This is a genomic window from Streptomyces sp. NPDC018693 (assembly GCF_044391385.1).
GTDB lineage: Bacteria > Actinomycetota > Actinomycetes > Streptomycetales > Streptomycetaceae > Streptomyces.
The window spans coordinates 241091-353358 of sequence record NZ_JBIRZZ010000001.1 but is presented as its reverse complement, the minus strand read 5'-3'; the positions used below and the strand labels follow the sequence as shown (position 1 = coordinate 353358).

Below are 112268 nucleotides of genomic sequence, written 5' to 3'. Positions count from 1 at the left end.
GGTCACCGGGAACGGGCAGTCCTTGGCCGCGTCGCGGATGACGTCGGGGGTGTCGTCGGTGGAGTCGTCGACGAAGACGACCTCGCAGGGCAGCCGTGCGGGCACCGACTCGGTGATCTGGTGCAGCAACTGCCGTACGTTGGCGGATTCGTTGAAGGTCGGTACGACGATGGTGACGGCGCCCGGTTCGGGAATCTCGGAGGTGGTGACCTCCGGGAGGGGCGCGGTGTACTCGTGGGTCATCGGCTGCCTCCGGAGGCCGTCTGGATCTGCCGGATCTCGATCCGGTCCTCGCCGCTGCCGAAGGTGGCGACCGGCGCCGAGTGGTCGAGGGCGGCCTGGACACCCGGCAGGTCGGCCGCGTCGCGCCGTACGGTCGGGGAGGCGACGACGTAGTCGATGTCGCGCCAGCCGTTCGGCAGGGTCTTGGTGACGGCCGGGTCGAGGTCGGCCTTGTAGAACCAGATCGCGCCGAGCCCGGGCTGGTAGCCCTGGTGGACCAGGTCCAGCCAGAGCGCGTCGTCGACCAGGACGCGGGTGTCCTCGGGGTGGTCGACCTCGCTGCCGAGCCACTGGGCGGCGGCCCGGTAGGGGGCGTTGGCGTCGGCGGTCATCGCGGTGCGGTCGCCGTCGTACCAGCGGGGCACGACGTACGCCCCGGCGGCTAGGGCGAGGACCACGGCGAGGCCGTACCGTCCGCCGGTCACCCAGCGCTTCTCGTGCTCGCTGCGCCATCGGCGCAGTACGCCGTGGGTGACGCTCGCGGTGCCGCCGGCGAGGACGAGGGCGAGGAAGGGCAGCGCCTGGATGACGTACATGGCGGGGAGGTAGCCGCTGGGCCGCATGGCGACGACGGCGAGGACCGCCACCGCGAGGGACGGCCCGGCGAGGGCGCGGGCGGTGACCGACCAGCGCCAGGTGGCCAGGAGCAGCAGCGCGCCGGCCAGGCCGCCGAGGATCAGCACGCGGTCGTAGTACAGCCAGGACTGGAGCGCGCCGTGGGAGCCGGAACCCGGGTCGAGGATGAAGCCGGATCCGGGCCTGGTCATCTGGTACGTGATGCCGTCCCAGAGGGAGACGTGTCCGCTGCCGGGCAGCAGCTCGCCCTTGAGGAGAGCGAACAGGGGGTACGAGAAACCGATCAGCGCGCAGGCGGTGACGGCGCCGGTCAGCGCGAACTTGCGGGTGTCGCGGTGGCTGTGTCGCCACATGGTGAGGAGGACCGCCGGGAGGACGAAGAGCATCGTCTCCTTGGTGAGGACGGCGGTCGCGGCGGCGATGCCCGCGCCGAAGTGGTGCCAGAGGTGGCGGCTGGGCGAGGCGGCCAGGGTGAACGCGAGCAGCGTCCACATCACGGCGAGGTTGTCGAGGAAGATCTCCCGCTGGAGGACGACGGAGAGCGGGGAGAGCCCGAAGAGGGCCATGCCGAGGGCGGCCGCCCAGCGCGGCAGCGACAGGCGCCGGCCGAGGACGTAGACGAGTACGGCGCTGACCGCGCTGATGACGAGCATGGTCGCGCGCATCGTGCCCACGGTCATCGACTCGGGGCTGAGCAGCTTGGGTATCCAGGTCAGCACGGCGAGCTGGATCCAGCCGAGCGGCGGGTGGTCGTACCAGTAGGTGTAGTGGGCGAGGCCGCGGCCCTCCTGGACGGCCCACGCCTGGGCGAGGTAGGTGCCCTCGTCGTCGCTGAGGGTGGGGTAGTCGGCGATGTTCCAGCCCTGCACGACGAGGATCGCCACCAGGAGCGCACCGCACAGGAGGAGGTCGGGACGGGACGAGCGCAGCCGCTTCGGCGGGGTTGTTCGGCCGGTCGGACGGGTCTCAGGCACAGGCCGGCGCTGCGCGGGGACCTTCGGTCGGGTCACCGCGGGAAGGGTGGAGGTCACGCAGGAACGTCCTCTCGGGTCACTGCGGAATCTGTACGAGCGGTTTCGGTGAGATGCGCTCCGACATGGGTGGTCAGCTCCCAGTCGTTCCGGCCGCGTTGTTCACGCCAGACGGCGCGGATGGCGGCTCCGGCGAGCAGCACCTGGTAGAAGGGACCGCCCACGACGAGTTTCACGTAGTGGACGAGGCGGACGCGGAGCCCGTACTGCTTGCCGAAGTCGTGCAGTCCGACGACCTCGAAGACGAAGGTGACCAGGGCGGTCACGGCCGGCAGGAAGGTGACGAAGGCGATCCCGACGGGCACGTCGAGGAAGAGCGCGATCGCCACGTTGAGCGGGATGATGACCCCGGAGAACGCCTGCAGGAACGGCGTCATGAGGGTGTAGCGGGCGAGCAACCGCTGTCCGAAGGTGGGCAGTTGCTTCCAGTCCTTCTTCCGGTACACCTGAAGGAAGCCCTGGTTCCAGCGGGTGCGCTGCTTCAGCAGGGACATCAGGCTGCCCGGGGTCTCCTCCCGGGTGACCATGTCGGAGTCGTAGGCGACGACGACCTTCTTGCCGACGCTGGAGAGCCGTACGCCCAGGTCGCAGTCCTCGGCGAGGCAGTTGGGGTCCCAGCCGTCGGCCTGCCTGAGCACGTCGGTCCGTACGAAGACGGTGTTGCCGCCGAGCGGGATGAAGCCCTTCTGCGCGTGCAGGTGCAGCCGGGAGCGGAACCAGAAGAAGTACTCCAGGCAGTTGCGCAGGCTGTACCAGCTGGAGTGGAAGTTTATGAGCTGGACGCCGCCCTGGACGACGTCGGCGCCGGTGGTGCGGAACGCGTGGTCGACGTGCGCCAGCAGCTCCGGGTGGACCTGGTCCTCGGCGTCGAAGACCCCGACGACACCGCCGCGGCAGTGCGGCAGTGCCGTGTTCATGGCCTTCGGCTTGTTCTTCTTCTCGTGGGTGTCGACGACGACGCGGACGCGTGGGTCGCGGGTGGCGGCTCTTTCGGCCACCGCCGTGGTCTCCGGGTCGTCGTGTCCGACGATCACGATGATCTCGAAGTCGGTGTGGGTCGATTCCAGCAGCCGCTGGATGGTGTGGTCGAGCACGGCCTGTTCGTGCCGGGCGGGCAGCAGCAGCGAAAAGGACACGTGTTCGTCCCCGTCGGGTCTGCTGAACCGGGTGGAGGCGAGCACTTCGGGCGTACGCCACGCGTGCATCTGCCACCACAGGGTGAACGCCGCCATCCAGAACAGGGCCAGTGAGATGGCGACGACGAGGACAGACGTCAGCAAGAAAGATCCCCCCAGATCCTTTGAAAATCCCCCGAGGCGACGGCGAGTTACAGCCATCGCGCCGCTGTGTAGAGAGGTTAGGGGGAATCTGTGAAGCGCGGGAGGTCTTCCAATAAATAGCGTGTTTCGGAACCGAGGCGCACCTACCCGGACTTTTCCGAAAACTGAGGTGATCTTTCCGTCCGGAATTTGTCCTTCCGCGCTCGTTTCAGCCGCTCAGCGCGGTGCGCAAACGCTCGCTGTCGGTCGTCGGCGCGTCACACGTGAAGTTACGGCAGACGTACGCGGTCGGTTCACCGCCGACGAGCATCCGGTCGGCCAGCAACGGAAACTCGCCACTCTCCGTGGTTCCGTAGGCCACGACCGCTCCGGGTGCGGTACCGAGCAGCGCCGTCCGGTGCAGCGCCTTCGTGGCCGGATCGTCCAGCGCGGGCCCTACGACGGCCACCTCCCGCGGCCCGTCCAGCGCCGCCTCGGCCACCGCCAGCCCCCACCCGATGAACCGCGGCACCCGCGGCCCGAGCGCCTTCACCACGCCGAGCGCCTTCCCGGCCGCCGCCCGGTGCGGCTCGGCACCCGTGTGCGCCGCATAGCCGAGCAGCGCCCCCGCGGCCGCCGTCCACCCCGACGGCGCGGCGTTGTCGGTCGGATCCTGCGGCCGCCGGATCAGCTTCTCCGCGTCGGCGGCCGTGTCGAAGAGCGTGCCGTCCTCACCGGTGAAACGGGCCAGCACATGGTCGAGCAGGAACCCGGCGAACTCCAGCCAGACACCCTCGCCGGTGACGGAGGCGAGGGCCAGGAACCCCTCGGCGACATCCGCGTAGTCCTCCAGCACCCCCGCGTGCGCCCCGGCCCGCCCGTCCCTGCTCGTACGGACCAGCCGCGCCTGGTCGTCCAGATGCAGCCGTACGAGGAGATCGGCGGCGGCGACGGCGGCCTCGACCAGGTCGGGCCGGTCGAAGTAGGCGCCGGTCTCGGCCAGCGCGGCGATCGCCAGCCCGTTCCAGGCGGCCACCACCTTGTCGTCCCGGCCGGGCGCGGGCCGCTCGGCGCGGGCGGCGAGCAGCCGGCTCCTGACGGATTCCACCGTGTCGGCGTCGAACACGCTTTCCTGCTGCGGGAGTTGCAGCACCGAGGAGCCGTGCTCGAAGGTGCCCTCCTCAGTGACACCGAAGTACCGGGCGGCGAGCTCCGCGTCCTCCCCGAGCACCTCGCGGAGCTGCTCGGGCGTCCAGACGTAGTACGCCCCCTCCACATGCCGGCCGGTCCCGTCGTCGCTGTCGGCGTCGAGCGCGGACGCGAACCCGCCCTGTGCCGTGCGCAGTTCACGCACCATGAAGTCCGCGGTCTCCAGCGCGACCCGACGCGCCAACACCGACCCGGTCGCCCGCCACAGATGCGCGTACACCCGGCACAGCAGGGCGTTGTCGTACAGCATCTTCTCGAAGTGGGGCACCACCCACTCCCGGTCCACGGAGTACCGCGCGAACCCGCCGCCGAGCTGGTCGTAGATCCCTCCGCGCGCCATGCGCTCACACGTGTCCCGCGCCATCTCCAGCGCACCCTCGGACCCGGTCCGCGCATGGTGCCTCAGCAGGAACTCGATCACCATGGACGGCGGGAACTTCGGCGCCCCGCCGAACCCGCCGCGCTGCGGATCGTACTCCCGGGTGAGCCCGAGCAGCGCCCGCGCCAGCTCCTCCTCACCGGGCGCCTGGGTCCCCCCGTAGTCGATCTCCCGCCGGGCCAGGTCCCGCACGATCGTCCCGGCCACCTCGGCGACCTCGTCCCGCCGCCCGTCCCAGGCCGCCCGCACCCCCTCCAGCACCTGCCGGAAGGACGGCATGCCGTGCCGGGGCGCCGGCGGGAAGTACGTCCCGAAGTAGAACGGCTCGGCGTCCGGCGTCAGAAACACGGTCATGGGCCAGCCGCCCTGTCCGGTGGCCGCCTGCACGGCCTCCATGTACACGGCGTCGACGTCGGGGCGCTCCTCGCGGTCGACCTTGATGTTGACGAAGTGGGCGTTCATATAGGCGGCGACTGCTTCGTCCTCGAAGCTTTCCGCGGCCAGAACGTGGCACCAATGGCAACTGGAATAGCCGACGCTCAGATGAACAGGCACGTCTCGTTCTCGTGCCTCCGCAAAGGCCGCTTCTGACCAGGGCCACCAGTCGACGGGGTTTTCGGCGTGCTGAAGGAGGTACGGGGACGTCTCGTGAGCCAGTCGGTTCGGCATGGCCCCATCCTGCCTGAGAGCTCCTCCGGACTGGGGGACGGAGCGTCCTCAACGCCACGCGGGCCTCACTCCCGGCCGGACGACACAGCACGTGATCACGGCGGTAATGATCTCTCGGCGCGGCGACACCCCGTTCGACAATCAGCCCGGCAGTCACGGAAATCGCTCTGGTGATCGCGCCCCTCTCGCGCTGGCGCCGCCCGCGAAGGACACTCGGGGACAGGGAAGTTGCCGCCGGAGGGGGCGTGACATGCGGGACAGTCATCGGGCGGAGGCCGAGCGGCTGCTGGCGCGGGCCGTGGAGGACGAAGTACGCCGCTCAGGCGGCCGTACCGACGCAATGGTGCTGCTGAGCCGCGCGCGCTCGGCCCTGGACGCGATGGCGCAGACGGCGGCCGTGGAGTACGAGGCGTACACCCGGGCCCTGGACCAGGCGGAGGCCGGCCGGATCAGCTTCGCGCAGCGGTACGCGCGCGAAGGGGGCCGGACCCCCTTGCTGGTCGCGGGGGTCGCCGCCGCCACCGCCGTAGTGGCCGACCTGGCACTGGGCACCGGCGCCGGCACGGCACTCGGCACCGGCGTGACCGTCGGCCTCGTCGGCGCGGCGGCCACCGTCGTGAAGGTCGCCGGGGTCCATCTGCCCGCCGCCCACCACCGGGCCGGCGCCGCGAGCCAGCCCGGCGGGCCGGAACAGCTGCGGCTGCAGTGGCTGACGGCGCTGGAGGTGCGGGGGATCCGCCCGTTCCTGGACCAGCAGCGGGTGCTGGCCGCGACCACCGGGCCGAAGAAGGCGGGCCCGCAGCTGCGCGGCACGGACAAGAGCGCGGCGGCCCGCGGGCGGACGGTGCTGGAGCAGTCGTTCGGCCAACTTCCGGAGGCGGCCGGTCCGTTCGCGGGCCGCCGGCAGGAGCTGGCGCGGATCCGGCAGTGGGTGCAGGCGGCACGGGCCAGCACCCGGACCCGGCCGACGGTGGTCGTCCTGCACGGGGAGCCGGGCAGCGGGCGGACGACGCTGGCGATCCGGGCGGCGCATGATCTGCGGGACCAGTTCCGGGGGGCGTGCGTGGTCGATCTGCGCGGCGACAGCGGTGATCCGGGCGGCGACCGGGCCGATCCGCACGGCAACAGCGCCGGCCCGGGCGGCCACCCCGTCGGTCTGCGCGGCAACAGCGCCGACCCGCGCAGCGACCGCATGACGGAGCCGCCGCTGTCCACGCGGGACGCGCTGCTGCATCTGCTGAACCGGCTCGGCGCTCCCCGTGAGCAGCTCCTCTTTCGTGAGCGTTCCTCCCCCGACCAGCAGTTGAAGCGGCTCAGCGAGCTGTATCACCAGCATCTGACCGGGCTGCCGGTGACGGTGATCCTCGATGACGCCCGCGACGCGGAGCAGGTCCGCACCCTCGTACCGGAGCGCTCCGACAGCCTCGTCCTGGTCACCGCGCGCTCCCCGCTGGAGCTGCCGGCCGAGCTGGCGGCGTGGGTGCACCAGCTGCCGGTGGAGCCGCTGGCGGCGGCGGGCGCGGAGGAGCTGCTGGGCGCGGTCGCGCAGGATGCCTCCGGGCCGTACGACGCCGAGGCCGCGGACCGGGTCACCGAGCTGTGCGGCGGGCTGCCGCTGGCGCTGCGGATCGCGGGCGCCTCGCTGGGCCCGCGTTCGCCGCGCCGGCTGGCGACCGACCTGGGCGCGTACGGTCCGGTCGCGCCGGTGGAGCGGGCGCTGTGGCTCGGCTACACCGACCAGCCGGAGACGACCCGGCGGCTGCTGCGGCGGCTGGCGCTGGCGGGCCGGGCCTCGCTGGGCGCTGCGGCCGCGGCCGCGCTGCTGGCCACCGACCGCGCGGAGGCGCACCGCCATCTGGTGGCGCTCGCCCGGGCGGGCCTCGTCGACCAGGTGCGCGGCGACCGCTACCGGCTGCACGACCTGGTCCGTTCCTTCGCCGCGGCCCGGCTCGCGGACGAGGAGGAGCCGGCCGAGCTGACCGCCGCGCAGGAACGCCTCATCGTGAGCTACGCCGAGCTGGCCGACTCGGTGCTGCGCCTGGTCGACGGCAACATGTCGACGCGCTCGGACCGTTTCACCCCGCACGGCTTCACCTCGCTCGACGAGGCGCTGCGCTGGCTGGACGACGAGTCGAGCTTCATCACGGCGGCCCTGCGGCACACGGAGGGCGTCAACCAGGCGGCCGTACTGTCGCTACTGGGCGCCCTGTGCGACTACTGCCTGCTGCGCGGCGACCTCTACCGACTGGGTGAGATCAGCGAGCTGGCACAGTCCGTCGACCAGGGGCTGCTGGTCCGCTCGGTGCAGTGGCGCACCGGTATCGCGGCCCGTCAGCTGGGCGAGCTGGACAAGGCCCGCACCACGCTGACCTCGGTCGTCGACCTCTATTTCCAGGCGCATCACGACGCCGGCGCGGCCCGCGCGCTGTGCTCGCTGGGCATCACCCTGCACCACCAGGGCCAGCTGACCGAGGCGGCCGCCAAGCTGCGTGAGGCGCTCGACCTTCAGGCGGCCCCCGAGCTGGCCACCGACCGTGCCTGGACGATGCACGCGCTGGCGGCGGTGCAGCGGGACCGGGCCCGGCTGGCGGAGGCCCTGGAGCTGCTGGAGCAGTCGCTGGTACTGCACCGCGAGGGCGGCTCCGTGCACGGCGAGGCATGGGCGCACTTCCAGCTCGGCCAGCTGCGCCTGCGGCGCGGGGAGGTGCCGGAGGCGGAGACGGACCTGCGCCGGGCCCTGGAGCTGTACGGCCGGACGCGGGACGCGCGCGGCGAGGCATGGGCGCTGACCCAGCTGGCGCGGGCCCGGCTGGTCGGGGGCGACCCGGCGCCGGCGGTGGACGGGCTGCGGCGGGCGGCCGCCCGGCACCGCGACAACGAGGACGCGCGCGGCGAGGCATGGACGGTGTACTACCTGGGTCTGGCCCTGGAGGAGACGGGCGACCTGGACCAGGCGGTGCGTGAGCTGGAGCGCTCCCGCTCCCTCTTCTCCCGGATGCGGGACGTCTACGGCCTGGCCTGCGCCCGTCACCACTCGGCCCGGGTCACCCGCGACCAGCGGGCCGCCCAGACCGGCTCGCTGCGCAACTCGGGCTTCGCCCGGCAGCTGCTGGTCGACGCGCGCGCCGACTTCCAGCGCATCGGCGTCGCCCACGGCGAGGCGTGGACGTGCCTGGAGCTGGCCGTCGTCGACGCGGGCAACGCGCGTACGCCGCAGGCGCTGGCCCTGTGCGACGAGGCGGCGGGACTGTTCGCGTCGTACGGCGACCGGCGTGGCGAGGACTGGGCCCGCTTCCTGCGCTGCACCCTGCTGCCGTACGCCTCCCCCGGCGGGGTGGAGGTCGGTACGGCCGTCGCCCAGCAGGAACTCGCCCAGCTGGCCGACGCGCCCCACCCCCTGCGGGACGCCAAGCTCACCGACTGCCTCGGCGCCTACCGGCTCCTGCTGGAGCGCGGTGTGACCCTGGAGTCCGGCTGGCAGGGCTGGCGCCTGGGCGTGATCCCGGGCAGACACGCCCGGGAGGTGATGGGGGTGGAGCTGCCGCCGCGCTGACCGCTCGGTGGCTCAGCCCTTCTGCGGCTTCTCCCCGGCCCCTTCCGGGGCTCCCTCCCCGGAGGGGGCCGGGGCCTCCTTGAAGTCGACCCGTCCCATGTGCCGGTTCATGGACTTCATCAGCCCCCACACCGCCAACGCCATCACCGCGAAGACGATGAACCCGAGGACACCGGGGGTGACCTTGTTCTCGTCGATCTCTTTGGCGAGGGGGACGAGGTGGGCCGCTGCCACACTCACGCTTGCGCTCATGTCAGGCATTGTCCCGGATGCCCGCGAAGAGGTCGTCCTCGGGGAGGGAGGTGTCCACGAGCGACTTCGCCAGCTCGTACTCCTCCGTCGGCCAGACCTCCTTCTGGATCTCCATCGGCACCGTGAACCAGCCCCCGTCGGGGTCGATCTGCGTGGCGTGGGCGATCAGCGCCTTGTCGCGGATCTCGAAGAAGTCCGCGCACGGGATGTGCGAGGTGAGGGTGCGCTGCTTCATACCGAACTCGTCCCAGCGCTTGAGCCACTCGCCGTACGGCGACTCCAGGCCGCGGTCGAGCATCGCCTGGTGCAGCGCCTCGGTGCGGGGACGGTTGAAGCCCTGGTTGTAGTAGATCTTGAGCGGCTGGTAGGCGGGCCCGAACTCGTCCTCCGGGTACTTCTCGGTGTCCGCCGCGCCCTCGAAGGCCACCATCGAGATCTTGTGGGTCATGATGTGGTCGGGGTGCGGGTAGCCGCCGTTCTCGTCGTAGGTGGTGATCACCTGGGGACGGAAGGCGCGGATCTTCCGCACCAGCTCACCGGCCGCCTTGTCGACGTCCTCCAGGGCGAAGCAGCCGTCGGGCAGCGGCGGCAGCGGGTCGCCCTCGGGGAGGCCGGAGTCGACGAAGCCGAGCCACTCCTGCTTGATGCCGAGGATCTCGCGGGCCTCGTCCATCTCCTTCTTGCGTACCTCGTGGATGTGCTCCTCGATGTACTTGTCGCCCTGCAGCTTCGGATTGAGGATGGAGCCGCGCTCCCCGCCCGTGCAGGTCACGACCAGCACGTCCACCCCCTCGGACACGTACTTCGCCATGGTGGCCGCGCCCTTGCTCGACTCGTCGTCGGGGTGGGCGTGGACGGCCATCAGTCGCAGCTGGTCAGTCAAGACTCAATCCTCAAGTGTCGGCGCCCCGCGTCTAAGGGGGCTAACGGCGGCTTCTATAGTGACGGAATCGGGGGGCGAAAAATTCCTGGACCGGGTACCACGGACGGCTTTCGGACCGTCGCCGCCCCGCCGATGCCCTTGCCGAGAGGACGATCATGAGTACGACGGCGAGCCCGCGAGCGCCCGAGGGCCGCTACGGCCGTTCCTCGGACGAGCGCGCCGACCGCAGACTCAGGATCGCGGCGGGAGTGTGCGGCACGGTCCTGCTGGTCCTGGTGGGCTACTTCGCCTACCACTACGTCGGCCGGAACGAGATCAGCGCCCAGGTCATCACCTTCCAGGCGACGGACGACGCCGTCAAGGTGCACCTGGAGGTCCACAAGGACGCCGGCAGCAGCGGCTACTGCACGATCCGCTCCCAGGCCGGGGACGGCGCCGAGGTCGGCCGGGCCGACTTCCGCTTCTCGGGCCCGGACACGCGCATCGACCAGGTGGTCACCCTGCGTACGACGGCGAAGGGCACGACGGCGGAGCTGGTCGGCTGCCACGCGGACTGAGGTGTCTGCCGCCGGCCGGGGCATCGCCGCGTCGCCGCATCGCCCGGAATACGTAGGCTCTGACCTGCGTTGACGCGATTCTGATGGCTTATGTCCTCCCCCTTTCGCCACTGAATTGTTAGGCTCGTGGTTTCGCCCTCCCGTGGAGGTACATGCTTCTGGGTAGGGCGATGCTTTGTATTCCCAGTACCGACGAGGAGCACCTGTGACCCAGACCAGCGAGAACGTCACCTGGCTGACCCAGGAGGCGTACAACCAGCTCAGGGCCGAGCTGGAGTACCTGTCTGGTCCTGCGCGCACGGAGATCGCCGCCAAGATCGCGGCCGCGCGCGAGGAGGGCGACCTGCGCGAGAACGGCGGGTACCACGCGGCCAAGGAGGAGCAGGGCAAGCAGGAACTCCGAGTGCGCCAGCTCACCCAGCTGCTGGAGAACGCCAAGGTCGGCGAGGCTCCGGCCTCGGCGGACGGTGCGGTGGCGCCCGGCATGGTCGTGACGATCGCCTTCGACGGCGACGAGGACGACACGCTGACCTTCCTGCTGGCCTCCCGCGAGTACGCGAGCTCCGACGTCGAGACCTACTCGCCGCAGTCCCCGCTGGGCTCCGGCGTGATCGGCCACAAGGTCGGCGAGGACGCGGAGTACGAGCTGCCGAACGGCAAGAAGGCGTCCGTCCGCATCCTCAAGGCCGAGCCGTACAACGGCTGACCGCCCCCTTCCTCCTTCACACGCCCCCGGCGCCGATGCCTGCCGCCGGGGGCGCTGTCATGCCGCCGCCGAGCGGTACTTCCGTACCGCCAGGGTCCGGAACACGGCGATGATCAGGACCGACCAGATCAACGAGGCCCAGACCGGGTGCTGCATGGGCCAGGCGTCGGGCGTCTGGAAGCCCGGGGGAAGGTTCCCGAACAGCTCGCGGCACGCCTGGACGGTGGCGCTGAATGGGTTCCACTCCGCGATGTGCCGCAGGAAGGTCGGCAGCCGGTTGGCGTCCACGAAGGCGTTCGATATGAACGTCAGCGGGAACAGCCAGATCAGACCGCCGGAGGTCGCCGCTTCGGGGGTGCGCACGGACAGGCCGATGAGCGCGCCGATCCACGAGAACGCGTACCCGAGCAGCAGGAGCAGGCCGAACCCCGCGAGCACCTTGCCGAAGTTCTCATGGGTGCGCCAGCCGACGAGCAGGGCGACGACCGCCAGGACCACGAGCGTGAGCGCGGTCTGCACCGAGTCCGCGAGGGTGCGGCCGGTCAGCACGGCTCCGCGTGTCATCGGCAGGGAGCGGAAGCGGTCGATGAGGCCCTTGTGCATGTCGTCGGCGATGCCGGCGCCCGCTCCGGCGGTGGCGAACGTGACGGTCTGGGCGAAGATGCCGGCCATCAGGAACTCACGGTACGCCTGGGTGGAACTGGACGAGCCGACCTGGATCGAGCCGCCGAACACGTAGGTGAACAGCACGACGAACATGATGGGCTGCACCAGCCCGAAGATCACCATCTCGGGAATCCGGCTCATGCGGATCAGATTCCGGCGGGTGACGACCAGGGAATCGCTCACAGCGCTCATCGGGCGGTCTCCTTCTCCGTCTCCTCGTCCTTCGTCCCCTCGTCCTTCGCCTCGGCGGTGTGTCCCGTCAGGGAGAGGAACACGTCGTCGAGGGTGGGGCGGCGCAGGCCGATGTCGTCGATCTCGATGGCGCGGGCGTCCAGGTCGCGGATGACCTCGGCGAGGAGCTTGGCGCCTCCGGTCACCGGGACGGTGAGCTTGCGCATGTGCTCATCGACCGTCGTGTCGCCCTTGCCGAAGCCGCTGAGCACCTCGGAGGCGGCGGGTATGTCCGCGCGCTCGTGCACCACGACCTCGACGCGCTCCCCGCCGGTGCGGGCCTTGAGCTGGTCGGAGGTGCCCTGGGCGATGACACGGCCGTGGTCGACCACGGCGATGTCGTGGGCGAGGTGGTCGGCCTCCTCCAGGTACTGCGTGGTCAGCAGCAGTGTCGTACCGCCGGAGACCAGTTCCTTGATGACCTCCCACAGCAGCTGGCGGTTGCGCGGGTCCAGGCCGGTGGTCGGCTCGTCCATGAACATCACGGGCGGGGAGACCACCAGGGCCGCCGCGAGGTCGAGGCGGCGGCGCATACCGCCGGAGTAGGTCTTGGTGGGGCGGTCGGCGGCGTCGGCGAGGTCGAACTGCTCCAGCAGCTCGTCGGCGCGGGCCTTGGCCGCCTTCGCCTTCATCTGGTAGAGCCGGCCGACCATGTACAGGTTCTCGCGGCCGGTGAGGTATTCGTCGACCGCCGCGAACTGGCCGGACAGGCCGATCGAACGGCGCACGGCGTCGGGGTGCCTGAGCACGTCGACGCCGGCGACGACCGCCTTGCCGCTGTCGGGGCGCAGCAGGGTCGTCAGGCAGCGGACCGTGGTGGTCTTGCCCGCGCCGTTGGGTCCGAGCAGGCCCAGGACCGTGCCTTCCGGGACGTCGAGGTCGACGCCGTCCAGAGCCTTGACGTCTCCGAAGATCTTGACGAGACCTTCGGCATGGATGGCGCCTGGCATAAGAGTTCTCCACGTCGTCGGGGATACGTCTGGCGATACGCCCTAGACCATAACGCGATGTATCGCGAGTCTCAATGCGATTGTCGTAGGTGAACTCGAACGGGTGAGCAAGGTGGGGGACGTGTCAGTCGAGCACGGTGTGGCCCGCGTCGCGCAGCGCCTGACCGACCTCGGCGCAGTGCGCCGGGCCCTTCGTCTCCAGGTGGAGCTCCACCTCCACCTCCGTGAGCCCGAGCCGCGGGTCGGTCCGTACATGGCTCACGTCGAGGACATTGGCGTCGGCCACTGACAGCACCCCGAGCAGTGCCGCGAGGGCGCCCGGCCGGTCCGTCAGCCGGACGCGTACGGCCAGGTAGCGGCCCTGCGCGGCCATGCCGTGCCGCAGGACGCGCTGGAGCAGCAGCGGGTCGACGTTGCCGCCGGACAGCACCGCGACGACCGGTCCCTCGAAGGCGCCCGGCTCGTGCAGCAGCGCCGCGACCGGGCTCGCGCCGGCCGGTTCGACGACCAGCTTGGCCCGCTCCAGGCACAGCAGCAGCGCGGTGGACAGCTCGTCCTCCGTCACCGTACGCACCTCGTCCACCAGGTCACGGACCAGCGCGAACGGCACGTCGCCAGGCCGGCCCACCCTGATGCCGTCGGCCATCGTCACCGGGTTGCCGAGCGCCACCGGGTGCCCGGCCGTCAGCGAGGGCGGGTACGCCGCCGCGCCCTCCGCCTGCACGCCGACGATCCGTACGTCCGGCCGCAGCGACTTCACCGCCACCGCGACGCCCGCCGCCAGTCCCCCGCCGCCGATCCCCACGACGACGGTGCGCACCTCCGGGCACTGCTCCAGGATCTCCAGGCCCACCGTGCCCTGACCGGCGATGATGTCCGCGTGGTCGAAGGGGTGGATGAACACCGCGCCGGTCTGCGCCGCGTACTCCTGCGCGGCGGCCAGCGTCTCGTCGACCACCTGCCCGTGCAGGCGCACCTCGGCGCCGTAGTCCCGGGTGGCGCTGATCTTCGGCAGCGGGGCGCCCTTCGGCATGAACACCGTCGACGCCACACCCAGCAGCGACGACGCCAGCGCCACACCCTGCGCGTGGTTGCCCGCGCTCGCCGCGACGACCCCGGCGGCCCGCTCCTCAGGGAGCAGCCCGGCGATCCGGACGTACGCGCCGCGCAGCTTGAAGGAGCCGGTCCGCTGGAGGTTCTCGCACTTGAGGTGCACCGGTTCCCCGACGAGCTGGGACAGGTACCTGCTGCCCTCCATCGCGGTCATCCGCGCCACGCCCGACAGCATCTTCTGGGCGCCCCGCACATCGTCGAGGGTCACGGGCCGCAAGGAGTCAGCCGTGGTGTAGCTCATGACTCCAGCATCGCAGTTCACAGGCCGGAAGGGCCGCTGTGACCAACCGGTGAGACCGGTTTGCGCGGGGCAGGTACGGGGCGGCTTCGGGCCGCGTAACCTGTTTCCCCAACCCAGGACCCCTGATGAAGTGAGCCCCCGGCCATGCCCACAACGCCTGAGATGTCGATGGACATGACGACGGACATGACGACCGTCGGTGACACCGGTCTTCTCGACACGCTGCAGCACGAGGTCGCACTCTTCGCCCGCCGTGCCGAACAGACCCGTCTCGGCGGGGTCGGGCAGCTGCGCAACTCCATGGATCGCGCCGCGTATCTGCTGCTCAACCGCCTCGACAAAGAAGGCCCGATGGGTGTCAAGGCGCTGGCGGCGAGCATGGGCATCGACTCCTCGACGGTCACCCGGCAGGTCGCCCCGCTGGTCGAGACCGGCCTCGTCAAGCGCACCTCGCACCCCGAGGACGGGCGCGCGGTGGTGCTCCAACTGTCGCCGCGCGGGCAGTCGCGGCTGGAGGAAGTGCGCTCCTCCCGGCGCCAGTTGATGGCCGAGTTGACCCACGACTGGGCCCAGGAGGAGCGCGAGGCGTTCTGCGCGCTCCTCACGCGCTTCAATGGCGCGCTCTCGGCCAGGATGGCGGCGCACGGGCTTCCGGGCCCGGAGGCGTCACCGGCCGAGGCGTCCTGACTCTTGGCGGCGACCCGCACGCGCGCGTGAGCGCCGGTGCTGAGGAGCCCGGCCGATGCGGGGGTGCGCGCGGGCGCGCGAACAGGGGGCACGGGTGCGGGTGGCGCGTAGGGCATCGACCACCGCTGCGCGCAGGCGCCCGCCGCGACCAGGACCGGCCCGCCCACGCCGGCCGAGATCTCCTTCTGGTCCGGGCACCCGCACACGTGCGGGTATTACGACGTCGTAGCCGCGGGCCCCAGGGGCGACGTACGGGCACCCGCGCGCGGGCGTCACCGGGCAGATACCGGCCACGAAGCCCGGGATGCCCCGCGCACCCGCGCGCGTGCCGGTGTCACAGCCCGGTGCGCGCCTCTTGACCGCAGCGCCGCGGCTGGCCTCAGATGAGACCGGACGAGCCGGTGGGTCCGGGTGCGCGGGTCGGCGTCGGGGGAGGCGCGGTGCGGGAGAGGCGAGAGGTACAGGACGCGCGCCGGGCCCGCGAGTTCCAGGCGTTCGTCGCGGGAGCCGGGGGTCGGCTGCTGCACACGGCCACGCTGCTCACCGGCGAGACCCCGGCCGTCAACCCCCGCGCGCGCCGCCTGCTGACGCTGGCACTGGCGCACACGTACGCGTGCTGGGACCAACTGGGCGGTGAGGACCCTTACGACAGCACCCGCCGGTATCTGGCCGTCCGCTTCGCGCACGCGGCCTGGCACCAGTACGGCGGCCCCGGCCGCGCCCGCCCGCACCCCGACAGCCCACTGGCGCCGCTCACCCCGTGGGAGCGGCTGCTCCTGGTCCTGCGGTGGTACGAGGGCATCGCCGAGGAGCAGGTGGGCGCCCTGCTGGGCCTGACCGCGGAACGCGTCCACACGCTCTGCGAACGCGCCACGACCACCCTGCTGGCCCCTCCGCGCGCCCCGGCACCGCCCGTGACCAGCGCGAAGGTGGCCCCGTCATGACGCCACCGCGAAGGCGGCGGCGCCGATGAACCGTCCGCAGCGCGAGGCCGCCGTACGGCGCCTCCTTGAGGGCGAGGGCCCGCCGCCCCGCATACCGCCCGAGATGTACGCCGATGTCGTACGCCTCGGCTCCCGCCGCCTCCGCCGCCGGCGACTGGCCCGGCGCCTGCTGTGGCTGGCCGTGTGCGCGGCGGTCGTGGCCTTCACCGTCTGGTCCCTCACCGCCCGCCCCTGGGAGAAGCCCCCGTCGGACACGACACCACCCCTGACCAGCTGGTGAGCGGACCGACGCCATGGACCGGGCCCTCGATCCGCCCGGCCGCCTCCTCAGGCGACCGGGCCGGTCCGGCGGGCGGCGGGGCCTAGCCGAGCGCCTGCTGGAGGTCCGCCAGGAGGTCGTCGACGTTCTCGATGCCGACGGAGAGGCGGACCAGGTCGGACGGGACCTCCAGGGCCGAGCCGGCGGCGGAGGCGTGGGTCATGCGGCCCGGGTGCTCGATGAGGGACTCGACGCCGCCCAGGGACTCGCCCAGGGTGAAGACCTTGGCGCGGTTGCAGACCTCGACGGCCGCCTCCTCGCCGCCCGCGACCTGGAAGGACACCATGCCGCCGAACGCCCGCATCTGCTTGGCGGCGACCTCGTGGCCCGGGTGGTCCGGCAGGCCGGGGTAGAGGACACGCGTCACGCGCGCGTGCCGGGTGAGCATGTCGGCCACCTTGGTGGCGTTCTCGCTGTGCCGGTCCATGCGCACCGACAGGGTCTTGGTGCCGCGCAGCACCAGCCAGGAGTCGAAGGGCCCGGCGACCGCGCCCATCGCGTTCTGGTGGAACGCCAGTTCCTCGCCCAGCGCCTCGTCGCCGGTGATCAGCGCGCCGCCGACGACGTCGGAGTGGCCGCCCATGTACTTGGTCAGCGAGTGCACGACGACGTCCGCGCCGAGGGACAGCGGCTGCTGCAGGTACGGCGTGGCGAAGGTGTTGTCGACGACGAGCTTCGCACCGGCGTCCCGGGCGATCTGGGCGACGGCGGCGATGTCGGTGATGCCGAGCAGCGGGTTGGAGGGCGTCTCCACCCACACGACCTTGGTCTTCGGGGTGATCGCGGCCCGTACGGCGGCCGGGTCGCTGGTGTCGGCGACCGACCACTCCACGCCCCAGCGGGCGACGACCTTCGCGAACAGGCGGAACGTACCGCCGTACGCGTCGTTCGGGATGACCACGTGGTCACCGGGGCTGAGCAGCGTACGCAACAGGCAGTCCTCGGCCGCCAGTCCGGAAGCGAACGCGAGACCCCGGCGGCCGCCCTCCAGGGCCGCGAGGTTCTCCTCCAGGGCGGTCCTGGTCGGGTTGGCGCTGCGGCTGTACTCGTAGCCGCCGCGCAGACCGCCGACGCCGTCCTGCTTGTAGGTCGAGACCTGGTAGATCGGCGGGACGACCGCGCCGGTGAGGGGATCGGCGGTGTTGCCCGCGTGGATCGCGAGGGTCTCGAAATGCTGACTGATGTGCCTGTCACTCATGGACACCGAGCGTAGTGCGCCGGGGAACGCGCCGCGCCCGTACGGCCTCACGCCGGGCCCGCGCGGCGTCGCGCCGGAGTTTTCCACAGGCAGCCGGACCGGGGTTGGCCAATTGTCGGCGTGGTCTGGTTCGCTTGAGACATGGAGATTCTCTGGGGCCTGATGGCGACGCTCATGATCATCTTTGTGATGCTTCCCATCCTTCGACGCAGGCGCAACGCCGTCGGCCTGGTCTCGCCCGACCACCCGGACGCGGCGGACCCGGCGAACTACGGCTTCGTCCGCGAGGAGGAGCTGGACATCCGCATGCCCGGCCCCGACCAGGATCTGCTGGACGTCCTGGGCGTGGTCCAGCGCACCCAGGACCACCGCGCGGCCCAGCAGCTGCTGGCCGGCACGGAGACGGAGGGCGAGCAGCGCTGGCAGCGTGTGCAGGCGTTCGCGGGCGCGGCCGCGCTGGAGCTGCAGCAGCGGCCCGGCGGGGTCAGCGAGAGCCCGGGCGGGCAGTGGCTGCGGGTGTGGCGGGCCGAGGCGCCCAAGGACGCCGGGGGCGCGGCCGTGCACGCCGAGTTCCTGGTGCAGCAGGCGTGGCGGACGTCGACTCCGGGCACGGACGAGTTCCGGATCATCATGGAGGAGGCGAAGGATGCCTGCGGGCAGGCGGCGCTGCTGTCCCCCGGTGACCCGATCCCTTACATCATCGAGCTGTCGGTGGCCCGCGGCCTCGGCTACTCCCACCCCGAGTTCGAGCAGCTCTGGCTGAAGATCCTGGACCGGGCCCCGCATCACATGGGCGCCCATCTGGCGGCTCTGCACTACTGGTGCGAGAAGTGGCACGGCTCGCGTGAGCTGGCGTACGAGTTCGCGGAGAGCGCGGCGGCCCGGGCGCCGCGGGGCTCGCTGCTCGCGGCGCTGCCGCTGTTCGCGGTCTTCGAGCACCTGCCCGAGGTGAACCTGGTCCGGGGCTTCTACCAGAGCGAGACCGTCACGCGTGCGATGCACGGCGCCCTGCACGCGGTCCACTCGGCCCGCCCCGACGACCCGATGACCGCGCACGTCCGCCATCTGCTGGTGTTCTTCCTCGTCCGCGCGGAACGCTGGGCGGAGGCCATGCAGCAGCTGATACACGTCGACGGGCACGTCGGCGCCCTGCCCTGGACCCTCACCGCCGAACCGGCCGCGGAGTTCGCGGTGTTCCGCGCGCTGGCGGTGGCGGGCTACGAGGCGAACGGCGGCAGCCCGGCGACCCTGCACAACTGAGGGCCGGCCGTGGCCCGCGGGACCAGGATTGCGGGCTGGAATGCGGGCGGGCGGACAGGCGTTGTCACCGAAGCCCGAACCGACCGAGACGAACCACGAACAGGAACAGGGAGAACCGATGCTCTTCGGCCGTACGCCACAGCTCCCCACCCCCGAGCAGGCTCTGCGCGGCCGCCCGGAGCCGGCGTTCTCCGTCCCCGACCGCCACACCGTCCTGGGCAACCCGCTGCTCGGCCCCTACCCCGAGGGCCTGGAGATCGCGGACTTCGGGCTGGGCTGCTTCTGGGGCGCGGAACGCAAGTTCTGGCAGCTGCCGGCAGGCGTGTGGACGACCCTGGTCGGCTACCAGGGCGGTCACACCGAGAACCCCACCTACGAGGAGGTCTGCTCGGGCCTGACCGGACACACGGAGGTCGTCCGAGTCGTCTTCGACCCCAGCCTCATCTCCTACGACCGCCTCCTGAAGACCTTCTGGGAGTCCCACGACCCCACCCAGGGCTTCCGCCAGGGCAACGACGTGGGCACCCAGTACCGCTCGGCCCTCTACCCCCACACCCCCGACCAGACAGCAACAGCCGAATCCTCCCGCGCCGCCTACCAAAAGGTCCTCACCGCCTCCGGCTACGGCACGATCACCACAGAAATCCTCCCGGCCGAGAACCGCCCCTTCTACCCGGCCGAGGCATACCACCAGCAGTACCTCGACAAGAACCCAGCGGGCTACTGCGGGCTGGGCGGGACGGGCGTGTCCTGCCCGATCGGCGTCGCCAAGGCAGACGGCTGAGCCCCTTTCCCCCCGAGGCCACGACCACATTGCGGGCAGGGTGTCAGCAGGCTGCGGCTGCGGCTGTGTGGGGCAGGGGTCACACGAAAGGCGGTGACGGGTCGCGGGCTATGACCCCGGATGCCAGTGTGGGTTCGAAATCGGCGAACCCTCGGCCGGGCGCCTACCGAGCAGCACGCTCGAAAGGAGCTGTGCCCTCATGATTCCCGTCACCGCCTCTCCCGTGCGTATCGAGGCGTCTCTGGATCCTCGACTGTCCCGATGGATGTGGCTGGTGAAGTGGTTTCTCGCCATTCCGCACTACATCGTGTTGTTCTTCCTGTGGATCGCCTTCGTGCTGGTGACCGTCGTCGCGTTCTTCGCCATCCTGATCACCGGCCGGTATCCGCGGTCTCTGTTCGACTTCAACGTCGGCGTGCTGCGCTGGAACTGGCGTGTCGGCTACTACGCCCATACGGCGCTCGGCACGGACCAGTACCCGCCGTTCACCCTCAGGGACGTGCCGGATTACCCGGCACGCTTCGACGTCGTTTATCCCGAACGCCTCTCCCGCGGTCTCGTCCTGGTGAAGTGGTGGCTGCTGGCGATCCCGCAGTACATCGTCGTCGGGATTCTCGTCGGCGGCTGGGGCAATGACGACAGCTGGCGTTACAGCGGTCTCATTCCCTATCTTTCGCTGGTCGCCGTGATCATCCTGGCGTTCAGGGCCCGTTATCCGGGTCGTCTCTTCGATTTCCTGCTCGGTCTCGTGCGCTGGACCGCCCGGGTCACCGCCTATGCCGCGTTGATGACCGATGAGTACCCGCCGTTCCGGATCGACATGGGCGGGCCGGAGCCGGTACCGGCGACGACGTCCTGAACAATGGATGCCGTGAATGACGAACGGCAATCGGCGCGGGAGAGTGTCGATCCCGCGCGGCTCGAGGCGTTGTGGCGGGAGCGACGGTCGGCGGGGGCACCTGTCGCCCATGCGTTTCGCGGGGTGTATGCGGATCGGTGGGTGCGGTTTCACAGTCTGCCCGAGTCGAAGCGGTATCCGGAGTCCGAGGACGAGTACGCGGTCGTGCTGGATCGCTACAACTCGGTTCTGGATGAGCTGTTCGGCGGGATGGACGTGTTCGTCGTGACCATGGACTGGTCGTACACGCCTACGGGTCCCGCCGGTTTCCCGACGCCTCGGCGGGAGCTGCATCCCGACGGCGTGTGCTGGTGGACCGAGTTGGACGACGAGGACCCCGATCCGGAGTTCCACGTCTACACGCGTCTGTACGCGGATCGGCGTCCATGGCGGCCCGGTTGTGCCGATGGGCTGCTGCGGGCCGTCGCCGACGACGCACTCGTCGAGGTGTTCATCACGGACACGGAGCTGCGACGGATCCACCATCCCTACGACGGCGGCGCCGACGTCATCCTCGCGACGCCCGCCGAACGGGACGAACTGCGCGACCGGCACGCGGACTGGCTGTCCGGTCATCCGTGCGGTCTGTGAGCGGTGGGCATCGGGGGAGGGGAACGAGCGAGCCGTGCCGTACGGCTCAGGGAGGCAGAGGTCGCGGCTCGGCGTCATACGGAGAAGGCGGCCGGGCCGCGCCGGCCCGGCTCAGATCGTCGCCGTGTCGATCACGAACCGGTAGCGGACGTCGCTGGCCAGCACCCGCTCGTACGCCTCGTTGATCTGGTCCGCGCGGATCACCTCGATCTCGGCGCCGAGGCTGTGCTCCGCGCAGAAGTCGAGCATCTCCTGGGTCTCGGCGATGCCGCCGATCATCGAGCCGGCGAGGGTCTTGCGGCCGCCGATGAGGGAGAAGAGGTTGAGGGAGACGGGCTCCTCGGGAGCGCCTACGTTGACCAGGGCGCCGTCCGTCTTCAGCAGGGCCAGGTAGGCGCCGAAGTCGAGGGGGGCGGAGACGGTGGAGAGGATGAGGTCGAAGGTGCCGGCCAGCTCCTCGAAGGTCCTGGGGTCGTTGGTGGCGTAGTAGTGTTCGGCGCCCAGCTTCAGGCCGTCGTCCTTCTTGCGGAGCGACTGGGACAGGACGGTGACCTCGGCGCCGAGCGCGTGCGCGATCTTGACGCCCATGTGGCCGAGGCCGCCCATGCCGAGCACGGCGACCTTCTTGCCGGGGCCGGCGTTCCAGTGCCTGAGCGGGGAGTACGTGGTGATGCCGGCGCACAGCAGCGGTGCGGCCTCGTCCAGGGAGAGGCTGTCGGGGATGCGGACGGCGTAGTTCTCGTCGACGACGAGGTGGGTGGAGTAGCCGCCGTAGGTGGGCTCGCCGTTCTTGTCGAGGCCGTTGTAGGTGGGGGTGCCGCCCCGCGCGCAGAACTGCTCCAGGCCCTGCCGGCAGTATTCGCACTCGCGGCAGGAGTCGACGAAGCAGCCGACGCCCACCCGGTCGCCGACCGTGTACTTGGTGACGCCGGGGCCGACCTCGGTGACGATGCCCGCGATCTCGTGACCGGGGACCATCGGGAAGATCGCCTCTCCCCAGCCCTCGCGGACCTGATGGATGTCGGAGTGGCAGATTCCGGCGAACTTGATCTCGATGAGGATGTCGTGCTCGCCGACGGGGCGGCGCTCGATGGTGGTGCGCTCGAGCGGCGCCTTCGCGGCGGGCGCGGCGTATGCGGCGGCAACAGTGGTCATGCAGGGATCTCCTAGCGGGTTCGTACGCCCGGCTTGCCTTCTGGCCGGGCACGGCGTCCAGCCTGCCGGAGCGGCCGGAGCCCACCCAGACACCTGTTCTACGTACGTCCGCTGTGCCTACCACTGGCGGGGACAGGATCGTGTGCGTACGACCGTGAATACTTGACGTATGGACGAACAGCCCGAAGCCGCTCAGAGCACCGCACCCGCCGGGACCACCGGTCAGGCGGCCCTGGACCGGCGGGCCGAGCTCAGCGAGTTCCTGCGCAGCCGGCGGGCCCGGCTGAAGCCGGAGGACGTCGGGCTGCCGGTGTTCGGCCGGCACCGCCGGGTGCCGGGGCTGCGGCGTGAGGAGCTGGCGCAGCTGGCCGGGGTGTCCGTGGCGTACTACACGCGCCTGGAGCAGGGCAACGGGCGGAACGTGTCGGCGGAGGTGCTGGACTCCATCGCGCGGGCGCTGCGGCTGACCGACGCCGAGCATGCCCACCTCACGCATCTGGCCAAGCCGAAGCAGCACAAGAAGAAGCCGGTGACGCGCGGCCGGCAGGTGGTGCGGGCCTCGCTGCGGCACATGCTCGACGCGATGGACGGGGTCCCGGCGTACATCGTGGGGCCGCGCGCGGAGATCCTCGCCTGGAACCGGATGGCGGCCGCGCTCTTCGGCGACTGGGGCGAGCTGCCGGCCGGCGAGCGGAACTGGGCGCGGCTGGTGTTCCTGCGGCCGGAGTACCGCGACCTGTTCATCGACTGGGAGCAGAAGGCGATCGACGTCGTGTGCAGCCTGCGCATGGACGCCGGCCGCTGTCCGGACGATTCCCGGCTGTCCGCGCTCATCGGTGAACTGTCCGTCAAGAGCGACGAGTTCCGCCGCCTGTGGGCGAACCACGACGTCAAGGAGAAAAGCCACGGCGTCAAGGAGCTGCGTCATCCCCTGGTCGGCGACCTCACCCTCCACTTCGAGGGCTTCCGCCTGGCCGCCGACAGCGAACAGGCGCTGATCGTCTACCACGCGGAACCGGACTCCCCGTCGGCGCAGGCGCTGCGGCTGCTGGCCAGCTGGGGCACGGACGCGACCAGGGCCGGCTCACAGACGCCGTCCGCCCAGTGAGCCGCTCCACCGCTCGGTCACGGTGCCGCGATTGACCCGGCCGCCCCCGATTGACGCCGGGCGGCCCCGAATCAGGGTGCTGCGGCAGGACGAGTGTCGGCACCGGGATGCGGCACAGGGCGGGGCGCGGGCCGGGGACGGTGAGCTGGTCGGGCGTGGTGGCCTGGTCGGCGTGGATCGACCACGGCCCGGGTCGGTCCGCGCCCGCGCGCTCATCCCTGGTACGGCGGCGCCGCCCCCCATGTCCACCGAGGGATCGGCTGGTCCGCCGGGGGCCGGGCGTCGGGGCCCGAGAAGTACACCGCGAGCCGGGTGCCCCACTCGACGTAGGCGAGGAAGGCCGAGCGGAACTCCGCGTCGGTCGGCAGGCCCGCCTCGTCCGCCGCGTCCTGGACGAGGTTGACCCAGCGGCGGCGCTGGGGCTCGGTGATGGCGAGGCCCCTGTGCTGGGCGACCATGTGGCCGTGGTCGCCCTGGGTCTCGGAGTAGCGCTGGGGGCCGCCGAAGACCTCCGCGAGCCACTGCGCCACGTGCTCGGTGTGTTCGGGGGCGAGGTCGGCGAAGAGCGGGCCGAGCAGGTCGTCCTTGACGACCTTGGCGTAGAAGCACTCGGTGAGACGGGAGAACGCCTCGGCGCCGCCCGCCCAGTCGTACAGGGTCGGTACGGCGGCGCCGGTGCCCCGTACCCGTGTCGGCGTGTAGTGGCGCATCTCCTCGATGTCCCCGATGTACGGGCGGACCTCGGCGAGGAAGCCGGGGAACAGTTCCGACGTGCGGAACCCCTCCAGGTGGTCGCGGGTGGAGGTCCAGGTGATGCGCAGGATGTGGTGGTCGGGGCCTCCTCGCAGCGGGTCAGTTCGTAGTCCACGCAGTGCGGGGACGCCGCGAGTTGGCGTGCGGCGCGGGTGTAGGCGGCCAGGAAGTCCGCCGAGCGGTCGTCGGGAACGCGGTACCGGACGTATTCGACCGTGTGATCCGTCATGGGCTCAGGCAAGCACGCCCGGTCCACCGGACGCTGCCGTTCCCCCAACGACGATGCCGCCCCCGGGTCCCGGGGGCGGCATCGGTCGGTCAGTCGTGTGTCGGCCGTCAGACGGCCGAACCGGCCTTCCAGGCGGCCCAGTCCAGGTTCCAGCCGTTGAGGCCGTTGTCCGGGGAGACGGTCCTGTCACCGGTGTTGGCGACGACCACCACGTCACCGACGATGGAGTTGGTGTAGAACCAGTAGCCCGCCGTGCCGGTGTCGTTGGCGCCCTTGGTGTCCGACAGGCCCACGCAGCCGTGGCTGGTGTTCACATTGCCGAAGATGTCCTTGGAACCCCAGTAGTTGCCGTGGATGAAGGTGCCGGAGGTGGTCAGCCGGATGGCGTGCGGCACGTCCTTGATGTCGTACTCGCCCTTGCCGTCGTCGTCGGTGAAGCCCACGGTCGCGCCGTTCATGCGCGTCTCCTTGAACTTCTCGGACATCACCATGATGCCTTCGTAGGTCTTGTTCTCGGGCGCGCCGGCGGAGATCGGGATGGTCTTGACGACCTTGCCGTCCTGCGTGACCTTCATCTGCTTGGTCTTGGCGTCGACGTACGATATCTGGTTGCGGCCGATGTTGAAGGTGACCGTCTTCTGCTGCACGCCGTAGACCCCGCTCGCGCCCTCGACGCCGTCCAGCGCCAGCTTGAGGGTGACGGTGGAGTTCTCCTGCCAGTACTGCTCGGGGCGGCAGTCCATGCGCTTGTCGTTGAACCAGTGGCAGGCGACCTCCTGGCCGCTGCTGCTGGTGACGGTGACGCCCTTCTGGACGGCGGCCTTGTTGCTGATCGCCTTGTTGAAGTTGATCGACACCGGCATGCCCACGCCGACCGTGGAACCGGCCTCCGGGGTGAAGTTGCCTATGAAGCTGTTGTCCGGGGAGACCGTGGTGAAGGAGGAGTTCTCGTGGGCCTCCAGGCCGTTCGCGTCCGTGGCGGTGGCCGACACCTTGTAGGTGGTGGAGCGCTCCAGCTGCTTGCTCGGCTTCCAGCTGGTCTTGTCGGCGGACATCTCGCCCTCGACGGCGGTGCCGTCGGCGGCGGTCATCGTGACCTGGCTGAGCGTGCCCTTGGTCACGGTGACGGCGGCGGAGTTGTTGATGGAGGCGTTGTCGGAGCCGTCCTTCGGCGTGATCTCGATCTGCGCCTCGGAGGTCTTCTGCGCCGCCGCCTCGTCGACCTTGGCCTGCGAGGTGTCGCCGCCGTTGTCCGAGGCGTTGGCATCGCCGCCGCCGGAACAGGCAGAGAGGACCAGAACACCGCCGAGCAGTGCGGACGCGGCCATCAGCCCCCTGCGCCGCCTACTGTTCGCAATCACACGCTTCTCCATCGTTGCCGATCCCGATACCCCGAGAGTCCCCGTCAATGCTGTCAACGCTACGACCGGTTCCTCCCGTTCCACATAGCTCGTATGTGTGGGGCACACCACGTCCGGCCGGGCGGCCGAGAGGGTGTGATTGTCGGTCAGTGCTTCCCATGAGACGACGAAACCCCGGACGGCGGTTGCCGTCCGAGGTCACGAAACAGCCTCAGGACGCTCAGCCGGTGCCGCCCTCGACATCATCCTCGTCGAGGTCCCACTCGGGTGAGTCGGGGTCGTAGTCGATCTGCTCGCTGGACCAGGACGCCTGCTGGAGTTCGATCCCGGGGACCTCACTGACCAGTTGCAGAGGATCGACGAGATACGCGATCGCCTCCGCGGTGTCTTCCGTCACAGCGCTCTCCGCGTGCCCGCGCTCGTCGTCCGGCATCTCCGGATCCTCCGAGATGCGCTGCGTGGCGGCCTCGGTGAGGGCGTCCGCGTCATCGACTTCGAGGACCAGTTCCACCCGAAGCCGTACAAAACGCGATGTCTCTTCAGTGCTCATGACGGGAGCGTAAGGCTGATCGCTCCCGTGACTTTCCCGTGACCCGCGGCTTTCACTAACATCGGCCCACACGGCCAATTCGCCAGCGCCACAAGGGGATCGATCTTCCGTGTCATCCGCTCGCCGTCCACTGCTCACCGCCACCGCCGCGGGGACGCTGCTGTGCGCCCTGTGGTTCGTCCCCTCGGCCAACGCGACCCAGGACGACACCGCCACCGCGACCACCACCACGACCACGAACTCCCAGGTCAGCACCCAGGCCCGGGTGTCCTCCACGGCTGTCGGGGAGAGCGGGGAGGCCACCGACGGCACCCGGCTCGCCGACACCGGGAGCTTCGACACCACGCCCTATGTGATGGGCGGGACGACCCTGCTCGCCCTGGGCGCGGGATTCGTGGTTTATTCCGTTCGCCGGGAACGCCTCGGTTTCTGACGCGACTTGACGCCCCCTTGACAGGATCTTCATAGTCCTTTGCATGAAGAGATCATCGGGGGCGCGGCTGTGCGCCACGGCCGCTGTGGGCGCTCTGTCGCTCGCGCTCATCACGGGTTGTTCGAGCGACGACTCGAAGAAGGAAGACGGGGCCAAGGGTTCCGCGTCCGCGACCGCGTCGGCGGAACCGGCCGCCGCGAAGGCGCTGACGTCGGCGGAGCTGGAGAAGCTGCTGCTCACGCAGGGCGAGGTCACGGGATACAAGGTCGACTCGGGTGACGACCTGCTGCCGAAGTCCAAGAGCGACGTGAAGACCGACAACCCGGCGTGCGACCCGCTCGCCTGGGCCACGGGCGGGCTCGCGCCGGGCGACACGGACGCCAACGTCAGCAACTCCCTGACGGAGGACGCGAAGCCCTCGGGCGCGCCCACGTCCCTGGAGGACGTCAGCGAGGCCGACATCGAGAACGCCTTCAAGATCAACATCACGTTCGTGGGTCTGTCCTCCTACGAGGGCGACGGCGCCCAGAAGGCCATGAAGGCCGTCTCCGACGGCATCGCGGCCTGCGCCGGCGGGTACGGCGTCACCGCCGACGGCGAGAACTCGAAGGTCACCAAGGTCGCCCCGATCAAGGGCGTCGGCGGCGGCGACGAGTCGCTGGCGTTCTCCGAGGACGTCGACCTGGAGGGCGAGGGCACGGTCACCTTCAACACCGAGGTGATACGCAAGGGCAACACCATCGCCACCTTCTACACGGCGGACTTCACCTCCCTCGCCGGCGGCAAGGCCGCGGAGGTCCCGGCCGCCGTGGTCCAGGCGCAGCTCGCGAAGCTGAAGTAGGCCCGGACGCTCACGCATGGAGCCCTGCCGTGACGACCACGGCAGGGCTCCTCGGCGTTCTGCGCCTACCGCAGCGGCCCGGTGACCGTCTCGGCCGCCTCGACCAGCCGGCCGTCGCGGAGGAAGGCGTCCGCCGCCGCGAGGTCGGGGGCGAGGAAGCGGTCCGGGCCGGGGCCCTGGACGCCGGCCTCGCGGGCGGCGTCGATGACGGCCTGGCTGGCCGGGGCCGGGGTCAGGCCCTCACGCAGCTGGACGGCGCGCGTGGCGGCGTACAGCTCGACGGCGAGCACGCGCGTGAGGTTGTCGACGGCGGTGCGCAGCTTGCGGGCGGCCGACCAGCCCATGGAGACGTGGTCCTCCTGCATGGCGGAGGACGGGATCGAGTCCGCCGAGGCGGGTACGGCGAGCCGCTTCATCTCGCTCACCAGCGCGGCCTGCGTGTACTGGGCGATCATCAGCCCGGAGTCGACACCGGCGTCGTCCGCGAGGAACGGCGGGAGGCCGTGGCTGCGGTTCTTGTCGAGCAGCCGGTCGGTGCGGCGCTCGGCGACGGAGGCGAGGTCGGCGGCGGCGATGGCGAGGAAGTCGAGGACGTAGGCGACCGGGGCGCCGTGGAAGTTGCCGTTGGACTCGACGCGCCCGTCGGGGAGTACGACCGGATTGTCGACCGCCGAGGCCAGCTCACGCTCGGCGACCAGCCGCGCGTGCGCCATGGTGTCGCGCCCGGCGCCGGCGACCTGCGGGGCGCACCGCACCGAGTAGGCGTCCTGGACGCGCGGCGCGTCGTCCTGGTGGTGGCCGGTGAGGCCGGAGCCCTTGAGGACGGCGAGCATGTTGGCGGCGGAGTCGCCCTGGCCCGGGTGCGGGCGGATGGCGTGCAGCTCGGGGGCGAGGACCCGGTCCGTGCCGAGCAGGGCCTCCAGCGACAGGGCGGCGGTGACGTCGGCGGACTTGTAGAGGGTGTCCAGGTCGGCGAGGGCCATGATCAGCATGCCGAGCATGCCGTCGGTGCCGTTGAGCAGGGCGAGGCCCTCCTTCTCACGCAGCTCGACGGGGGCAATGCCGTGCTCGGCGAGGAGCTGCGCGGCGGGCCGTACGGTGCCGTCGGGGCCCTCCGCGTCCCCCTCGCCCATGAGGGTGAGGGCGCAGTGGGACAGGGGCGCCAGGTCGCCGGAGCAGCCGAGGGAGCCGTACTCGTGGACGACGGGGGTGATCCCGGCGTTGAGGATGTCGGCCATGGTCCGCGCGACCTCGGGGCGGACACCGGTGTGTCCCGAGCAGACCGTCTTCAGCCGCAGGAACATCAGGGCCCGTACGACCTCCCGCTCGACCCGCGGGCCCATGCCGGCGGCGTGCGAGCGGACGATGTTGCGCTGCAGCTGGGTGCGCAGTTCCTGGCTGATGTGCCGGGTGGCGAGGGCGCCGAACCCGGTGGAGACGCCGTAGACGGGGTCGGGCTTGGCCGCCAGCGCGTCGACGATCTCGCGGGCCGCGGCGAGGGCGGCCACCGCCTCCGCGGAGAGCTCGACCCGGGCGCCGCCGCGCGCCACGGCGAGAACGTCGGACGCGGTCACGCCGGACGTCCCCACCACCACAGTGTGCATATCCATATTCAGGAGCGTACGCAGTGAATTCCAAGATGTCACTAGTGGGTGGGGGGTGCGGCCCTTACCGACTCGCCGCCGCGGGCCCGGTCACGGCCGGCGGCCACGGAAGCGCCGGCGCTCCACGGCCCCCTCCCCGGAGGGCTCCGCGTCGGCGAGGCGTACGACGGGGTCGTCCGGGCCCTCCCGGCCGGCCACCACGGGCCGCGTCGCGCGCTGGGCCTTGGCGCGGTACTGCGCGGCGTCGGCCAGCCGGAACAGCCGCCGGGCCGAAGGCACGGGCCCGATCGCGTCACCGGTCGAGGCGACCCCGCAGGACACCCCGTCGCCGAGTTCCAGTTCGGCGGCGCGGCGGCACAGCTCGTCGGCGACCTTGACGACGTCGTCGGCGGGCGGGCCGACGGCCAGCAGACAGAACTCGTCGCCGCCGAGGCGCGCGGCCAGGGCGCCCGGCAGCATCGCCCCGCACAGGGAGAGGACCGAGCCGAAGCGCTCCAGGAGGCGGTCGCCGACGGCGTGCCCGTGCGTGTCGTTGACCCGCTTGAGCCCGTTCAGGTCACAGACGACCAGGCTGACCACGGCGTCGTCGCGGCGGTGCCGGTCGACCGCCTCGTCCAGGCGGGCGTCGACGGCGCGGCGGTTGGCCAGCCCCGTGAGGGAGTCCGTGAAGGCGAGCCGGCGGGCCTCCTCCAGACGCTCGGTCTGCGCGATGCCCGCGGCCACGACCGAGGCGAGGACGGTGGCGAAGTCGGCGTCGGCCCGGTCGAAGACGGGGGCGCCGGTGGAGCGGGCCACATAGAGCTCGCCCCAGGCGCGCCCGTTCAGCACGACCGGGGCGACCACGCAGGATCCTCTGTTACGACGGCGCAGGGCGGCCACCCGCTGATGACAGAACCCGGGGTCACCGGCGGCCGGATCCGGGCCCTCGGCGGTCTCCACCCAGGCGTTGGGCTCACCGCCTGCCGCCCAGCGCTCATGGAGGAACTCGGTGATCTCGGGGAACCGGTGCACCGGGTACGCCTCGTCCGCCGGGAACTCCTCCTCGTCGGCCGCACGGTCCCCCACGTTCACGAGGACGCGCAGGCATCCCAGCTCACGCTCCCACACCGACAGCGCGGCGAAGCTTCCGGCCAGCGCACGGCATGCGCCGAGTGCTGCGGCGCGCCAGGACTCACGGGGGGTGTGCGCCGCCGCCATGCCCTGTGCCAGCGCCACGACCGCCGCGAGGCGTCTGTCCTCACCCATTCATCCAGGCTAGGGATATTTGGCCGGAAAGGGTGCGCTTGGGCGGGGCAGGGGGGTGACGGGGGTGGGGGCTCGGCAGTCGTCCGGGTGCGGGCCGTCCGTGGCTGGTCGCGCAGTTCCCCGCGCCCCCAGATGGGTCAGGTCACGCCAGCCGGGCAGTCGCCGCCGCTGCGCCGGGCTGCACACCCACCCCCGCAGCCGACCCGCGCTCACTCCCCCGGCCACTGAGGCTTCCGCTTCTCGTTGAACGCCGCCACCCCCTCCGCCCGGTCCCCCGAGAACGCCACCGATCGCCACGCCGCGTCCTCGACCTCCAGGCCGGCCCGAAGATCCAGCCCCTGCCCGAGCCGAAGCGCCCGCTTCGCCGCCCGCAACCCCACCGGCGAGTTACCGGCGATACGGGAGGCCATCACCAGCGCCTCCTCCCGGTCCCGCCCCTCCTCCACCAGCACATCCACCAGCCCCAGCTCCCGCGCCTCCGCCGCCTCCACCCGCCGGGCCGAGAAGATCAGCTCCGCCGCACGCGCCGCCCCCACCCTCCGGGGCAGCAGCTGCGTACCGCCGCCCCCGGGAATCACCCCGACCGACACCTCCGGCAATCCCACCACCGCCGTACGGTCGGCCACGATCACGTCACACGACAACGCCAGCTCGAACCCCCCACCCAGCGCGAACCCGTGCACCGCCGCCACCGTCGGCACCGGCAGCTCCAGCACCCCGGTGTACGCCCCCCGCGCCACCGGCCGCTGCCGCACCAGCTCGGCATCGCTGAAGGAGTTCCGCTCCTTGAGATCCGCCCCGACACAGAACGCCCGCTCATGCGTCGAGGTCAGCACCACGACCCGTACGTCCCGGTCGGCCCCCAGCGCCGTACAGGCGCCGGCGATCGACCGGGCCATCTCCGTCGACACGGCGTTCATGGCCTTCGGCCGGTCGAGGACGAGTTCCGCCACATGCCCGCCCTCGTGCCGCCGCACCAGGACGAACTCCCCGAACCGCTCCTCGCTCATGACACCCTCCGGTTAACGCAGGTTAACAACTCCGGTCCCGCCCGATCATCGCAGCCGGATCCGCCCGGGGAAAGGGCCGGACCACCGACCGAAGAGCAGACGTTTGGTCCGGAAGCTCCCGGAACGCCACCCGATAGCCCGTTCGGGTGAACGTCCCTCCGAACTCCCGCCCCACCCCGCGCGGGACCGCATAGCGTGCGTCCGCCACGGCGCATCGGGGGCGCGAACGCATCGGGGAGGGGACACGATGGCGAACACGCCGACGAATACGGAGCCGGAGCCGGAGCCGGACAAGGAGACGGCGCAGGAACACCGCCTCTGGGGAGGGCGCGGCCGGCACCGCCGCCCCCGCCCCAGCAAGCTCCTGCTCACCGCCGGCGGCCTCGCCTTCGCCGCAGGCGTCCTGAGCCTCGTACGGCTGACCCCCGACGCGGGAGTCGGCGGCCCCGGACCCGCCGAAGCGGGGCCGTACGCGGACCAGGAGGCGGACGCCGACACCGGCCGGGACCGCCCGACCAGCACCGCGGCCACCGCCCCCGCCCCGACGAGAAGCGCCCCCGGCCCCACGGCCACGTCCCTGATGGGCGGGCCGAGCACCGCCCCGACCGTCTCGGTGCCGCTGCCACCAGCAGTGGTGGGTACGACCCCGAAGGCGTCCGGCGCCGCCGGCGCACCGGACGCCGCCGAACCGCGTGCCACCGCCGGCACACCGGACTCACCGGACTCACCGGACTCACCGGGCGGCGCTTCCGACGGCCCCACAGCCACCGCACCGCCCGCGACCACCGCGCCCGGCCCCACCGCCTCCGCCTCCACGCCCGCACCCGCGCCGAGCACCACCACGCCCGGCCCGGCACCGGCGGTGCCCGGACTGTGCCTGCCGATCATCGGGCTGTGCGTGGACCTGTCGTAGCGGATCTGTCGTGGCGGCGGCGCGGCAGGTCAGCCGGGTGTGCCGTCGCGGCGGGTGAGCAGCCAGGGCTCGACCACGCCGAGCCCGCGCACCGGGCGCTGCCACATCGGCTGCAGCGCGAAGCGGTACGCCGGTGGTTCCTCGCCCTCCTTCTCCGCGGCCGCGGCCTCCTCGGCCGCCTCCGCCTCCGAGGCGGGCGCGTCGCCGCTGCGGATCAGGTCCTCTGCGAGGGCGCTGTCGACGAGGACGGCGTCCCGGGGCGCTATCGAGGTGAGCCGGGAGGCCAGGTTGACGGTCGTACCGAAGACATCACCCATACGGGTGGTGACCGTGCCGAACGCCATGCCGACGCGCAGCTCCGGCATCGTCTCGTCGTTCGCCATCGTCTCGATCAGCCGCAGCCCGATCTCGGCCGCCGTGCCCGCGTCGTCGGCGGCGTAGAGCACCTCGTCGCCGAGGGTCTTGATGAGCCGGCCGCCGTGTGCGGCGACCAGGTCGGCGGCGGTGGTCTCGAACGCCTCGACCAGCTCGCCGAGCTCCTCCTCCTCCATGCGGCGGGTCAGTCGCGTGAAGCCGACAAGGTCGGCGAAGCCGACGGCCAGGCGGCGGTCCACCATCTCCTCGTCGTCGCCGGTCTGCACCACCCGGCCGGCCGACGCGGCGAGCTGGCGGCGCCAGACGTAGACGAGGAACTCCTCCAGCTCGGGCAGGAGCAGCTCGACGATGGGGTACGTCACCTCGGTGCGGGTCATACCGGGCTCGGGCGGCTCGGTCAGACCCTCCAGGAAGGAGTCGATCTGCCATTCGGCCAGCCGGGCGGTGGTCTGGCCGGTGGACCGGGCCACCTGGACGGCCATGGCCTCGCTCAGCAGCCCCGCCTCGACCAGGCCGGCGAGACGGCGCAGGGCCAGCACGTCGGCCTCGGTGAGCGCCTTCGCCTGCCCGATGTCCGCGAAGCCCATGGCCCGCCAGAACCGCGAGGCCAGTTCCATGGAGACGCCGGCGCTGCGGGCCGCCTGGAACGGCGTGTAGCGGCGCTCGGCGCCCAGGATCAGCTGTTCGAGGCGCAGGGCGAGCGGGTCCTCGCCGGGGTCCGGGGCCGGAGGGTCCACTCGGCCGCGCGCGTCCGTGCCGGAGCCCGTGTCGTCGACGGTCACGCCTGCTGCCCTTCCGATCTACCGCGGTCAGGTATCGACCGGCCTCAACTCTACGGCAGGTGTGCGCCAGCTCACTCCGTCAGGTTGCGCCGACAAGTGAGCTGACCCGGGGTTCCTTATGTGCCGGGGGGTGGGGAGCGCAGCTGTGTGGGAGGGCGCGTCTCGCCTTCCGACTGCGGGCCGTCGCCGGCTGGTCGCGCATCCCCGCGCCCCTTTCAGGTCGGACCACGCAGCCACGTGGCTGCGGGCACCCCCCGGCTCACGCCAACCGCAGGTGCACGATGTCCCCGGCCCCCACCGGCTCCCGCACCCCCGCCTCGTTCACCAGCACCAGCCGCCCGTCCCCGTCCACGGCCACCGCCTCCCCCACCACGGACCGCCCCCCGGGCAGCTCCGCCCGCACGACCCGGCCCAGCGTCGCGCACCCGGCGACATACGTCTCCTGCAGGCCGCAGGCGCCCGCGTCGCCCCCCGCCGCCCGCCACCGCCCGTACCACTCCTCCAGCACCCGCAGCACCGCCCGCAGCAGCGGATCCCGGTCCGTGCTCACCGCCCCGGCCAGCGCCAGCGACCCCGCCTGGGGCACCGGCAGCTCCTCCGCGCGCAGCGAGACATTCACGCCCACGCCGATCACCACGCCGTCCTCCCCGGCACGCTCCGCGAGGATCCCGCCGGCCTTGCGCTCCTCTCCCCCCACGGTCACCAGCAGGTCGTTCGGCCACTTCAGCGCCGTATCGACCCCCGCCGCCCGCGACAGCCCCGCCGCCACCGCCACGCCGGTCAGCAACGGCAGCCACCCCCACCGCTCGACGGGAACCTCGGCGGGACGCAGCAGCACCGAGAAGAACAGACCCGACCGCGGCGGAGCCGTCCAGCGGCGGTCCAGGCGCCCCCGGCCCGCCGTCTGCTCCTCGGCGATCAGGATCGCCCCCTCGGTCGCCTTCCCGGCGGTGGCCAGCGCCACCAGGTCGCTGTTCGTGGACCCGGTGCTGCGGACCACCTCCACCCCGCTCCACAGGCCCCCCTCCCGCACCAGACCCCGGCGCAGTGCCGTGACGTTGAGGGGCGGACGGTCCAGGTCGGACCACGGGTTGTTGCTGTTCGCGTCTGCTTCATGTCGCGGCGTCATGCAAGCCACATTAGGTGTGGGAAACGCCGCACTGCCGATCGAAGGGCACCCCACTACGCTACGGATGAGTAACCGTCCCCCCTTTTGAGCAGGCAGGGAGCAACGTCCCGATGTCCGAGCCGGAAGAGCGCCACGAGGTTCACGAGATCCCAGGGATCGACATCCACACGACCGCGGGCAAGCTCGCGGATCTCCAGCGCCGAATCGAGGAGGCGACGCACGCCGGCTCCGCTCGTGCCGTCGAGAAGCAGCACGCGAAGGGCAAGTTGACGGCCCGTGAGCGCATCGGCCTGCTCCTCGACGAGGGCTCCTTCGTCGAGCTGGACGAGTTCGCCCGGCACCGCTCCACCAACTTCGGGCTTGAGAAGAACCGCCCCTACGGCGACGGCGTCGTCACCGGCTACGGCACCGTCGACGGCCGCCCGGTCGCCGTGTTCTCCCAGGACTTCACCGTCTTCGGCGGCGCCCTCGGCGAGACCTACGGGCAGAAGATCTGCAAGGTCATGGACTTCGCCCTGAAGACCGGCTGCCCGGTCATCGGCATCAACGACTCCGGCGGCGCCCGTATCCAGGAGGGCGTGGCCTCCCTCGGCGCGTACGGCGAGATCTTCCGCCGCAACACCCATGCCTCCGGCGTCATCCCGCAGATCAGCCTGGTCGTCGGTCCCTGCGCGGGCGGCGCGGTCTACTCCCCCGCCATCACCGACTTCACGGTCATGGTCGACCAGACCTCGCACATGTTCATCACCGGCCCGGACGTCATCAAGACCGTCACCGGCGAGGACGTCGGCTTCGAGGAGCTGGGCGGCGCCCGTACCCACAACACCGCCTCCGGCGTGGCCCACCACATGGCGGGCGACGAGAAGGACGCCATCGAGTACGTCAAGCAGCTGCTGTCGTACCTGCCGTCGAACAACCTCTCCGAGCCCCCGGCCTTCCCGGAGGAGGCGGACCTCTCCCTGTCCGACGAGGACCGCGAGCTGGACACCCTCGTCCCGGACAGCGCGAACCAGCCGTACGACATGCACACGGTGATCGAGCACATCCTGGACGACGCCGAGTTCTTCGAGACGCAGGCCCTGTTCGCGCCGAACATCATCACCGGCTTCGGCCGGGTCGAGGGCCACCCCGTCGGCATCGTCGCCAACCAGCCGATGCAGTTCGCCGGCTGTCTCGACATCGCCGCGTCCGAGAAGGCATCCCGCTTCGTGCGCACCTGCGACGCCTTCAACGTCCCGGTCATCACCTTCGTCGACGTCCCCGGGTTCCTCCCGGGCGTCGGCCAGGAGCACGAGGGCATCATCCGCCGCGGCGCCAAGCTGATCTACGCCTACGCCGAGGCCACCGTCCCGCTGATCACCGTCATCACCCGCAAGGCGTTCGGCGGCGCCTACGACGTCATGGGCTCCAAGCACCTCGGTGCCGATCTCAACCTCGCCTGGCCCACCGCACAGATCGCCGTCATGGGCGCGCAGGGCGCGGTCAACATCCTGCACCGCCGCACCATCGCCGAGGCGGAGGACTCGGGAGACGGGGAGGCGACCCGCGCCCGGCTCATCCAGGAGTACGAGGACACCCTCCTCAACCCCTACATCGCGGCCGAGCGCGGCTACATCGACGCCGTGGTCATGCCGTCCGACACCCGCCGCCACATCGTGCGCGGCCTGCGTCAACTGCGCACCAAGCGGGAATCCCTGCCCCCGAAGAAGCACGGCAACATCCCCCTGTAAAGGAGCCGCTGTGACCATCAAGGTCCTACGGGGCAACCCGACCCCCGAGGAGCTGGCCGCCGCCCTGGCGGTGGTCCGCGCCCGCGCCGCGGCGGCGGCCTCCGTCCCGCCCGGCGCCCCCACGGACAAGGACTCCTGGTCCGACCCGGCCCGCATCGCGGCGCACCGCCTGCCACAGCCAGGGCCCAGGACGTGGGCCCGCACGTATTGGCCAGGCTGAGGGTGACCCACCTAGGGGCGCGGGGAACTGCGCGACCAGCCCAAACGGTCCGCAGCCTGCAACGACGCGAAACCTGAGTACTGCTACTCAGGCGCCCGCGCCCCTTCCCCACGCACCCTGGGACCATGCTGTGGTCCGACCCCAAGAACGAGCCCCCCAAAGAATTGCGCGACATGCAGAACATGCTGCGCAGGCTCGGCACCTTCATGGCGTTGGCCATGGTCATAGCCATGCTCGTCGCCGGCCTGAGATGAGCCCCGCACCTCCGGGTGACTAACCTGAGCCCATGACAGCCAAGCCCCGACGCCGCCTCGTCCTCGCCTCCGCCTCCCCCGCCCGGCTCGGCCTCCTCCGCCAGGCCGGTCTCGACCCCGAGGTGATCGTCAGCGGCGTCGACGAGGACGCGACGCACGCACCGACCCCGGCCGAGCTGGCCCTCGCCCTCGCCGAGGCCAAGGCATCCGTCGTGGCCGCGAAGCCCGAGGTCAAGGGCGCGATCGTGATCGGCTGCGACTCGGTGCTCGACCTGGACGGCCAGGCCCTCGGCAAGCCCGCCGACGCCGAGGAGGCGACCGCGCGCTGGAAGGCGATGCGCGGCCGCGCGGGCACCCTGCAGACCGGCCACTGCGTCTACGACACGGTCAGCGGGCGCTACGCCTCCGGCACCGCGTCCACGGTGGTCCGCTTCGGCGAGCCCACCGACGACGAGATCGCCGCGTACGTCGCCTCCGGCGAGCCCCTCTACGTCGCCGGGGCGTTCACCCTCGACGGCCGCTCGGCGCCCTTCATCGACGGCATCGACGGCGACCACGGCAACGTGATCGGCATCAGCCTGCCCCTGGTGCGCCGGCTCCTCGCCCAACTGGGCATCGGCATCACGGAGTTGTGGGCGCCGGCGGAGGCGTGACCGGAGCCGCTGCACTGCCCTCGCCGCTCTCCTTGCCCGGTTCGGGGTCGTGGGTCATCAGCAGCAGCACGATCAGGCCGAGGACGACCATCAGGTAGGCGAAGGCCGTCCAGCCCACCAGGCCCCAGCTGAACGCGCCCAGCAGGCCGTGCACCACCGCCGCGCTGATCAGCAGGACACGCCCGAACCCGGCCGGCCGCTGCCCCCGTACGCCCACGAGCAGGGCCACCACACCGCACAACGCGAGGTAGAGCCCGAAGGCGACCCCGCCGGCCTTCGAGGACGTCGCCATCATGTCGGGGTCGAGGCCGGCCAGGGACATGTTCTGCCGGTCGACGAGGGTCCCGAGGATCCAGTTGACCACGGCGATGGCGAACGCCTCCGTGAAAAGGACGAGCGCCAGGATCCAAGCCACCGGCCTGCGCACCATCAGGTCCCCACCCTCTTTCGACCGTGCTTCGAGCAGGGGTCCCGTCACCCCCGGTACGTTCGAGCCATCGCGAACGCTACTAACGGGTAAACCCCGGGACAAGGGTTCGGCCGTGGGCAAAGAATCATTGGGCCGTTCGTAGGGATTCCACAAAGAAACGGAGTGGGCCGCAGCACGCCCTCACAGAGACCTTGACCACATCGGCGGGCTAGGGTTTCTCCGAGGAGTCCCGCGTGCCGCCGTACTACAAGGGATTTCGCGGGTCGAGCGAGCCTCGCATCACGCTCCGTGTGGGCAAGCTCACCTCTGGGAACGCCTCGAAGTGCCGTGTGGGCAGTCCCTAAACTCGGCTTGTTTCAAGGAGGGAGCCTCAATCGTGCGCAAGGTGCTCATCGCCAACCGTGGCGAAATCGCTGTCCGCGTGGCCCGGGCCTGCCGGGATGCCGGTATCGCGAGCGTGGCCGTCTATGCCGACCCGGACCGGGACGCTCTGCATGTCCGCGCCGCGGATGAGGCGTTCGCTCTGGGCGGTGACACCCCGGCCACCAGTTATCTCGACATCGAGAAGGTGTTGAACGCCGCGCGGGAGTCCGGCGCGGACGCCATCCATCCGGGTTACGGCTTCCTCTCGGAGAACGCCGAGTTCGCGCAGGCGGTCCTGGACGCGGGCCTGATCTGGATCGGCCCGCCCCCGCAGGCCATCCGTGACCTCGGCGACAAGGTCGCCGCCCGCCACATCGCCCAGCGCGCCGGCGCCCCCCTGGTGGCCGGCACCCCGGACCCGGTCTCCGGCGCGGACGAGGTCGTCGCGTTCGCCCAGGAGCACGGCCTGCCGATCGCGATCAAGGCCGCGTTCGGCGGCGGCGGCCGCGGCCTGAAGGTGGCCCGCACCCTCGAAGAGGTCCCCGAGCTGTACGACTCCGCCGTCCGCGAGGCGGTCGCCGCGTTCGGCCGCGGCGAGTGCTTCGTCGAGCGGTACCTCGACAAGCCCCGCCACGTCGAGACGCAGTGCCTGGCCGACACCCACGGCAACGTGGTCGTCGTCTCCACCCGCGACTGCTCCCTGCAGCGCCGCCACCAGAAGCTGGTCGAGGAGGCCCCCGCGCCCTTCCTGACCGAGGAGCAGACGGCGGAGCTGTACCGCGCCTCGAAGGCGATCCTGAAGGAAGCCGGCTACGTCGGCGCCGGCACGGTGGAGTTCCTCGTGGGCCTCGACGGCACGATCTCCTTCCTGGAGGTCAACACCCGCCTCCAGGTCGAGCACCCGGTCACCGAGGAGGTCACCGGCATCGACCTGGTCCGCGAGATGTTCCGCATCGCCGACGGCGAGGAACTCGGCTACGACGACCCCGCCATCCGCGGCCACTCCTTCGAGTTCCGCATCAACGGCGAGGACCCGGGCCGCAACTTCCTGCCCGCCCCCGGCACCGTCACCACCTTCACCCCGCCCTCCGGCCCCGGTGTCCGCCTGGACGCGGGCGTGGAGTCCGGCAGCGTCATCGGCCCGGCCTGGGACTCCCTGCTGGCCAAACTGATCGTCACCGGCGCCACCCGGCAGCAGGCCCTCCAGCGCGCCGCCCGCGCGCTCGGCGAGTTCACCGTCGAGGGCATGGCCACCGCCATCCCCTTCCACCGCGCGGTCGTCACCGACCCCGCCTTCGCGCCCGAGGTCCACGGCCAGGACGGCCCGTTCACGGTCCACACCCGCTGGATCGAGACCGAGTTCGTCAACGACATCAAGCCCTTCGCCGCCCCCGCCGACACCGAGGCCGACGAGGACGCCGGTCGCGAGACCGTCGTCGTCGAGGTCGGCGGCAAGCGCCTGGAGGTCTCCCTCCCGGCCTCCCTGGGCATGACCCTGGCACGCACCGGCCTCGCCGCCGGCGCCAAGCCCAAGCGCCGCGCCGCGAAGAAGTCCGGCCCCGTCGCCTCCGGCGACACCCTCGCCTCCCCCATGCAGGGCACCATCGTCAAGGTCGCCGTCGAGGAAGGCCAGGAGGTCCAGGAAGGCGACCTCATCGTCGTACTCGAAGCCATGAAGATGGAACAGCCCCTGAACGCCCACAAGTCGGGCACCGTGAAGGCCCTCTCCGCAGACGTGGGCGCCTCCGTCACCTCCGGCGCCGCGATCTGCGAGATCAAGGACTGACGGCACATCGCAACCAACGTTCCCCGTGCCCACCCAAAGGGGCGCGGGGAACTGCGCGACAAGCCACAACGGACCGGCACTCGCGCAATCACCACAGCCCTACGGCGAGCAGGCGGAAACTAGCGGCGCCTCAGATCCGCAACGCGAGCCCGCTCAGCTCCCGGCTCCCCCATCGCCGAAGCCGCCCGCAGCCCCGCAGGGACCGGCCCCCGGCGCGGCGCGGGCAACGGCACGTCCCTGCGCTGCTGCCGCCCCCCGGAGGGCATGTCACCCCCCGCCAACCCGTTTCCCGACGCCCCCGCCACGGCGATCTGCACGCCCTGGTCCGCGAGCGCCTGCAGCTCCGTCTGGGCCCGGTCGTCATGAGCCGGCGGCTCGTCCGTGACCAGCCGGGTGATGACATCGGTCGGCACGGTCTGGAACATCGTGTCGGTGCCGAGCTTCGTGTGGTCGGCGAGGACGACGACCTCCGCCGCGGCCTGGACGAGCGCCCGGTCGACGGACGCGGAGAGCATGTTGGACGTGGACAGCCCGCGCTCGGCGGTCAGCCCGCTGCCGGACAGGAAGGCTCTGGACACCCGCAGCCCCTGGAGGGACTGTTCGGCCCCGCTGCCGACGAGGGCGTAGTTGGACCCGCGGAGCGTGCCACCGGTCATCACGACCTCGACCCGATTCGCGTGGGCCAACGCCTGGGCGACCAGCAGGGAGTTGGTGACGACGGTGAGTCCGGGCACCCGGGCGAGCCGGCGGGCCAGCTCCTGGGTGGTGGTTCCCGCCCCGACGACGATCGCCTCGCCCTCCTCCACGAAATTCGCGGCGAGGTCGGCGATGGCCGTCTTCTCGGCGGTCGCGAGATGCGACTTCTGCGGAAAGCCGGACTCCCGCGTGAACCCGCCCGGCAGTACCGCACCGCCGTGCCGGCGGTCGAGGAGTCCTTCTGCCTCCAGTGCACGCACGTCCCGCCGTACGGTCACTTCGGAGGTCTGGACGACGCGGGCGAGCTCACGGAGCGACACGGCTCCGTTCGCTCGCACCATTTCGAGGATCAATTGGCGACGTTCTGCAGCGAACACGAAACTGACAGTAACCCCAACGACCGAGTGCTTTCAGCTGTTTGCGCCGAATAGCAGAAATTGTTCGCACAGCAGGGCGGGAAGTGGTATAGGGGGTCAGATCTCCCCGGCCGTCTTCCGGGTGTGCAACTGCCGTGCCACCTCGGCGATCGAGCCCGACAGCGAGGGGTACACGGTGAACGCGTTCGCGATCTGCTCGACCGTCAGATTGTTGTCGACGGCGATCGAGATGGGATGGATGAGCTCGGATGCGCGCGGTGCGACGACCACGCCGCCCACGACGATCCCCGTACCCGGACGGCAGAAGATCTTGACGAAGCCGTCGCGGATGCCCTGCATCTTGGCGCGCGGGTTGCGCAGCAGCGGCAGCTTCACGACCCGGGCGTCGATCTTGCCGGCGTGGACGTCGGCCTGGGTGTAGCCGACGGTGGCGATCTCCGGGTCGGTGAAGACGTTGGACGAGACGGTCTTCAGGTTGAGCGGGGCCACCGCGTCGCCGAGGAAGTGGTACATGGCGATGCGTCCCTGCATGGCGGCGACGGACGCGAGCGCGAAGACGCCGGTCACGTCACCGGCCGCGTACACGTTGGGCGCGGTCGTCCTGGACACCTTGTCGGTCCAGATGTGCCCGGAGTCGCGCAGCTTGACGCCTGCCTCTTCCAGGCCCAGACCCTCGCTGTTGGGGATGGCGCCGACAGCCATCAGGCAGTGCGTGCCGGTGATGACCCGGCCGTCGGCCAGCGTCACCTCCACCCGGTCGCCGACCCGCTTGGCGGACTGGGCGCGGGAGCGGGCCATGACGTTCATGCCGCGGCGCCGGAACACGTCCTCCAGCACGGCGGCGGCGTCCGGGTCCTCACCCGGCAGCACACGGTCACGGGAGGACACGAGCGTGACCCGCGACCCGAGGGCCTGGTACGCACCGGCGAACTCGGCGCCCGTCACACCCGAGCCGACCACGATGAGCTCCTCGGGGAGCTCGTCGAGGTCGTACACCTGGGTCCAGTTCAGGATGCGCTCGCCGTCGGGCTGGGCGTCGGGCAGCTCACGCGGGTGACCGCCGGTGGCGATCAGCACGGCGTCGGCGGTGAGGGTCTCCTCGGTGCCGTCGGCGACGCCGACCACGACCTTGCGGGAGCCGTCGAGCGCCTGCCCGCCCTCCAGTCGGCCGCGGCCGCGCATGACCCGGGCGCCGGCGCGGGTGACGGAGGCGGTGATGTCGTGCGACTGGGCGAGCGCCAGCCGCTTCACACGGCGGTTGACCTTGCCCAGGTCGACGCCGACGACACGCGCGGGCGTGTCGATGTGCGGGGTGTCGTCGGCGACGATGATGCCCAGCTCTTCGTACGACGAGTCGAAGGTGGTCATCACCTCGGCCGTGGCGATCAGGGTCTTCGACGGCACGCAGTCGGTCAGCACCGACGCCCCGCCCAGACCGTCGCAGTCGACGACGGTCACCTCCGCGCCGAGCTGCGCGGCCACCAGGGCCGCTTCATATCCGCCGGGTCCGCCACCGATGATCACGATCCGAGTCACGTACTCCATTGTCCCGCACGCGCCCGCATGCGACCGCCCCGGGGCCCCGGCCGAAGCGGCTCCGTTACCGGAGTGACGCCTGTGCCGCCTGCCGTACCCTCTCCCCATGTCGCTCTACGCCGCGTACGCCGGCAATCTCGACGCGCGGCTGATGACCCGCCGCGCCCCCCACTCGCCGCTGCGCGCCACCGGCTGGCTGAACGGGTGGCGGCTGACGTTCGGCGGCGAGCACTGGGGGATCCCGCTGTCCGGCGACGACGAGGGCCCGGGGCAGAGCCGGGACGGCGCGCTGGCGACCCTCGTCGAGGACCCGCTGTGCCAGGTCTTCGTCGCGCTGTACGACATCGCCCCGATGGACGAGGAGACGCTGGACCGCTGGGAGGGGGTCGGCCTCGACGTCTACCGCCGGGTGCGGGTGCGCGTGCACACCCTCGACGGGGAGGAGGGCGCGTGGACGTACGTCCTCAACGGCTACGAGGGCGGCCTGCCCTCGGCCCGCTACCTCGGGGAGATCGCCGACGCGGCGGAGTCGGCGGGCGCGCCGCACGACTATGTGATGGAGCTGCGCAAGCGCCCCTGCTGACTGGGCCGACCGGGCCGTCGTTGGAAACGACAACACAACGATCCCGGTCCCGTGCGCCTGTCATCTACGCGCGTAGGCGCTGAGCGGCTACCCTCGACCCCGTGAACGCGAATCTTCTCCCGGACGACATCCAGGGCGACCCCCGTGCCGCCGCCGACGCCGCCGCCGCGCGCCTGCGGGAACTGACGGGCGCCGAGACCCACGACGTCGCCCTCGTGATGGGCTCCGGCTGGGCTCCGGCCGTGGACGCCCTCGGCGCTCCCGACGCCGAGTTCCAGGTCACCGAGTTGCCCGGTTTCCCGCCGCCCGCGGTGGCGGGCCACGGCGGCAAGATCCGGTCGTACCGGATCGGTGACAAGCGCGCCCTGGTCTTCCTGGGCCGCACGCACTTCTACGAGGGCCGCGGCGTCGCCGCCGTCGCGCACGGCGTACGCACCGCCGTCGCCGCCGGCTGCAAGACGGTGGTCCTCACCAACGGCTGCGGCGGCCTCCGCGAGGGCATGCGCCCCGGCCAGCCGGTCCTGATCAGCGACCACATCAACCTCACGGCCACCTCCCCCATCGTCGGCGCCAACTTCGTCGACCTCACGGACCTCTACTCGCCCCGCCTGCGCGCCCTGTGCAAGGAGGTCGACCCGAGCCTGGAGGAGGGCGTCTACGCCCAGTTCCCCGGCCCGCACTACGAGACGCCGGCGGAGATCCGTATGGCCCGGGTGATCGGCGCGGACCTGGTGGGCATGTCGACGGTCCTCGAAGCCATCGCGGCCCGTGAGGCCGGTGCCGAGGTCCTGGGCATCTCCCTGGTCACGAACCTCGCCGCGGGCATGACCGGCGAGCCCCTCAACCACGAGGAAGTCCTCCAGGCCGGCCGCGACTCCGCCACCCGCATGGGCACGCTCCTGACCCAGGTCCTGTCCCGCCTGTGAACCCGCCTCTCCAGGGGGCTCGGCCCCCTGGACCCCGGTCGTCCCCACCCAGGGGACTCCGAGCCCCCCGGCCCCGGCCTTCGCCACCCGCCTCGGCGTCGTTCGAGGGCCGCGGGGGGCTCCCCACCCACTCCAGCCACGCCGCGCCTCCCGGCCCACCCAGCGTGTGAGGACGAGCAGCCCCGGCCACCCCGACCCCCTACCCAGCGCCGCCAGCCCGACCCACCCACCCGCAGAGGGCTTCGCAACACCACCCCGCTGCCTCCCCGCCCGACCCCACCACCCGCAGGGGCTTCGAAGCGCCGCCCCCGTATCCCAGCCCGTCTGGGGGTCCCCCCTCCGGGGGAGTTTGAGGACGAGGCCCCTCAAGGCCGAAGCGGGGGTCCAGGGGGCGGCAGCCCCCGGGCGGGGTCGAAGGGGCAGCGCCCCTGGGGATGGGAATGGGTAGGGGCGGCGGGGGCGAGAAAACAGCCCGGCCGAGCCACACCCGAGCCGCACCCACAACCGAAAACCAGAGAGGTTGATCCGACGTGCAAGACGACCTGATCGCCCGGGCCAACGCCTGGCTCACCGAGGACCCGGACCCCGAGACCCGCGACGAACTCGCCAAGCTCATCGAGGCACACGACGTCACGGAACTCACCGCCCGCTTCTCCGGCACCCTCCAGTTCGGCACCGCCGGCCTGAGAGGCGAACTCGGCGCCGGCCCGATGCGCATGAACCGCTCCGTCGTCATCCGCGCCGCCGCCGGCCTCGCCGCGTACCTCAAGAAGCAGGGGCACGAGAACGGCCTGGTCGTCATCGGCTACGACGCCCGCCACAAGTCCATCGACTTCGCCCGCGACACCGCCGCCGTGATGACCGGCGCCGGCCTCCGCGCCGCCGTCCTCCCCCGCCCCCTCCCCACCCCCGTCCTCGCCTACGCCATAAGGCACCTCGGCGCGGTCGCCGGCGTGGAGGTCACCGCCAGTCACAACCCGCCCCGCGACAACGGCTACAAGGTCTACCTCGGCGACGGCTCCCAGATCGTCCCGCCCGCCGACACCGAGATCGCCGACGAGATCGCCGCGATCCCGAGCCTGACCACGGTGGACCGCCCCACGGAGGGCTGGCAGACCCTGGACGACGCGGTCCTGGACGCGTACTTCGCCCGCACCGACGCCGTCCTCTCCCCCGACTCCCCCCGCACGGCCCGCACCGTCTACACGGCGATGCACGGCGTCGGCAAGGACGTCGTCCTCGCAGCCTTCGCCCGCGCCGGCTTCCCCGCCCCCGTCCTGGTCGCCGAACAGGCCGACCCGGACCCCGACTTCCCCACCGTCTCCTTCCCCAACCCGGAGGAGCCGGGCGCGATGGACCTGGCCTTCGCCAAGGCCCGCGAGACCGCCCCGGACCTGGTCATCGCCAACGACCCGGACGCCGACCGCTGCGCCGTGGCCGTCAAGGACGGCGAGGACTGGCGCATGCTGCGCGGCGACGAGGTCGGCGCACTCCTCGCCGCCCACCTGGTGGCCCGCGGGGCGCGAGGCACCTTCGCGGAGTCGATCGTCTCCTCCTCCCTCCTCGGCCGCATCGCCGAGAAGGCGGGCCTGCCCTACGAGGAGACCCTCACCGGCTTCAAGTGGATCGCCCGGGTCGAGGGCCTGCGCTACGGCTACGAGGAGGCCCTCGGCTACTGCGTCGACCCGGAGGGCGTGCGCGACAAGGACGGCATCACCGCGGCCCTCCTGATCACCGAGCTGGCCTCCGTCCTCAAGGCCGAGAACCGCACCCTCCTCGACCTCCTCGACGACATCGCCGTGGAGCACGGCCTGCACGCCACCGACCAGCTCTCGGTCCGCGTCCAGGACCTGTCGGTCATCGCGAACGCGATGCGCCGCCTGCGCGACCAGCCCCCCACGGAGCTGGCCGGTCTGCCCGTCACCAGGGCCGAGGACCTCACCCAGGGCACGGACACCCTCCCGCCCACCGACGGCCTGCGCTACACCCTCACCGGCGCCCGCGTCATCGTCCGCCCGAGCGGCACGGAGCCCAAGCTGAAGTGCTACCTGGAGGTCGTCGTCCCCGTCACGGCGCACGCCGACCTCCCGGCCGCCCGTGCGAAGGCCACCGAGCTGCTCGCCGCCATCAAGCGGGACCTCTCGGCAGCCGCCGGGATCTGAGGCCCAGCCGTCGAGGCACGTGCGGCGGGCGTCCGGCACCGCACGTGCCCCCCGCCCCGACGGCCGTCAGGCTCTCCGGCGTCCTCCCGGGCACGCCGGAGGGTCACCGAAAGCCATGAGACGCTTCCCCTCCGCCATATCGTGCAGCCATGGTGCGCGTCGGCTTCCCGAAGACCGGTCGAGCAGGTTCGGGGGCGGCCACGAGGCAGTCCCTCGCGCCGCTTCTGGCCGTCTGTGCGGGGTACTTCATGGTCATCCTCGATGTGACCATCGTCAACGTCGCCGTTCCCGCGGTGGGACGGGACCTGTCGGCCTCACTCACCGGAATCCAGTGGATCACGGACGGGTACACCCTCTCCTTCGCCGGCCTGCTTCTCACCGGCGGTACGCTCGGGGACCGGCTGGGCAACCGCCGGATCTTCTGCACCGGCGTCGTGGTGTTCACCGCGGCCTCGGCCGGCTGCGCCCTCGCCCCCAACACCGCAACCCTGGTGGTAACCCGGCTCGTGGAAGGGGCCGGCGCCGCACTGATCGTGCCCGGCTCCCTCGCTCTCCTCCAGCAGGAGTACGCGTCAACGGCAGAGCGCGCCCGCGCCTTCGGGCTGTGGGGCTCCATGGCCGGCATCGCGGCCTCCGCAGGCCCCCTTCTGGGCGGACTGCTGGTCACCACCATGGGCTGGCGGTGGGTGTTCTTCATCAACCTGCCCGTCGGGGGCGCCTGTCTGCTGCTGACGCTACGGCATGTGGCGCGCTCCCCCCGGCGCATCGAGCGTCCGGTGGACTGGCCGGCCCAGTTCGCGATCGTCACGGCCGTCGCCCTGCTGACCGCCGTCCTGAACGAGGCCGGGCGACTGGGCTGGACGGCCCCTGCACTTCTCACCGGGGCCGGACTGTGCGTATCGGCGGCCGCCGCGTTTGTGCTGCGTGAGCGCTCGGCCCGCGCGCCCGTGCTGCCTCTGTGGCTGCTGCGGTCGCGCGCGATGAGCGGCGGGGCGGCCATCGGCCTGCTGTTCAACTTCGCCTTCTACGGCATGATCTTCACCGCGAGTCTGTATTTCCAGCACCATCGCGACCTGACCGCGCTGCAAACCGGTATCGCGCTCTTCCCCGCGGTCGCCATGACGATGTTCGCCTCGGTGCTGTCCGGACGAATCGCCCGCCGCACCGGGCACCGACCGCTGGTGATCACCGGCATGCTGCTCGGAGCGAGCGGCCTTGCCGGATGGGCCGCCGTCGGCTCCCATCCGGTCTACCTGCTGCTTGTGGCGCCGATGGCGGCGGTCGGCTTCGGCACGTCCTTCGCCCTCACCGGCTCCACCGCAACCGTGATGTCGGCCTCACCCGAGGGGTACTCCGGTACCGCCTCCGCCTTCTTCAACACCACCCGCCAGGTCGGCAGCGCCGCGGGCATCGCCCTGGGGGGTTCGCTGCTGGCCTCCACCGCGGACTTCGTCACCGGCCTGCGCACCAGCCTGGCCATCGGCGCTGCCGCTTATCTGATCGCGGCCGCCCTCGCAGCATTCTGCGTCCCACGCAAGGAGCAGGTCTGATCCTGTCGTGTGCTGCGAGCGGCAGCGGTGGCCGGAGCGGCGTACTGCGGCGCGTCCATGGCCCTGGTGCGGCCCAGCGCGCCCCGAGCCCACCCGCCGGCGGCCGACCCGGCGAACAGAGGCGGCGGCGCTGAGCCCGCCCACCGCGTCGGCTCAGTCCACCGCCAGCAGGATCGCCAGCACCACGGCCCCCGCGGCCGTCGGCCCCAGGATCTCCCAGGACCAGCGCACGCTCACCTCGCCCTGGGCGCTCTCCGCTCCGGCCCGGTCCTCCTGCAGTTGCCGCAGCTCGTCCATGACCTTGTCGGTCGCGGCCCGCATCGGCCCCTCCGGCGGAGCCCCACGCCGAGTGCCGCCCCCGAGGCCGCCGGCGCGCCCGCGCACGTCCCGCCCCTCGGCCCGTTCCGCCGCCGCCCGGGCCTCCTGCCGCGCCGCGCGCTTGCGCGCCCGCAGGGAGACCGGGACGGACCACAGCTGGAACTTCCGCCCGTCCTCGGTGAACACCTCGTTCGAGTAGCCGGACCGCAGCCCGGCGACCTGCCCCCAGGGCACGACGATCACACGGAACGGGTTGCGCACCCGCAGCCGGTCCTGGCCCGCGTACACCGCGGGCCGCAGCGTGAAAGCCACCACCAGCGGCACGACCAGGATCATCCCGGCCAGCGCCAGCCACGGCGTGCGCCCGTCCCCCGTGACGAGCGCGTCGATACCGAGCCACCCCATGATGGCGAGCAGCACCACACCACCCGCGATCCCCGCGGACGACCGGTACACCCGGTCCTGGAACTCGGGCTCCGAGGGCTGCGGCGCGGGTGACTGGTTGTCCGGGGTCGTCATGGCTCAGATTCTGCCGCATCCCAAACCTGAGAACGCCGGGCCCCCGGTCCGACCATTCAGGGGCGCGGGGCCGTACAGATTTGCGGCTCCGCCCGTGGGCGCGACCAGCCACAGAGCACCCGCACCCGCCCACGAATCAGCATCCACCCTGTACAGCCGCTACGCGCGTAGATATGCTCGTCTGGTGACCATGCCCACTGCACCCGCACCCACAGCCGAAGCCGTCGGAGACATCACCGCGTCCGACAGCACGCTGCGCCGCTTCCTCCACGGGCTGCCCGGCGTCGACGCGGTCGGCCTGGAGGCGCGCGCCGCCTCCCTCGGCACCCGTTCCATCAAGACCACCGCGAAGGCGTACGCCATCGACCTCGCCATCTCGATGGTCGACCTGACGACGCTGGAAGGCGCGGACACCCCGGGCAAGGTCCGGGCGCTCGGCGCGAAGGCGGTCCACCCCGATCCCACCGACCGTACGACCCCGACCACGGCCGCGGTCTGCGTCTATCCCGACATGGTGGCCGTCGCGAAGGAGGCCGTCGCCGGTTCGGGCGTGAAGGTCGCCTCGGTCGCCACCGCCTTCCCGGCCGGCCGCGCCGCCCTCGACGTGAAGCTGGCCGACGTCCGTGACGCCGTCGCCGCGGGCGCCGACGAGATCGACATGGTCATCGACCGCGGCGCGTTCCTCGCGGGCAAGTACCTGAAGGTGTACGACGAGATCGTCGCCGTGAAGGAGGCGTGCGGCACAGCGGCCCGCCTGAAGGTCATCTTCGAGACCGGCGAGCTGTCGACGTACGACAACATCCGCCGTGCGAGCTGGCTCGGCATGCTGGCGGGCGCCGACTTCATCAAGACCTCGACGGGCAAGGTGGCGGTCAACGCGACCCCCGCCAACACCCTCCTCATGCTGGAGGCCGTCCGCGACTTCCGCGCGCAGACCGGGGTACAGGTCGGGGTGAAGCCGGCGGGCGGCATCCGCACGACCAAGGACGCGATCAAGTTCCTGGTCCTGGTGAACGAGACGGCCGGTGCGGACTGGCTGGACAACCACTGGTTCCGCTTCGGCGCCTCCTCGCTCCTGAACGACCTGCTGATGCAGCGTCAGAAGCTGGCCACCGGCCGCTACTCCGGCCCCGACTACGTGACGGTGGACTGATCCATCATGACTTTTGAGTACGCGCCGGCACCCGAGTCCCGCTCGGTCGTCGACATCGCCCCGTCCTACGGCCTGTTCATCGACGGTGAGTTCACCGAGGCGGCCGACGGCAAGGTCTTCAAGAGCGTCAGCCCCTCCACCGAGGAGGTGCTGTCCGAGGTCGCGCAGGCCGGCGAGGCCGACGTCGACCGCGCGGTCAAGGCCGCCCGCAAGGCGTTCGAGAAGTGGTCGGCGCTGCCCGGCTCCGAGCGCGCGAAGTACCTGTTCCGCATCGCCCGCATCATCCAGGAGCGCAGCCGCGAGCTCGCCGTCCTCGAGACCCTGGACAACGGCAAGCCGATCAAGGAGACCCGCGACGCCGACCTCCCCCTGGTCGCCGCGCACTTCTTCTACTACGCGGGCTGGGCGGACAAGCTCGACCACGCGGGCTTCGGACCGTCACCGAAGCCCCTCGGTGTGGCCGGCCAGGTCATCCCCTGGAACTTCCCCCTCCTGATGCTGGCGTGGAAGATCGCCCCGGCCCTGGCGACCGGCAACACGGTCGTCCTGAAGCCGGCGGAGACCACTCCCCTGTCGGCTCTCTTCTTCGCGGACATCTGCCGTCAGGCGGGCCTGCCCAAGGGCGTCGTCAACATCCTCCCGGGCTACGGCGACACGGGCGCCGCGCTCGTCGCGCACCCGGACGTCGACAAGGTCGCCTTCACCGGCTCCACGGCCGTCGGCAAGGAGATCGCGCGCACGGTCGCGGGCACCCGCAAGAAGCTCACGCTCGAACTGGGCGGCAAGGGCGCCAACATCGTCTTCGACGACGCCCCGATCGACCAGGCCGTCGAGGGCATCGTCAACGGCATCTTCTTCAACCAGGGCCAGGTGTGCTGCGCGGGCAGCCGCCTGCTGGTCCAGGAGTCGATCCAGGACGAGCTGCTGGACTCCCTGAAGCGCCGCCTGTCCACGCTCCGCCTCGGCGACCCGCTGGACAAGAACACGGACATCGGCGCGATCAACTCCGCCGAGCAGCTGGCCCGCATCACCTCGCTCGTCGAGCAGGGCGAGGCGGAGGGCGGCGAGCGCTGGTCGCCGTCCTGCGACATCCCGTCCGCGGGCTACTGGTTCGCCCCGACGCTCTTCACGAACGTCACCCAGGCGCACACCATCGCCCGCGACGAGATCTTCGGCCCGGTCCTCTCCGTCCTCAGCTTCCGCACGCCGGACGAGGCGGTGGCCAAGGCCAACAACAGCCAGTACGGCCTCTCCGCCGGGATCTGGACGGAGAAGGGCTCGCGGATCCTCGCCGTGGCGAGCAAGCTGCGCGCGGGCGTCATCTGGTCCAACACGTTCAACAAGTTCGACCCGACCTCGCCGTTCGGCGGCTACAAGGAGTCGGGCTTCGGCCGCGAGGGCGGCCGCCACGGCCTGGAGGCGTACCTCGCCCCGTCGAGCCCGGAGGGCGAGCGATGAAAAACACAGTTGACGCGACCCGACTCTCCGTCTTCAAGACCTACAAGCTGTACGTCGGGGGCAAGTTCCCCCGCTCCGAAAGCGGCCGGGTGTACGAAGTGACCGACGCAAAGGGCAACTGGCTGGCCAACGCGCCCCTCTCCTCCCGCAAGGACGCCCGTGACGCGGTGGTCGCCGCCCGCAAGGCGTTCGGGGCCTGGTCGGGCGCCACGGCGTACAACCGCGGCCAGATCCTCTACCGCATCGCGGAGATGCTGGAGGGCCGCCGCGACCAGTTCGTGCGTGAGGTCGCCGACGCGGAGGGCCTGTCCAAGTCCAAGGCCGCCGCCCAGGTGGACGCGGCGATCGACCGCTGGGTCTGGTACGCGGGCTGGACGGACAAGATCGCCCAGGTGGTGGGCGGCGCCAACCCGGTCGCGGGCCCGTACTTCAACCTCTCCTCCCCCGAGCCGACGGGCGTGGTGGCGGTCCTGGCCCCCCAGGAGTCGTCGTTCCTCGGCCTGGTCTCGGTGGTCGCCCCGGTGATCGCGACCGGCAACACGGCGATCGTGATCGCGAGCGAGAAGTCCCCCCTCCCGGCCCTCTCCCTGGGCGAGGTCCTGGCCACCTCCGACCTTCCGGGCGGCGTGGTCAACGTCCTCTCCGGCCGCACGGCCGAGATCGCGACCCCACTGGCCGCGCACCAGGACGTCAACGCGATCGACCTCACCGGCGCGGACGACACCCTCGCGAAGGACCTGGAGATCGCCGCGGCCGACAACCTGAAGCGCGTCCTGCGTCCACAGCCTGTGGACTACACGGAGGCGCCGGGCATCGACCGGATGACGGCCTTCCTGGAGACGAAGACGGTCTGGCACCCGACGGGCTCGCTGGGCGCGTCCGGCTCGTCGTACTGACCCGCACATGAGCCAGAGGGCCGCGCCTCCTCTCCGTCCTGAGGGGCGCGGCCCTCTGGGCAACGGGCTGACTATCCCAACGCAGTCCGCGTCTCGCCTCCGTGCCGTGTGACGCGCGGCCGGCAGTCGACTTTGACCGTCCCCCTGCTGAATGCCTTCTCAGGGTTGAGACCGGACAACGCCGCATTGACCTTCTGCAGGTGCTTCAGCCAGGCCGGTGACGTGAACCTGTGCAGCACCATGTGAGTGGAGAGTTCGATGAGCTCGGACGGTACAGAGGGCGGATCCTGACTGGCCACCATTACGGACATGCCCTTGTGTCGCATCTCGCGCACGCTGGACACGAGTCCCGTCACCAAGTCGCCGCTGTCGGCGTACTTGTGCGCCTCGGCGTCGCTCTTCTAGGTATCGTCGGAGCGCAGGTCCACGATGATGAGACGGCCTGGCCGCGCAAGTTCCTTAATAGACATATTCCTCGGGAACCAGCAGCACTGCATCGGACAGACCGGCGGGCTGCGCCCCGTACCGGGCGGTGCAGGGCATCCCGCTGCCCCGCGTCGTCGTTGGCGTGAATCATGCTCAAGAACTCGGGCTCGTACACCGAGGTTTCGCTGTAATGGAAGACGATGCTCGCCAAGGGGCCCGCCAGCCGGTTGACTCCTGGCACTCTCGGTGCAGTACGCGCAGCAGGGTCTCGCACAGGAAGCCGCCGGTACCGCAGCAGGGGTCGAGGACGGTCTCGTCCAGCTTCGGATCGAGCAGCTCGACCATGAAGCGGGTCGCGACGTTCGGGGTGAAGTACTGACCCCTGTCGCGCTGTCACCCAGGCGCCACCGACGAGGCTATCCCGGGAAACGACAGGCGTTCCTTCCGTTCCGACGGAACACTCAGCCCCCGGTACGGCACGCCCGAGCTGCGTTTAATGTGGTCAAATAAATTGCGCACAAGAGTAATCTTCTGCCACCATGTGCGCATGGTTGAGATCGCCATCAGCGCCGCCCGCGCCCAGCTCGGCGACTTGGTCCGTCGCGCCGCCCACGGTCGCGAGACCATCGCCCTCACCGACCACGGGCACGTGGCCGCACTCCTCGTCTCACCGCAGGTGATAGAGGACCTCGAAGACGCCCTGGCCCTGGCCGAGTATCAGTTGAACAAGGAGCGCGGAACGCTGGGTCCGGGCATCCCGCACGAGGAAGTCGGCAGGATGCTGGGGCTGCGTAAGTGACCTACGAGATCATCTGGGAACCGCGCGCCACCAATGCGGCCGTGCGGTTCCTCAAGGACGACCCGGCCGGACTGGCCGCCGTCTATGAAGCCGTGGATGCCCTGGCCACCCAGCCCCGACCCCACGGGTCGATCCCCTACGGATCACAAGACATCCGCCGCCTGCACGTCGGTGCATACCGCGTGCTGTACATCATCGACGACGACGTGATCCGCATCTTGGTCACCCACCTCGGCCGCACCGCCTGACCCCAGGCCAGCCACGAGAGCCGCGCCCATCCCTCCCAGGATGGGCGCGGCTCTCCTCATGCCGTCAACGGTCAGCCGCCCAGCGCCCCCGCAGCCTCCCCCACCACCGGCATGGTCCCGATCGACTGTGCCTGGGCGATCGGCCCCGTCAGCTCCCGGGACGTCAGGGGCTGGAAGTCGGCGAGTTGGGTGCTGACGCCGTTGTCCAGGGGGTCGACGCCCGTGTCGGCCAGGGGGTTGGGCTTGAGGCTGGTGAGGGTGCCGGTCGCGTGGGGGAGGCCCGCGGTCAGGCCCTGGAGGCCGGTCTGGGGGTCGATGCGGCCCAGGGAGGCGGTGTTGGTGTGCACCGGTTCGCCGGCGTGCACCAGGTCCGCCGCCGTCGCGGTGCCGGCGCCCGCGCCGAGGGCGGCTGACGCGGTGGCGAGGGCGGCCAGGACGCGTCGGCCGGTGGCGGTGTGGGGGGAGTTGTGACGGGCCATTGCTGCTGCACCTCTGGTTTCGTCGCGGAAAGTAATCAGCTCGACGCAGAGGGTAGTTGAGATGTGACGCGCGCTTCAAAGCCGACCCGCGGGGTCGTTGACCGGCCCGTCCATGCCTCACACTGGTGACCCGTGAGTTCCCATCCGCCCATACCCACGCGAGTCGTGCTGCTCTGCGGCCCTTCCGGCTCCGGCAAGTCCCTCCTCGCCGCCCGCTCGGGCCTTCCGGTCCTGCGGCTCGACGACTTCTACAAGGAGGGCGACGACCCCACGCTGCCGCAGGTGGCGGGGAGCTCCGACATCGACTGGGACCACCCCGACTCCTGGGACGCGGACACGGCGATCACCGCGATCACCGACCTGTGCCGCACGGGCCGTACGAACGTGCCCGTCTACGACATCTCGCTCAGCGCCCGCACCGGCGAGGACGCGGTCGACATCGGGCGGACCCCGCTGTTCATCGCGGAGGGCATCTTCGCCGCGGAGATCGTGGAGCGCTGCCGCGAACTGGGCGTGCTGGCCGACGCGCTGTGTCTGAGCCGCGGCCCGGTCAAGACGTTCCGCCGCCGCTTCGTGCGTGACCTGAAGGAGGGGCGCAAGTCGGTCCCGTTCCTGCTGCGCCGCGGCTGGCGGCTGATGCGCCTGGAGCGGTCGATCATCTCCCGGCAGACCTCGCTGGGCGCGTACGCCTGTGACCGTGACGAGGCGATGGGACGGCTGGCGGCCGCGGCGGCGGGCCGCTGCGTCCAGCAGGCCAGGACCTCGGCGTAACCGCTTCCGCGCACCTCGGCGCCGTAGCGCACGAAAGCGGGACTGGACGGACCCCCCGGCCCTCCAGCCCCGCTTCCTCGGTGCTCCCCCGAGATCACCGATTCCCCCGCGGATCCCTCGTTTCCCCCGTGGATCCCCCCGGATCCCGGTGCTTCCCCCGTCCCCCGGTCACGGCTCCCCCGTGGCCGCTTCCCCCGTGACCCTCAGGCGACAAGCTCCCCGAAGGCGCTCTGCTCGTCACGGCCGAAGCTGAGGACCTCGTCCTCGCGCAGCCGGCGGAGCGACCGCCAGATGCTGGACTTCACCGTGCCGACACTGATGCCGAGGATGTCCGCGATCTCCGGGTCGGTGCGGCCCTCGTAGTAGCGCAGGACCAGCATCGTCCGCTGGAGTTCGGGCAGTCGGGCCAGCGCCTGCCACAGGACCGCGCGCAGCTCGGTGCCGCGCATCGCGTCCGTGTCGCCGGGCGTCTCCGGCAGCTCCTCGGTCGGGTATTCGTTCAGCTTGCGGCGGCGCCACGCGCTGATGTGCAGGTTCGTCATGGTGCGACGCAGGTATCCGCCGACGGCGGCCTTGTCGCTGATCCGGTCCCACGCCTTGTACGTCGAGAACAGCGCGCTCTGCAGCAGGTCCTCGGCCTCGAAGCGGTCGCCGGTGAGGTGGTAGGCGGTGGCGTACAGGGAGGCGCGGCGCTCCTGGACGTAGGCGGTAAACGCCGCTTCGGCATCTACAGTCTCGGTCAGCGAGCGACGCCGCTCCCCCGAGTCCTCCCTGTACGCGGCTCCCCCGTGAGCCCCCGTGTTGGCGTCGACCGCCGTCATGTAACCGGCGGTGTGATGACGCCCGGTGCCGCGAGCGCACCCCCGCCCTCCCCCACGCTCGAATGCGCTCGCGCGGGAGGGACCCCCATCGGCACCGGACTTCTCGGAACCCCGGTGCACGTCGTGCAGACGCGTGACCACTGCGCTGGTGCTCATGCCGTGCAGCGTGTTCATCTCGCGGCCCCCCGTCGTGGACTTCCGGTGTTCGGCTTGGTGTTCGGCTTGCTGTGTTGCCTGTGCCAAAGAGACTGCCGGGGCCACTTCATGGCCGTGTCAGCCGACTGTCACAGACCTGTCACAGGGGTCCGTCACAGGAACAGCACGGCGTCAGCACAGGTCGGGGCGGTACAAGCCGATCCATCCGCCCCACAGGTCGATCGGAAGCGCCCCATGGGCCAGAATGAGCCCGTGCCTTCCCTGTTGCTGATCGAGGACGACGACGCCATCCGAACGGCCCTGGAGCTCTCACTGACGCGCCAGGGACACCGCGTGGCGACCGCTGCGAGCGGTGAGGACGGTCTGAAGCTGCTGCGCGAACAGCGCCCGGACCTGATCGTTTTGGACGTGATGCTGCCCGGAATCGACGGCTTCGAGGTGTGCCGGCGCATCCGGCGCACCGACCAGCTGCCGATCATCCTGCTGACCGCGCGCAGCGACGACATCGACGTGGTGGTCGGGCTGGAGTCCGGCGCCGACGACTATGTGGTCAAGCCGGTGCAGGGGCGGGTCCTGGACGCGCGGATCCGGGCCGTGCTGCGGCGCGGGGAGCGCGAGTCGAACGACTCGGCGACCTTCGGCAACGTGGTGATCGACCGGGCCGCGATGACGGTGACGAAGAACGGGCAGGATCTGCAGCTCACGCCGACCGAGCTGCGGCTGCTGCTGGAGCTGTCCCGGCGGCCGGGTCAGGCGCTGTCCCGCCAGCAGCTGCTGCGGCTGGTGTGGGAGCACGACTACCTCGGTGACTCCCGGCTGGTGGACGCGTGTGTCCAGCGGCTGCGCGCGAAGGTGGAGGACGTGCCGTCGTCCCCGACGCTGATCCGTACCGTGCGTGGTGTCGGCTACCGCCTGGACGCGCCTCAGTGACAGATCAGCAAGGGGGGGTCCGCGGCGGGTCCGCGGCCCGTGAGGACAGTACTCGTCAGGACGGCAAGGGACATCTGTCGCATCTGTCGCGGCTGCGTTTCACCAGCCTGCGGCTGCGACTGGTGGTGGTGTTCGGGCTGGTCGCGCTGACCGCCGCGGTCTCCGCGTCCGGCATCGCGTACTGGCTCAACCGGGAGGCCGTGCTCACCCGTACCCAGGGCGCGGTGCTGCGGGACTTCCAGCAGGAGATGCAGAACCGGGCGGGTTCGCTGCCCGAGTACCCCAGCCAGGACGAACTGCAGCACACCGCCGGGCAGATGGCCAACAGCAGCCAGCGTTTCAGCGTGCTGCTGGTCGCCGTCGACGGTGACGGCAGGACCGTGTACGGCAACTCGGGCGGGCTGAGCGGGTTCTCGCTGGACGACGTGCCCGAGTCGCTGCGCACGGCGGTCAACGAGGAGCAGCCGCTGACCGGCGGCAACAAGTCGCCGTACCACCTGTACTGGCAGCGGGTCGTCGACGACGGCACGCCGTATCTGGTCGCCGGGACGAGGGTGATCGGTGGCGGGCCGACCGGCTATATGCGCAAGTCGCTGGAACCGGAGGCGAAGGACCTCAACTCGCTGGCCTGGTCGCTGGGGATCGCCACCGGGCTCGCGCTGATCGGGGCCGCGCTGCTGGCGCAGGCCGCCGCCACGACCGTACTGAAGCCGGTGCACCGCCTCGGGGTCGCCGCGCGGCGGCTCGGTGAGGGGAAGCTGGACACCCGGCTGCGGGTGTCGGGGACGGATGAACTCGCCGATCTGTCACGCACGTTCAACCTGGCCGCGGAGGCGCTGGAGAAGCGGGTCGCCGACATGGCGGCGCGGGACGAGGCGTCGCGGCGGTTCGTCGCGGACATGAGCCATGAGCTGCGTACGCCGCTGACCGCGATCACCGCCGTCACCGAGGTGCTGGAGGAGGAGCTGGAGGCCGAGACCGGCAGCATGGACCCGATGATCGAGCCGGCGGTCCGGCTGGTCGTCAGCGAGACGCGCAGGCTCAACGACCTCGTCGAGAATCTGATGGAGGTCACCCGCTTCGACGCGGGTACGGCGCGGCTGGTGCTGGACGACGTCGACATCGCCGATCAGATCACCGCCTGTATCGACGCCCGTGCCTGGCTGGACGCGGTGGACCTGGACGCCGAGCGCGGCATCCACGCCAGGATCGACCCGCGCCGCCTCGACGTCGTCCTCGCCAATCTCATCGGCAACGCGCTCAAGCACGGCGGGTCGCCGGTGCGGGTGTCCGTGAGAGAGACCGACGAGGAGGTCGTCATCGCGGTGCGCGACCACGGGCCCGGCATCCCCGAGGACGTGCGGCCGCATGTCTTCGACCGGTTCTACAAGGCGAGCGCCTCCCGGCCGCGTTCCGAGGGCAGCGGGCTCGGCCTGTCCATCGCCCTGGAGAACGCCCATATCCACGGCGGCGAGATCACCGCCGCCAACTCACCCGAGGGCGGTGCGGTGTTCACGCTGCGGCTGCCCAAGGACGCCTCGCCGCTGACCGAACAGCAGCCCGAGCGGCAACCCGAGAAGGAGAAGGGGAACGCCTCGTGACCGGACGGCGACGCCTCATGACCGTACGGCGGCTGCTCGCCGTGGTGGCTCTGCCGGTTCTGCTCGCCGGGTGCGGAATCCGGGCCACCGAGGTGCCGACCGAGTTCGGTCCCGCGCCGTCCCGGGTGCGGTGCGCGCTCTCCGAGCCGGATGTCACGACGCAGTCCACGAAGGGCGTGCCGGCGCAGGTGTTCCTGCTGTGCGGCTCGTCGCTGGTGGCTGTCGACCGGGTGGTGGCGGTGCCGGACGGCGCCTCGGACGTCGCCCGGCGCGGGCTGATCGCGCAGGGGCTGCTGGACCAGCTGGCGCGCACCCCGTCGGCGGCCGAGAAGCAGGCCGGGTACACGACGGACGTGCGGCGCGGAATGACGGTCGGCGGGCCGCGTCCGGGCGACCCGGACGACGCGCTGCGCCTCAGCGCCGCCCCCGGCAGCCTCGCCTCGTACGCCCTGGCGCAGATCGTCTGCACGTTCTCCGACTCGGCGGCCGCCGACGGCGACGGCTCGGTGGTGCTGGGCGGACCCGACTCGGAGCCGCTGCGCCGCTACGAGTGCACGGACGAGGTGCGCTCCCGGCCCGGCACCAAGGAACCGCCGTCCTCGCAGGTCGCCAAGGGGTGACGGGGCGACCGCCCCGGATGTGGCACACACCTCACCCAGGTCAGGGGCCGCCCTGCGGAACCGATCGTCCCGGAAGGGACGTCTAGGGGGGCGTGCAGCGTGAAGGCTCAGGCGGCGGCGACGCCGTGTTCCGCGTCCGTGCCACCGGGGGTGTGCTCCTGGTCGCGCATCTCGTGTTCGTCGCCTGGTACGCGCTGCGGCCCCTGGACGTCCCCTGGATGATGCCCGCCAATCTGCAGCCCTTCGCCGCGATCCGCGCCGATCTGGAGCTGGGCTGGCGGGTGGCGGCGCTGCGGGTCTGCCGGGAGCTGGCGCTGCTGGCCCCGCTGGGTGTGCTGCTGCCGCTGGTGCACGGCAGGCTCCGGGTCTCCCCGCTCGCCTCGCTGGTGCGTACGACGGCGGCGGGCGCCCTGCTGGCACTCACCGTGGAGCTGGTGCAGACCGAGGTGCCGGGGCAGGTCGTGGACGTCGACTCGCTGCTGTTGAGCACGGTGGGTGTCGCTCTGGCACACGCGGCGGTGGTGCCGGCGGCCCGCGCGTGGCTGCGTCGCAGGACCGAGCGCCGGGCGGCGGCCGTGCCGCGCCAGGAGGAGCCGGCTCAGGGTCGCACCCCGACGATTCCCAGGGTCGGGATCGCCCCTTAGAGTGACGCTTCGTCCGGTTCGTCGCCGTAGCGTGGAGTGAGAGATGAGGGGCCGCGAGGGCCGCCTCACGTCCTCGAGACTCACGACTACGCTCGCGAAGGAGCCGCAGATGTCCAGCCTCGCCCGCCCCACGGAAGGCCGCATGATCGGCGGAGTGTGCGCCGCGCTGGCCCGGCGCTTCGGCACCTCCGCGACCACGATGCGGGTGATCTTCCTGCTGTCCTGTCTACTGCCGGGACCGCAGTTCCTGCTCTACATAGCCCTGTGGATCCTGCTGCCGTCGGAGGACAAGGCGCGCACCGCCTGGTGATGCCGTGCGTGTGAACGCCGTTGGGGCGCACCCGATGGCTCGGATGCGCCCCAACGCTGCGTACGGGGAGGGGTCAGAGCGGGAGCCCGTTCAGGCCCGTGCCCTGCGTGGGCAGACCCTGTACCGGCAGAGCCGAGGGCGGGTTCACCGGCAGACCGCCGAGCAGCCCGGAGACCTGGTCACCGGCGGAGAGCGCCTGGTCGGCGACGGGCTGGGCGGCGACCGTGCCCGGCTCGACCACCGGCGCGGCCTGCGTCACCACGTCACCCGCGGGCGCCGGCAGCGTCTGGACGACCGTTTCGACCGGCACCGCCTGGGTCACGGTACCCAGCCCCTGGGCGACGTCCGGGACGGGCGCGGCGTTGGCGGCGCCGGCGCCCGCGGCGGCGAAGGCGGCACCGAGGGCGGCGACACCGAGGGTCCTGGCAGCAGACTGCTTCATGATGAATGCGTCCTCGAATGGGATACGGGGAACTGAGCGGTTCTCGACCGTAAACACGGCACCGCACCCGCCGCAAACATCGAAATGCGGACGGATTGTGAAAGCCCGTCCGCACTCGTGCGTCGAAAGTGCCGACAGCTACCCCTCGCCGCCCACAGAACCGCTGGTGGAGGCGGTCTGCTGGAACAGCCACTCGGACTTCAGCTCGGCATATCCGGGCTTGATGACGTCATTGATCATCGCGAGTCGTTCATCGAAAGGAATGAACGCTGATTTCATCGCATTGACGGAGAACCACTGGAGGTCGTCGAGCGTGTAACCGAACACGTCGACAAGGTGCTCGAATTCCCGGCTCATGCTGGTGCCGGACATCAGCCGGTTGTCGGTGTTGACGGTCGCCCGGAAGTGCAGTCGGCGCAGCAGGCCGATCGGATGCTCGGCGTACGACGCCGCCGCCCCGGTCTGCAGATTGGAGCTGGGGCACAGCTCCAGCGGGATCCGCTTGTCACGGACGTACGAGGCGAGCCGGCCCAGCTTCACGCTGCCGTCGTCGGCGATCTCGATGTCGTCGATGATGCGCACCCCGTGTCCGAGCCGGTCGGCGCCGCACCACTGGAGGGCCTGCCAGATGGACGGCAGGCCGAACGCCTCGCCGGCGTGGATGGTGAAGTGGTTGTTCTCGCGCTTGAGGTACTCGAAGGCGTCCAGGTGCCGGGTGGGCGGGTGGCCGGCCTCGGCGCCGGCGATGTCGAAGCCGACGACGCCCGAGTCGCGGTAGCGGTTGGCGAGTTCGGCGATCTCCAGGGCGCGGGCCGCGTGCCGCATGGCGGTGAGCAGGGCGCCGACACGGATGCGGTGGCCGTTCGCGCGGGCCAGCCGCTCGCCCTCGCGGAAGCCCTCGTTGACGGCCTCGACGACCTCTTCGAGGGTCAGGCCCTTTTCGAGATGCTGTTCGGGGGCGTAGCGCACCTCGGCGTAGACGACGCCGTCCTCGGCGAGGTCCTCGGCGCACTCGCGGGCGACCCGGACCAGCGCGTCCCGGGTCTGCATCACGCCGACGGTGTGCGAGAAGGTCTCCAGATACCGCTCCAGCGAGCCGGAGTCGGCGGCCTCGCGGAACCAGATGCCGAGCTTGTCCGGGTCGGTCTCGGGGAGATGGGTGTACCCGGTGTCCCGGGCCAGGTCGACGACGGTGCCGGGGCGCAGGCCGCCGTCGAGATGGTCGTGCAGCAGAACCTTGGGCGCCCGGCGGATCTGGTCCGAGCTGGGAGTGGCGCCCTTCGCGATGCTCTGGCTCGTCATTTCCGCACTGTAACTCCTACGCGCGTAGAGGTCTGGTCCGGCGCGACGTCGATACGCAAAGGTGACCGCAGGACTGGTCTCGTGCACCCGGCGTTCTGACACTGTTCTGTCATGGCACACGATGCGACGGCGGTTCGGACGGCCCGCCTGGGGAGGGCGATCGGCCCGGAACCGACGGCGGTCAGCGGAGCAGTGCTGCTCCTTCCCGGCGGGGAGGAGTCCTCCACGCGCAGACCGTCCCCGCTGTGGGGCACCGCCTCCGTGCGCGCGCTCGGGCGCCGGCTGGCGCAGGCGGGCCGGCACGAGGGGCTGGCCGTCCACGCGGTGCACTACCGCTACCGAGGGTGGAACGGGAGCGAGGCCGGGCCGGCGGTCGACGCGACCTGGGGTACGGACGAGATCGTCCGGCGCTACGGCGATGTTCCGGTGTGCCTGGTCGGGGTCGACATGGGCGGCCGGGCGGCACTGAGGGCGGGTGGGCACGAGTCCGTCAACTCCGTTCTGGCGATCGCGCCCTGGCTGCCGGAGGAGGATGTGGCGGCGCCACCCGAACCGGTGAAGCAGCTGGTGGGGCGCAGGGTGCTGATGGTGCACGGCACGAACGACCGGCGGACCGATCCCGAGCTGTCCTTCCGGCTGGCGGCCCGGGCGAAGAAGGCGAACCGGGATGTGTGCCGGTTCGAGGTGCACTCCGACGGGCACGGGCTGCGGCAGCACCGGGACGAGGTCCTCGCGCTGGCCGAGGACTTCGTCATGGGGGCACTGTTCGGGCGCGCCTTCTCCCGGCCGGTGATGGACGCTCTGGCGGCACCGCCGCCGCTGGGGCTGCGGATGCCGCTCGCGGCGGGCTTCGGCCGGTCACTGCGGCGCTGACGGCCGCCACCCACCGGATCGCTGCCCCGCGCCACTGACGGCCGCCGTCACAGCGGACCCCTTCCCCGCACAGGACCCCCTTGCGGAGTCTTAGTGAAAATGATTATCGTCTTGGCAACGGGGGCATGTTCATGACTGCTGCCCCTCATCACTCACTGATCCAGGGGAATCACTTGCGCACCTCGACCCGTGCTCTGACCGTTTCCGGCACCATCGCCGCGGCCGCCGCGCTCGCCGGGCTCGCGGCCACTCCGGCGGTCGCCGCCACGGCCCTGTCGTCCGGCCACGTCGACGTCCTCGACGCCGAGTGGGACGGCACCGACCTGCACCTGCACGTCCACGACGAGGAGACCGAGACCGAGTACGAACCGGCGGACGTCACGCTGGACGTGCCCGCCGCCGCCAAGGTCGCCAACCCGGGCTTCGCCTTCCTCGGCACCGGCAGCCAGATCTGGCTGCTGCCCGACGACGAGGCCAAGGCCGACCTGGCCGGGGTGCTCTTCCCGGGCATCTCCACCGAGCACCTGACCACCGGTGTCTTCGCGAACGACAGCGTCACCTACAGACTCGTCGGCGCCACCCGGAACGGTGCCGCCACCGACGACTTCAGCGTCTACGCGGGTGCCGGCAACCGCTGGTACGACAGCAACCCCGCCACCTCCAACTTCAAGTCCCGTTCGTTCGCGGTCGGCACCCACAACCACGCCAACTGGGCCTTCGAGGAGGCCGGCACCTACCAGCTGACGTTCCGGGTCTCCGGGACGGTCGGCGGCGTGACCAAGTCCGCCACCGAGACGTACACCGTCGTCGTCAGCTCGTGATGAGGGCCCTGACGCGCGGCGGCCGCGCATACTCGGCCGCGGTGCTGACCGCGGCGGTCGCGGTACTCGTGGGCGCGGCAGGGCTGGTCGCCGGCGGCAGCGGGGACGCCCGCGCCGCCGGCGGTGCCGTCGTGCTCGACGAGGGCGAGCTGGACCTGACGCCCCGGATGGCCGGCGGAGAACTTCAGTTGCAGATCGACGACCGCAGCGGCGGTACGCCGGTCGTGCGGGAGCCGTCGACGGTGGTCCTGCACACCCCACAGCTGTCCCTGCAGTACACCCCGAACCCGGCCGCCAACGAGCTGGGCACCACCGACCAGGACACCTGGCAGCTCAACGGCTGGGAGTCCACCGACCTCTTCGCGCCCGAGCCCGGCTGGAAGGGCACCGAGGCGGGCGGGGACACCGAGGTGACGCTGTCCGGGTACGAGGGACCCGGCGACTTCGGCATGTTCACGTACACCCAGCAGATGGACTGGTCGGACGAGGCCCCGGACATCCACCTCGGCAGCACCGGCACGGCCCCGCGCTCCTTCACCGTGCCCGGCGACCAGGCACGGTCCCTGCCCATCTGGATGTTCACCGCCGAGGGCGTCTACCGCCTCACCTTCACCGTGACCCGCGGCACCGCCACCGACACCGAGACCCTCGCCGTGGTCGTCGGCGACGACGTCGACCCGGCCGACGTACTGCCCGGCGACGGCTCCACGCCGACCGCGAGCCCGACGGCGACCCCGACGGCCACCGTGAGCGGCAGCCCCACTCCCACCGCCCCGGCGGCGCATGTCATCGCCAAGGGCCACGTCGACCTGGCGGCCCGCAAGGTCGACGGCGGCCTGGAGTTCCAGATCAAGGAAGGCGGCTCGCAGCGGTACGACTGGTACGAACCGGGCGAGGTCGTCTTCCATGTGACCCCGGTCGCCCGCCGGAAGATCCCGACGGGGTACGACTTCCTCGGCACCCCCGGTGACCCGGTGTGGTGGCTGCCGATGAGCCAGCACCCGGACATCGTGTGGCCCGGCTGGTCCACCACGGACTGGCAGAAGAGCGAGATCGACGGCAGGTTCACCTACCGGCTCGACTCCGTACAGGGCCCCGGCACCGTCGCGCTGTTCGGCGACGGCTCGCTGGGCGGCACCGACATCCACATGAACAGCGGTGACGGACTGCCCGACGCCATGACCATCAACGCGGACACGCACCGGCACACGTACTGGGCCTTCACCGCGGAGGGCGTCTACCGCACCAGGTGGACCTGGAGCGCCACCCTCGCCGACGGCACGCAGGTCAGCGACACCGAGACCATCGCCTGGGTCGTCGGCGACGACACCGACCCGTCGACCGTGACGCCGGGCGAGGGCGACGAGCCGACGGCCGCACCGACCGCCACGGCGTCCGCGTCCGCATCACCCTCCGTGTCGGCCTCCCCGTCGGAGTCGGCGACGGCGGCACCGACCGTATCGGCGACCGCGTCGCCCACGGCGAGCACGTCGGCCCCCGGCACCGGCGCCGACCCCGGGTCCGGCTCCGGCTCCGGCGTCTCGGGCGGCAACGGCACGGGCCCGTCGTCCGGCGCGCTCGCCTCCACCGGCGCGCAGGTCGCCACGCTCGCCGGGACGGCCGCGCTCGCGGTGCTGCTCGGCGCCGGCGCGGTGTTCCTCGTACAGGCACGTCGGCGCCGTGGCGAGCTCTGAGAAATCCGCCGACATGTTCGAGAGAAGGAGGAGCCCCATGCGGGGCCACCCCAGTCGTACCGCCGCCCTGCTCGCCGGCGCCTGTGTCCTGCTCGCCGGGTGCGGTGCCGACCGGCAGAGCGCGTCCGACGCCGAGTTGACCGTGTCGACGACCACCGCCATCATCGCCGATCTGGTCGAACAGGTCGGCGGCGACCGTGTCGACGTCACCTCGATCGTCCCGCACCACGGCGACCCGCACTCGTACGAGCCGAGCCCCGGGGACGCGGCGAAGGTCGCCCGCGCGGACCTGGTCTTCGGCAACGGGCTGCTGCTCGAGGAACCGGGGATCATGAAGATGGTCCACAGCAACGCGCGCAGGTCGACGCCGGTCGTCGAGATCGCCGACAAGCTGGAGCAGCACGGCGGCAAGGTGATCGAGCTGGAGGAGGACCTCGGGCTCGATGTGCTGTGGCTGGGCTGGGCGGTCGAGGGCGAGGTCGCCGGGGAGGGATCCCAGGTCCGTACGAACGCGGTGAGGTTGGAGGGGCCCGGCGAGCTGCGCGTGTACCTCACCGACACGCTCGGGCGGCCGAAGGTGTACGTCGACTCGGCCGACGGGCTCGACGCGAAGGACTCCTTCGCGCTGCCGCCCGAGGCGCACACGCACGTCAACTGGGCGTTCAGCGCGCCGGGTACGTACCGGCTGACCGTGACCGGGCGGACGGAGACCCTGGACGGGCAGGCCGGGCCCCAACTGGGGACCGGTACCTTCACGTTCACCGTCGGGGACGCCACCGAGAAGCCGGCCGGAGCCGCTCGCGTGCTCGACGGCGGCCATGCCGACGTCGCGCTCGACGCGGGCAGCGGGGACGTGTACGTACGGGCCGACGAGGACGGCAAGCGGACCCGGCTCGCGGCCGGGGACGTCGTCCTGAACGTGCCCGACCGGGCGAAGGAGTCGGTGCCCGACGACCCGGCGTACGGATTCCTCGGGAAGGCCGGGGACGCGCTGTGGGTGCTGCCGCAGGCCGTCGTCGGCAAGCACGTCCACGGCGATCTCGACCCGCACGCCTGGGAGGACGTCGCCAACGCGCAGGCGTACGTGCGCCGGATCGAGGCCGAGCTGACCAAGGCGGACCCGGCGGGGAAGGCGACGTACGAGAAGAACGCGAAGGCGTATCTGAAGACGCTCGGCGCCCTCGACGAGGAGGTCGGGGCGAAGCTCGCGACGATTCCCCGGGCCAACCGGAAACTGATCACCACGCATGACGCCTTCGGCTACCTCGCCGACGCGTACGGCATGGAGATCGCCGGGTTCGTGGTGCCCACGCCCGGTCAGGAGCCGAGCGCCGCCGAGGTCGAGGAGCTCGGCGACACCATCCGGGAGAAGAAGGTCCCGGCCGTGTTCCTCGAACCCAACCTCGCCTCACGCGCCGACGTGCTGCGCCGCGTCGCCGAGGACGAGGGGGTGGGGGTCTGCACGATCTACGGCGACTCCTTCGACGACAAGGTCCACGACTACGTGGCGATGATGCGGCACAACGCGACCGAGCTCGCCAAGTGCCTGGGAGGTAATGCCTGATGAGGGCGGTACAGGGGGCGGGAGCGGCGGCCTTGGTCGTCGCCGCCGTGGTGGCGACGAGCGCGGTCGCGGTCGCGCGGGAGTCGTCCGGTCCCGATCGGCTGGGCCGTATCGCCTATGCCGACGGGGCGTTGACCCTCGACTCCGGCGACGGCTCCGGTCAAGTGATCGAGGTCGGGGCGGCCGGCACCGTCGTGGACAACGCGCCGGGCTGGGACACCACCGACGTGCCCCTCGGCGCGCTCGCCGGGGACACCGTGCGCTGGTCGCTGACCGGGGTGGACGGACCCGGGGACGTGCGCGTGTACGGGGAGGGTGAGGTACCGGTCGGTCAACAGGGCGACGCCCGCTGGGAGTTCACCGAGCCGGGCGTCTACCGGGTGATCTTCTCGGCCGACGCGGTGGCCGCGCGGGACGGGCGGGAGCTGTCCGTGGGGACGGTGTACACGGTACGGGTCGGAGGTGCGGCGGAGATCCCGGCGCAGACGCCTTCGCCTGCTCCGGCTCCGGCTGCCGAGCAGCGCCGTATGCTCACGGCCGTGCGGCCGCCCGCCGTCGCCGCCGCGGCCGACGACGCGGTGTCCACGCCCGCGACGCTCACCGAGGGTCACCTCGACTTCGCCGCCCGCGTCGTCGGCGGCAGGCTCCAGCTGCATGTCAAGGACGGGACGACAGCCGGGCAGACCGTCTGGCGTGAGCCGTCCTCGCTGCTGCTGAAGGTCGGGGACAAGGCGCGCAACACCCTCCCGGAGGGCGGTCAGTTCGCCTTCCTCGGCAAGCCGGGCGACCCCGTCTGGCTGCTCGACCAGGTGCAGCAGGAGGGGCTGCTGTGGCCCGGCTGGTCCACCGACAACGTGGCGGCGGGCGCGCTGACGGGCGGGGTCGACTTCGCGCTGACCAAGGCCGAGGGGCCGGGCTCGTTCGCGCTGTACTCGTACGACGCGATGTCCGGCGCCACCGTGCTGTTCCACAGCAAGGACGGCGTCCCCGACTCCTTCACCGTCCCGGCCAACACCCATGCGCACGGCGGCTGGGCCTTCACCGCGGAGGGGACGTACCGGCTGACGTTCCGGATGAGCGGCAAGCTCGCCGACGGTACGGCGACCAGCGACACGGAGACGGTGACCTTCCAGGTCGGCAACGCCCGGGGAAGCGGCGGCGACGGTGACGGCAAGGGCGGCACCGGGAGCGGCGGAGGTACGGCCTCCCCGTCCCCGGGCGCGACGGGCGGCCCGTCGGGCGGCGGATCCGGGACCGGCGGTACCGGTGACACGGGTGCTACCGGTGGTACTGGTGGTACCGGTGGGTCTTCCGGACCCACCGGCTCCATGGCCCGCACCGGCGCCGGTGACCCGCTGCTCGTCGGGACGGTCGCGGCCGGGCTGGCGGCCGTGGGCGGCGGGGCCGTGTGGGGCGTACGGCGGCGCAGAGGCCGTACGGCATGAGCGAGGTGCTGGCGGTCGAGGGCGCCTCGGTCGTGCTGGGCGGGCGGGAGGCGTTGCAGGACGCCTCGCTCGTCGTGCGGGGCGGGGAGCTGGTCGGGCTGATCGGGCCCAACGGGGCCGGGAAGACGACCCTGTTGCGGGCGGTGCTCGGGCTGCTGCCGCTCGGCGGCGGCACGGTGGAGACCCGGGCCGCGCTGGGCTACGTGCCCCAACGGCACGAGTTCGCCTGGGACTTCCCCATCGATGTCGCGGGCGCGGTGCTGTCCGGGCGGACGCGGGCGATGGGCTGGCTGCGCCGGCCCCGCCCCGCCGACCGGGCGGCCGCCGAGCGCGCGCTGGAGCTCACCGGCCTGGCCGACCTGCGGCGGCGGCCGGTCGGTGAGCTCTCCGGCGGCCAGCGGCAGCGCGTCCTGGTGGCGCGCGCGCTGGCCGCCGAGCCCCAACTGCTGCTGCTGGACGAGCCGTTCACGGGCGTCGACGTGCCCACCCAGGAACTGCTCAACGAACTGTTCCGGCGGCTGACCGCCGAGGAGGGCAAGGCGCTGCTGATGACGACCCACGACCTGGCGGCCGCCGCGCGGACCTGTCACCGGGTGGTGCTGCTGAACAGGACCGTGGTCGCCGAGGGCGGGCCGGAGCTGCTCGCCGACTCGGAGCGGATGCTGCGGGCGTTCGGGCTGGACCGTGCGGTGGGGGTGGTGGGCGCGTGATCGAGTTTCTCTCCGATCCCTGGCAACTGCCCTTCATGCAGCGGGCGTTCGCCGTGTCGGCGGTCGTCGGGCTGGTGTGCGGGGTGGTCGGGGTGTTCGTGGTGCTGCGCGGGATGGCGTTCATCGGGGACGCGGTGGCGCACTCCGCCTTCCCAGGCGTCGCGCTCGCCTACACGTTCGAGGGCAATCTGCTGCTCGGCGGGGCGGCGGCCGGGATCGTCACCTCGGTGCTGATCGCGTTCGTCTCACAGAACCGGCGGCTGAAGGAGGACACCGTCATCGGGGTGTTCTTCGCGTTCGCGTTCGGGCTGGGGATCGTGCTCGTGTCCACGCGGGACACCTGGACGACCGATCTTTCGTCGTTCCTGTTCGGGCAGGTGCTGGCGGTGTCGGCGGGGGATGTGTGGACCGTGGCCGGGATCGGGGCGGTGCTCGTGGCCGTCGTGCTGGGGCTGCGCAAGGAACTGGTCGCGGTCAGTCTGGACCGGGAGACGGCGCGGGCGATGGGGCTGCCCGTGTTCCGGCTCGACCTCGTGCTGTACGCGGTGGTGACGGCGACGATCGTGATGTCGCTGGAGGCGGTGGGGAATGTGCTGGTGCTGGCGCTGCTCATCACGCCGGCGGCGACCGCGCGCATGCTCACGGAGCGGCTTTGGGCCATGACGGTGCTGGCGTCCGTGATCGGGGGTGCGGGCAGTGTGGCCGGGCTGTATGTGTCGTACGCGTATGACTTGGCGGCGGGGGGCTCCATCGTCGTCGTGCTGACCGGGATGTTCGCGGTGACGTGGCTGTTCGCGCCTCGGCATGGGCTGTTGCTCCGGAGGATGGGGCGGGCGGTTCCGTCAGGTGAGCAAGCTGCCCCTTCTTGAGAGCAGGAACTTCTTGAATGCCGCCACGGGGGGTGTGTCCGGATGGTCGGCCAGCCAGGCGACGCCGATTTCTCGTACCGCTCTCGGGGCTGTGACCGTCAGTTCCACCACTCCCGGGCGGGGAACCGTGGGCGGCGGCAGGAGGGCCACGCCCAGCCCTGCCGCCACCAGTCCCCGCAGTGTCTCCGCCTCCTCCCCCTCGAAGGCGATGCGGGGCTTGAAGCCGGCCTCCTTGCAGAGGTCGTCGGTGATGCGGCGGAGGCCGTAGCCGGGTTCCAGGGTGACGAAGATGTCGTCGGCGGCCTCGGCGAGGCGGATGCGGCGGCGGGTGGCGAGGCGGTGGTCGGCGGGGACGACCAGACGCAGTTTCTGTTCGTCGAGGCGGCGGGCGACGAGGTCGGGGGCGTCGGGGACGGGCGAGGTCAGGCACAGGTCCAGTTCGCCGGCGCGCAGGCGTTCCAGCATCGCCTCGCCGTAGTTCTGCACGAGGCTGAAGCGGACGCGCGGGTGGTCGGCGCGGAAGGCGTGGAGGAGGCCGGGGACGGTCTCCGCGCCCATGGTGTGCAGGAAGCCGAAGGCGACCTTGCCGGTGGCCGGGTCGGCGTCGGCGCGCACCTCGTCGGCGGCTCGCTCCACCTCGGCGAGGGCCCGTTCGACGGAGGTCAGGAAGGTGCGGCCGGCGGGGGTCAGGGACACCGTACGGCCGTGGCGGGCGAAGAGGTCGACGCCCAGGTCCTGTTCCAGGCGGACCATGGCGCGGGACAGGGTGGACTGCGGGACGTTCATCTCCAGGGCGGCCCGGGTGACGTGTTCGTGGCGGGCGACGCCGGCGAAGTAGGCGAGGCGCGGGGCGAGCAGTATCGACATGGCCGCCATGTCTTCTGTGTCACTGGAGCGTGACAGTCGCTCTTCTGACCTCTGCTGATGCACCATGGGAACGATTATGGCGGTTCCGTGCATTGGACGGATGAGAGGGCGGGTCCGTAGCGTCGAGGACATGAACCCCGCCAGTACCGGGGCGTCCACCGTCGTGGGCGCCGCCTCGTCCGTCCCCTCCGTCCCCGCTGCCGACTCCCGGATGACCCCTGGCGGTCCCGGCTACCGCCGGATGAGCCTCGCGCTGTTCCTCGCGGGTGTCGCCACCTTCGCGCTGCTCTACTCCACGCAGGCCCTGCTGCCGCTGATCTCCGGGGACTTCGCGGTGACCGCCGGTGCGGCCAGTTGGACGGTGGCGGCGGCGACCGGCGGGCTGGCCCTGTTCGTGCTGCCGATGAGCGCCCTGTCGGAGCGCTACGGCCGCCGTACGGTGATGACGGCCTCGCTGGCGGTCGCGGTGGGCGTCGGACTGCTGGTGCCCTTCGCGCCGTCGATCGGCGCGCTGGTGGTGCTGCGGGCGGTGCAGGGCGCGGCGCTGGCCGGTCTGCCGGCGTCGGCGACGGCGTATCTGGCGGAGGAGGTCCGGCCGAAGGCGCTGGTCACGGCGATCGGGCTGTTCGTCGCGGGCAACAGCGTCGGCGGGATGAGCGGCCGGGTCATCACCGGCTGGGTCGCGCAGGAGTGGGGCTGGCGGGTCGCCGTCGGGGTGATCGGCGTGATCGCGGTGGCCTGCGCGGTGGCCTTCCGGCTGCTGCTGCCGACGCCGAAGCACTTCACGCCGGGCTCGCTGCGGCCGCGGGTGCTGGTCGACACGGTGCGCGGGCACCTGTCCGACCCGCTGCTGCGCCGGCTGTACGCGATCGGCGCGCTGTTCATGACGGTCTTCGGCGGCGTGTACACGGTCATCGGCTATCGGCTGACGGAGGAGCCGTTCGGGCTTCCGCAGGGCGTCGTCGGTTCGATCTTCCTGGTCTACCTGGTCGGTACGGTGTCGGCGTCGACGTCCGGCCGCCTGGTGGGCCGCCTCGGCCGCCGGGGCGCGCTGTACCTGGCCGGCGGCACCACGGCGGCGGGGCTGCTGCTGTCGCTCGCGGACTCCCTCGTCCTGGTCCTGCTGGGCCTGGTGCTGATCACGGCGGGCTTCTTCGCGGGGCACGCGGTGGCGTCCTCGGCGGTCAGCAAGACGGCGACGACCGGCCGCGCCCAGGCGTCGGCGCTCTACCAGTCCGCGTACTACATCGGCTCCAGCGCGGGCAGCACCCTCGGCGCGCTGGCCTTCCACTCGGGCGGCTGGGCCGGGACGGTGGCGGTCGGCCTGCTGGCGGTGCTCGGCGTCGTGTCGATCACGGTGCTGGGGACGCGGGCGGCGCGGCGGAGCGTGGCCGTCGCGCGCTGAGAGTCGTACGAACCCCCTGCTCGGGCCCGGCTGTCAGTGGTCGCGGACAGCGTCCACGGGTTCATGGCTCAACCGGTTGGCCGAGCAGGGGGTTTGATGCCGATGGAGTGCCGGATCGATCGCGGGGAGTTCCGGGGGCCGGGCGGCTATGTCAACCCCGCTCGCCTGCTGGAGGCGCTCGCGTCGTTCGAGGCGGAGGGGCTGGAGCTGCTCAGCTGGTCTGGCCTGGGGTTTCGGGAGCTCGGGGGGCCGTTGTCAGTGGGCTGGGGTAGCTTCCGAAGTACTGGACGGAACGCCACAGGGGTGGGTGGACGACGATGACTGACGGTACGGCGACGGTCGACGACCTCGACGCGAGGCTGGAGCGGCACCGGGTCGAGCTGACGGGATACTGCTACCGGATGCTCGGCTCCTCCTTCGAGGCCGAGGACGCGGTGCAGGACACCCTGGTGCGCGCCTGGCGGAGCTACGACAAGTTCGAGGGGCGCAGCAGTCTGCGCTCCTGGCTGTACCGGATCGCGACGAACGTGTGCCTGGACATGCTGACCGCGGGCAACAAGCGGGCGCGGCCGATGGACCTGTCGGAGTCGACCCCGCTGGCCCAGGCCGCCCTCTCCCCCCGCCCCGACCACACCTGGCTGGAGCCCATGCCCGACGCGCGTGTGCTGCCGACGGTGGAGGACCCGGCGGAGGCGGCCGTGGCGAAGGAGTCGGTCCGGCTGGCCTTCATGGCGGCCCTGCAGCAGCTGCCGGCCAAGCAGCGGGCGGTGCTGATCCTGCGTGAGGTGCTGGCGTGGAAGGCCAGCGAGGTCGCCGAGCTGCTGGACACCTCGGTGGCGTCGGTGAACAGCGCGCTGCAGCGGGCGCGGGCGACGCTGGCGGAGCGCTCGGACCGGGCGGCGGAGGCCGCCGTCTCCGACCCGCTGGACGAGGACCAGCAGAAGCTCCTGGAGCGCTATGTGGCGGCCTTCGAGGGGTACGACATGACGGCCCTCACCGCTCTCCTGCACGAGGACGCGGTCATGACGATGCCGCCGTTCGACCTGTGGCTGACCGGCCACGACGACATCACCGGCTTCATGACCACCCTCGGCTCCGCCTGCGCCGGCTCGCGTCTGATCCCGGTCAGGGTCAACGGCCTGCCCGGCTTCGCCCAGTACAAGCCCGACCCGGAGAAGGGCGGGTACACCCCCTGGTCGATCCAGGTCCTGGAGATATCAGACGGCCGCCTCACCGGTTTCCACTTCTTCCTCGACACCCAGCGCTGGTTCCCCCTCTTCGGCGTCCCCCTCCACCTCGACGGGGAGGGCGACGAGGGCGAGCAGGGCGCGTAGCGCGGGGTCGGGGTCCCGGAGCCGGATCCGGCCCCCGGCCCGCCGGGCGGCCAGCTGAAGGCGGGCGAGGGCGTCGACGGCCACCAGGCACGGCGGCCCCATCCCGCTCACATCCACCACGACGACCCCGCCGCCACCACCTTCCAGCAGCGCCCGCACCTCGTCGCTGAGTCCCGCCACCTGGTCACGGGTGGCGGGGCCGGTCAGGGTCAGCACGGGCGGTGTTTTGGGGTTCACATGGGGTAGACCCGCGAGGCGGCCGTAACTCATCGCGGGCCCCTTGGTGCCCTGGCGTGCCTGTCGTAGATCACATTGACCGGCTCCCCGGCGCCACCGGAGGGTTGGCCCTGTGCAGGGGGTGCTGAGCGGGTTCGCGGTGATCGCGGTCGTCATCGGGGTGGGCTGGCTGCTGGAGCGGCGCGGTGCGCTCGGCGGGCAGGGCCGGGAGGTGCTGACCGGGCTGACCTTCACGGTCGCGGGTCCGGCCCTGCTCTTCACGACCCTGGCGAGGGCCGACCTCGCCGTGCTGTTCTCCAGCCGGCTGCTCGTGACCGCGTTGAGCACGGTCGCGGTCAGCGGGGTGTTCGTGGCGGTCGGCGTGCTGCGGCACTGGGGCGTGGGCCGCACGACGATCGGCGCCCTGTGCTCCGGGTACGTCAACTCCGGCAACCTCGGCATCCCCATCGCCGCGTACGTCCTCGGTGACGCGTCCCTGGTGGCGCCGGTGCTGCTCTTCCAGGTGGTGCTGGTCACGCCGCTCGCCCTCACCGTGCTGGACCTGTCCGGGGAGGGTGGGAAGGGGTCGGTGGTGCGGCGGCTGCTGACGCCGCTGCGCAATCCGATGGCGGTGGGCTCGCTGTCGGGCGTGATGGTGTCGGCGGCGGGCTGGCACATTCCGGGCCCGGTCATGGACCCGCTCACCCTGATCGGCAACATGTCCGTCCCGGCGGCTCTGCTGGCCTTCGGCATGTCCCTGCACGGCAGCGCGCCGCCCGGCCGGGGGCGGGACCGTCGGCCGGTGCTGCTGTCGGTGGCGTTGAAGTCGGTGGGGCAGCCCCTGACGGCCTGGGCCCTCGCCACCGGCGTCTTCGGCCTGCACGGCGCCGCCCTGCTGGCCGTGGTGGTGACCTCCGCCCTGCCGGCCGCCCAGAACCTGTTCACCTACGCCAGCCGCTACCGGGTGGCCGAGACCCTGGCCCGCGAGTCGATCCTGCTGTCGACGGTGGTGTCGGTACCGGTGCTGGTCGGGGTGGCGGCGGTGCTGGGGTGACTCACGTCTCGGGGAATTCGCCGGTGTCGACGACGAGGTCGAAGGGGGCGGGAAGGGTGAGCAGTACGGGACCGGCGGGGGTCCACCGGTCCCGTTCACCCGAACGAGGAAGGTACGGGTCAGGCGATACGTTCCAGCACCACCGGGGACGGCGTGAACTCCGTTCCCGCGGCCGCGATGTCGTACGAACCGTCCACCGCCTGGAGGGCGTAGTCGAAGCGCTCCGGGGTGTCCGTGTGGAGGGTCAGCAGGGGCTGGCCCTCGGTCACCGGGTCGCCGGGCTTGGCGTGCATCTCGACGCCGGCCCCGGCCTGCACCGGGTCTTCCTTGCGGGCGCGGCCCGCGCCGAGGCGCCAGGCGGCGATGCCGATGTCGTAGGCGTCGAGGCGGGTGAGGACGCCGGAGGCGGGGGCCTTGATGACGTGCTGTTCCTTCGACGTGGGGAGCGGTGCGTCCGGGTCACCGCCCTGCGCGGCGATCATGCGGCGCCAGACGTCCATCGCGGAGCCGTCGGCGAGGGCCTTCGCCGGGTCGGCGTCCTTCACCCCGGCGGCGTTCAGCATCTCGCGGGCCAGGGCGACGGTGAGCTCGACGACGTCCGACGGGCCGCCGCCCGCCAGGACCTCCACCGATTCGCGGACCTCCAGCGCGTTGCCGGCGGTCAGGCCGAGCGGGGTGGACATGTCCGTGAGCAGGGCGACCGTCTTCACGCCGTGGTCCGTGCCCAGGCCGACCATCGTGGTCGCCAGTTCGCGCGCGTCCTCGATCGTCTTCATGAAGGCGCCGGTGCCGACCTTCACGTCCAGGACCAGGCTGCCCGTGCCCTCCGCGATCTTCTTCGACATGATGGAGGAGGCGATCAGGGGGATCGCCTCGACCGTGCCGGTGACGTCACGCAGGGCGTACAGCTTCTTGTCGGCCGGGGCGAGGCCGTCGCCCGCCGCGCAGATCACCGCGCCGGTGCCGTCCAGCACCGACAGCATCTCCTCGTTGGAGAGCAGGGCGCGCCAGCCGGGGATCGACTCCAGCTTGTCCAGGGTGCCGCCGGTGTGGCCGAGGCCGCGGCCGGACAGCTGCGGGACGGCCGCGCCGCAGGCCGCCACGAGGGGGGCCAGCGGGAGGGTGATCTTGTCGCCGACGCCGCCCGTGGAGTGCTTGTCGGCGGTGGGGCGGGAGAGGGAGGAGAAGTCCATCCGCTCGCCACTCGCGATCATCGCCGCCGTCCAGCGGGCGATCTCACGGCGGTTCATGCCGTTGAGCAGGATCGCCATCGCGAGCGACGACATCTGCTCGTCGGCGACCTCGCCGCGCGTGTACGCGTCGATGACCCAGTCGATCTGCTCGTCGCTGAGTTCCCCGCGGTCCCGCTTGGTGCGGATGACGGAGATGGCGTCCATGGCCATGGCGTTCCTTCCGAGACGTTCAGAAAAGTGTGCGGCCCCTCTGCGCGCGTCGCGAGTCGGAGCGTCGCGAGTCAGAGGGGCCGCACGGGAGTTACTTGGTGAGATGGTCCGGGCCGAATGCCTGGGGCAGCATCTGCGACAGCGGCAGGATCCCGGCGGGGGTCTCCAGCAGCAGGTCCGGCCCGCCGAACTCGTACAGCAGCTGGCGGCACCGTCCGCACGGGACGAGGATCTCGCCCCGGCCGTCCACGCACGTGAAGTGCGTGAGGCGGCCCCCGCCGGTCCGCTGCAGCTCCGAGACCAGCCCGCACTCGGCGCACAGGCCGAGCCCGTAGGAGGCGTTCTCGACGTTGCAGCCGGAGACCGTACGGCCGTCGTCGACCAGGGCCGCGACACCGACCCGATAGTTGGAGTAGGGGGCGTACGCGTGGGTCATGGCCTCGCGGGCCACCGCGCGCAGCGCCTCCCAGTCGCAGTCGGGCGCGGCCGGGGTCACTTGCCCTGTCCCTTCCGGTAGGGCAGGCCGTCCGCCTTGGGCATGCGCAGGCGCTGTGCGGACAGAGCGAGCACCAGCAGGGTGACGACGTACGGGGCGGCGGTGACGACCTGGCTGGGGACCTCGTCGGTGCTGGTGTACCAGACGAACATCACGGCGGAGATCACGGCGGTGATGCCCGCGCTGATGTACTTCTTCTTCCACAGCAGGTAGACCGCGCCGACGACCAGCAGCATCGCCAGCAGCAGGACCAGCGCGTGGACGTTCACGGTGCCGCCGCGCAGGTTGAGGCTGTTGGTGTAGCCGAACAGGCCGGCGCCGAGGGCGAGGCCGCCCGGCATCCAGTTACCGAAGATCATCGCGGCGAGGCCGATGAAGCCACGGCCGGCGGTCTGGCCGTCGAGGTAGACGTTGGACGCCACGATCGACAGGAAGGCGCCGCCGAGGCCGGCGAGACCGCCGGAGACGACCACCGCGATGTACTTGTACTTGTAGACGTTGACGCCGAGGGACTCGGCGGCGATCGGGTTCTCGCCGCAGGAGCGCAGCCGCAGACCGAAGGACGTCCGCCACAGCACCCACCAGGTGCCCGGTACGAGGGCGATGGCGATGACGGTCAGCGGCGACAGGTTGGTGACCAGGCCGCCGAGCAGGCCGGCGATGTCCGAGATCAGGAACCAGTGCTTGTTGTTGAGGTCCACCAGCCAGTCGGACAGGCCCGGGATGTCGAAGTCGCCCAGCGACTCGATCGGCGGGGACTGCTTGGAGGAGCCCTGCGGGGCGTCCTCGAAGGTGAACTTCGACAGGTAGCGGGTGGCACCCAGGGCGAGGATGTTCAGCGCCACACCGGAGACGATGTGGTTGACGTTGAAGGTGACGGTGGCGATGGCGTGCAGCAGCGCGCCGAGGGCGCCGCCGATGATGCCGAAGAGGACACCGGTCCACGGGCCCCACTGGTAGCCGGCCCAGGCGCCGAACCAGGTGCCGAGGATCATCATGCCTTCGAGGCCGATGTTGACGACGCCCGCGCGTTCGGCCCACAGGCCGCCGAGACCGGCGAGGCCGATCGGGACGGCGAGGCGGAGCGCCGTGGAGGTCTGGCCGACGGAGGTGATGCCGTCCGCGCCGGAGATCAGGCGGACGATCGAGGTGAGGACCAGCACACCCGCGATGATCAGCAGGAGTACGGGGAGCGAGATACGGCGGCTGCCGTTGCCGGGCTTTTTCGCCGGGCTCTTGGCGACGGTCGCGGTGCTCATCAGGCAGCCGCCTCCTTGTGGACGTTGCTGTTGGCGGCCTCGGCGGCGAGCTGCACGCCGACCCGGTGCTGCTGGCGGCGCAGGCCCCACTGCCGTACGAACTCGTACGAGATGACGACCGTGAAGACGATCACGCCCTGCATGATCGTGGCGATCTCCTTCTCGTAGGCCGTCGGGGTGGCGTAGTCGAGGGCGGGGGACGCCTTGTCGAGGAAGGCCCACAGCAGGGCGGCGAGCGCGATGCCGCCGGGGTTGTTGCGGCCGAGCAGGGCGATGCCGATGGCGGTGAAGCCGAGGCCGGCCGGGAAGCTCAGGCTGTAGGTGTGGGCGGAGCCGAGCAGCAGCGGCAGGCCCGCGAGGCCGGCCACGCCGCCGGAGATGAGCATCGCGGTGAGCACCATCTTCTTGGCGTTGACGCCGGAGGCCGCGGCGGCGGTCTCGGAGGCGCCGGTGGCGCGCAGGTCGAAGCCGAAGCGGGTGCGGTTGAGGACCACCCAGTAGGCGATGCCGACCAGGACCGCGAGGAAGACCAGGCCGTAGATCTCGCCGACGTCCGGGCCGAGGTCGAAGCCGGAGACCCAGCCGGACTCCTTCATCTCGCCGGTGGTGATGTTGTCACCGAGGCGGACGCCGAAGTTGTCGGTGAGGGTGAGGTAGGCGATGAGGCTGGTGGCGATCGAGTTCAGCATGATCGTCGAGACGACCTCGCTGACGCCGCGGGTGACCTTCAGGATGCCCGCGATACCGGCCCACATGGCGCCGGTGAGCGCGCCGACCAGCAGCAGCATCGGGACCTGGAGGAAGGACGGCAGCGCGACGTGCGCGCCGACCACCGCGGTCATCAGGGCGCCGAGGCGGTACTGGCCGTCGACGCCGATGTTGAACAGGTTCATCCGGAAGCCGAGGGCGACCGCGATGGCGGCGATGTAGTACATCGACGCCTGGTTGACGATCAGGACCTGGATGTCGGAGAAGCCGATCTGCTCCAGCATCAGGCTGTAGGGCTCGATCGGGTTGCGGCCGGAGGCGATCAGCACGACCGAGGTCAGCAGGATCGCCGCGACCAGCGCGATGACCGGGCCGGCCAACGCGAAGAGCACCCGCTCCTTGTCGAACTTCTTCATCGGGCCTCGTCCTCCGGGGCGGCGTCGTCCGCGCTTGTCTCGTGGTGCTCCAGGTGACCCGACGCGGCACCGGTCATGGCCGAGCCGAGCTCCTCCGGCGTGATGGTGGCGGGGTCGGCGTCGGCGACCAGCCTGCCGTCGAAGATGACGCGCAGGGTGTCCGACAGGCCGATCAGCTCGTCCAGGTCGGCGGAGATCAGCAGTACGGCCAGGCCCTGGCGGCGGGCCTCGCGGATGCGGTCCCAGATCTGGGCCTGCGCGCCGACGTCCACACCGCGGGTGGGGTGGGCGGCGATCAGGAACTTCGGGTTGTGGCTCATCTCGCGGCCGACGATCAGCTTCTGCTGGTTGCCGCCGGACAGGGAGGCGGCGGTGACGTCGATGCCGGGCGTGCGGACGTCGAACTCCTCGACGATCCGGCGGGTGTCGGCCTGGGCGCCCTTGGGGTCGAGCCAGAAGCCCTTGGCGTTGGGGGCCTCGGTGACATGGCCGAGGATGCGGTTCTCCCAGAGCGGGGACTCCAGGAGCAGGCCCTGGCGGTGGCGGTCCTCGGGGATGTAGCCGACGCCGGACTCGCGGCGCTTGCGGGTGGGCTGTCCGGTGATGTCCTCGCCGAGGAACTCGATGGTGCCGGAGTCGGCGTTCTTGGTGCCGATCAGGGCGTCGATCAGCTCGGTCTGGCCGTTGCCCTCCACGCCCGCGATGCCCATCACCTCACCGGCGTGGATGGTGAAGGAGACGTCGTCGAGGGCCTTCTTCACCTCGCCGGTCTCCACGGCCTCCATGCCGCCGGTGATGCCCTCGGCGGCGGGTTCGGCCTCGACGCCGAGGGAGGCGCCGCCGCTGGCGTAGACGGTGAGGCCGCGGACGGTGACGACGGGCTGGTCGGTGACCGTGGACTCGGCGGTCTCCGGGGTGGGCAGCTCGCTGCCGACCATCATCTCGGCGAGCTGACGCGGGGTGGTCTTCGACGGGATCGCCGTGCCGACGGTGGTGCCGCGCCGGATGACGGTGATGTCGTCGGCGACGGAGAGGACCTCGCCCAGCTTGTGGGAGATGAAGATGACCGCGAGGCCCTCGGACTTCAGCTCGCGCAGGTTGGCGAAGAGTGCGTCGACCTCCTGCGGGACGAGCACGGCGGTCGGCTCGTCGAGGATGAGGGTGCGGGCGCCCCGGTAGAGGACCTTGAGGATCTCCACGCGCTGGCGGTCGGCGACGCCGAGGTCCTCGACGAGGGCGTCGGGGCGTACGCCGAGGCCGTACCGGTCGGAGATCTCCTTGATCTTCCTGCGGGCGCCGGCGCCGATGCCGTGCATCTTCTCGCTGCCGAGGACCACGTTCTCCAGCACGGTCAGGTTGTCGGCCAGCATGAAGTGCTGGTGGACCATGCCGATGCCACGGGCGATGGCGTCGGCGGGGCTGGAGAAGCTGACCTGCTCGCCCTCGACGGCGATGGTGCCCTCGTCCGGCTTCTGCATGCCGTAGAGGATCTTCATCAGGGTCGACTTGCCGGCGCCGTTCTCACCGACCAGGGCGTGCACGGTGCCCTTGCGGACCGTCAGGTGGATGTCGTGGTTGGCGACGACACCCGGGAATCGTTTGGTGATGCCCGTGAGCTCTACCGCGACGGTCGAGTTGGCGGTGAGCGGAGGGCTGCTGGACGCGTCGATGGCGCACTCTCCTCGGGAAAGGGGCCACTCTACGCGCGTAGCGCCCCTGCTTTAAATAGTGCCCGGACCTGATCGATCTTGAGTCGCGGTCCGACCCCTTCTCGATCTGTTCCGAGCATTCTGCCGCGAGAACGGGGTGCGGGAGGGCAATCCTCCATGCACCCCGTTCCGTGGTCGTAACGCTGTCATGACAGCGCACTTTCGGCCATGGTCCGAGTGGCCCACGGCCGGGGGGCCGGTGTCAGGAGGTCCGGACCTTGATGGAGCCGTCCTTGATGCCTTCCTCGGCCTTCTTCACGGCGTCCTGGATCTCGGTGTTGTCCGCGAACTCCGGGTTGGAGTTCGACAGGCTCACACCGCCGTTGGCCAGGTCACCGCGGATCACGCCGGTCTCCGGCTTGCCGTCCTTGACCGACTTGGCCAGCTCGAAGACCGCGCCCTCGACGTTCTTCATGGCCGAGGTGAGGATGGACGCCTTGTACGCGGACAGCGCGTCCTGCTTGTACTGGTCGGAGTCGACGCCGATCGCCCAGATCTTGTTGGCGGAGGCGGCCTTGATCACGCCCTGGCCGGACAGACCGGCGGCCGCGTAGACGACGTCCGCACCGGCGTCGATCTGACCCTCGGCCGCGCTCTGGCCCTTGTCGGGGCTGGAGAAGCCGCCCTCGGCCGCGGTCTGGGTCAGGAACTGCGACTTGACGGTGACACCCTTCTTGGTGTCCTCGACGCCCTGCTTGAAGCCCGCCTCGAACTTGCGGATCAGCGGGACGTCCACGCCACCGATGAAGCCGACGACATTGCTCTTGGTGGCCTTGGCGGCGACGACGCCGGCCAGGTAGGACGCCTGCTCCTCGGAGAAGACGAGGTCGGCGACGTTGTTCGCCTGGACCTGCTCGTCGTCGACGACACCGAAGGTGGTGTCGGGGAACTTCGGGGCGACCTCCTTGACGGCCGGCGCGTAGGCGAAGCCGACGCCGATCACCGGGTTGTAGCCCTTCTTGGCCAGCTGCTCCAGGCGCTGCACCTTGTCGGCGTCCGACTCGCCGTCCTGCGGCTCGACCGCGGTGGACTTGTAACCGAACTCCTTGTCGGCCTTCTCCATGCCCGCAGTGGCCGCATCATTGAAGGACTGGTCGCCCTTGCCGCCGATGTCGTACGCGAGCGCGAGGCCCAGGTTCTTGTCGTCGCCACCGGAGGACGACGAGGACGAGCTTCCGCAGGCGGAAGCAGTGAGAGCGAGCGCTGCGGTCGCAACACCCGCGATCGTGATACGGGACACCCGGCGCATGGAACGTGACTCCTTTGTGCAAGCGCCCCAACAAGGCGCTGGTTCCGCCGCAGCGTAACGCGCGTAGACCTGACGGAAAAACCCTTCTGTCCGGTCCGTTATCGAGCTGTGGCCACAGTCACTGTCCAGACTACGGACAGCAGCGCGCCCCTTGCGGGAAGCAAGGGGCGCATGGGCCGTAGGACGCCCGGAGGGCCTAGAGACCGGCCCTGAAAAGTCTGACTAATGGGAGTGGGAGGCGGTCATTCGGTGTTGACGGTGACCTTGCCGTCGATGATGTCCTGCTTGGCCTTGTTCACGGCCTCGACGACGTCCGTCATGGCCTTGTACTTCGGGTTGGAGTCGGCGAACCCGACGCCGTCGTTGGAGAGGCTGCCGCGGACCACGCCGGACAGCGGCTTGCCCTCGTAGACGGACTTCGCCAGGTCGTACACCGCGCCGCCGACGTTCTTCAGGGCCGAGCCGAGGATGTAGTCCTTGTACGCGGCCAGCGAGCTCTGGCTGTACTGGTCGGAGTCCACGCCGATCGCCCACACCTTGCGGGCGGCGGCCTCGCTGATCACGCCCTGGCCGGAGAGGCCGGCCGCGTGGTAGATCACGTCGGCGCCGGCGTCGATCTGGCCGCTGGCGCCCGCCTTGCCCTTGTCGGGGCTGGAGAAGCCGCCCTCCTGGGGCGTCTCGGTCAGGTACTGCGACTCGATCTTGATGCCGGGGTTGACCGACTTGGCGCCCTGGACGTAACCGGCCTCGAACTTGTGGATCAGCGGGATGTCCACACCGCCGATGAAGCCGATGTGCCCCTTCTTGGACGCCTTGGCGGCGGCGACACCCGCCAGGTACGACGCCTGCTCCTCGTGGAAGACCATGTCGGCGACGTTCGCGGCCTGGACCTGCTCGTCGTCGATGATCCCGAAGGTGGTCTTCGGGAACTTGACGGCGACCTCCTTGACGGCCGGCGCGTACGCGAAGCCGACGCCGATCACCGGGTTGTAGCCGGCCTGGGCGAGCTGCGTCAGACGCTGCACCTTGTCCGCGTCGGACTCGCCGTCCTGCGGCTCGACGTCCCGGCCGCCGATGCCGAACTCCTTGTCGGCCTTCTGGAAGCCGGCGTAGGCGGCGTCGTTGAAGGACTGGTCGCCGCGACCGCCGATGTCGTACGCCAGTCCGATGCCCTTGCCGGAGTACTTGCCGGACTCCTTGGCGTCGGCGCTGCTGGAGCTGGAGTTCGAGCTGGAGCTGGACTCACCGCAGCCGGCGGCCGCGAGCGCGACGACGGCGGCGGCCGCCGCGGCTCGGGTGAGTCTCGTCCCCCGCGATATCGGAGTCCTCCGAGAGTTCAGACGCATGGCAAGCACCCCTTCATCCCCACGGCACCGTCGTCAGTCGCCGGCCCGCATCCCCAATCAGCCGCCTTTGGTGGCGATTTCGGCGCACAGTAACGCGCGTAGAAGGGGAGGGGAACGGGGTTTCGAGAGGCCGTTATCGATTCGTGCCGACGGGGGGTCACGGGCGAGGGGTGTGGGTTACGGGCGGGTGTCGCAAGGGGGCAAAGGGGACGGAAGGGGCGGGGGGCACGTCCGCCGGGGCCGCCGCCAGCCGAGCCACCCGGCCCGGCACCGGCCATGCCATGCCATGCCATGCGGCACAGGAACGCGCTCACGAGATGACGCCCCACCGAGCGCCGAGTGACGTGGCCCTTCCACCTCGCGGCGTGTGATTGGAGCGTACGTATCGCACGGAGGAGGCGAACCACCAGGTCGGCAGCTTGCCCGCTGAGGCATTCGCTCCAATCCCCTCCTGCCGGACGGCACCACTTCACCCCGCCCCTCCACCCACCGACCTCAGCCCGCTGAGCCCACCCGGCCCGCAGGCGAGGCGGGACCGCGCCCCCAACCCGGTTCACGACTCAGCCCACCCAGGGGCCAACCCCCGTCGGCCACCCGCTCCTCCCCGGGCCGTTCGCTCGCTTCCGACCCGTGCTGGAGCGGACCGGGTCAAGGGTCGGCCGCAGGCCGATCGCCGAAGGCGGCGCGCAGCGCCCTTGACGCGGGACGTGGAGGCACGACACTGGCCGAGAAGCGGGCGGCCCCTACGGTCACTTGGCGGCGTACGTGAGGAAGTCGGCCCAGCCAGTGGGGGAACTTCCACCGACGGCCGCCTGGAGCCGCACCGACAGCTGGGCCGCCGCGACATCCGGAGCCCCCGCCCGAAACTCGACCTCATCGCAGGTCGAGCACCATCACGTCGTACAGCGGTGAGTCCGGGAAGGGCAGCTTCTCACCCGCGTGTTCGTACCCCCAGCTCTCGTACAGGGCCCGCAGCCGGGGACGCTCTCGGCGGACAAGGAGTTCGGCACGCCTCTCCCTCGTCGTGCATCAGGCGGGAGATGCCACGCCTGCGCCACCGCTCGCGGAGCATGTTCTCGCACAGCTTGAAGGTGGCGCTGTCATCGCGGGCCGTGAATCCGTACGTGAAACCCGCAACGTCATGGCCGACCGATGCGATGACGCAGCTCCACCCACCGGCAGCCGCATGACTCTCCAACCGTTCCTCGAAGCGCTCCATCGAGAAGAACGGGTTGGTCGCGATGTCGTCCGCGTACACGTCGGCGTACACATCCAGGACGGTGCCGCGGATCTCCGCCAGCCGCTCGCCGGTGTAGTAGCTGGTCGTCAGGAGATCTACGGACATCTGGCCACCGCCTCGTATCGTTGCGAGAGTTCCGCGGCACCTGGCGCACCGCGGTCGAGCAGGTCATCGCGCAGCCGTTCCAAACGCGCGACGATCCGGCCCCGCTGACCAACCCCACTCGTCCGCTTCCCTGGTGGCCGACGGGCGGAATCAGGCGCTAGTAGCCCCCGCCGAACCCCCCGAAGCTCCCCCCGTAGCCCCCGCCGAAGTCCCCTCCGATACCGCCGTAGTCGCTGCCCGACGGGCCGTGGCGGTACTGGGAGCCGGAGCCGCGCCCGGGTGGCTGGGGCGGGCGGGGAGGTGGGATGCGCTTCGGGGAGCGCCAGGTGAGGTCCGTGACGTTCAACCACCACTCCTCGAAGGACGCCGGGTTGTCCGGTGCCGAGCACTCCGTGGCCACCGCCTGCTGGGCCGCCTCGTCCCACTCGGCGTGCGGGATGCCCTCCTGGCCGAGGCGGACCAGGTCGGTCTCCAGGTCCCGGGCGGTCAGCGGCGCCTCGGAGCGGCGTGGGCCGAGCGGCTGAGGGGTCGCGAGGGGTACGTCGTGCCGGTGAATGTAGACCGTCGTACCGGCCGCGCCGACACCCCAGCCCCATACGGCGCGTTTCGCCATCGCCCGGTACCGGGCCTGGCGTTCCCGAAAGTTCCGTCGGCGTTCCAACTGTTCCGCCTCCCAGCGGAATCTGCGTGTCTCCCGCGCGAGGCGTTCCTCCTCCTTGTGCGCGGCGAGCCGGCGCTCTATCTCCTGGCGTACCGGCAGGTACTCCCCCTCGGCGGCGGCCAGCTCGGCGCGGAACCGCTCCTTGGCTCGTATCATGCGCCGCCGCGCGCCGGGCAGATACCGGTGCAGTCCGTGGTGGGTCACCGCCCGGCACGCCCGCTCCGCCTCCGCGACCCGTTCCCGCAGGCGCTCGGCGGCGGTCCGCCACTCCTCGCGCTCGGCGTCGGTGGCGCGGACGGCGTCAGTGCCCAGATTGCCGGCGCCGACGCGGCCGACCGGGTAGTAGGAGTACGAATGTCCCCACAGCAGTTGTATGTACGAGGTCACCTTCCGCACCTCGACGATTCCGCTCCGCCGCGCCGTTCCCCCCATGGCGCATCACCTCCCCGTCCTCTGGGGATTCCCGACCCCGACCGCGTCAACCGTCTTGACGTGCCCTTGACGAAGTGGGTTCATGGGAGCGCTCCCACCGCACGCTTCACAGCACAGCTCCATGCCCCTGCTCCCCACCAGTCACTTTTGGAGCCGCAGTGAGAACATCGAAAAGCCTGCTGACCCGTCTCGTCGGCCTGCTGGCGCTGATCGCCCTGGCCGTCGCGAGTCCCGGCGCGGCGCACGCCGCCGGGTCGTCGCCCGGCACCCTCGCCACCGGCCTGCACATCAGCGATGGCCGGCTGCTGGAGGCCAACGGGAACGACTTCGTCATGCGCGGCGTGAACCACGCCCACACCTGGTACCAGAGCCGCCTGCAGCAGTCGCTCGCCGACATCAAGGCCACCGGCGCCAACACCGTCCGTGTCGTCCTCGCCGACGGCCACCGCTGGGCCGCCAACGACCCCGCCGACGTCGCGAACGTCATCGCGCAGTGCAAGGCCAACCGGCTGATCTGCGTACTGGAGGTGCACGACACCACCGGCTACGGCGAGGAGGCCGCCGCCGGCACCCTCGACCACGCGGCCGACTACTGGATCGGTCTGAAGGACGTCCTGGCCGGCCAGGAGAACCACGTCATCATCAACATCGGCAACGAGCCCTGGGGCAACACCAACCCCGAGGGCTGGACCGAGCCCACCGTCGCCGCCGTCAAGAAGCTGCGCGCCGCCGGGTTCGAGCACACGCTGATGGTGGACGCGCCGAACTGGGGCCAGGACTGGCAGGGCGTCATGCGGGCCAACGCGCAGTCCGTCTACGCCGCCGACCCCACCGGCAACCTGATCTTCTCGATCCACATGTACAGCGTCTTCGACACCGCGCAGGAGATCACCGACTATCTGAGCGCCTTCGTCGCCGCCCGACTGCCCATCCTCATCGGGGAGTTCGGCGGCCCGGCCGACCAGTGGGGCGACCCCGACGAGGACACCATGATGGCCGAGGCCGAGCGGCTCGACCTGGGCTACCTCGCCTGGTCCTGGAGCGGCAACACCGACCCGGTCCTCGACCTGGCCATCGGCTTCGACGCGAACAACCTCAGCTCCTGGGGGCAGCGGATCTTCCACGGCGTCAACGGCATCGCGCAGACCTCCCGCGAGGCCACGATCTACGGCGGCGGCAACCCCGGCGACACCGAGGCGCCGACCGCCCCGGGCACCCCGGCCGCGTCCGCCGTCACCGCCGGCTCCGCCACCCTCACCTGGGGCGCGGCTTCTGACAACGTTGGCGTGACCGGGTACGACGTCGTCCGCGTCGACGGCACCTCGGAGACCCGGGTCGCCGCCGCCACCGGCACCACGGCCACCGTGACCGGGCTCAGCCCCGCCACGTCGTACACCTTCGCCGTCTACGCCCGTGACGCGGCCGGCAACCGCTCGCCCCGCTCGGCCACCGTCACCGTCACCACCGAGTCGGGTCCGCCCGCCGGATCCTGCGCCGTCGGCTACCGCGCGGTCGGCGAGTGGCCGGGCGGCTTCCAGGGTGAGATCGTCGTCCACAACACGGGCACGGCCGCCGTGGACGGCTGGACGCTGGCCTTCACCTACGCCGACGGCCAGACCGTCTCCACCATGTGGGGCGGTACGGCCACCCAGTCCGGCGGCGCGGTGAGCGTCACCCCCGCCTCCTACACCCGCACCATCGCCCCCGGCGGCTCGGTCACCGTCGGCTTCATCGCGAGCAAGGGCGCCACGAACACCGCCCCGGCGACCTTCACCCTCAACGGCAGCACCTGCACGACGACCGGCTGACCGCCGGCGTCCCGCCGTACGCCCCGTCTGCCGGCCTGCGGGTCGGAGGACGGGGCGTTGTGTGTGCCGGCGCCCCGCGCCTGTCACCGTGCGTGTCCGGGGCGCTGCTCGGAGGTGGCGCGTACCGGCTCGGTCCCGGTAGGTGGACAGTCTCGGCGTGTCCTGGGCGCCGCGTGGTATCCGTGAGGGAGAGAGAAGCGGGGTGATCCCATGATCGACTTCGGTCGGACGACGGGCGAGTTTACCCACCCCAGACTGCAGCCATGCGCCACGCGGCCAACTTTTCTTCCCCTATCGGGTTGAAGTTTTGTAGATCCTGGGTCAGTTGACCGCCCCGGCGTCCTACCCTTCAGAGGGTGAAGCAACTGATGTCCCGAGAGTCCGAGGCCGATTCCGCCGGGAAAGCGCTGCTCCCCGGCACTCTTCCCGAGGCCCTGCGCGCCGAACTCGTCGCGTTCCGCCGCGACTTGCACATGCATCCCGAGCTCGGCAACCAGGAGTTCCGTACGACCGCCGCGATCAAGGAGCGCCTGGAGAAGGCGGGCCTCGCGCCGCGCGTCCTCACCACGGGCACCGGACTCATCTGCGACATCGGCACCGCCGACGGAAGCCCGGCAGACGGCGTGCCCGTGCTCGCCCTGCGCGCCGACATCGACGCGCTGCCCATCCCGGACACGAAGAGTGACTGCGCGTACCGGTCGACCGTGCCCGACCGCGCGCACGCCTGCGGCCACGACGTGCATACGACGGTCGTGCTCGGCGCCGGCCTGGTCCTGGCCGACCTGCACCGCGAGGGGCGACTGCCGCGTCCGGTCCGGCTGATCTTCCAGCCCGCCGAGGAGGTCCTGCCCGGGGGCGCCGCCGACGCGATCGAGTGCGGGGCGCTGGACGGGGTGGGGCGGATCCTCGCCGTGCACTGCGACCCCCGGGTCGACGCCGGGCGGATCGGGCTGCGGGCCGGTGCCATCACCTCCGCCTGCGACCGCCTGGAGATCTCCCTCGACGGCCCCGGCGGCCACACGGCCCGCCCGCACCTGACGACCGACCTGGTCACGGCGGCGGCCCGGGTGATCACCGACGTCCCCGCGCTGGTCTCCCGCCGCGTCGACACCCGCTCCGGCCTCGCGGTCACCTGGGGCCGGATCGAGTCCGGCCACGCGCCGAACGTCATCCCGCAGCACGCCGAGCTGTCCGGCACCGTGCGCTGCCTGGACATCGAGGCGTGGCGGCAGGCACCGGACATCGTGGTCGCCGCGATCGACGAGGTCGCCAACCTGAACCGCGCCAAGTCGGAGATCAACTATGTCCGTGGCGTCCCGCCGGTCGTCAACGACCCCCAGGTCGCCGACCTGCTGCACGAGGCGATGACCGCCCGCCGCGGCCCGGACTCCGTCGAGGGCACCGAGCAGAGCCTCGGCGGCGAGGACTTCTCCTGGTACCTGGAGCGCGTCCCCGGCGCCATGGCCCGCCTCGGCGTCCGCACCCCCGGCGAGCGCACCGTCCGCGACCTCCACCAGGGCGACTTCGACGCGGACGAGTCGGCGATCACGGTCGGCGTGGAGCTCTTCACGGCGGCGGCACTGCTGGACGCGGCGACACGGGAGGCGTGAGCCCGGCGGATGCCCGAAGGGGGCCCGTCCGGGCCTCCCGAACCAGCTATTTCATGCCCGACGGCTCAACCCGCACGCTGCCGCCGTGTGTCTCTCCGGTCACTGTGATCACGTGGGTCACCGGGGCCCCCGGCACCGCGTGGCGTGAGGCGTTGTCGCGGATTCGGCCGCCGTAGGTGGCGATGCCGGTCAGGTCCACGGCGATTCCGGGCGGCACCGTGAGGCGCACGCTGCCGCCGGCCGACGAGAGCCGGAGGGTGCTCCGGCCGCCCTCCGGCAGTCGCGCCAGGGTGTAGTCCAGTCGCGCCGAGCCGCCGTGCAGTTCGAGGTGGATGACGCGTGGCACCACCCAGGCGCCCTCCCGGCGAAGGCGCTGGCCGGCCGTGACCCACCGCGCGACCTCCTCGTCCACCGGGGTCGGCGCGGCCGTGCGGACGGCCGGTGGGGCGGGCGCGGTGACCGGCAGGTCCTCGGTGAGCGGCTCCAGGTCCGCGTAGGTGCGCGCGGTGAGCGCACGCTCCACGCGCTCCTCCAGCTCATCGATGTCGAGCCGGCCGTCGGCCGCCGCGTCCCGCAGGATCTCCACCATCCGGTCGCGGTCCGCGTGCGAGACACGCAGCAGACGCGGATCGCGCTCGGCTCGGCCGCCCGGCTCCTCGATGCCCATGGCCCCGTACCTTACGACGCGGACCACCCCACCGACACCGCCGCCAGCCGGTGCACATCCCGGGCCGTGCCCGTGACGCCGGACAGGAAGCCCTGGGCGCGGGGTGAGGCGTGGGCGGTGAGCCAGGTGGGGTCGATGTCGCAGACCGCGATGCGCACCTCGGTGCCGGTGAGGGCGAGGGGGAGGGTGTGGACGACGGTGGAGGGGAAGCTGACCACGGTGGCGCCGATGGGGCCACGCCGGGCGATGAGTTCCAGGGGGAGTTCGGGGCGGACCACCTCCAGACCGGTCTCCACGGCCAGGCGGTGGAGTTTGTCGGCGCGTTCGCGGCGGTGGGCGAAGTAGCGGGTGGCGCCGTGTGCCCTGGCGAGGGCGCGGACCGCCTCGACGTACGCGTCGGCGTCGACCACGCCGGTCTCCACCAGGGAGGTGCCCACCAGGTCCGCGCCCTTGGTGACGCGCGGCGGGCCGAAGCGGGCGCGGGTCCAGGCGAAGGCGTTGCGGGTGACCCGCACGCCCTCGGGGGTCTCCCGGACCGGCATGGCGGAGAAGACCTCCACCTGGCGGTCGCCGCGAGGCGTCAGGCGGCGGCGCGCGGACGCGGACACCGGGGCGAACAGGACGTCACGCGGGCCCGGGCGGCCGCCCTTGCGGTGCCAGCGCACCAGGCGCTCCCCGCGGGCGAGCTGGGCGACGAACTCCATCGTCGCCGTGCCGTCGTCCACGACCACCAGCTCCGGCGCGCGGGTGATCGTCAGCAGCAGCTGTACGTAGCGGGAGAACGGGTCTCCCATGACGACCCGGTCCGCCCTGCGCAGCAGCCCGCTCAGGGAGCCGATCGTGCGGAAGGGGGCCGCGGTGCCGCCGCGGGCCTCCTCCCAGCGCACCTCGTGGCCCTCCTCGCGGGCCAGCTCCGCCATCCGGCGCAGCTGGCCCCGGGTCATCGGGTCGGTCGGGGACAGCACGACGAGGGTGAACCCCGCGCCGGGCTCCTGTCCGGGCGGGAGGTTCCGGGCGTGCGCCCACTCCAGCACGTTCAGGAGCTGTACCGGGCTCTCGACGAAGGCGAGGGTGTGGGGGGTGCCGTGGGTCCCGGCGTGGGGGCTCATGCTCGTACGACCATCCCGTCGTAAGGACCTGCTGACAGTGAGGGCTCAGACCGTGACCGGCTCGCCCGCCGCCGCCGCGATCTCCGCCTCGGCGACCACACCGGCGACGCGGCGCAGCTTCTTCATGGGGGCCAGCTCGGAGTCGTAGACCTTCTTCACGCCGTCACCGAGGGACGCCTCGATGGTGCGGATGTCGCGGACCAGGCGGGTGAGGCCCTGCGGCTCGACGGAGGCGGCCTGGTCGGAGCCCCACATCGCGCGGTCGAGGGTGATGTGGCGCTCGACGAAGGCCGCGCCGAGGGCGACCGCGGCGAGCGTGGTCTGCAGGCCGGTCTCGTGGCCGGAGTAGCCGATCGGGACGTTCGGGTACTCCTTCTCCAGCGTGTTGATGACGCGGAGGTTCAGCTCCTCGGCCTTTGCGGGGTAGGTCGAGGTGGCGTGGCACATGAGGATGTTGTCCGAGCCGAGGACCTCGACGGCGTGGCGGATCTGGCGCGGGGTGGACATGCCGGTGGAGAGGATGACCGTACGGCCCGTCGCGCGCAGGGCGCGCAGGAGTTCGTCGTCGGTGAGGGACGCGGACGCGACCTTGTGGGCGGGCAGGTCGAACTTCTCCAGGAAGGCGACTGCCTCGGTGTCCCACGGGGACGCGAACCAGTCGATGCCCTTCTCCTTGCAGTACTCGTCGATCCGGCGGTACTCGTCCTCGCCGAACTCGACGCGGTGCCGGTAGTCGATGTACGTCATCCGGCCCCAGGGCGTGTCGCGCTCGATGTCCCACTGGTCGCGCGGGGTGCAGATCTCGGGCGTGCGCTTCTGGAACTTGACGGCGTCACAGCCGGCCTCGGCGGCCGCGTCGATGAGCTTGAGGGCGTTCTCCAGCTCGCCGTTGTGGTTGATGCCGATCTCGCCGCAGATGTAGACGGGCCTGCCGGGGCCTACTTCGCGCGAACCGAAGGTGCGGAGGCGGGAGTTGGTGCTCATGGCGGAGATGTCCTTACTTGCTGGGGGATTCGAGAGAGTCGAGAGAGGGTCCGAGGATCCAGCCGGCGATCTCTCGGATCGCGCCGTCACCACCGGGGAGGGTGGTGACCGCGCGTGCGGCGCCGCGTACGACGTCATGTGCGCTCGCGACGGCCACGGGCCAGCCCACGAGGGCGAAGCACGGGAGGTCGTTGACGTCGTTGCCGACGTAGAGCACGCGCTCGGGCGCGATGCCCTGTTCCTCGCACCACTGCTTGAGTGCGAGGTCCTTGCGGTCGATGCCGTGCAGCACGGGGAGCCTCAGCTTCCGTGCGCGGGCGGCCACGACCGGGTTCTGTTCCGTGGACAGGATCAGCAGCTTCAGGCCGCTGCGCCGCAGGGCGGCGATGCCGAGTCCGTCCCCGCGGTGCACGGAGACGAACTCCCGTCCGTCGGAGTCGATCAGCACCCGGTCGTCGGTCTGGGTGCCGTCGAAGTCGAGGACGACCGCGTCGATGTCGGCGGCGGTCGGGAGGGCGCGGGGGCACTCCGCGTCGAGGAGGGGGGCCAGGGCTCGGGCCCGTGCCAGGTCGTGCGGGTCGTCGATCTCCAGGACGCGGGCGGGGTCGGTGCGGACGAGTTCCGTGCGGCCGAAGAAGCGGTGGCCGTGCTTGCGGAAGCCGACGGCGTCCATCGCGTAGGCGGCGCCGGTCTCCAGGTAGTCCTGGGGGCGGTCCTGGCGGCGGGGCCGGTACGCCTTGTCGTGGTTGACGCCCGTGCCGCCCTCCGAGTCCGCTGTTCGCCACACGAAGCCGTGGAAGGGGGCCACCGTGACCGCCGTGTCGGCGCCCTGCTCGGCGACCGCGGCGGCCACCCCGTCGATGTCCTCGCGGGCCACGAACGGGCTGGTGCACTGCACGAGCAGCACCACGTCCACGGCGGCGGCGTGCAGCGCCTCGTGGGTGTCCATCGCGTGCAGGACGGCCGCCTCGGAGGTCGCGGTGTCGCCGGCGATGGCGGCGGGGCGCAGCACGACCTCGGCGCCGGCCGCGCGGGCGGCGGCGGCGATGGCCTGGTCGTCGGTGGAGACGACCACGTCCGTGACGAGGCGGGTGGCCAGGCACTCGCGGACGGCGCGGGCGACCAGGGGGACGCCGCCCACGGGCGCGAGGTTCTTGGCGGGGACGCCTTTGGAGCCGCCTCGGGCGGGGATCACGGCGAGGATGCGGGTCATTGGGGGCTCCCTGTTGTCGTTCGCGTGCGGCGCCGCTGTAGCTGGTCGCGCAGTTCCCCGCGCCCCTTTGGTCGGACCGCTGGCCCGGCGTTCACAGGTCCCCCATCCGGCGGATGACCGGCGCCACCCGCTGCACCCCGTGGCGGTACGCACCCCGTGCCGCCCTGCGCACGATCCGGCGGACCGGGCCCGGCTGCTTGTCGGCGGCGGGGGCGCCGGGCAGTGGCGTGCCGTCCGGGGCCAGGTGATGGCGGGCGAGGATGCCGGGGAGATAGCCGGGGGCCGTCTCCGGCGTGTAGTACGGGGTCAGCGGCGGGAGTTGGGCCGCGAGCAGCTTGGTGACGCGCTCGCGGGCCGCGTCGTACGCCCCCTGCGCCGCGACCCCCTGCCGCGCCACCCACTCCTCGTCGGCCACCGGCAGGTGCCCCGCGTCGAGCTGGTCCCAGGAGGCCAGGCACCCGGAGCCGATGAAGTGGTGGTTGCCGAGCGCCTCGCGAATGCCCAGGTCGGTGAGGACGACGGTGGGGATACGGCGGTGCAGGGACTCCAGGGCGGCGGTGGAGCTGACCGTGACCATCAGGTCGGTGCGGTCGAGGACCTCGCCCATGTTGCCGTAGACCAGGCGGAAGTTGGGCGGCGGGTCGAGCTTCCGCGCCAGCTTCTGGTAGGGCAACTCCTCGATGTGGGTGGTGTGTTCGCCGGGCTTGGAACGCAGCTTGAGCAGCACTTCGCGCTCGGGGTGCAGCCGCGCGTGCCGTACGAGCCGCTCCAGCAGGTAGGTACGGTCCCTGCGCGTGTCCGGCACGGAGGGCTGTGCGGCGAACACGACGGTGCACGGGGCGGTCTCGCCGGTGTGGGGCGCGCCGCCGAGGAAGGGCAGGGCGACTTCGGTCACCGAGGAGGCGTCGGCGCCGACACCCTCGTACACGGCCCGGAACCGCTCGGCGTCCTGACGGGAGTTGGCGAGCACGAGGTCCGCGCCGTGCCGGAGCAGCAGGCCGTCGGCGAGCTTCTCGTAGACGACGCCGACATAGCCGGTGACGACCACGGGACGCTTCTCGCGGCCCTGCCAGGTCCGCCGCAGGCCGTGCAGCATGGCCTGCACGCCGCCGCCGACCAGGGCGAGGACGACGATGTCGTACGACTCCTGCCCCATGGCGCGCAGGAACTCGACGGCGGTGACCTCACGCAGCGAGTCGGCGCGCACGCCCACCTCGGCCAGTTGGCGTGGGGTGGGGGTGGCGCGGCCGCGCAACAGGTACCCGTCCAGCGCGGGGTCGCCCGGGGCGATGCGGCCGGCGGTCAGGGCGCCCCATTTCCAGCGGGTGTCGGAGTCCGCGAGGACCGCGATCCGCAGGGGCTTCGAATTACTCGGTGGCACGGTGAAGACGTTAGAAAGCGAAATCCAGTCGCGCGCCAACCACAAGCCAACAGTAAGTTAACAACACCTCGCCGATTTCCGAATCGGCCGACCTCGGAGTCGACCAGTAGATTGGATGCACCGATCCGACACATCGAGTTCACCCCCTGGACCCCCACCAGCAATATGCGGCGCCGCGCCGCGTCATAGGGTTTCCGCGTGCCAAAGCTCTCCGTCATCGTGCCGTTCTACAACGTGCAGCAATACGCGCCCGACACACTCGCGAGCCTGCGTGCGAACGCACGTGAGGACTTCGAGTTCATCCTGGTCGACGACTGCTCCACCGACGCGACCCCGGACATCCTCGCGCGCGCGGAGCGTGAACTGCCGGGCGCGGTGGTCGTCAGACACGAGAAGAACGGGGGGCTGGCGACCGCGAGGAACTCCGGCATCGACAAGGCGCGCGGCGAGTACCTGACCTTCCTGGACGGCGACGACTGGCTGGCGCCCGGCTACTTCCCGAAACTTCTGGCCGCCATCGAGGAGCTGGGCTGCGACTTCGTGCGCACCGACCATGTGCAGTGCACCGGCCGGGCGCGCAGCGTCCACCGGGTGCCGCACGGCCGGCGCAACACGGTGATGAACCCGCGGGACGCGATCCTGCCCGCCGACCGGTCCACCTCGGTGGACTACCCCTATGCCTGGGCCGGCATCTACCGCCGCCGCCTGGTCGACGAGGGGTGGCTGCACTTCACCGACGGACTGCGCACGGCCGAGGACCGGCCCTGGATCTGGCAGCTCCACCGCAAAGCGGAATCATTCGCCGTGGTGAGCATGCTCGGCGTCTATTACCGGCGCGGAGTCGCCTCTTCGCTCACCCAGATCGGTGACGTGCGCCAACTGGACTTCATCCGCGCGTTCGACGAGGTGATCGAGGAAACGTCACAGGATCCCGAGGCCGGTAAACTGCTACCCAAAGCCGTGCGCACCTATTGCGCCATCATCAGCCATCACCTCGACTCGATCGAGAGGTTCGAACCCGCCGTGGCCCGGAAATTGCGGTCCCTGAGTGCCGCCGCTTTGAAGAGAATGCCGCAGGACGTGCTCAGCGAGGTCATGGACTCGATGGACGTGGAGCGCGCGAGTGTGCTGCGCCGAGTGCGCCGCAGGCCGGTCACGGCGCGGACGGTGGCCGCCTGATGTCCCGTACGACCCGGATCTTCTGTGTCTCGACCCTGTACGGGGCCGCGACCCTGGCCGCCGCGCTCGACGCCGGTCTCTTCGAGCCGACCGACCGCAAGCTGCTGGTGGTCAGCAACAACGCGGCCACGCCCGAGATAACACCGTCCGTCGACATGATGCCGGGCTTCGCCCGCATCCGTGAGCGCTTCGACGAGGTGGTGTCCTGGAACGAGGCCATCTCCCCCTTCCACCCCAGTGGTTGGAGCCCGCGTCCGGATGACATCCCGATGTGGGAGCGGTATGTCCGGATGCTGTGGAACCTCGGCGACGACGAGGTCCGCCTGGCCGTGGAGTCCATCCAGGTCAACCCCTCTCTGGCGCTGTGCCAGTTGTTCATCGGCGCCCCCGTCGACGTCTACGCCGACGGCCTGATGAGCTACGGCCCCACCCGCAACAAGATCGATCCGCTGGTCGGCACCCGGATCGGCCGGCTGCTCCATCTCGACCTGGTGCCCGGCCTCACCCCGCTGCTGCTCACCGAGTTCGGTGTGCCGCCGGTACTCGTGCCGTCCGAGGCGTTCGTGAAGGTGCTGGGCGAACTGGCGGACGAGGAAGACGAGTTGACCGCTCCGGCCGAGCAGCCGGCGCTGCTGCTAGGGCAGTACCTCTCGGCGCTCGACATCATCACCGACGCCGAGGAAGAGCAGCTGCACCTGGGCATGGTGCGCGGCGCCGTGGCGCTCGGACACCGCACGATCGTCTTCAAGCCGCACCCTCTGGCGCCGGCCCGCTGGTCGCGGCTGCTGGAGGACGAGGCGAAGAAGCTGGGCGCCGAACTCACCCTGCTCGACCGGCCCGTGCTCGCGGAGGTGGCCTACCAGCGGCTGAAGCCCGCGCTCGTCGTGGGCTGTTTCTCCACCGCGCTGTTCACCGCGGCCGCCCTCTACAACCTGCCGGTCGCGGGGGTCGGCGCCGACACCGTGCTCGCCAAGCTCGCGCCGTACCAGAACAGCAACCGGGTGCCGCTCACCATCGCCGACGTACTCCTGCCGGACCTGACGGACCGGGCCGCGGTGGAAGGCTGGGAGATGCCGTCGCGGGAGCAGGTGGACGAACTCTCCGCGCTGCTCAGGGCCGTCGGCTTCGCGATGCAGCCCAAGATCTACCCGGGCCTGCGAGGCGAGGCGGAGAGCTATCTCTCGGCGCATCTGAACCCGCGCACCTGGCGCTACTTCAAGCGCCGCCGCCTGGCGTCGCTGGCCCTCCCCGGCGCCGTACCGGCCCAGCTGTCCTTCATCCCGCGCAACTCGGCCGTACGCCGACTCGCGCGCCGGGCACGGGCGTTGAAGCGGGCGGCCATCAAGCAGAAGGCGGACGCCAAGCAGTAGGGGGAGCGGGCGGTTCACCCGATCGTCATCTTTCAGCACCCCGCGAGTCAACCGCTCCACACTCCTCCCCAGTGGGAGACGCATAGCGTCCGAACACCTTTCCACAGACGCCCACGGAAGGCTTCAGGATGAGCGCGGCTGACCAGGCCACGGTGCCGGTACCCCCACCGGCACCCGAGCCGGAACTCTCCCTGTCCGAGCGGCCCGCCGTACGGCCCCGGGCGGAGAGCCGACTGCGCGCCCTGGACGGACTGCGGCTGCTCGCGGCCCTGATGGTCTGCGTCTACCACTACGCCGGCCGGGGCGGCACGGTCTCGGAGTCCTGGAGCCAGTCCCCGCACCTGATGTTCCCGAGCCTGTCGCAGATCGCCACCTACGGCCCGCTCGGCGTGCAGTTCTTCTTCGTGATCAGCGGCTTCGTGATCTGCATGAGCAGCTGGGGCCGGAGCATGGGCGACTTCTTCCGCTCCCGGGTCTCCCGCCTCTACCCCGCCTACTGGGCGGCGATCCTCCTGATCACCGCCGCCTGCTTCGTCCTGCCCGTGGTCCAGAAGCCGCTGCGCTCGGACGAGTTCCTCGTCAACCTCACCATGCTCCAGCAGCCGATGGGCGTACCCCGGGTGCTGGGTGTCGACTGGACGCTCTGGGTCGAGGCGCGTTTCTACGTCCTGTTCGCGCTGTTCGTGGTCTGGCGGGGCGTCACCTACCACCGGGTGGTGCTGTTCTGCTGCCTGTGGACGGTGGCCGGGGTCTTCGCCGCGTTCGCCGACCATCCGCTGGCCGATGAGCTGGTGATGCCCGAGTACGCGCCGTACTTCATCGGCGGCCTCGCCCTCTACCTGATCCACCGCTGCGGCAGCGACTTGCTGCTGTGGGGCATCGTGGCCACGAGCTTCCTGCTGGGCCAGCGCTACGCGGTGACGAACCTGTGGCACCCCGGCGCCGACGGCGACTTCCACCGCAACCCGTACGTCATCCAGCTGATCGTCCTCGCCGCCTTCGTCGCCGTCGCCGCGGTGGCCCTGGGCTGGCTGAACTGGGCGAACTGGCGCTGGCTGACGGTGGCCGGGGCGCTGACGTACCCCTTCTACCTGATCCACGAGCACCTGGGCTGGTTCTTCATCCGGGTGCTGCACCGCGAGTACGGCGTGAGCCCGTACCTGACGCTGGCCCTGACCATGCTGTCGATGCTGGGGATCGCCTGGCTGCTGCACAAGTTCGTGGAGAAGCCGTTCGGGCCCCGGCTCAGGCGCGCGCTGGTCGTACGGCCGCGTAACTCATGACACCTCGGACGGAGGGCGAACGACCTTGCACAGCGACAGACCCCGACGCGGAAGGTTCCACGTGAGATGGGGTTCACGAGGATGACCGAGACATCGACCCCGGCTCCGCCCGCCGCGACGGGCGGGCGGAGCCCCGACGGGCCGACCACCCCTCGGCTGCGCCTCACCTCCCCTGCGGGATGGACCGCCGTCGTCGCCACCACGGCGCTGCTGACGTACACCACCCTCACGGCCGGCATCTTCCTCGACATCCGGTACGTGCTCGCCGCGCTGCGCGTGACGGGGGAGGACGGCATGTCCCCCTCCGAGGTGTTCGCCCACCGGCCCTTCTTCTACCGCTGGCTGATCGCCGGGCTGGACGCCGTCACCTTCGGTTCGTTCGCGGTGAGCGAGGCCCTCATGCGGCTCGTCGGCCTCGCCCTGTGCGTGGTCGCCGGTCTGCTGCTCCACCGGGCCCTGCGCCGCCGTATCCCCGAGCGGGACGCGCTGCTCGTCGCGGGCCTGGCCGCCCTCACGCTCGCCTTCGCGCCCGTCATCGACTATCTGCAGCCGGAGTGGTTCGCGATCGTCTTCGCGATGATCGCCATCGCCGCCGCGCTCGGCGTCGAGAAGCACTGGCAGGCGGTGGCCCTCGCCGCGGTCCCGCTCGGTCTCGCCGCCCTGCTGAAGTACTCCACCGCGGGCACCGCCCTGATGGCGCTGCTCGTGGTGTTCGCCGTGGACCGGGTGCGGGCCCTGCTGCTCGCCGCCGCCGCCGGCGTCGCCACCGTGGTGCTGTTCGGCGTCAGCATCTGGTCGGGCTCGCGGGAGCTGCAGTGGGTGCGCGACATGCCGCACATCAACGTCAACCAGCTCGGCGGCAGCCAGCCCGTCGTCATCTCCGACCTGCTCGACCGGACCGCCCAGTACGTGGGCGACCGCACCGTCCTCACGCCGGTGCTCGCGCTGCTGCCGGGCGCGCTGCTGCTGGTCGCGGCCACGCTCGGCTCGCGCCGGGAGCGGGTCCGGGTGGCGGTCCTCACCGTGCTCCTGATCCTCGTCGCCCTGGGCGTCGTGATGTACCAGGGCAACTTCTTCGCGTACCACGGGGAGAGCCTGCCCGTGGTGGCGGCGGCGCTCACCGGCCTCGCGATCGGCCGCTGGTACGGCAGGCACGGGCGGCCCCCGCTCGGTCTCACCGTGGTGGCGCTGCTGTTCGGGGTGCTGACCCCGATGATCGAGCTGGTCCGCGACGACGTGTACACGGTGGATCTCGCGTGGTACGCGTACGGCGCGGCCTTCGCCGCCGCGCTCGTCGACGTGTGGCGCGCCCGTGGCGCCCGCCGGCCGCGCGTGCTGCGTGTCCCGGTCGCCCTGCCGGTCCTGGCGCTGGTGGCGTGCCTGGCCGCCACCGTGTGGCCGTCGTCCGGGGTGCGGGTGGTCCAGGGCCACCTCGTCACCACGAACACGGAGCTCAAGGAGCAGGCGCAGGCGGCCCGGACCGCGGCCGAGCAGGTGAACGCCGAACTCCGGCCCGGCGAGGAGGTCATGTACCTGGCCTTCGGTCTCCAGGCGTACTACGTCGGCCACCCGACCTCCTGCCGCTACCCCTTCCCCACCTTCCTGAGCGTGACCAAGCGCCTCCCCGAGGTCGCCGACCTCACCTCGACCAGGGAGAACGTCCGCTGCATCACGCAGGAGCACCCGGCCGAGCACATGGTCTACCAGCCGGGCTGGATGTCGCTCGCGGTGGTCGACCCGGCGATCGCCCACGACATCCGGACCACCTACAGGTGCCCCAAGCCGGAGGGCCGCCAGCTGACGGTGTGCACCCTGCGCCACCCTGAATAGGCGCCCGACGACCACGGCCCCGGCGGGAGGTTGACCCGCCGGGGCTTACTTGTCGTGTACGACGCTCAGGCCACGCCCGCGATCCGCGCGGCCTTGTGCCCCAGCTCCACCGAGTAGCTCTGTCCCCGGTCCTGCGGGTAGATCTGCGCCATCGTCGCCAGCGTCACCTTGCTGAGGTGCGTCTGGTGGCCCGGGATCAGCGCCTTGTACTCGGGCGTGACCACGGGCTGGGCGAAGGGCGCCTTGGAGAAGTGCCACTCCTGGATCCAGGAGCGGTCGAAGTCGGGGTTGAGCCGCTTCAGGTACGGCAGGTAGCGGTCGAGCAGTTCGGCCGGGTCGGTGGTGAAGCGCCAGTCGTCGCGCTCGACGTAGTTGCCGACGTAGAGGATGTGGCGTCCGCCGTACTCGGCCGGGGCGATCATCTTCGTGTGCTCGACGACGGCGAGGAACGGGAAGTCCGGCTCGTTGATGTTGAGCCAGTAGTACGGGATGGCGCTGCGGTCCAGTTCGAGGACGAAGCAGGTCGCGCCCAGGTACTGGTTGCGCCACACGGCGTCGTCGGCGGGGGCGTCGGCGGCCTTGGCGAAGGCGGGCTGCGGGGTGGTCGCGATCAGGTGGTCGAAGGTGTACTCGGCACCGTCGGCGGTGCGGACGGTGACCGGGCCCTCCTCGCTGTCCTGCCGGATCGTCTCCATCCGCCTGCCGAACTCGACCTTGCCGCCGTGCTCGGCGATACGGTCCCGCAGGGTGGCGTAGACCCGCTCGAAGCCGCCGTCCAGATAGCCGAGTTCGAAGGTGCGGCAGTGGACGCGCGCCCACAGCCAGGCCATGGAGACCTGGTCGGCGCGGTCGCCGAACTTGCCGCGCAGCAGCGGCTCCCAGACGGCCTCGGTGGCGCGGCGGCCGGCCCACTTGTTCAGCCAGCTCAGCGCGGTGCGGTCGTTGAACCGCTCGCCGTCGCGTACGACCTTCAGCACCGCCGAGGAGAGTCCGAAGCGGATGCCGGCGGGCAGGCCGTACAGCGGGGAGCCCAGCATCTGGAGCGGGGTGGAGAAGGGGTGCATGCGACCGTCCCGGTAGACACCGGTGGTGGTCTTGTGGAAGCGCAGGTCGCCGCCGAGGCCGAGTTCCTCGATCAGCTCGATCATCTGCCGGTCGCTGCGGAAGATGTGGTGGTAGTAGCGCTCCAGCGGCACTCCCCCGACGGTGATCGACGCGGCGAGGCCGCCCAGTTCGTCGGCGGCCTCCAGGACCGTCACCGCGTGGCCCTGCTTGACCGCGTCGTACGCGGCGGTCAGACCGGTGGCTCCAGCGCCGATGACGCCGAGATTCATGCGAAACTCCACTTTCTGTTGAGCGCGAACTGGAAGACCAGCACCAGGGGCAGCGAGCCGGCCTTCACCAGGTTCGGGTCGATGCCGAGGCCCCGGGAGAACACCGCGAGCAGCACGAAGGTCAGGGCGATACCGGTCAGACCGACGGCGTAGAAGCGCAGGTAGCGCACCAGCAGACGGTCCCGCTTGCTGAAGGTGAACAGGGCGTTCAGGACGAAGTTGTTGGTGATGCCGAGGCTGGTGGAGAGCGCATTGGCGGTCTGCTCGTGCATCCCGACCACGTTGTAGAGCAGCAGGAACGCGCCCAGGTCGAGGAGGACGCCGCTGCCGCCGACGAGGGCGTATGTGATGAGCTGCCGGAGGTCGCGCGTACGGGTGCCCGTGTCCTCCACGGTGTCAGTCGTCATGGCCGCCGGTGCCGTCGTCCTCGACCAGGACGGTGTGGGAGATGACCTCGCGCACGGTGTACAGGGGTCGGCCCTGCACCTCTGCGTAGGTCCGCCCGATGTAGCTGCCGAGCACGCCGAGGGAGAGCATCTGCACGCCGCCCAGGAACAGCACGACGACCATGAGCATGGTCCAGCCGGAGACGGTGATGTCCGGGGCGAACACCTTCATGGCGAGCGCGTAGACGATGCCGGCCAGGGAGAGCGCGAGGACCACGAAGCCCAGCTTGGTGATCATCCGCAGGGGTGCGGTGGAGAAGCCGGTGAGGCCGTCGATGGCAAGGCGGGCCATCTTCTTCATCGGGTACTTGGTCTCGCCCGCGAACCGCTCGTCGCGGTCGAAGTGGACCTCGGTCTGCCTGAAGCCCATCGAGGCGACCATGCCGCGCACGAACCGGCTGCGCTCACGGAAGCGGCGCAGCTCGTCGGCGGCGCGCCGGTCCATCAGCCGGAAGTCGCCGGTGTCCACCGGGATGTCGACCTCGGTGGACGACCGCAGCAGCCGGTAGAAGAGGTGCGCGGTGGTCTTCTTGAAAAAGGTGTCCTGCCGGCTGCGGCGCCGGGCGTGCACGATCTCCGCGCCGTCCCGCCAGGCGTCGATCAGCTCGAGGCTGACCCGCGGGGGGTCCTGGAGGTCGGTGTCCATGACGATGACGGCGTCGCCGCGCGCCTCGTCGATACCCGCCGTGATGGCCATCTGGTGACCGAAGTTACGGGCGAAGTCGATGACACGGACACGCCGGTCGTTCTTCGCTATGTCCTCGAGAATGGCGAGCGTTCCGTCGGCCGAGCCGTCATTCACGTAGATCATTTCGTAGGTGAACTCCGTGCGTTCACCCAGAGCCGCCACGAGTTCCTCATGGAAGTGGCGAATCCCGTCCTGTTCATTGAAGACGGGCAATACATATGAGACGAGCGCGGCGCCACCACGCTGGCGGGGCACTACAGAATCCTGCGCCCGGCTGGATATGTCTGGCATTGGATGAAGCTATGGGCGCGACGTGAACCAGCAGTAAACGTGCAATGAGCGTTCCGCTGCGGTGAGTCGACGTCGCGCCCTGACCGGGCGGCTGGTTCAGGGAGTTACCAGATCCACCGCTGATCGGTGTTGGTCGAGCACGTCCATTGGACGACCTTGGTGCCGTTGGTGGGGTCGGAGCCGGGGACGGCGAGACATTTGTCGCTGTTCAGATTGCGCAGCCGGCCGACGCTGTCGCGGATCCAGATCTGCTCGCTGTTGCCGGTACAGGTCCACTGAATGGCCTGGATGCCATTGTCCGAACTGGCCTGCGGGATGGCCAGACATCTGTTGCTGTTGAGGTTCCGCACGAGATAGCGGTCGCCGTTCCCGCCCGCGACCTTGTCCAGGCGCCACTGCTGTTCGCTGTTGCCGGTGCAGGTCCACTGGATCAGCTTGGTGCCGTTGTCCGTACTGGCCTGGGGGACGGCCAGGCACCTCGCGGTCGACTGGTTCTTCAGCGGGTGGGGGGCGGCGACGGCGGCGTCGACCCAGGCGGCCAGGTCGTCGGCGCGGGAGGCGATCGCACCGGTGCGGGTCTCCTCGGTGCCGAGGCATCCGCCCTGCCAGGAGCGGCTGTTGACGGCGACCAGCTGGTCGCCGCCGGCGCCGGCCCGGACCACCGGGCCGCCCGCGTCGCCCTGGCAGACCGCGGCGCCGTCCTGCCCGTCGATGTCCAGCTCCAGGGCGCGGACGCCGGTGACGGTGAACGCGCCGGTGTGCAGCCGGTCGGGCACCCACTGATCGCCGGTGCGGCCGTAACCGGCGGCGGTCAGCTGTTCGCCGGCGACGGGGGCGCCGGTGCCGAGGGCCACCGGAGTGATGCCCGTGACCGGCGCGGACAGCCTCGCCAGCACCAGGTCCCGGTCGGTCCGGGGGACCAGTTCCACGACGGTACGGACCTGGCCGGACGTCGTGGTGAGATCGGTGCGTCCCACGGTGACCCTGGTGGGGCGGGAGGGCGGGCCCGCGGGAACCGGCTGCGTGGGGTCCTCGGCGAAGCAGCTCGCTGCGGTGACGACCCACCGGGCCTCGACGAGCGCACCGGAGCAGGCCCGTTCCGTGTCGCCCACCTCGATCTTCGCGGTGTAGGCCCGCTGCCCGCCACCGGCCGCGTCACCCACCACGGCCTGGGCCGGACCGGCGACGAGCGTCCCGGCCCCGACGAGCACACCGGCAGTCCACGCCGTGTATCTCGCTGCCCTATTCATACGCTTCTCCCCCATTGCGACTTTCCATCCGCCTTTTCAGCTATTTGCTGTATCGAAATCTATCTCGACGAGGTCTTCATTCATGTGTACGAAACGTGAATTCCCGTTGCCGGGCACTACGCCGTCCAGCACTCCGCCTGACCTGTGTGATGATCACGCGAGGGGGCGAAAAAAAGAGAGTGCCCCCTAAACCGACCATTTCGGAGGAGGGGGTATGAAGAGAACGCAACGGAAGCCACGCCGTGGAACGCCGTTCGGGCTCCTGGGGAGCACGGCGCTCACCGTGGCGCTGACCATGCTCGGCACGATGGCCGTCACCACCACCGCGCAAGCCGAGACCACTGCTGAAGAGACGACGACCGTGAGCGAGCGGGGCCAGGTCGTCGCGGCCTGGCGCACCGGCGGCCGGGCCACCCGCACGGCGGCAGAGGCGGCGCTCGTCGGCTCGGACGCCGAGGTGCACGCGTTCCTGGAGACGGGGCTGCGGATCGCGGCCGAGGAGGACGAGCGCTTCCAGGTCCTGCGTCTGCTGAACTCCCAGGGCCCGGGCGTCCGTCAGGCCGCGCAGGAGGCGCTGGGCGGCACCGCCGCCGACGTGCACACGTTCCTCGCGACGGGCTGGCAGGCGCCGTACGCGGACGATCTGCGCGTGGCCGTGCTGCGGGAGATGAGCACCGGCGGCCGGGCGGTCAGGACCGCCGGACAGGCCGCTCTCGACGCCGGCACCCAGGAGGCCCTGGAGAAGTTCCTCGCCACCGGCCTGCAGCGGGCGACCGCCGAGGACGAGCGGGTCGAGCTGCTGACCATCATGCAGGTCGGCGGCGCACAGGTGCAGCAGGCCGCGCAGGAGGCGCTGGGCGGCACCGCCGCCGACGTGCACGACTTCCTGGAGACCGGCCAGTACACCGCGCGCGCCCGCGACGAGGAGATGAGCTCCGTCGCCGAACTCGCCCAGGTCGCCAGGACCGCCGGCGACCGGGCGAAGAAGGAGACCGAGGCGGCCAAGGAGGCGTCGGAACGCGCCGTCCAGGCAGCCAAGCTCGCCAAGGAGGCGGCGCAGCGCGCTGCCCAGGAGACCGCCGCCGCCCAGAGCTCCTCACAGAAGGCCACGCAGGCCGCCGGCCGTGCGGCCGACGCCGCCACCGCCGCCGCGAGCGCGGCCCGTACCGCGATCCAGGCCGCCAACACGGCCACCGCCGCCGCGCGTACGGCGGCCAACGCGGCCTCCGCCGCGGCCTCGGCCGCCGCTGCGGCGGGCGAGGCCGCGGCCCGCGCCTACAACCAGGCGACCGCCGCGTCCAAGGACGCCGGACAGGCCGCCGCCGCCAAGGTGGCCGCGCAGGCCGCCCGTGACGCGGCCTCCCGGGCCCGTACCGGAGCCGCCGCCGCGCTCAAGGCCGCCGAGGCCGTCGCCGAGGCCGTGACCTCGGCCCGTGCCGCCGCCAGCGCGGGCGCCCACGCAGCGGCGGCGGCGACCGCCGCGGCCGAGGCAGGCCAGTACTCCAACGTGGCCGCCGCCGAGTCGCAGCGCGCCGCCGCCGCGGCGGCCCAGGCCCGTGCGGCCGCGGCCACCGCCGACCGGGCCGCCGGCACCGCCGAGGCGCTCGCCACCAAGGCGGCCGCCGCCGCCCGCGAGGCGCACACGGCGGCCAACGACGCGGCCAAGCATGCCGACGCCGCAGCGGCCGCGGCCGAGGACGCCGCCGCCCACGCCGGCCAGGCCATCGACTACGCCAACAAGTCGACCGCGCGCGCCACCGCCGCGCAGGCGGCCGCCAACGTGGCCTCGACCGCCGTCGAGAAGGCCCGCGCGATCTTCGACGCCGCCCGCGCCACCGAGGCCGCCCGGCTCACCAACGAGAAGGACGAGGGCATCCTCTCCGCCGAGGAGACCAAGCGCGAGGAGGACGCGGAGAAGGCCCGGCTGCGGTGGGAGCAGATCGAGGCGCAGCAGCGGGACGCGGAGACCCGGACCCTGCTGGCCGAGGCCACCGCCGCCGGGGTGGATCCCGCCGTGGCGGCGGCCAAGGGCCGCAAGGCCGCGCTGCGGCTGCTCACCACCGGCGGACCCTGGACGGTCCGCGCGGCCGAGGACGCGCTGTCCGGCAGCGACGACGACGTCCGCACCTGGCTGACCTCCGGCCGCGCCGTCGCCGAGGAACAGGACGACCGGGCCCGCGTCGCCGGGCTCGCCGACAGCGGCATCACCGGGATGAAGGAGCCCGCCGAGGCGGCGCTGGCCGGAACCCACGCCGATGTGGTGCGGTTCCTCGACATCGGCCAGCACACCGTCCAGGCCGACGACTACCGGGTGAAGGTCCTGGAGATCGCCGCCGCCGGGGGCACCGCCGTCAAGCGCGCCGCCGACGCGGCCATCGACGCCGGGACCACCGAGGCGCTGCGCGAGTTCCTCGCGACCGGGCAGTACACCGCCCGCGAGGAGGACGACCGCCTCGCCACCCTGAACCTGCTGCAGACCGGCGGCCCGCAGGTCAAGGCCACCGCCGAGGTCGCGCTCGCCGGCCCGACCTGGATGCTGCACGACTTCGTCGCCGGTGTGCAGTACCGCTCCGCCAAGCTCGACAACGACGCCGCGACCCACGTCGCCGGCGTCCAGAAGCTGATCGCGGGCGCAGCCCGGACGGCCGCCCTCGCCCAGCAGAACGCCGCCCTGGCGGCCGAGGCCGCGGCCAAGGCCCGCAACGCGGCGGAGGAGGCCACCGGCTACGCCCAGCAGGCCGATGCCTCCGCCAAGGAGGCCCAGGGCTACGCGGACGCCGCCACGCAGTCCGCGCGCGAGGCCGACGCGTCCGCCGCCAAGGCCGCCGAGTCGGCCCGGCTGGCCAGGAACGCCGCCGACCAGGCGAACAACGCCGCCGCGTCCGCGACGAAGTCCGCCCACCAGGCCGCCGCTTCCGCCGCGCAGGCCCGCACCTACGCGTCCCTGGCGTACGCCTCGGCCGAACGGGCCCGCGCCGCCGCCATCGCGGCGGCCAAGGACGCCGCCGAAGCCGCCCTGGCCGCGGCCGAGGCTCTCACCATCGCGGCGCAGAAGCAGATGGCGGACGACCAGGCCCGACGCGAGGCCGACGCTCCACCGGGCGGCGAGGGCGCCGGCAGCGTGGACGCGCTCCAGGAGTACGAGAACGGCGTCTTCCTGCTGGACTTCGACGGCACCTGCTACCTCAACGGGGTCGCGCTCCCCGACACCCTGGGGATCGGCTCCTGCCAGCGGCTCGCCGGCGACTTCGACGACTGGATCGGGGACTGGGCCGGGAACATCTTCTGGGACAAGCTCAAGAACCGCGACGACGCGGGCGCGATCCTGCTGGCCGCGTACTGCAACTACGAGGACACCCGGCCCTTCATCGGCCACAGCAACAAGGGCAAGTGCGGCCCGGAGCTGCTGAAGCTGCTGGAGCCCGCCTACGGCAGCATGATGGCGCCGTACTACCTGGAGAGCGGCGTCGGCTCCGGCCTCGCCAAGCTGTTCAGGAAGTTCGGCAACAAGCTCGGCATCAAGGTCAAGCCGCCGATGAACGGCCTGGCGCACAACCGGGCGCTGTTCGAGCAGTACAAGGACATCCTGCTCAAGGACATGGCCAAGCCGCAGGTCACCAACTCCGACCTCGCCCGGCACGTCGACTACCTGTTCCGGGCGAACGCGAGGATCGGCAACGGCAGCACGGCGGCGGCGGTCCGCTTCGAGCTGGCCACCGGAGGCCGGGTGGGCGGCGCCAGCCACTCGCAGAAGGCCCGCGACTCCATCACCTACCTGCAAAAATGGCTGACGAACAACCCGACCGCCAGCGCCACCGACCGGTCGGCCGCGGAGCAGCTGATCCGCGACATGACCAACGCACTGAACGGAAAGTAATGCCGACCCCCGACTGGTTCCGTCACCTGCTCGCCGTCAGCGATGTGCTGGCGGACCGCGACCGCGCCGAGATCACGAGTTGGCGGGGCGGGGTGGACGACACGGACGACGAGGACGACGTGCCGCCGCTCTCGCTGCGCCTGGCGGCGCTGGCGACGGCCTTCGCCGAACGGTCCGCCGAGCTGACGCCCGAACAGACCGGGGAGATGTTCCGGATCCTGGAGGAGGTCCAGCGGTCGGGCGGTGAGTACGACCGTACGGCCGTCGCCACGGGCTTCTTCGAGGCGCTGCTCAACGCCTGGGACAACGGGTTCCCCCTCCAGTCGGTCTGGGGTCATGTGGGCCCCGAGTCCCGGGCCCACTGCCTGGCCTGGAACGAGTTCGCCCACATCGACTCACCGGACTGGATGCGCTGACCGGCGCACCGGACGACGTGAACGGCCCCGGAGGGTTCTGCCTCCGGGGCCGTTCACGTAGGTGCAGGCGGGGCGTCGGCCGCGGTCACCCGCAGCGTGGTCACTTGTTCGGCCCGCGTGAAGGAGGTCGTACCGACCCAGAGCGTCCGGTCGCCGGACTCCGAGGCGTCCTGCCGGCGTCCGCGGCCGTGCCGACGCCGGGTGGAAGGGCCTGGTCCTACTTCGTGGTCCGGATCTCCACGAGCATGAACTCGCGGCCCTGCTCGTCCGCGCTCTCCCCGACCGGGGTCCAGCTGTTCTTGGCGACGTCGAAGGACTTCTCCACGGTGCCGGTCGTCATATCGACCTGGGTCGCGTAGTCGTTTCCGCGCACGCCGTAGACCGACGGGATCTCCAGGGTCAGCCAGCCGGACGTACCCGTGACGTCGAAGCAGATCTTGTCCTGGCTGCGGGCCCACACCTCCAACTGGCCGGTCCCCGTCGCGCAGTCGGCGAGGAGGATGTGGCCGTCGCCGCGCTTGAGGGTGATGCCCTTCTCGGCCAGGATCCGGTCGGCGCCCGGGTAGTTGAAGCCCTCGACGGCATAACCAGGGGCCTCGTCGGCGACGGTCCGCACAGAGTTGTCGACGCTCTCGGCGGACGCGCCGCCGCTCACCACGAGCCATGCCAGAGCGCCGGCCGCCGCCGCGACGCCCAGAGCGTTCCGCCCGATTCTGTGTGCCTTCATGACCGTCCTCATTCGTCGGGCCGGCCACCGGCCGGAACAATGGACAAACGCGGACGCGAAGGCCACCTTTTCGCTTTGCCCCCGACACCCCCGTTATGAATCACTCCGAGCTTTGCCCACAGATCAATTGCGCACGGGAACGGAACATGGCGTACCGGTGAACGGCGCCGGCCCAAAGGCCCTGGCCGCGCTCGTACAGCCAGACACCGACGCCCTGGACGTACCTGAGCCCGGCCTTCCGGGCTCAGGCCGGCTCAGAACACATCGCTGGGCACATAAGTCCCCCAGACGTCCCGCAGCGCGTTGCACACCTCGCCGACCGTCGCGCGGGCGCGCAGCGCGTCCTTCATCGGGTAGAGGACGTTGTCGTCGCCCTCCGCGGCCTTCTTCAGGGCGGCCAGGGCGGTGTCGACGGCCTGCTGGTCGCGCTCGGCACGCAGCCTGGCGAGCCGCTCGGCCTGCTGGGCCTCGATGGCGGGGTCGACGCGCAGGGGCTCGTAGGGCTCCTCCTCGTCGAGCTGGAAGCGGTTGACGCCGACCACGACCCGATCGCCGCTGTCGGTCTCCTGGGCGATCCGGTAGGCGTTGCGCTCGATCTCGTTCTTCTGGAAGCCGTGCTCGATCGCGGAGACCGCGCCGCCGAGGTCCTCGACCTTCCGCATCAGCTCCAGCGTGGCGGCCTCGACCTCGTCGGTCATCTTCTCGATGACGTAGGACCCGGCGAAGGGGTCGACGGTCGCGGTGACGTCGGTCTCGTAGGCCAGCACCTGCTGGGTGCGCAGGGCCAGGCGGGCGCTCTTGTCGGTCGGAAGCGCGATCGCCTCGTCGAAGGAGTTGGTGTGCAGGGACTGCGTCCCGCCGAGCACCGCCGCGAGGCCCTGGACGGCGACGCGGACGAGGTTGACCTCGGGCTGCTGGGCGGTCAACTGGACCCCGGCCGTCTGCGTGTGGAAGCGCAGCATCATCGACTTGGGGTTCTTGGCGCCGAACTCGTCGCGCATCACCCGGGCCCAGATCCGGCGGGCCGCGCGGAACTTGGCGACCTCCTCCAGGATCGTCGTACGGGCGACGAAGAAGAAGGACAGGCGGGGCGCGAAGTCGTCGACGTCCATGCCGGCTGCGACCGCCGTACGCACGTACTCGATGCCGTCCGCCAGCGTGAACGCGATCTCCTGCGCCGGTGAGGCACCGGCCTCGGCCATGTGGTAGCCGGAGATCGAGATCGTGTTCCACTTCGGGATCTCGGCCTTGCAGTACTTGAAGATGTCGGCGATCAGCCGCAGGGACGGCTTCGGCGGGAAGATGTACGTCCCGCGCGCGATGTACTCCTTCAGCACGTCGTTCTGGATCGTGCCGGTGAGCTTGTCCGCGCTGACGCCCTGCTCCTCGGCGACCAGTTGGTACAGGAGCAGCAGCAGGGCGGCGGGCGCGTTGATCGTCATCGACGTGGACACCTTGTCCAGCGGGATGCCCCCGAACAGCACCCGCATGTCGTCGACCGAGTCGATCGCCACGCCGACCTTGCCGACCTCGCCGTGCGCGATCGGCGCGTCGGAGTCGTGGCCCATCTGGGTGGGCAGGTCGAAGGCGACCGACAGGCCCATCGTGCCGTTGGCGATCAACTGCTTGTAGCGGGCGTTGGACTCGGTGGCCGTGCCGAACCCGGCGTACTGGCGCATCGTCCACGGCCGGCCCGTGTACATCGTCGGGTACACACCACGGGTGAACGGGTACGACCCCGGCTCGCCCAGCTTGTCCCCCGCGTCCCAGCCGACGAGGGCGTCGGGTCCGTAGACCGGTTCGATCGGCAGCCCGGACTCGGACTCGCGTGCCATTCTTGCCTCCGCGCTCATTGGTTACTCGCCAGTACGGCCGACTCCTCGCCACGGACTGTAGCTGCGGCCGTGCGCCCGGTGGAGTGGAGCAGGCTGGGACCTTGCTCACAACGATGCCGTGTCGTTCGCAACCAGTCACGCACGGGCAGCATCTCCAGTGAAAGTGAGCAGGCCGGTGCGGCGGGCCGGTGAGACGACGGGGGGCCGTGATGCGTACCAGGGGCATGGGCAGATCGGTGACGGCCGCAGCGGGCCTCGCGGCCCTCGCCGTGCTGTGCGGCTGTACGGGCCGGTCGACGGCGGCCGGCGGAGAGCCGCGGCAGCCGGTGCGGGTCGAGGTCACACCGCCGGCGCCGGGCACGCCGAGCGCCGCCCCTGCCGATGACAGGCCGAGCAGCGCCCCCTCTCCCAGTCCCCCTCCCACCCCCACGCCGGCCCGCGTGCTCTGGCAGCCCGGTGACAAGGGGCGCGACATCCGCGAGCTGCAGGCCCGCCTGCGCCAGATCGCCTGGCTGTACCACGGCCCCACGGGCGAGTACGACGACCTCACCGAGCAGGCGGTCCGCGGCTTCCAGGGCAAGCGCGGGCTGCCGAGGACGGGGAGGACGGACACGGTCACCTGGCAGCGGCTGCTGAAGATGACGCACGAGCCCGGCCAGTGGGACCTGTACCTCATGGGCGGGCAGGAGGCCGCCCCGCCGGACTCCCGCTGCCTGACCGGCCGGGTGCTGTGCATCGACAAGACGTCCCGCACCCTGCGCTGGATGGTGGACGGCCGCACCCTCTCGACGGTCGCGGTCCGCTTCGGCTCCCAGTACACGCCCACCCGCGAGGGCGTGTTCCAGGTCTACTGGAAGTCCCGGCACCACGTGTCCACCCTCTACGACACACCGATGCCGTACGCCATGTTCTTCAGCGGCGGCCAGGCCGTGCACTACTCGGCCGACTTCGCGGCCACGGGGTACGCCGGTGCCTCGCACGGTTGCGTCAACGTACGGGACGAGGCGGCGATCGCGGAGCTGTTCGCGCAGATACGGACGGGCGACAAGGTCGTCGTGTCCTGGTGAGCTGGGGCGGGGGGGGGGGCCGGGGGGCCCGGGGCCCCCCCCCCCCCCCGCCGCGCGCGCGGGGGGGGCGGGGGCCACCCCCGGGGGGGGGGGCCCGGCCACAACAGCCTGGATTGAATTGTTGGTGAGTGGCGGGACTAAC

At 71.2% G+C, this 112268-nt stretch carries 101 protein-coding genes and 2 pseudogenes (1 of these 103 cut by a window edge); 53 read left to right on the top strand and 50 right to left on the bottom strand.

The window, feature by feature from the left end; all coding sequences use genetic code 11:
• The 4 genes from ACH5AC_RS01725 to ACH5AC_RS01710 form a co-directional block, all read right to left on the bottom strand.
• Positions 1-243: the 5' end (the start) of a glycosyltransferase gene (locus ACH5AC_RS01725; protein ID WP_398859540.1), read on the bottom strand. 945 nt of this gene lie to the left of the window's left edge; the window shows 243 of its 1188 coding nt (coding positions 1-243); it begins with the start codon at positions 241-243; its stop codon lies beyond the left edge, outside the window.
• Positions 240-1889 carry an ArnT family glycosyltransferase gene (locus tag ACH5AC_RS01720; protein ID WP_398859539.1) on the bottom strand — a complete coding sequence of 550 codons (1650 nt, stop codon included), beginning with the start codon at positions 1887-1889 and terminating at the stop codon, positions 240-242. Before ACH5AC_RS01720 ends, ACH5AC_RS01725 begins: the two co-directional genes overlap by 4 nt.
• Positions 1886-3169 (bottom strand): glycosyltransferase, encoded by a 1284-nt coding sequence (locus ACH5AC_RS01715; RefSeq protein WP_398859538.1) that lies wholly within the window; start codon positions 3167-3169, stop codon positions 1886-1888. Before ACH5AC_RS01715 ends, ACH5AC_RS01720 begins: the two co-directional genes overlap by 4 nt.
• A 208-nt stretch (positions 3170-3377) precedes the next feature.
• Positions 3378-5405 (bottom strand): thioredoxin domain-containing protein, encoded by a 2028-nt coding sequence (locus ACH5AC_RS01710; protein ID WP_398859537.1) that lies wholly within the window; start codon positions 5403-5405, stop codon positions 3378-3380.
• 250 nt (positions 5406-5655) lie between these two features.
• On the opposite strand from ACH5AC_RS01710, the gene ACH5AC_RS01705 reads away from it, so the two are divergent.
• Positions 5656-8958 (top strand): tetratricopeptide repeat protein, encoded by a 3303-nt coding sequence (locus ACH5AC_RS01705; protein ID WP_398859535.1) that lies wholly within the window; start codon positions 5656-5658, stop codon positions 8956-8958.
• A 12-nt stretch (positions 8959-8970) separates the two neighbouring features.
• Here the strand turns inward: ACH5AC_RS01705 and ACH5AC_RS01700 are convergent, their stop codons facing one another.
• A complete protein-coding gene (locus ACH5AC_RS01700; protein WP_398859534.1) occupies positions 8971-9219 on the bottom strand; it encodes a hypothetical protein in 249 nt (82 codons plus the stop codon).
• On the bottom strand, positions 9212-10093 hold the full coding sequence (gene mca, locus ACH5AC_RS01695) for a mycothiol conjugate amidase Mca (RefSeq protein WP_398859533.1): 882 nt from the start codon (positions 10091-10093) through the stop codon (positions 9212-9214). The genes ACH5AC_RS01700 and mca overlap by 8 nt, the downstream gene beginning before the upstream one ends.
• Before the next feature lie 155 nt (positions 10094-10248).
• On the opposite strand from mca, the gene ACH5AC_RS01690 reads away from it, so the two are divergent.
• Both ACH5AC_RS01690 and greA read left to right on the top strand, forming a co-directional pair.
• A complete protein-coding gene (locus ACH5AC_RS01690; RefSeq protein ID WP_398859531.1) occupies positions 10249-10650 on the top strand; it encodes a DUF4307 domain-containing protein in 402 nt (133 codons plus the stop codon).
• A 205-nt stretch (positions 10651-10855) separates the two neighbouring features.
• Positions 10856-11356: a transcription elongation factor GreA gene (gene greA / locus ACH5AC_RS01685; RefSeq protein WP_398859530.1), complete on the top strand. Its 501-nt coding sequence runs from the start codon at positions 10856-10858 to the stop codon at positions 11354-11356.
• Positions 11357-11413: 57 nt separating this feature from the next.
• On the opposite strand, the gene ACH5AC_RS01680 is transcribed toward greA, so the two are convergent.
• From ACH5AC_RS01680 to ilvA, 3 genes are all read right to left on the bottom strand, one after another.
• Positions 11414-12214 (bottom strand): ABC transporter permease, encoded by an 801-nt coding sequence (locus ACH5AC_RS01680; protein WP_398859529.1) that lies wholly within the window; start codon positions 12212-12214, stop codon positions 11414-11416.
• Positions 12211-13203 carry an ATP-binding cassette domain-containing protein gene (locus ACH5AC_RS01675; RefSeq protein WP_398859528.1) on the bottom strand — a complete coding sequence of 331 codons (993 nt, stop codon included), beginning with the start codon at positions 13201-13203 and terminating at the stop codon, positions 12211-12213. Before ACH5AC_RS01675 ends, ACH5AC_RS01680 begins: the two co-directional genes overlap by 4 nt.
• 124 nt (positions 13204-13327) lie before the next feature.
• Positions 13328-14557, bottom strand: a complete 1230-nt coding sequence (gene ilvA, locus ACH5AC_RS01670) for a threonine ammonia-lyase (RefSeq protein WP_398859527.1) — start codon at positions 14555-14557, stop codon at positions 13328-13330.
• Positions 14558-14731: 174 nt separating this feature from the next.
• Between ilvA and ACH5AC_RS01665 the strand changes: the two genes are divergently transcribed.
• The 3 genes from ACH5AC_RS01665 (at position 14732) to ACH5AC_RS01655 (ending at position 16468) form a co-directional block, all read left to right on the top strand.
• A complete protein-coding gene (locus ACH5AC_RS01665; RefSeq protein ID WP_398860056.1) occupies positions 14732-15244 on the top strand; it encodes a MarR family winged helix-turn-helix transcriptional regulator in 513 nt (170 codons plus the stop codon).
• A 440-nt stretch (positions 15245-15684) separates the two neighbouring features.
• Positions 15685-16188: a sigma factor-like helix-turn-helix DNA-binding protein gene (locus tag ACH5AC_RS01660; protein ID WP_398859525.1), complete on the top strand. Its 504-nt coding sequence runs from the start codon at positions 15685-15687 to the stop codon at positions 16186-16188.
• Between the two features lie 25 nt (positions 16189-16213).
• Positions 16214-16468: a hypothetical protein gene (locus ACH5AC_RS01655; protein ID WP_398859524.1), complete on the top strand. Its 255-nt coding sequence runs from the start codon at positions 16214-16216 to the stop codon at positions 16466-16468.
• Between the two features lie 82 nt (positions 16469-16550).
• On the opposite strand, the gene ACH5AC_RS01650 is transcribed toward ACH5AC_RS01655, so the two are convergent.
• Positions 16551-17705, bottom strand: a complete 1155-nt coding sequence (locus ACH5AC_RS01650) for a cystathionine gamma-synthase (RefSeq protein WP_398859523.1) — start codon at positions 17703-17705, stop codon at positions 16551-16553.
• A gap of 141 nt (positions 17706-17846) precedes the next feature.
• On the opposite strand from ACH5AC_RS01650, the gene ACH5AC_RS01645 reads away from it, so the two are divergent.
• From ACH5AC_RS01645 to ACH5AC_RS01630, 4 genes are all read left to right on the top strand, one after another.
• Positions 17847-18965 (top strand): hypothetical protein, encoded by a 1119-nt coding sequence (locus ACH5AC_RS01645; RefSeq protein WP_398859522.1) that lies wholly within the window; start codon positions 17847-17849, stop codon positions 18963-18965.
• A gap of 118 nt (positions 18966-19083) precedes the next feature.
• Complete coding sequence (gene msrA, locus ACH5AC_RS01640; protein ID WP_398859520.1) at positions 19084-19749, top strand: peptide-methionine (S)-S-oxide reductase MsrA; 666 nt, start codon at positions 19084-19086, stop codon at positions 19747-19749.
• Between the two features lie 199 nt (positions 19750-19948).
• Positions 19949-20608, top strand: coding sequence for a DUF4389 domain-containing protein (locus ACH5AC_RS01635; protein WP_398859519.1), 660 nt, complete (start codon positions 19949-19951; stop codon positions 20606-20608).
• A 141-nt stretch (positions 20609-20749) separates the two neighbouring features.
• The gene (locus ACH5AC_RS01630; RefSeq protein WP_398859518.1) at positions 20750-21238 is read left to right on the top strand and encodes a hypothetical protein; all 489 of its coding nucleotides are present in this window, start codon (positions 20750-20752) and stop codon (positions 21236-21238) included.
• 111 nt (positions 21239-21349) lie between these two features.
• Here the strand turns inward: ACH5AC_RS01630 and ACH5AC_RS01625 are convergent, their stop codons facing one another.
• On the bottom strand, positions 21350-22393 hold the full coding sequence (locus ACH5AC_RS01625; RefSeq protein WP_398859517.1) for an NAD(P)-dependent alcohol dehydrogenase: 1044 nt from the start codon (positions 22391-22393) through the stop codon (positions 21350-21352).
• Between the two features lie 169 nt (positions 22394-22562).
• On the opposite strand from ACH5AC_RS01625, the gene ACH5AC_RS01620 reads away from it, so the two are divergent.
• Positions 22563-23501 (top strand): helix-turn-helix domain-containing protein, encoded by a 939-nt coding sequence (locus tag ACH5AC_RS01620; protein ID WP_398859516.1) that lies wholly within the window; start codon positions 22563-22565, stop codon positions 23499-23501.
• A 212-nt stretch (positions 23502-23713) separates the two neighbouring features.
• Here ACH5AC_RS01620 and ACH5AC_RS01615 read toward each other — a convergent pair.
• The 3 genes and pseudogenes from ACH5AC_RS01615 to ACH5AC_RS01605 all read right to left on the bottom strand — a co-directional run bounded on the left by ACH5AC_RS01615 (position 23714) and on the right by ACH5AC_RS01605 (position 26394).
• A pseudogene (locus ACH5AC_RS01615) lies at positions 23714-24483 on the bottom strand (group II truncated hemoglobin).
• A 107-nt stretch (positions 24484-24590) separates the two neighbouring features.
• Positions 24591-25856, bottom strand: coding sequence for an Ig-like domain-containing protein (locus ACH5AC_RS01610; protein ID WP_398859515.1), 1266 nt, complete (start codon positions 25854-25856; stop codon positions 24591-24593).
• Positions 25857-26064: 208 nt separating this feature from the next.
• The gene (locus ACH5AC_RS01605) at positions 26065-26394 is read right to left on the bottom strand and encodes a hypothetical protein (protein WP_398859514.1); all 330 of its coding nucleotides are present in this window, start codon (positions 26392-26394) and stop codon (positions 26065-26067) included.
• Between the two features lie 109 nt (positions 26395-26503).
• On the opposite strand from ACH5AC_RS01605, the gene ACH5AC_RS01600 reads away from it, so the two are divergent.
• Together ACH5AC_RS01600 and ACH5AC_RS01595 are read left to right on the top strand one after the other, a co-directional pair.
• Complete coding sequence (locus tag ACH5AC_RS01600; RefSeq protein WP_398859513.1) at positions 26504-26827, top strand: LPXTG cell wall anchor domain-containing protein; 324 nt, start codon at positions 26504-26506, stop codon at positions 26825-26827.
• A gap of 43 nt (positions 26828-26870) precedes the next feature.
• The gene (locus tag ACH5AC_RS01595) at positions 26871-27668 is read left to right on the top strand and encodes a hypothetical protein (protein WP_398859511.1); all 798 of its coding nucleotides are present in this window, start codon (positions 26871-26873) and stop codon (positions 27666-27668) included.
• Between the two features lie 65 nt (positions 27669-27733).
• Here the strand turns inward: ACH5AC_RS01595 and hutH are convergent, their stop codons facing one another.
• From hutH to ACH5AC_RS01580, 3 genes are all read right to left on the bottom strand, one after another.
• Entirely contained in the window at positions 27734-29272 is a 1539-nt protein-coding gene (gene hutH / locus ACH5AC_RS01590) for a histidine ammonia-lyase (RefSeq protein ID WP_398860055.1), read from the bottom strand.
• Positions 29273-29362: 90 nt separating this feature from the next.
• Positions 29363-30517, bottom strand: coding sequence for a diguanylate cyclase domain-containing protein (locus tag ACH5AC_RS01585; RefSeq protein ID WP_398859510.1), 1155 nt, complete (start codon positions 30515-30517; stop codon positions 29363-29365).
• A gap of 209 nt (positions 30518-30726) precedes the next feature.
• On the bottom strand, positions 30727-31527 hold the full coding sequence (locus ACH5AC_RS01580; protein ID WP_398859509.1) for an enoyl-CoA hydratase/isomerase family protein: 801 nt from the start codon (positions 31525-31527) through the stop codon (positions 30727-30729).
• A gap of 247 nt (positions 31528-31774) precedes the next feature.
• On the opposite strand from ACH5AC_RS01580, the gene ACH5AC_RS01575 reads away from it, so the two are divergent.
• Complete coding sequence (locus ACH5AC_RS01575; protein WP_398859508.1) at positions 31775-32440, top strand: hypothetical protein; 666 nt, start codon at positions 31775-31777, stop codon at positions 32438-32440.
• A gap of 29 nt (positions 32441-32469) precedes the next feature.
• Here the strand turns inward: ACH5AC_RS01575 and ACH5AC_RS01570 are convergent, their stop codons facing one another.
• Together ACH5AC_RS01570 and ACH5AC_RS01565 are read right to left on the bottom strand one after the other, a co-directional pair.
• Positions 32470-33597 (bottom strand): adenylate/guanylate cyclase domain-containing protein, encoded by a 1128-nt coding sequence (locus ACH5AC_RS01570; RefSeq protein WP_398859507.1) that lies wholly within the window; start codon positions 33595-33597, stop codon positions 32470-32472.
• A 259-nt stretch (positions 33598-33856) separates the two neighbouring features.
• Positions 33857-34726 carry a biotin--[acetyl-CoA-carboxylase] ligase gene (locus ACH5AC_RS01565; RefSeq protein ID WP_398859506.1) on the bottom strand — a complete coding sequence of 290 codons (870 nt, stop codon included), beginning with the start codon at positions 34724-34726 and terminating at the stop codon, positions 33857-33859.
• A 110-nt stretch (positions 34727-34836) separates the two neighbouring features.
• On the opposite strand from ACH5AC_RS01565, the gene ACH5AC_RS01560 reads away from it, so the two are divergent.
• The 4 genes from ACH5AC_RS01560 to ACH5AC_RS01545 all read left to right on the top strand — a co-directional run bounded on the left by ACH5AC_RS01560 (position 34837) and on the right by ACH5AC_RS01545 (position 37583).
• On the top strand, positions 34837-36456 hold the full coding sequence (locus tag ACH5AC_RS01560) for an acyl-CoA carboxylase subunit beta (RefSeq protein WP_398859505.1): 1620 nt from the start codon (positions 34837-34839) through the stop codon (positions 36454-36456).
• Positions 36457-36466: 10 nt separating this feature from the next.
• On the top strand, positions 36467-36676 hold the full coding sequence (locus ACH5AC_RS01555; protein WP_398859504.1) for an acyl-CoA carboxylase epsilon subunit: 210 nt from the start codon (positions 36467-36469) through the stop codon (positions 36674-36676).
• Positions 36677-36801: 125 nt separating this feature from the next.
• Positions 36802-36930, top strand: coding sequence for a morphogenic membrane protein MmpB (gene mmpB, locus ACH5AC_RS01550; RefSeq protein WP_398859503.1), 129 nt, complete (start codon positions 36802-36804; stop codon positions 36928-36930).
• A 32-nt stretch (positions 36931-36962) separates the two neighbouring features.
• Complete coding sequence (locus tag ACH5AC_RS01545) at positions 36963-37583, top strand: Maf family protein (RefSeq protein WP_398859502.1); 621 nt, start codon at positions 36963-36965, stop codon at positions 37581-37583.
• Here the strand turns inward: ACH5AC_RS01545 and ACH5AC_RS01540 are convergent.
• Complete coding sequence (locus ACH5AC_RS01540; RefSeq protein WP_398859501.1) at positions 37552-38013, bottom strand: hypothetical protein; 462 nt, start codon at positions 38011-38013, stop codon at positions 37552-37554. The two genes, ACH5AC_RS01545 and ACH5AC_RS01540, sit on opposite strands and share 32 nt — an antisense overlap.
• A gap of 376 nt (positions 38014-38389) precedes the next feature.
• On the opposite strand from ACH5AC_RS01540, the gene ACH5AC_RS01535 reads away from it, so the two are divergent.
• A complete protein-coding gene (locus ACH5AC_RS01535) occupies positions 38390-40162 on the top strand; it encodes an acetyl/propionyl/methylcrotonyl-CoA carboxylase subunit alpha (RefSeq protein WP_398859500.1) in 1773 nt (590 codons plus the stop codon).
• Between the two features lie 119 nt (positions 40163-40281).
• Here the strand turns inward: ACH5AC_RS01535 and ACH5AC_RS01530 are convergent, their stop codons facing one another.
• Both ACH5AC_RS01530 and ACH5AC_RS01525 read right to left on the bottom strand, forming a co-directional pair.
• Positions 40282-41235: a DeoR/GlpR family DNA-binding transcription regulator gene (locus ACH5AC_RS01530; protein ID WP_398859499.1), complete on the bottom strand. Its 954-nt coding sequence runs from the start codon at positions 41233-41235 to the stop codon at positions 40282-40284.
• Positions 41236-41331: 96 nt separating this feature from the next.
• On the bottom strand, positions 41332-42780 hold the full coding sequence (locus tag ACH5AC_RS01525; RefSeq protein WP_398859498.1) for an NAD(P)H-quinone dehydrogenase: 1449 nt from the start codon (positions 42778-42780) through the stop codon (positions 41332-41334).
• 97 nt (positions 42781-42877) lie between these two features.
• On the opposite strand from ACH5AC_RS01525, the gene ACH5AC_RS01520 reads away from it, so the two are divergent.
• From ACH5AC_RS01520 to ACH5AC_RS01505, 4 genes are all read left to right on the top strand, one after another.
• A complete protein-coding gene (locus tag ACH5AC_RS01520) occupies positions 42878-43354 on the top strand; it encodes a gamma-glutamylcyclotransferase (RefSeq protein WP_398859497.1) in 477 nt (158 codons plus the stop codon).
• A 101-nt stretch (positions 43355-43455) separates the two neighbouring features.
• Positions 43456-44280: a purine-nucleoside phosphorylase gene (locus ACH5AC_RS01515; RefSeq protein WP_398859496.1), complete on the top strand. Its 825-nt coding sequence runs from the start codon at positions 43456-43458 to the stop codon at positions 44278-44280.
• Positions 44281-44810: 530 nt separating this feature from the next.
• Positions 44811-46442, top strand: a complete 1632-nt coding sequence (locus tag ACH5AC_RS01510; protein ID WP_398859495.1) for a phospho-sugar mutase — start codon at positions 44811-44813, stop codon at positions 46440-46442.
• A 149-nt stretch (positions 46443-46591) separates the two neighbouring features.
• Positions 46592-47992, top strand: a complete 1401-nt coding sequence (locus tag ACH5AC_RS01505) for an MFS transporter (RefSeq protein ID WP_398859494.1) — start codon at positions 46592-46594, stop codon at positions 47990-47992.
• A 153-nt stretch (positions 47993-48145) separates the two neighbouring features.
• Here ACH5AC_RS01505 and ACH5AC_RS01500 read toward each other — a convergent pair whose 3' ends face one another.
• Positions 48146-48829, bottom strand: coding sequence for a PH domain-containing protein (locus ACH5AC_RS01500; RefSeq protein ID WP_398859493.1), 684 nt, complete (start codon positions 48827-48829; stop codon positions 48146-48148).
• A gap of 190 nt (positions 48830-49019) precedes the next feature.
• Between ACH5AC_RS01500 and deoC the strand changes: the two genes are divergently transcribed.
• Genes deoC through ACH5AC_RS01485 form a run of 3 tightly spaced genes read left to right on the top strand, consistent with a single transcriptional unit; the run spans position 49020 to position 52336 of the window.
• On the top strand, positions 49020-49982 hold the full coding sequence (deoC, locus tag ACH5AC_RS01495) for a deoxyribose-phosphate aldolase (RefSeq protein ID WP_398860054.1): 963 nt from the start codon (positions 49020-49022) through the stop codon (positions 49980-49982).
• Between the two features lie 6 nt (positions 49983-49988).
• Positions 49989-51440, top strand: a complete 1452-nt coding sequence (locus ACH5AC_RS01490) for an aldehyde dehydrogenase family protein (protein ID WP_398859492.1) — start codon at positions 49989-49991, stop codon at positions 51438-51440.
• A complete protein-coding gene (locus tag ACH5AC_RS01485) occupies positions 51437-52336 on the top strand; it encodes an aldehyde dehydrogenase family protein (protein WP_398859491.1) in 900 nt (299 codons plus the stop codon). The genes ACH5AC_RS01490 and ACH5AC_RS01485 overlap by 4 nt, the downstream gene beginning before the upstream one ends.
• 579 nt (positions 52337-52915) lie before the next feature.
• Here the strand turns inward: ACH5AC_RS01485 and ACH5AC_RS01480 are convergent.
• Positions 52916-53137, bottom strand: a pseudogene (locus tag ACH5AC_RS01480) (N-6 DNA methylase); the annotation flags it as partial.
• Between the two features lie 172 nt (positions 53138-53309).
• On the opposite strand from ACH5AC_RS01480, the gene ACH5AC_RS01475 reads away from it, so the two are divergent.
• The gene (locus tag ACH5AC_RS01475) at positions 53310-53561 is read left to right on the top strand and encodes a type II toxin-antitoxin system Phd/YefM family antitoxin (protein ID WP_398859489.1); all 252 of its coding nucleotides are present in this window, start codon (positions 53310-53312) and stop codon (positions 53559-53561) included.
• Positions 53558-53809, top strand: coding sequence for a type II toxin-antitoxin system RelE/ParE family toxin (locus ACH5AC_RS01470; RefSeq protein WP_398859488.1), 252 nt, complete (start codon positions 53558-53560; stop codon positions 53807-53809). The genes ACH5AC_RS01475 and ACH5AC_RS01470 overlap by 4 nt, the downstream gene beginning before the upstream one ends.
• 71 nt (positions 53810-53880) lie before the next feature.
• On the opposite strand, the gene ACH5AC_RS01465 is transcribed toward ACH5AC_RS01470, so the two are convergent.
• Complete coding sequence (locus tag ACH5AC_RS01465) at positions 53881-54288, bottom strand: hypothetical protein (RefSeq protein ID WP_398859487.1); 408 nt, start codon at positions 54286-54288, stop codon at positions 53881-53883.
• 132 nt (positions 54289-54420) lie between these two features.
• Between ACH5AC_RS01465 and ACH5AC_RS01460 the strand changes: the two genes are divergently transcribed.
• A complete protein-coding gene (locus ACH5AC_RS01460; RefSeq protein ID WP_398859486.1) occupies positions 54421-55059 on the top strand; it encodes a uridine kinase in 639 nt (212 codons plus the stop codon).
• A 203-nt stretch (positions 55060-55262) separates the two neighbouring features.
• Here ACH5AC_RS01460 and ACH5AC_RS01455 read toward each other — a convergent pair whose 3' ends face one another.
• Entirely contained in the window at positions 55263-56054 is a 792-nt protein-coding gene (locus tag ACH5AC_RS01455) for a SigE family RNA polymerase sigma factor (protein WP_398859485.1), read from the bottom strand.
• Positions 56055-56288: 234 nt separating this feature from the next.
• Here ACH5AC_RS01455 and afsQ1 point away from each other — a divergent pair, with 234 nt between their 5' ends.
• The 5 genes from afsQ1 to ACH5AC_RS01430 all read left to right on the top strand — a co-directional run bounded on the left by afsQ1 (position 56289) and on the right by ACH5AC_RS01430 (position 60141).
• Complete coding sequence (gene afsQ1 / locus ACH5AC_RS01450) at positions 56289-56966, top strand: two-component system response regulator AfsQ1 (protein ID WP_398859483.1); 678 nt, start codon at positions 56289-56291, stop codon at positions 56964-56966.
• Complete coding sequence (locus ACH5AC_RS01445; RefSeq protein WP_398859482.1) at positions 56963-58567, top strand: ATP-binding protein; 1605 nt, start codon at positions 56963-56965, stop codon at positions 58565-58567. The genes afsQ1 and ACH5AC_RS01445 overlap by 4 nt, the downstream gene beginning before the upstream one ends.
• Positions 58568-58584: 17 nt before the next feature.
• Entirely contained in the window at positions 58585-59187 is a 603-nt protein-coding gene (locus ACH5AC_RS01440) for a hypothetical protein (protein ID WP_398860053.1), read from the top strand.
• Positions 59188-59279: 92 nt separating this feature from the next.
• Positions 59280-59831, top strand: coding sequence for a VanZ family protein (locus ACH5AC_RS01435; protein ID WP_398859481.1), 552 nt, complete (start codon positions 59280-59282; stop codon positions 59829-59831).
• A 109-nt stretch (positions 59832-59940) separates the two neighbouring features.
• Entirely contained in the window at positions 59941-60141 is a 201-nt protein-coding gene (locus tag ACH5AC_RS01430; RefSeq protein ID WP_398859480.1) for a PspC domain-containing protein, read from the top strand.
• Positions 60142-60214: 73 nt separating this feature from the next.
• Here ACH5AC_RS01430 and ACH5AC_RS01425 read toward each other — a convergent pair whose 3' ends face one another.
• Complete coding sequence (locus ACH5AC_RS01425) at positions 60215-60583, bottom strand: ATP-binding protein (protein WP_398859479.1); 369 nt, start codon at positions 60581-60583, stop codon at positions 60215-60217.
• A gap of 138 nt (positions 60584-60721) precedes the next feature.
• On the bottom strand, positions 60722-61885 hold the full coding sequence (locus ACH5AC_RS01420; RefSeq protein WP_398859478.1) for an adenosine deaminase: 1164 nt from the start codon (positions 61883-61885) through the stop codon (positions 60722-60724).
• Between the two features lie 111 nt (positions 61886-61996).
• Here ACH5AC_RS01420 and ACH5AC_RS01415 point away from each other — a divergent pair, with 111 nt between their 5' ends.
• From ACH5AC_RS01415 to ACH5AC_RS01385, 7 genes are all read left to right on the top strand, one after another.
• Positions 61997-62758, top strand: a complete 762-nt coding sequence (locus tag ACH5AC_RS01415) for an alpha/beta hydrolase family protein (RefSeq protein WP_398859477.1) — start codon at positions 61997-61999, stop codon at positions 62756-62758.
• Between the two features lie 173 nt (positions 62759-62931).
• A complete protein-coding gene (locus ACH5AC_RS01410; protein ID WP_398859476.1) occupies positions 62932-63579 on the top strand; it encodes a choice-of-anchor M domain-containing protein in 648 nt (215 codons plus the stop codon).
• Complete coding sequence (locus ACH5AC_RS01405) at positions 63579-65273, top strand: choice-of-anchor M domain-containing protein (RefSeq protein ID WP_398859475.1); 1695 nt, start codon at positions 63579-63581, stop codon at positions 65271-65273. The genes ACH5AC_RS01410 and ACH5AC_RS01405 overlap by 1 nt, the downstream gene beginning before the upstream one ends.
• Positions 65274-65310: 37 nt before the next feature.
• A complete protein-coding gene (locus ACH5AC_RS01400) occupies positions 65311-66837 on the top strand; it encodes an anchored repeat ABC transporter, substrate-binding protein (RefSeq protein ID WP_398859474.1) in 1527 nt (508 codons plus the stop codon).
• Complete coding sequence (locus ACH5AC_RS01395; RefSeq protein WP_398859473.1) at positions 66837-68282, top strand: choice-of-anchor M domain-containing protein; 1446 nt, start codon at positions 66837-66839, stop codon at positions 68280-68282. The genes ACH5AC_RS01400 and ACH5AC_RS01395 overlap by 1 nt, the downstream gene beginning before the upstream one ends.
• Positions 68279-68992, top strand: a complete 714-nt coding sequence (locus ACH5AC_RS01390; RefSeq protein WP_398859472.1) for an anchored repeat-type ABC transporter ATP-binding subunit — start codon at positions 68279-68281, stop codon at positions 68990-68992. The genes ACH5AC_RS01395 and ACH5AC_RS01390 overlap by 4 nt, the downstream gene beginning before the upstream one ends.
• A complete protein-coding gene (locus ACH5AC_RS01385) occupies positions 68989-69861 on the top strand; it encodes an anchored repeat-type ABC transporter permease subunit (RefSeq protein ID WP_398859470.1) in 873 nt (290 codons plus the stop codon). Before ACH5AC_RS01390 ends, ACH5AC_RS01385 begins: the two co-directional genes overlap by 4 nt.
• Here the strand turns inward: ACH5AC_RS01385 and ACH5AC_RS01380 are convergent.
• Positions 69835-70794, bottom strand: coding sequence for a LysR substrate-binding domain-containing protein (locus tag ACH5AC_RS01380; protein ID WP_398859469.1), 960 nt, complete (start codon positions 70792-70794; stop codon positions 69835-69837). The two genes, ACH5AC_RS01385 and ACH5AC_RS01380, sit on opposite strands and share 27 nt — an antisense overlap.
• Before the next feature lie 64 nt (positions 70795-70858).
• On the opposite strand from ACH5AC_RS01380, the gene ACH5AC_RS01375 reads away from it, so the two are divergent.
• Both ACH5AC_RS01375 and ACH5AC_RS01370 read left to right on the top strand, forming a co-directional pair.
• Entirely contained in the window at positions 70859-72133 is a 1275-nt protein-coding gene (locus tag ACH5AC_RS01375; RefSeq protein WP_398859468.1) for an MFS transporter, read from the top strand.
• Positions 72134-72450: 317 nt separating this feature from the next.
• A complete protein-coding gene (locus ACH5AC_RS01370; protein WP_398859467.1) occupies positions 72451-73467 on the top strand; it encodes a sigma-70 family RNA polymerase sigma factor in 1017 nt (338 codons plus the stop codon).
• On the opposite strand, the gene ACH5AC_RS01365 is transcribed toward ACH5AC_RS01370, so the two are convergent.
• A complete protein-coding gene (locus ACH5AC_RS01365; RefSeq protein ID WP_398859466.1) occupies positions 73351-73737 on the bottom strand; it encodes an STAS domain-containing protein in 387 nt (128 codons plus the stop codon). The genes ACH5AC_RS01370 and ACH5AC_RS01365 overlap by 117 nt on opposite strands.
• Positions 73738-73816: 79 nt before the next feature.
• On the opposite strand from ACH5AC_RS01365, the gene ACH5AC_RS01360 reads away from it, so the two are divergent.
• Entirely contained in the window at positions 73817-74737 is a 921-nt protein-coding gene (locus ACH5AC_RS01360) for an AEC family transporter (RefSeq protein WP_398859464.1), read from the top strand.
• Positions 74738-74856: 119 nt separating this feature from the next.
• Here the strand turns inward: ACH5AC_RS01360 and ACH5AC_RS01355 are convergent, their stop codons facing one another.
• From ACH5AC_RS01355 to ACH5AC_RS01315, 9 genes are all read right to left on the bottom strand, one after another.
• Complete coding sequence (locus ACH5AC_RS01355; RefSeq protein WP_398859463.1) at positions 74857-76140, bottom strand: thymidine phosphorylase; 1284 nt, start codon at positions 76138-76140, stop codon at positions 74857-74859.
• Between the two features lie 91 nt (positions 76141-76231).
• Entirely contained in the window at positions 76232-76636 is a 405-nt protein-coding gene (locus tag ACH5AC_RS01350; protein WP_398859462.1) for a cytidine deaminase, read from the bottom strand.
• Positions 76633-77895, bottom strand: coding sequence for an ABC transporter permease (locus ACH5AC_RS01345; RefSeq protein ID WP_398859461.1), 1263 nt, complete (start codon positions 77893-77895; stop codon positions 76633-76635). The genes ACH5AC_RS01350 and ACH5AC_RS01345 overlap by 4 nt, the downstream gene beginning before the upstream one ends.
• The gene (locus ACH5AC_RS01340; RefSeq protein WP_398859460.1) at positions 77895-79019 is read right to left on the bottom strand and encodes an ABC transporter permease; all 1125 of its coding nucleotides are present in this window, start codon (positions 79017-79019) and stop codon (positions 77895-77897) included. The genes ACH5AC_RS01345 and ACH5AC_RS01340 overlap by 1 nt, the downstream gene beginning before the upstream one ends.
• The gene (locus ACH5AC_RS01335; protein WP_398860052.1) at positions 79016-80689 is read right to left on the bottom strand and encodes an ABC transporter ATP-binding protein; all 1674 of its coding nucleotides are present in this window, start codon (positions 80687-80689) and stop codon (positions 79016-79018) included. Before ACH5AC_RS01335 ends, ACH5AC_RS01340 begins: the two co-directional genes overlap by 4 nt.
• A 241-nt stretch (positions 80690-80930) precedes the next feature.
• On the bottom strand, positions 80931-81977 hold the full coding sequence (locus tag ACH5AC_RS01330; RefSeq protein WP_398859459.1) for a BMP family protein: 1047 nt from the start codon (positions 81975-81977) through the stop codon (positions 80931-80933).
• 242 nt (positions 81978-82219) lie between these two features.
• On the bottom strand, positions 82220-83296 hold the full coding sequence (locus ACH5AC_RS01325; protein WP_398860051.1) for a BMP family protein: 1077 nt from the start codon (positions 83294-83296) through the stop codon (positions 82220-82222).
• A 958-nt stretch (positions 83297-84254) separates the two neighbouring features.
• Positions 84255-84668 carry a hypothetical protein gene (locus ACH5AC_RS01320; RefSeq protein ID WP_398859458.1) on the bottom strand — a complete coding sequence of 138 codons (414 nt, stop codon included), beginning with the start codon at positions 84666-84668 and terminating at the stop codon, positions 84255-84257.
• Positions 84669-84825: 157 nt separating this feature from the next.
• Entirely contained in the window at positions 84826-85716 is an 891-nt protein-coding gene (locus ACH5AC_RS01315) for a hypothetical protein (protein WP_398859457.1), read from the bottom strand.
• Positions 85717-85919: 203 nt separating this feature from the next.
• Here ACH5AC_RS01315 and ACH5AC_RS01310 point away from each other — a divergent pair, with 203 nt between their 5' ends.
• Both ACH5AC_RS01310 and ACH5AC_RS01305 read left to right on the top strand, forming a co-directional pair.
• On the top strand, positions 85920-87569 hold the full coding sequence (locus ACH5AC_RS01310; protein ID WP_398859456.1) for a cellulase family glycosylhydrolase: 1650 nt from the start codon (positions 85920-85922) through the stop codon (positions 87567-87569).
• 368 nt (positions 87570-87937) lie between these two features.
• Positions 87938-89179, top strand: a complete 1242-nt coding sequence (locus ACH5AC_RS01305) for an amidohydrolase (protein ID WP_398860050.1) — start codon at positions 87938-87940, stop codon at positions 89177-89179.
• A gap of 46 nt (positions 89180-89225) precedes the next feature.
• On the opposite strand, the gene ACH5AC_RS01300 is transcribed toward ACH5AC_RS01305, so the two are convergent.
• From ACH5AC_RS01300 to ACH5AC_RS01280, 5 genes are all read right to left on the bottom strand, one after another.
• On the bottom strand, positions 89226-89846 hold the full coding sequence (locus ACH5AC_RS01300) for a DUF1707 domain-containing protein (protein ID WP_398859455.1): 621 nt from the start codon (positions 89844-89846) through the stop codon (positions 89226-89228).
• An 11-nt stretch (positions 89847-89857) separates the two neighbouring features.
• Complete coding sequence (locus tag ACH5AC_RS01295) at positions 89858-90955, bottom strand: hypothetical protein (protein WP_398859454.1); 1098 nt, start codon at positions 90953-90955, stop codon at positions 89858-89860.
• A 45-nt stretch (positions 90956-91000) separates the two neighbouring features.
• Complete coding sequence (locus tag ACH5AC_RS01290) at positions 91001-91939, bottom strand: N-acetylneuraminate synthase family protein (RefSeq protein WP_398859453.1); 939 nt, start codon at positions 91937-91939, stop codon at positions 91001-91003.
• A gap of 13 nt (positions 91940-91952) precedes the next feature.
• Entirely contained in the window at positions 91953-93152 is a 1200-nt protein-coding gene (locus tag ACH5AC_RS01285) for a cytidylyltransferase domain-containing protein (RefSeq protein ID WP_398859452.1), read from the bottom strand.
• Positions 93153-93243: 91 nt separating this feature from the next.
• Positions 93244-94533: a DUF6716 putative glycosyltransferase gene (locus ACH5AC_RS01280; protein ID WP_398859451.1), complete on the bottom strand. Its 1290-nt coding sequence runs from the start codon at positions 94531-94533 to the stop codon at positions 93244-93246.
• 198 nt (positions 94534-94731) lie between these two features.
• Here ACH5AC_RS01280 and ACH5AC_RS01275 point away from each other — a divergent pair, with 198 nt between their 5' ends.
• From ACH5AC_RS01275 to ACH5AC_RS01260, 4 genes are all read left to right on the top strand, one after another.
• Positions 94732-95712, top strand: a complete 981-nt coding sequence (locus tag ACH5AC_RS01275; RefSeq protein ID WP_398859450.1) for a glycosyltransferase family 2 protein — start codon at positions 94732-94734, stop codon at positions 95710-95712.
• The gene (locus tag ACH5AC_RS01270) at positions 95712-97082 is read left to right on the top strand and encodes a polysialyltransferase family glycosyltransferase (RefSeq protein ID WP_398859449.1); all 1371 of its coding nucleotides are present in this window, start codon (positions 95712-95714) and stop codon (positions 97080-97082) included. The genes ACH5AC_RS01275 and ACH5AC_RS01270 overlap by 1 nt, the downstream gene beginning before the upstream one ends.
• Before the next feature lie 128 nt (positions 97083-97210).
• Complete coding sequence (locus ACH5AC_RS01265; protein WP_398859448.1) at positions 97211-98365, top strand: acyltransferase family protein; 1155 nt, start codon at positions 97211-97213, stop codon at positions 98363-98365.
• 81 nt (positions 98366-98446) lie between these two features.
• Complete coding sequence (locus tag ACH5AC_RS01260; RefSeq protein ID WP_398859447.1) at positions 98447-100195, top strand: hypothetical protein; 1749 nt, start codon at positions 98447-98449, stop codon at positions 100193-100195.
• 65 nt (positions 100196-100260) lie between these two features.
• On the opposite strand, the gene ACH5AC_RS01255 is transcribed toward ACH5AC_RS01260, so the two are convergent.
• From ACH5AC_RS01255 to ACH5AC_RS01240, 4 genes are all read right to left on the bottom strand, one after another.
• Positions 100261-101529 carry an NAD(P)/FAD-dependent oxidoreductase gene (locus tag ACH5AC_RS01255; protein WP_398859446.1) on the bottom strand — a complete coding sequence of 423 codons (1269 nt, stop codon included), beginning with the start codon at positions 101527-101529 and terminating at the stop codon, positions 100261-100263.
• Positions 101526-101936 carry a GtrA family protein gene (locus ACH5AC_RS01250; protein ID WP_398859445.1) on the bottom strand — a complete coding sequence of 137 codons (411 nt, stop codon included), beginning with the start codon at positions 101934-101936 and terminating at the stop codon, positions 101526-101528. Before ACH5AC_RS01250 ends, ACH5AC_RS01255 begins: the two co-directional genes overlap by 4 nt.
• On the bottom strand, positions 101926-102954 hold the full coding sequence (locus ACH5AC_RS01245) for a glycosyltransferase family 2 protein (RefSeq protein WP_398859444.1): 1029 nt from the start codon (positions 102952-102954) through the stop codon (positions 101926-101928). Before ACH5AC_RS01245 ends, ACH5AC_RS01250 begins: the two co-directional genes overlap by 11 nt.
• 104 nt (positions 102955-103058) lie before the next feature.
• Positions 103059-104204 (bottom strand): RICIN domain-containing protein, encoded by a 1146-nt coding sequence (locus ACH5AC_RS01240; RefSeq protein ID WP_398859443.1) that lies wholly within the window; start codon positions 104202-104204, stop codon positions 103059-103061.
• Positions 104205-104418: 214 nt separating this feature from the next.
• Between ACH5AC_RS01240 and ACH5AC_RS01235 the strand changes: the two genes are divergently transcribed.
• Together ACH5AC_RS01235 and ACH5AC_RS01230 are read left to right on the top strand one after the other, a co-directional pair.
• A complete protein-coding gene (locus ACH5AC_RS01235; RefSeq protein ID WP_398859442.1) occupies positions 104419-108081 on the top strand; it encodes an ALF repeat-containing protein in 3663 nt (1220 codons plus the stop codon).
• The gene (locus tag ACH5AC_RS01230) at positions 108081-108497 is read left to right on the top strand and encodes a hypothetical protein (RefSeq protein ID WP_398859441.1); all 417 of its coding nucleotides are present in this window, start codon (positions 108081-108083) and stop codon (positions 108495-108497) included. Before ACH5AC_RS01235 ends, ACH5AC_RS01230 begins: the two co-directional genes overlap by 1 nt.
• 217 nt (positions 108498-108714) lie before the next feature.
• Here the strand turns inward: ACH5AC_RS01230 and ACH5AC_RS01225 are convergent, their stop codons facing one another.
• The gene (locus ACH5AC_RS01225; RefSeq protein WP_398859440.1) at positions 108715-109224 is read right to left on the bottom strand and encodes a hypothetical protein; all 510 of its coding nucleotides are present in this window, start codon (positions 109222-109224) and stop codon (positions 108715-108717) included.
• A gap of 254 nt (positions 109225-109478) precedes the next feature.
• On the bottom strand, positions 109479-111059 hold the full coding sequence (locus tag ACH5AC_RS01220) for a methylmalonyl-CoA mutase (protein ID WP_398859439.1): 1581 nt from the start codon (positions 111057-111059) through the stop codon (positions 109479-109481).
• A 209-nt stretch (positions 111060-111268) separates the two neighbouring features.
• Here ACH5AC_RS01220 and ACH5AC_RS01215 point away from each other — a divergent pair, with 209 nt between their 5' ends.
• A complete protein-coding gene (locus ACH5AC_RS01215) occupies positions 111269-112126 on the top strand; it encodes a L,D-transpeptidase family protein (protein ID WP_398859438.1) in 858 nt (285 codons plus the stop codon).
• Positions 112127-112268 lie beyond the last annotated feature (142 nt).

Excerpts from the sequence above, each read along its gene's own strand:
- ilvA (WP_398859527.1), bottom strand. The coding sequence starts at position 14,557 with ATGAGCTACACCACGGCTGACTCCTTGCGGCCCGTGACCCTCGACGAT.
- ACH5AC_RS01455 (WP_398859485.1), bottom strand. The coding sequence starts at position 56,054 with ATGAACACGCTGCACGGCATGAGCACCAGCGCAGTGGTCACGCGTCTG.
- ACH5AC_RS01420 (WP_398859478.1), bottom strand. The coding sequence starts at position 61,885 with ATGACGAGCCAGAGCATCGCGAAGGGCGCCACTCCCAGCTCGGACCAG.
- ACH5AC_RS01690 (WP_398859531.1), top strand. The coding sequence starts at position 10,249 with ATGAGTACGACGGCGAGCCCGCGAGCGCCCGAGGGCCGCTACGGCCGT.
- ACH5AC_RS01285 (WP_398859452.1), bottom strand. The coding sequence starts at position 93,152 with ATGACCCGCATCCTCGCCGTGATCCCCGCCCGAGGCGGCTCCAAAGGC.
- ACH5AC_RS01340 (WP_398859460.1), bottom strand. The coding sequence starts at position 79,019 with ATGAAGAAGTTCGACAAGGAGCGGGTGCTCTTCGCGTTGGCCGGCCCG.
- ACH5AC_RS01365 (WP_398859466.1), bottom strand. The coding sequence starts at position 73,737 with ATGAGTTACGGCCGCCTCGCGGGTCTACCCCATGTGAACCCCAAAACA.
- ACH5AC_RS01290 (WP_398859453.1), bottom strand. The coding sequence starts at position 91,939 with ATGAGCACCAACTCCCGCCTCCGCACCTTCGGTTCGCGCGAAGTAGGC.
- deoC (WP_398860054.1), top strand. The coding sequence starts at position 49,020 with ATGCCCACTGCACCCGCACCCACAGCCGAAGCCGTCGGAGACATCACC.
- ACH5AC_RS01245 (WP_398859444.1), bottom strand. The coding sequence starts at position 102,954 with ATGCCAGACATATCCAGCCGGGCGCAGGATTCTGTAGTGCCCCGCCAG.
- ACH5AC_RS01625 (WP_398859517.1), bottom strand. The coding sequence starts at position 22,393 with ATGACCACTGTTGCCGCCGCATACGCCGCGCCCGCCGCGAAGGCGCCG.
- ACH5AC_RS01375 (WP_398859468.1), top strand. The coding sequence starts at position 70,859 with ATGAACCCCGCCAGTACCGGGGCGTCCACCGTCGTGGGCGCCGCCTCG.
- ACH5AC_RS01610 (WP_398859515.1), bottom strand. The coding sequence starts at position 25,856 with ATGGAGAAGCGTGTGATTGCGAACAGTAGGCGGCGCAGGGGGCTGATG.
- ACH5AC_RS01465 (WP_398859487.1), bottom strand. The coding sequence starts at position 54,288 with ATGGCCCGTCACAACTCCCCCCACACCGCCACCGGCCGACGCGTCCTG.
- ACH5AC_RS01655 (WP_398859524.1), top strand. The coding sequence starts at position 16,214 with ATGAACCGTCCGCAGCGCGAGGCCGCCGTACGGCGCCTCCTTGAGGGC.
- ACH5AC_RS01595 (WP_398859511.1), top strand. The coding sequence starts at position 26,871 with ATGAAGAGATCATCGGGGGCGCGGCTGTGCGCCACGGCCGCTGTGGGC.
- ACH5AC_RS01680 (WP_398859529.1), bottom strand. The coding sequence starts at position 12,214 with ATGAGCGCTGTGAGCGATTCCCTGGTCGTCACCCGCCGGAATCTGATC.
- ACH5AC_RS01370 (WP_398859467.1), top strand. The coding sequence starts at position 72,451 with ATGACTGACGGTACGGCGACGGTCGACGACCTCGACGCGAGGCTGGAG.
- ACH5AC_RS01215 (WP_398859438.1), top strand. The coding sequence starts at position 111,269 with ATGCGTACCAGGGGCATGGGCAGATCGGTGACGGCCGCAGCGGGCCTC.
- ACH5AC_RS01710 (WP_398859537.1), bottom strand. The coding sequence starts at position 5,405 with ATGCCGAACCGACTGGCTCACGAGACGTCCCCGTACCTCCTTCAGCAC.
- ACH5AC_RS01635 (WP_398859519.1), top strand. The coding sequence starts at position 19,949 with ATGATTCCCGTCACCGCCTCTCCCGTGCGTATCGAGGCGTCTCTGGAT.
- ACH5AC_RS01380 (WP_398859469.1), bottom strand. The coding sequence starts at position 70,794 with ATGGTGCATCAGCAGAGGTCAGAAGAGCGACTGTCACGCTCCAGTGAC.
- ACH5AC_RS01345 (WP_398859461.1), bottom strand. The coding sequence starts at position 77,895 with ATGAGCACCGCGACCGTCGCCAAGAGCCCGGCGAAAAAGCCCGGCAAC.
- ACH5AC_RS01355 (WP_398859463.1), bottom strand. The coding sequence starts at position 76,140 with ATGGCCATGGACGCCATCTCCGTCATCCGCACCAAGCGGGACCGCGGG.
- ACH5AC_RS01240 (WP_398859443.1), bottom strand. The coding sequence starts at position 104,204 with ATGAATAGGGCAGCGAGATACACGGCGTGGACTGCCGGTGTGCTCGTC.
- ACH5AC_RS01330 (WP_398859459.1), bottom strand. The coding sequence starts at position 81,977 with ATGCGCCGGGTGTCCCGTATCACGATCGCGGGTGTTGCGACCGCAGCG.
- ACH5AC_RS01230 (WP_398859441.1), top strand. The coding sequence starts at position 108,081 with ATGCCGACCCCCGACTGGTTCCGTCACCTGCTCGCCGTCAGCGATGTG.
- ACH5AC_RS01675 (WP_398859528.1), bottom strand. The coding sequence starts at position 13,203 with ATGCCAGGCGCCATCCATGCCGAAGGTCTCGTCAAGATCTTCGGAGAC.
- hutH (WP_398860055.1), bottom strand. The coding sequence starts at position 29,272 with ATGCACACTGTGGTGGTGGGGACGTCCGGCGTGACCGCGTCCGACGTT.
- ACH5AC_RS01665 (WP_398860056.1), top strand. The coding sequence starts at position 14,732 with ATGACGACGGACATGACGACCGTCGGTGACACCGGTCTTCTCGACACG.
- ACH5AC_RS01390 (WP_398859472.1), top strand. The coding sequence starts at position 68,279 with ATGAGCGAGGTGCTGGCGGTCGAGGGCGCCTCGGTCGTGCTGGGCGGG.
- ACH5AC_RS01490 (WP_398859492.1), top strand. The coding sequence starts at position 49,989 with ATGACTTTTGAGTACGCGCCGGCACCCGAGTCCCGCTCGGTCGTCGAC.
- ACH5AC_RS01620 (WP_398859516.1), top strand. The coding sequence starts at position 22,563 with ATGGACGAACAGCCCGAAGCCGCTCAGAGCACCGCACCCGCCGGGACC.
- ACH5AC_RS01295 (WP_398859454.1), bottom strand. The coding sequence starts at position 90,955 with ATGAGCCCCCACGCCGGGACCCACGGCACCCCCCACACCCTCGCCTTC.
- ACH5AC_RS01440 (WP_398860053.1), top strand. The coding sequence starts at position 58,585 with ATGACCGTACGGCGGCTGCTCGCCGTGGTGGCTCTGCCGGTTCTGCTC.
- ACH5AC_RS01485 (WP_398859491.1), top strand. The coding sequence starts at position 51,437 with ATGAAAAACACAGTTGACGCGACCCGACTCTCCGTCTTCAAGACCTAC.
- ACH5AC_RS01700 (WP_398859534.1), bottom strand. The coding sequence starts at position 9,219 with ATGCCTGACATGAGCGCAAGCGTGAGTGTGGCAGCGGCCCACCTCGTC.
- ACH5AC_RS01395 (WP_398859473.1), top strand. The coding sequence starts at position 66,837 with ATGAGGGCGGTACAGGGGGCGGGAGCGGCGGCCTTGGTCGTCGCCGCC.
- ACH5AC_RS01585 (WP_398859510.1), bottom strand. The coding sequence starts at position 30,517 with ATGGGTGAGGACAGACGCCTCGCGGCGGTCGTGGCGCTGGCACAGGGC.
- ACH5AC_RS01270 (WP_398859449.1), top strand. The coding sequence starts at position 95,712 with ATGTCCCGTACGACCCGGATCTTCTGTGTCTCGACCCTGTACGGGGCC.
- ACH5AC_RS01645 (WP_398859522.1), top strand. The coding sequence starts at position 17,847 with ATGGAGATTCTCTGGGGCCTGATGGCGACGCTCATGATCATCTTTGTG.
- ACH5AC_RS01705 (WP_398859535.1), top strand. The coding sequence starts at position 5,656 with ATGCGGGACAGTCATCGGGCGGAGGCCGAGCGGCTGCTGGCGCGGGCC.
- ACH5AC_RS01430 (WP_398859480.1), top strand. The coding sequence starts at position 59,941 with ATGTCCAGCCTCGCCCGCCCCACGGAAGGCCGCATGATCGGCGGAGTG.
- ACH5AC_RS01300 (WP_398859455.1), bottom strand. The coding sequence starts at position 89,846 with ATGGGCATCGAGGAGCCGGGCGGCCGAGCCGAGCGCGATCCGCGTCTG.
- ACH5AC_RS01605 (WP_398859514.1), bottom strand. The coding sequence starts at position 26,394 with ATGAGCACTGAAGAGACATCGCGTTTTGTACGGCTTCGGGTGGAACTG.
- ACH5AC_RS01540 (WP_398859501.1), bottom strand. The coding sequence starts at position 38,013 with ATGGTGCGCAGGCCGGTGGCTTGGATCCTGGCGCTCGTCCTTTTCACG.
- msrA (WP_398859520.1), top strand. The coding sequence starts at position 19,084 with ATGCTCTTCGGCCGTACGCCACAGCTCCCCACCCCCGAGCAGGCTCTG.
- ACH5AC_RS01320 (WP_398859458.1), bottom strand. The coding sequence starts at position 84,668 with ATGTCCGTAGATCTCCTGACGACCAGCTACTACACCGGCGAGCGGCTG.
- ACH5AC_RS01560 (WP_398859505.1), top strand. The coding sequence starts at position 34,837 with ATGTCCGAGCCGGAAGAGCGCCACGAGGTTCACGAGATCCCAGGGATC.
- ACH5AC_RS01225 (WP_398859440.1), bottom strand. The coding sequence starts at position 109,224 with ATGAAGGCACACAGAATCGGGCGGAACGCTCTGGGCGTCGCGGCGGCG.
- ACH5AC_RS01425 (WP_398859479.1), bottom strand. The coding sequence starts at position 60,583 with ATGAAGCAGTCTGCTGCCAGGACCCTCGGTGTCGCCGCCCTCGGTGCC.
- ACH5AC_RS01415 (WP_398859477.1), top strand. The coding sequence starts at position 61,997 with ATGGCACACGATGCGACGGCGGTTCGGACGGCCCGCCTGGGGAGGGCG.
- ACH5AC_RS01525 (WP_398859498.1), bottom strand. The coding sequence starts at position 42,780 with ATGGAGTACGTGACTCGGATCGTGATCATCGGTGGCGGACCCGGCGGA.
- ACH5AC_RS01235 (WP_398859442.1), top strand. The coding sequence starts at position 104,419 with ATGAAGAGAACGCAACGGAAGCCACGCCGTGGAACGCCGTTCGGGCTC.
- ACH5AC_RS01650 (WP_398859523.1), bottom strand. The coding sequence starts at position 17,705 with ATGAGTGACAGGCACATCAGTCAGCATTTCGAGACCCTCGCGATCCAC.
- ACH5AC_RS01220 (WP_398859439.1), bottom strand. The coding sequence starts at position 111,059 with ATGGCACGCGAGTCCGAGTCCGGGCTGCCGATCGAACCGGTCTACGGA.
- ACH5AC_RS01565 (WP_398859506.1), bottom strand. The coding sequence starts at position 34,726 with ATGACGCCGCGACATGAAGCAGACGCGAACAGCAACAACCCGTGGTCC.
- ACH5AC_RS01575 (WP_398859508.1), top strand. The coding sequence starts at position 31,775 with ATGGCGAACACGCCGACGAATACGGAGCCGGAGCCGGAGCCGGACAAG.
- ACH5AC_RS01405 (WP_398859475.1), top strand. The coding sequence starts at position 63,579 with ATGAGGGCCCTGACGCGCGGCGGCCGCGCATACTCGGCCGCGGTGCTG.
- ACH5AC_RS01305 (WP_398860050.1), top strand. The coding sequence starts at position 87,938 with ATGTCCCGAGAGTCCGAGGCCGATTCCGCCGGGAAAGCGCTGCTCCCC.
- mmpB (WP_398859503.1), top strand. The coding sequence starts at position 36,802 with ATGCTGTGGTCCGACCCCAAGAACGAGCCCCCCAAAGAATTGCGCGAC.
- ACH5AC_RS01255 (WP_398859446.1), bottom strand. The coding sequence starts at position 101,529 with ATGAATCTCGGCGTCATCGGCGCTGGAGCCACCGGTCTGACCGCCGCG.
- ACH5AC_RS01545 (WP_398859502.1), top strand. The coding sequence starts at position 36,963 with ATGACAGCCAAGCCCCGACGCCGCCTCGTCCTCGCCTCCGCCTCCCCC.
- ACH5AC_RS01580 (WP_398859509.1), bottom strand. The coding sequence starts at position 31,527 with ATGAGCGAGGAGCGGTTCGGGGAGTTCGTCCTGGTGCGGCGGCACGAG.
- ACH5AC_RS01500 (WP_398859493.1), bottom strand. The coding sequence starts at position 48,829 with ATGACGACCCCGGACAACCAGTCACCCGCGCCGCAGCCCTCGGAGCCC.
- ACH5AC_RS01250 (WP_398859445.1), bottom strand. The coding sequence starts at position 101,936 with ATGACGACTGACACCGTGGAGGACACGGGCACCCGTACGCGCGACCTC.
- ACH5AC_RS01505 (WP_398859494.1), top strand. The coding sequence starts at position 46,592 with ATGGTGCGCGTCGGCTTCCCGAAGACCGGTCGAGCAGGTTCGGGGGCG.
- ACH5AC_RS01260 (WP_398859447.1), top strand. The coding sequence starts at position 98,447 with ATGACCGAGACATCGACCCCGGCTCCGCCCGCCGCGACGGGCGGGCGG.
- ACH5AC_RS01265 (WP_398859448.1), top strand. The coding sequence starts at position 97,211 with ATGAGCGCGGCTGACCAGGCCACGGTGCCGGTACCCCCACCGGCACCC.
- ACH5AC_RS01520 (WP_398859497.1), top strand. The coding sequence starts at position 42,878 with ATGTCGCTCTACGCCGCGTACGCCGGCAATCTCGACGCGCGGCTGATG.
- ACH5AC_RS01400 (WP_398859474.1), top strand. The coding sequence starts at position 65,311 with ATGCGGGGCCACCCCAGTCGTACCGCCGCCCTGCTCGCCGGCGCCTGT.
- ACH5AC_RS01475 (WP_398859489.1), top strand. The coding sequence starts at position 53,310 with ATGGTTGAGATCGCCATCAGCGCCGCCCGCGCCCAGCTCGGCGACTTG.